We start from the raw sequence: 115,343 nt of genomic DNA on the forward strand, positions 1-115,343 counted from the left end.
TGGTAGCCTTGCCAACGGCAGCGAACGCGCCGACGGCGGCCACGGTGCCAGTGAGGGTATCTTTTTTGTAGACTTGAGTGCCGTTGTTGGACACCACCAGACCTGTGGAGCTTTGGTTCGCAGCAGCAGCGGCGTTAGCTACACGACCACCCGATACAGCAATTGCCAGGTTGTTTTTCTGTTGGTTGAAGTTGCCAGCACTGTTGTTCACACCAATGTTGCCGGAACCGCCGTTACCCACGTTGTTGAGGTTGGCGTTGTTGGTTGTCGAGTAGTTGGCAACCGCGTTGTTGTTGTTGACCTGGGTGGCGCTGGAAACGGCCACGGCAGTGCCGAAGATGAAACTTTCATCGGCAGTAGCCAGTGCAGCAGCGTTGTCTTGTTGGTTGCCATCGCCGGCGGTGTTGTTCATGCCGACGTTGCCGTTGGTGCCGTTTGCCGAGTCTCTGACGCTGGCATCATTTTTGGTGCCTTGGTTGCCGACCAGGTTGCCATCGCTGTTTTGGGTGTCGAGTACAGCAGCGCCGGCGCCAGCGCCGATTTGCAGCAGTTGTTCTAAAGTTGGCCCTTTCGGCCCGTGATTATTGCCGTGCCCATTACCATGATCGTCATCACGACCGCCTGCCTGTGCTGCGATTGCCATCACTGCTGCAAGTGCGAAAACCAGTGGTTTGAGAGCCATTGTAGGTTTCATGGTGTTTCTCCGTGCTTATTAGTTGGTTAAGTGTTGGTACTTTCTAATTGCACTGCTTTTTATTTGGGTCAGTCTGCGACCCGGATGCTCAGGGTGTTAGCCATTCGGTTCCCCACCCCGGCACTCTGGTTCACCTGGATTACCCCGCGGCTGCCGGTGAAGGCCTGATCACTTGTCGTGACCTGGCGACTGCCGGGTGAGGTACCAGTTGCTCCTGAGCTCGGTAACAACGCCACGTTCTGTTGCGAAAGGGCGCTATCGTCAACGCTCTGCGGGGCAGCACTGATGCTGACGCGCGTCACGTTGGCCATCTGGTTGTTGGCCCCGGCGCCCTGGTTCACGCCCAGGATCCCGTTGCCGTTGCTGAAAGAGTTGCCGCCAATGGTTGCGCTGGCATTGGTCGCCGCACTGGCGGGTGTATCGAGGTGCTGCCGGACGTTGGTCGTGGCGCTGGCCGAAGTGCCGATGGCAATGGCCTTGGTGTTGGCCTGTTGCATCTGGTCACCGGCGGCCTGGTTGACGTTGTAGTTGCCGCGGTACTGGATGCCGGTGTCCTGAATGTTCGCGTTGTTAACCGAGTTGGAGTCGGCCATCGCGTTGGCGCAGCCGAGAAGGGCGAGCAGCACAAGGGTGCGATTCATCTTATTGGCCTCCAGCCATGCGGGTCAGCGGAGCAAGGCCGGAGCTCATTGCGCGATTGACCGTGTTGGAGATTGAACTGCCAGCACCGCCGCCGTGACCGCCGTTCATGCCGGGCAGGCCATTGGGATTGGTCAGAGTGTTCATGCCGGGCATGTTCGCCGTCGGGGTGGTGATGTTGCCGCGAATCGAAGAGCCACTGGCAACACTGGCAAACTCACCGTCATTGAGTTCGGTACTGCCCATCGCCTGGTTAATGCGAGCGGAAGGGTTGGCATTGACTGTGGTCGGATAGGGGTCTTTGCCGCCGCTGCGACCGATAGGGATCGGCTGAACATCGCGATTGAGCACGATCACGCCATTGCCTTCGGCCTGAACGTTAGAAGTGATGAATGCGCTGGCTGCTGATCCAATCAGCAGTAGGCAGGTCAAACTTTTATTGAAGTTCCCCACGGCGGCAATTCCTTCTTCAGCGGGCTGCAACTTGTCAGCGTTGGAAAGGAGAGAGCGAAAGCCGTGCCGCTTTTGAGTTTTTCAGTTATTTCAATGGCTTGCCTGATCGAGACGGCAGACTGACCAACATGCTGTTTCAACCTTGAAACACACCGCGTTCCGGCGACGTGTCTATTGGCTGAGCAAAGCTCTGGAACAAGGGTTTGCGGGGATGTGTTTCATCAGCGTAACAAGGCGCATGACAAAGCCATGAAGGCCGCTGAAACGGCCACTTTGCACGCGCACGAGTGTTTCAGGAATGGACACTTTGCCCCCATTACAGGGGGAAATGGTGGGGCGGATGACCCAAAAAGCAGGGTCACTCGTGCAACAAGCGCTCGACCTCTGCAAAGGCTTGCGCCTGTCGCTCGGCCCAACTGCCCTGAATTATCCGGACGGGCTGGCGGTGTTGCGCCAACCAGGCGGCAGTGGCGTTAAAAAAGCTCAAACGCTCTTGCAGATCCGGTTGGCAGCGCTGGCCGTCATCGGTCCAGTCGATCTGCTCGGGGGAAAGTAAAAGGTGCAGGTCGTAATGCCGGGCCAGCAATTGCGGCTCCAGCCACGCCGGGCAATCGCCAAACAGGGCCTGGCTCCAGAGCATGTTGCTGAGCAAATGGGTGTCGAGAATCAGCAGGGGTGGCCGTTGCGCCCGCGCCTGATCCTCCCACTGCAATTGGCCGCGAGCGATCTCGGGAATGTCGGCCAGACAGGTATCGCGCGGATTCTGCTCGATAAAAAAGCGCACATATTCGTCCACCCGCAAGCCGCCGAACCGTTGCTGAAGGCCCGCCGCCAGCCAGCTCTTGCCGGTCGACTCCGGACCGGTCAGAACCACGACCTTCATGTGCGCAGCGCCGGGTCGGCGCGCCATTCGCGCCAGCCTTGAATGGCAATCAGGGTAAACAACGCGTACAGGGCTGCGGTGAGGTACAGGCCCTTGTAAAGGAACAGGCCGACGAAAATCACGTCGAGCACGAACCACAACGCCCAGCATTGCAGGCGCTTTTGCGCCATCCATAATTGCGCGACCAGGCTAAACCCGGTCAGCGCCGCATCCAGCCACGGTTGCGCGGCGTCAGTCCAATGCGCCATGGCTGCCCCCAGCAACAGGCTGCCGACGGCACCGCCAGCCAAACCGAGCCCTACCGATTGCCGATCAAGGCGGGTAACGGCGCGGCCGTCATGCATCGTCCCGGCACGGGTCCATTGCCACCAGCCGTAAACCTGCAGCGCGGCGTAGATCACTTGCAGCAACATGTCCGAGTACAGCTTCACTTCAAAGAAGATCCAGCTATAAAGCAGCACCATGACCAGCCCGATCGGCCAGCACCACGGATTCTGTTTGACCGTCAGCCAGACGGCGATCACGCCGAGGGCGGCGGCAAACAGTTCAAGCCCGGACATGGGGGTTCCTTGGGGGGAGTGAAAGAAGGGGGCGGATTGTACTGCATTGGCCAGAACACAGAAGAACCCTGTGGGAGCGAGCCTGCTCGCGAAGGCGCTGTGTCAGCAAAGGAAGCATTAACTGACATGACGCTTTCGCGAGCAGGCTCGCTCCCACAGTTTTTGGGTTAGACGCGGAACTGGCGCAGGAGGGCGTTGAGTTGTTCGCTCAGTTGGCCAAGTTTCAGGCTGGCCGCACTCGATTGCTCCGCCGCAATGGCCGTGCTGTGCGAGAGCCCGGCCGCTTGCGTGACGTTCTGGTTGATGTCCTCGACCACATGCGCCTGTTGCAGCGTGGCGCTGGCAATCGAGGCATTCAGACCATTGAGATTACGTAACGCCTGACCGATCGCATTCAGGCTGGCACCCGCGAGCCCGGCCTGTTCGATGGTCAGTTGTGAGGCTTTGCTGCTGTCGCCGATCACCTTGACCGCCGCTTCGGAGTGGTTTTGCAGGCGCTCGATCATCGTCTGGATCTCCGCGGTCGACTTTTGCGTACGCTGCGCGAGCAAACGCACCTCATCCGCGACCACGGCAAAGCCGCGACCCTGTTCGCCGGCCCGCGCCGCCTCAATGGCCGCGTTGAGCGCCAGCAGGTTGGTCTGCTCGGCAATCGAGCGGATCACTTCCAGCACGCTGCCGATCTGAGTGCTTTCGGCTGCCAGGGTGCGAATCACTTCCACCGCTTGATCAATGGTCCCGGACAACTTGTCGATCTGTTGCAGACTGCCGTCTATATTGATCTGGCCCTGTTGGGCCTGGGCTTCGGCGTCGCGCATTTCTGCCGCCGCATGCTCGGCGTTCTTCGCCACGTCCTGAACGCCGTAGGTCACCTCGTTGATCGCGGTGGCCACCAGTTCCATCTGCTGCGATTGTTGCTGGCTGCGTTGCTGGGCCTGCGAGGCATCGTTACCCAGTTCGCTGGACGACTGGCCAAGTGCGCTGGCCGACACCTGCAAGTCGCCGATCACCCGGCGCAACTTGGCGGTGAACGCGTTGAAGTGATGGGCAAGCTCAGTGACTTCATCTTTGCCGTGGGTATCGAGGCTGCGGGTCAGGTCGCTTTCGCCGCTGGCAATATTGGCCATGGCGTTCACGGTTTCCTGCAACGGGCGCACGATGCTGCGGGCGATCAGGATCACCAGCAACGCCATGATCACGGCAATCACCAAGCCTATGACCGTCGCCTTGATCACCTGACTCTTGAATTCGGCCTGCACATCATCGACGTACACCCCGGAGCCGAGCACCCAGCCCCACGGCTCGAACAGCTTGACGTAGGAGGTCTTGGCCACCGGCTCACTGGCACCCGGTTTTGGCCAGCGGTAATCGACCATGCCGGCGCCTTTGGACCTGGCAATGGCAACCATCTCGTTGAACACCGCAAAACCATCCGGGTCGCGGATCGCCGAGAGGTTCTGGCCTTCGAGTTTGGGATTGGTCGGGTGCATGACCATCACGGGCGTGAGGTCGTTGATCCAGAAATAGTCGCTCTGGTCATAGCGCAGGCCACGGATGGCGGTGAGCGCCTGTTTCTGCGCGGCTTCTTTAGTCAGAGCACCAGTGGCTTCCAGTTCGTGGTAATAGCTCAACAAACCGCTGGCGGTCTGCACCACATGCTGGGTTTTCTGGGCCTTGGCGTGATACAGTTCATCGTGAATCTGCTTGAGCATCAACACGCCCAAGGTCAGCAACATGACCACTGCCACAATCAAGATGAGCCACAAGCGTCGGCTGATCGACACACTGCGCAAGCTGTTCATAACGCTGTCACTCCGGATTTTTTTCTTGTAATAAATCAACGCCAGCATCCAATCACGTTTTCAGTGATCGGGCATACGCGACCCAAGTCGTATAACGCCGCAGCACTATTGAGACTTGTCTGTTAGGATTTCGGCCCCGCGCGTGAAAACCTGAATCCAAGTTGATATTTCACGCAATTTTGACTGTTTCGTGTGGATCCTGTGCGCGGAATCGGTACAGCAAAACCAGCTACGCTGATCGCAGTGAACGTAAAAAATACTATCGGAGCATGCCCGGGTGCATCGCTCTTTGGGGGATTGATGGATCTTTGGATGGCCTTGCAGGCACTGATACTAGGAGTTGTAGAGGGGCTGACGGAGTTTTTGCCTATTTCCAGTACCGGACACCAGATCATCGTTGCCGACTTGCTCGACTTCGGCGGCGAGAGGGCCATGGCGTTCAACATCATCATCCAGCTCGGCGCGATTCTCGCGGTGGTCTGGGAGTTTCGTCGCAAGATTCTCGATGTGGTGGTCGGCTTGCCGACTCAGCCGAGCGCGCGGCGCTTTACCGCTAACCTGTTGATCGCGTTTCTGCCCGCGGTGGTGCTGGGCGTGATCTTTGCCGATCTGATTCATGAGTATCTGTTCAACCCGATCACCGTGGCGGCGGCTTTGGTGGTGGGTGGGGTCATCATGTTGTGGGCTGAAAAGCGTCAGCATGAAGTGCATGCGCAAACGGTCGATGAGATCACCTGGAAAGATGCCTTGAAGGTGGGTTTTGCCCAGTGTCTGGCCATGATCCCCGGCACTTCGCGTTCCGGCTCGACGATCATTGGCGGCCTGCTGTTCGGTCTGTCGCGTAAAACCGCTACCGAGTTTTCGTTCTTCCTCGCGATGCCGACCATGGTTGGCGCTGCGGTTTACTCGGGCTACAAATACCGCGATCTGTTTGTGCCAGCAGACTTTCCGGTGTTCGCCATCGGTTTCGTCACCGCCTTCATCTTTGCGATGATCGCAGTGCGCGGCCTGCTCAAGTTCATCGCCAGCCATAGCTATGCGGCGTTTGCCTGGTACCGGATCGTCTTCGGTCTGGTGATTCTGGCCACCTGGCAATTTGGCTGGGTGGACTGGTCGGCGGCCAAGCCATGAATGACTCCCGCGCACGCCGCCCTGAAGGTCGTCCGTCCGGTGGCAGCATTCAGAACCTGAAACTTAAACTGGTGGTGCTGCTGATCGTCTGCGCGCTGCCATTGTTCGGTTCGCTGTCGATGTGGCTGCGCGGGATTTCGCTGGTGCCGTTGGCCGCGTATGGAATCGTCAGCGTGCTGGCGTTTTTCATGTATTGGGCCGACAAGCGCAAGGCGCGCACCGATGCTTGGCGCACGCCGGAGAACATCCTCCACGCAGTGGAACTGGCCGGCGGCTGGCCGGGCGCGCTGATCGCTCAGCAAGTGTTCCGGCACAAGACGCGCAAGGTGTCGTTCCAGGTGTTGTTCTGGGTGATTGTCGTGTTGCATCAGGTGTTCTGGATCGACCAGATATTCCTCGGCTCGAACCTGTTATCCCTGTTTTAAGCCTTGCACTGAACAATGTGGGAGCGGGCTTGCTCGCGAATGCGGTGTGTCATTGAGCTTCAATACGACTGATCCACCGCCTTCGCGAGCAAGCCCGCTCCCACACAGTCAAAAGCTACAACAGCAGGCCGATTTGGGTTTTCTTGGGCAGCTTGCTCACCACCAACTGATGCGAGCGCTGCAGCAACCCCTGCAATTCTTCGGCACCCAGCGGATAGGGCGGATGCATGATGATCCACTGCGCCCGCGCCAGGTACGGCGCCGGGTGAATGCCCGGGCGGTCGCAATGGCCGAGAAACAGATCCTTGTCGACCTTGAACGCCAGCGAATCTCCCCGCAGCCCCTGCAAAGCAAACATCTTGTTGCCGGCAATCGAAAACACGCGCACGCCACCCCGCTTGTAGTCTTCGCGCGCACCGGGCAACGCCAGGCAGAACGCCGCAACGTCCGCTTCGCTCATCTTTCCCTTCATAACAAACGCTCCCCACACGCATTGAACGATTCGACCAGGTGATCGATCCACGCACGCACCGCCGGCATCACCCCGCGCCGATGCGGGTACACCGCTTGCAACCAGCCACCGGGCAACGACCACTCCGGCAGCAGTTGCACCAGTGTGCCGTTTAGCAGTTCTTCCTCGCAGTACATCATCGGCAGCAAGGTGAAGCCTTGGCCCGCCAGCACACAGGTCTTGCGCACAATAAAGTCATCAATGCCCAGCCGTGCTTCCATGTTCAACTCAAAACTTTCACCGTGTTGATCGAACAGGCGCAGATGAACCATGCGATCAGCCTCCAGCGCACCCAGTACCGGCAGGTTCTTCAGGTCTTGCGGATGGTTGATGGCCTGAGCTTGTGCAAACGCCGGGCTGGCCACCACGACCACTTGTGCCTGGCGCAGACGCCGGGTCACCAGCAGCGGATCCTCATCTCCGAGTTCGCGCACGCGCAGGGCGACATCGAAGCCTTCAGCCACCAGATCCACGCGCCGATTGAGCAGGACGACTTCCAGTTGCACCTGAGGGAATTTGCCGAGGAATTCGCTGATCACCCATGGCAACATTTCCCGCGCCAGCCCCGTGGGGCAGGACACCCGCAAGCGTCCGCGCGGCTCGCTGGACATGCTGGCCACTGCCTCGTCAGCCATTTCCGCTTCCAGCAACATCGCCTGACAGTGGCGTAAATAGCGCTCACCGACAGCGGTGAGATTCAACTGCCGGGTGGTACGTTGCAGCAAACGCGCACCGAGACGTTCTTCCAGTTCGGCAATGCGCCGCGACAGCCGCGATTTGGGAATGCCCAGCAATCGCCCGGCCGCCGCAAAGCCGCCAGCCTCGACGACTTTGGCGAAATAGTAGAGATCGTTGAGATCTTGCATGGTTGATATCCGACTGTTCTATCAGTGGGACAAACTATCGCATTGTCGGCGACTAATCAGCTATTGGTTTGTTGCGTAGGATTGTCTCCATTCCGTCGCCACCGGCGATTCATTCCAGGGGATTCCACATGAAACTGCTGCATATCGATTCGAGCATTCTGGGCGACAACTCGGCCTCCCGTCAGTTGAGCAGCCAAGTCGTCAAAGCCTGGCAAGCCGCTGAGCCAAGCGCCGTGGTGACCTACCGTGACCTGGCCGCTGACGCCATCAGCCACTTTTCATCGACCACCCTGGTCGCCGCCGGCACCACCGCTGAACTGCGCGACGCCGCCCAGCAGCACGAAGCCGAACTGAGCGCTTCGACCCTGGCCGAGTTCAAAGCCGCCGACGCCATCGTGATCGCTGCACCGATGTACAACTTCACCGTGCCGACCCAACTCAAAGCGTGGATCGACCGCGTTGCCGTTGCCGGTCAAACCTTCCGCTACACCGAAGCCGGCCCTGAAGGCCTGTGCGGTGGCAAGAAAGTGGTGATCGTCTCCACCGCCGGCGGCATCCATGCCGGTCAGGCCAGCGGCATCGCCCACGAGGAATATCTGAAGCTGGTGTTGGGCTTCCTCGGCATCACCGATATCGAAATCGTCCGTGCCGAAGGCCTGGCGTATGGCGATGAAGTACGCAACAACGCCATGACCGCTGCCCAAGCGAAGATCAGCGAGCAATTGTTCGCTGCTGCGTAAGGCTTGCGTAAAGAACAGCGTGGGTTCAGGCAATCCCCAAAAAACTCTGTATTCTGGTTCCGCAAGAGCCAGATGCGGAGTTTTTTGTTTCTCGCTGTTACATAATCTGGCCCAGGTTATGCAGTCAAACGATTAGCGTCTGAGTGCAGTGTCGTATCGGAGCACCGAATCCCCGGCGTTTGAGGCCTTTACAAGGCAACGGATCATTCGATTGAGTAACAACAGGGGGGGGCAGCCCATGATGCGTCTTTGTGCAACGTTACTGATTTGCCTGCTCGGCAGCCTGAATTCAGTGCAAGCTGCGCCGGGGCGTCATCCTGTCTGGAGTGTCGGTTACCACGAGATGACCTTTCTCGATCCGCTCGATCTGCAACCGATGCGCGCCATTGCGTTTTATCCCTCCAGTGATCGCGAACACTTGAGCCTGCTCGAAGGTTATTCAGTGGAGGCCGGCGAAGACACCAAAGTCGCCATCGGCCGTTTCCCAATGTTGATGCTCTCCCATGGCAACACCGGCACGCCGCTGGCCTTGCACGATCTTGCCACGTCGTTGGCACGCAAGGGTTTCGTGGTGGTGGCGGTGATTCACCCCGGCGACAACTCCCAAGACCACAGCCGCCTCGGCACGCTGAGCAATCTCTATGGGCGGCCAATCCAGATTTCCGAAGCGATTACCGCGACCCTCGGCGATTCGATGCTGGCGCCGTTCGTCAACGCCGATCAAGTCGGGGTAATCGGTTATTCCGCCGGGGGCGAGACGGCGTTGATCCTGTCGGGCGCGCAACCGGATCTTGATCGCCTGCGCCGTTATTGCCAGGAGCGTCCGGACGATCGTGACGCCTGCAACACCCAAGGCGAACTCATCGTTGACCGTGATGACTTGCAACCGGTGGCTGACCCACGCGTGCATGCCCTGTTGCTGATGGCGCCACTGAGCCTGAAATTCGGTCGCCATACCCTCGCCGACGTGCATGTGCCTGTGCTGCTTTATAGCGGCGATGGCGACAAACTCGTCGCCTTCGATAAAAACGCTGCTGCCCTGGCGCGCAAACTGCCGACCGCACCGGACTTCAAGTTACTAGCCGGGGCAGGGCACTTCGTGTTCATGGCGCCGTGCAACGAAGAGCAGATTCGCGCCATGCCGGCGCTGTGTACGGATGCTGATGGGGTTGATCGCGAAGATATCCATCGCAATCTGATTTCCGAGGCCGGGCGGTTCTTTGCGCATACGTTGGGCAGGCCGACGCGGGCGGGGATGCAAACCGCCGATCAATAGTCAGGTGCAGAACCTTTGTGGGAGCGGGCTTGCTCGCGAATACGGAGTGTCAGTCGACATCTGTTTTGACTGACACTCCGTATTCGCGAGCAGGCTCGCTCCCACAGGGTTTGGTCCAAATTTTCAGGAAATCGCCCGGCGCTTGAGCAGCAGGGTCAACCCCAAACCCGTCACCGACAACAGCGCCGCACTGAAGAAAATCCACGAATACCCCAGATTCAACGCCACTGCACCCATCAACGGCCCGGCCACCGCCAGCGCCAGATCGAAGAACACCGCATAAGCACTCAACCCGGCACCGCGGCTGGAATTGGGCACCTGCTTGATGGCTTCGACGCCCAACGCCGGATACACCAGCGAAAGCCCGAATCCGGCCAGTCCCGCGCCGATCAACGCATAGGCCGTGGAGGGCGCCAGCCACAACATCACCAGGCCTACGGTTTCCACGCTCATGCAGATGATCGCCGAGGTAAAGCCGCCAAAACGCGCGATCGCAGAAATGAACATCAACCGCGAGACGATGAAACACACACCGAACACCGTCAGGCAATACGCCGCGCCGCTCCAGCCACGGTTGAGGTAATAGAGGGTGATGAACGTGGTCAGCGTGCCGTAGCCGATTGAAGCCAGGCTCAAACTGGCGCCATACGGTGCTATGCGGCCAAATACCGCCCAGAACGGCAGCCGTTCGCCACGCACCACCGGCACCGACGGTTTGTTGCGGATCAACAGCAGTGCCCCCGCCGCCAGTAGCGACAAGACAATGCCAAGGCTGGCAAAGCCGTATTCGGCCACCATCACCACGCCCAGCGGCGCGCCAATGGCAATCGCGCCATAAGACGCGATGCCGTTCCAGCCGATTGAGCGTGCCGTATGCTCTGCACCGACCTGGCCCATGCACCAACTGATCGTGCCGACACCGATCAACCCTTGTGCGATGCCCAGCAGCAAACGCCCCAGTATCAGAATCAACAGGCTCGGCAGCGGGAAGTCCTGCAGGAGTGTGGACGCCAGGGTCAATACGCCACTCAGCACGATCCCCAGCAAGCCGTACACGATCGCCCGTTTGGTGCCGACCGTGTCCGACATCCGCCCGGCCATTGGCCGCGAGAGCAGGGTGGCCAAGTACTGTGAGCCGATCACCAGTCCGGCAATGATCGCGCTGAAACCCAGCTGTTCATGCACGTAACCGGGCAACACCGCAATCGTCAGGCCGATGCACAGGAAGGCAACAAAGGTATAGAAAACGATGGAGACGACCTGCAGAGTGATCGCCATGGAGCTTTGCGGGGGCAGTTGCTGCGCAGACATGAGCACTCGTTCGCGGGCGGCGGTGGGAGAGTTCGCATCATGGCGTGGGCCTGAAATAAAAGAAAGCAGGCTAACTATTTTCCTGAGGATTGATGTTGTTGCTGACGGCCCCTTCGCGAGCAGGCTCGCTCCCACATTTGAAATGCATCCCCCTGTGGGAGCGAGCCTGCTCGCGAAGTATCCGCACCACCGCATCGCTCACGCCAGAATGCAAAAAGCCCCGTCACATGGACAGGGCTTTCAGTGAGCGCAAATTGAGTCCTAGAACACCACACCCTGACTGCGCAGGTAGTCATCATAGGTGCCGCTGAAGTCGGTCACGCCATCCGGGCTCAGCTCGATGATGCGCGTGGCCAGGGACGATACGAACTCACGGTCGTGGCTGACGAAGATCAGCGTGCCCGGGTAGTTTTCCAGCGCCAGGTTCAGCGCCTCGATCGATTCCATGTCCAGGTGGTTGGTCGGTTCGTCCATGATCAGCACGTTCGGCTTTTGCAGGATCAGCTTGCCGAACAGCATGCGACCTTGCTCACCACCGGAAATCACTTTGACCGACTTGAGGATCTCGTCGTTGGAGAACAGCATGCGGCCCAAAGTACCGCGAATCATCTGCTCGCCCTGGGTCCACTGACCCATCCAGTCGAACAGCGTGACGTCGTCTTCGAAGTCGTGCGCGTGGTCCTGAGCGTAGTAGCCCAGTTCCGCGGCGTCGGTCCACTTGACGCTACCGGCATCCGGGGTCAGTTCGTTGACCAGGGTGCGCAGCAGGGTGGTTTTACCGATACCGTTCGGGCCGATGATGGCTACGCGCTCGCCGGCTTCAACCTGGAAGCTGAAGTCCTTGAACAACGGCTTGCCGTCGAAGCCTTTGGCCATTTTTTCGACCATGACTGCCTGACGGTGCAGCTTTTTGTTCTGCTCGAAACGGATGAACGGACTCACGCGGCTCGACGGCTTGACCTCGGCCAGCTGGATCTTGTCGATCGCTTTGGCGCGGGAAGTGGCCTGCTTGGCTTTCGAGGCGTTGGCCGAAAAGCGGCTGACGAACGATTGCAGTTCGGAAATCTGCGCTTTCTTCTTGGCGTTGTCCGACAGCAGTTGCTCGCGGGACTGGGTCGCCACGGTCATGTACTCGTCGTAGTTGCCCGGGAACAGACGCAGCTCGCCGTAGTCCAGGTCAGCCATGTGGGTACACACGCTGTTCAGGAAGTGACGGTCGTGAGAGATGATGATCATCAGGCTGTTACGCTGGGTCAGAACGTTTTCCAGCCAGCGAATGGTGTTGATGTCCAGGTGGTTGGTCGGTTCGTCGAGCAACAGCACTTCCGGATCGGAGAACAGTGCCTGCGCCAGCAACACACGCAGCTTCCAGCCTGGCGACACTTCGCTCATCGGGCCGAAATGCTGCTCGATGCCGATACCCAGGCCCAGCAGCAGTTCACCGGCACGGGATTCGGCGGTGTAGCCGTCCATTTCGGCGAATTCGGTTTCCAGCTCGGCCACGGCCATGCCGTCTTCTTCGCTCATTTCTGGCAGCGAATAGATACGATCGCGCTCGGCCTTGACCTTCCACAGCTCTTCGTGACCCATGATCACGGTATCGATCACGGTGAATTCTTCGTAGGCGAACTGATCCTGACGCAATTTACCCAGGCGCACGTTCGGCTCGAGCATGACCTGACCACCGGACGGGTCGAGGTCGCCGCCGAGGATTTTCATGAAGGTCGACTTGCCGCAACCGTTGGCGCCGATCAGGCCATAACGGTTGCCCGCGCCAAATTTGACCGAAACGTTTTCGAACAGCGGCTTGGCGCCGAACTGCATCGTGATGTTAGCTGTGGAGATCAATTACCTTACCTATCAATGGGTTAGAGCTGGTGTTTTGTTTGCCTGATACCGCTTCGATACCAATCCGGAGCTTTGCCAGCTCCACCCAGTCTGAGCTTGAGTTAATTCAACGCGCATACGTCGCCAGCACCGTTGACCGCTGTGGCCACGCTGCTGAACGACGAATACGGGGTCTGTGTTTGGACATTGCGCGCATTGTCGCATAAGTACGGCGGCAGTTGTATGACGGGCGATAACGAACCTTGCGCTGATGAGGGTTAATGCTTTTGCCAGTCACTCTGACGTGAGCAGTCCAGGCTCCGGGCGCGAAGTGCTGCTTTCAGGCACGGCGCAAGGTAGTGGCGAAATGTCTGACAGAAACTTTCCTTCTGGCGGTGGTCTTTGTCTTCGATGCCGAATGACCTGCCGATGAGTGACGTGTGCTTGTAGAAAAAAACCGCAGTCCCTGTTTCCATGCGTCAGTGAAGGAAAAAGGAAAGCACATGCCATTCATTGCTCGCTGTCTGCTGTTGATTGGCCTCATGCTGATTCCGTCGTGGGCGAGTGCCAATGTCTTGCTGGAAAACGCGCTGTGGCGCGTTGAAATCGATCCGGCAACGCTGGCCATTCAAGTCACGCCGTCCCAGGCGAATACCGTACAGGCTTCGGTGGGCGTCGCCGCGCATGGGGTCAGTGGCCTGACCCAGACCGCCAACCGCATCGATTGGCGCTGGGATGATGGCGCCTGGCGCCTGAGTGCCAGTCTCGATCAGCGCGATCTGTCGCTGTCCATTACCGCCCGTGATTCCGGTGAACTGGGTTTTCTCCGACAACCTGGCCGCGCTATGGGCAACGGCTTGATCTGGCCGCTGGCCGAAGGGCATTACGTGCCGGCAGGCGATGCAGTGTGGCAAGGCTTTCTCCTCGAACAGGGCGAGCTCAATAGCACGCAGGACCTGAGCCTGCCCCTGTGGGGTGTCGACCACGGCAGCTTCACGCTCAATTGGCTGCTGACCAATCCTTATAACAATCGTCTGACTTTCAGTGCCGAGGGTAAAAACCTCGGCCTGGCCGTACGCCATGAATTCACCTCGCTTGAACCGGACAAACCGCTGACCTTCCTACTTTCGCTGGGCACCGCCGATCCGCTGGCACCGGCCAAACGCTATCGACGTTGGCTGATCGACAACGGCCAATACGAACCCTTGAGTGAAAAACTGCAAAAAACGCCACAAGCAAAAAAAATCCTCGGCGCCAGCCATATTTATTTGTGGGGCAATGACCTGCTCGGACCAAAGGACGTCCGCAGTTGGCCGGCACTGGTGAAACTGCTGCGCGGCAATGGCGCGCTGGCCAGCGAGTTGCGTAGCCGTTTTGATGCTGAAACCCGCGATATTCTGGCGAACGCGCAACCGCCGCTGAATCGCTATCAAATGGCGACATTGCTGCGCAGTCTCAATGGCGCCCTCAACACCCAGGCCAGAAAGTCCTGGCAGGCCGTCGTCGAACCGGACATGCAGCAACTCGCCGAGGGCTACGGCACGTTGCGCGCGGAGCTGGCCAGCACATTTTCCGAGGCGCTGACCGCGTCTGCGCAGGGTTGGGGCAGTAGCTTGTCATCGAGTACTTTTGCGCAGTTGAAGGCAGCCGGGTTGTCGCGCCTATGGATTGGACTGGGCGAAGGCTGGGAGGGCGGCCTCTGGCACCCCGAAGCGGTGCGCGAAGGCGTAGCGGCGGGGTATCTGCTGGCGCCTTATGACTCCTATGAAACAGCGCTCACGGCCACTGAGAATCCGGACTGGACCACGGCGCACCTGGGCTCGCGAGCCAACCGACAGTGCGCGATCGTGTTGAACAGTGGTCAATTCAAACGCGGATTTCAGCAGTCGGGCCATTACACCGATCCACGCTGCGTGCGCCCGTTACTGGAGGCTCGCATCAAGGCAGTACAGGCTGGCGCCGGCTTCAATAGCTGGTTTCTCGATGCTTATGCCACCGGGATGCTGTTCGACAGTTACCAGGCAGATAGCCCTCTGACGCAAGCGCAAAATGCCCAGGGCAATATCGAAGCTTCACGCTGGCTGAACGAAACCCTGCAGTTGCCGAGCGGCTCCGAGGACGGCAACGCCACCACAGCGCAAGGCGTGCTGTTTGCCCACGGCATGCAGACGCCGGTCATTGGCTGGGGCGACCCGGACATGAGCAAGAACCGCAAATCGCCGTATTACGTCGGACGTTGGTTCCCTGACGAACAGCCGCAAGTGTTTTTCAAAAGCGTTCCGCTCAAAGAGCCTTATCGCACAGTGCATTTTGCGCCCCAGACACGTTTGCCGTTGTATCAGGCGGTGTTCCACGGATCAGTCATCACCACGCATCACTGGCTGTTCGACAGCTTGAAGTTGAGCAATGTGCGCGCCGAGAATCAGTTGAGCCAGTTGCTCTACAACGTCCCGCCGCTGTATCACCTCAGCGCTGCGACATTAAAACAACGCTTGCCATTGATCGCGAAGCAGGACGCCTTCTTCCGGCCGCTCCACGAGCGTCTGGCGCTACAGCAAATGACTGACTTTCAGTGGGTGAGCGGGGACAGGCTGGTGCAACGGACCACCTTCGCCGATGGAACGCAGTTGCTGGCCAATTTTGACAAGCGTGAACGTGAAGTGGCGGGTCACAAGCTCGCAGGGCAGAGCATCAGTGTTTTTGAAAACAACCAAAGAGTAAATGTATTCCAGGTATCGCAGTGACACGCGTCATTGCGCCTCCGTTGCGTACCGGTATCAGGTGCAAGCCCCACGGTTTCGGGCCTTTGGACGATCGGGGGGCAGTGCCATCAGTGGCGCATTGCAGATTCGCGTGACAGATTTTCACAGATGAGGTTCACCATCGGTTACAAAGTGTGGCTAAAATGCCAGCGAATTACCCAAAAGCCGCTAACGGCATGGGCTCAAGGACGTGCCACCGGGACGATTTTCTGTATTTATGCCACTGCTGCAGACGCTGGCCCAAAGCCGGCAGACGCGCAGTTTGTTCACTTTTGACGTGTGACGATTTCCGTGAAACTCATCATTGCCGCTATTTATGTCATTTCCATTGCATACGTTCACTTGCGTGGACGGGTGCGCCACAAGTTGGGTCGGCAATTGAGCGACCACTCGACGTTCCTCGCGCCGATCAACTGCTTTTTGTACCTGTTCTCGAAAAAGCCGAACAAGCCGTTCCTCGATCCGGCTGAGTTTCCTGACCTGAGTCCGTTGCAGGCGCATTGGGAAGAGATCCGCGAAGAAGGGCAGAATCTGCTCCGCGCCGGTGAAATCAAGCGTTCGAACCAGTACGACGATGTCGGTTTCAACTCGTTCTTCAAAACCGGCTGGAAGCGTTTCTACCTCAAGTGGTACGGCGACAGCCATCCATCGGCGATGAAGCTGTGCCCGCGTACCACAGAACTGGTGCAGAGCATCGGTTCAATCAAGGCCGCCATGTTTGCCGAACTGCCGCCGGGCTCCAAGCTGGTCCGTCACCGCGACCCGTATGCCGGCTCCTACCGCTATCACCTGGGTCTGGAAACGCCGAACGATGCCGGCTGCTACATCAATGTCGACGGTGAAAACTATCACTGGCGCGACGGTGAAGCGGTGATGTTCGATGAGACCTTCATCCATTACGCGGAAAACACCACGGACAAAAACCGTATCATTCTGTTCTGCGACATTGAGCGACCGATGAAGTATCGCTGGGCCGCGGCGTTCAATGGTTGGTTCAGCCGCACCGTGATGTCTGCGGCGGGTGCGCCGAACGATGCCGGTGACCGCACCGGCGGCATCAACCGTTTCTTCACAAAAATCTACAAGATTCGCCTGCGCGGTAAAGAGCTGAAAAAACGTAATCGTGCGCGCTATTACCTGGAAAAATGGGCGATCTTTGGTGGTTTGCTGGCCGTTTTCATTCTGATCTGAATAGGTTGTGAATGAGCTGACGCCATCGCTGGCAAGACAGCTCCCACAGTGCTCGATGTGATACACAGACTTCATTCACGCGGCTAAACCCTGTGGGAGCTGGCTTGCCAGCGATGACTGTCGCAAAAGCAACCTGTCAGTTGCCTGACAATCCCTCAGTTGTCATTCCCCGGACGCTTTTCGGGTGCGTTTGGCCGGTGCTGCTTTGGTGGCTGTCCTGGCCTTCGGCTTGGCCGGTGCCTTGCCACCCAGGCTGCGTTTAAGCAGCTCGGTCAAGTCGATCACATCGGCCGTCTTGCGCGCTTGTTCGCCACCCACCGTCTCGACGTCCTCGATCTTGCCTTCATGGGCCTTCTTATCCACCAGCGCCATGATCTTGTCTTCGAACTCGTCTTTGTAATCTTCCGGCGTCCAGTCGCCGCTCATGTCCTGAACCAGCCGCTTGGCCATGTCCAATTCACCTTTGGCCAGCTGTGGCTTGGTGACTTCGCTGCCAAGTTCCAGTTGATCAAGGCCGCGCACCTCTTGCGGCCAGCGCAACTTGACCAGTACCAATGCTGACTCCAGCGGCATCAGCGCCGCCAGATACTGCCGCGTATGCAAAACCACGCGGGCGAGGGCGACTTTGTTGGTTTTGCTCAAGGTTTCACGCAGCAGCGCATAGACCTTGCCGCCGCGTTTATCCGGCGCCAGGTAATAGGGCGTGTCGATGTTCTGCAGCGGAATCTGCTCGGCGTCGACAAAGGAAAAAATGTCGATGGTCTGCGTCGAAACCGGATGCGCCGAGCGGATTTCTTCTTCGCTCAGCACTACGTAACGGCCCTTTTCGTAAGCCACGCCTTTGACGATGTTTTCCTTGGTGACCTCCTTGCCGGTGACCTTGTTGACCCGTTTGTAGCCCACTGGATCCATGCTGCGGCTGTCGAGCCAGTCGAAATCGACGCCCTGCGAGGACGTCGCCGACACCAGCGCGACAGGGATATGAACCAGTCCGAAACTGATCGCGCCTTTCCAGATTGCCCGAGCCATGGTGAGTTCTCCGAGTGATGTTCAGGTGACCTGTACGCGGGCGCGAAAGTTTCCAGTGTGTGCGGCGGTTTCCGATGACTTGGTCAAGCCGTGTTACATGTTGTTTAAGGGCGATGGGTTAACAAATCCGAACCCACGGCGTAGCGTGGACTCGAAGGCTCTGTTCCCTGCACGTCGAGAGGCCGCCCCATGAACCGGATTATGTTTGGCATCGCCGTCCTGGCACTCAGTGGCGGTCTGGTTCATGCCGACGTCGTGCTGGCTCAAAGCCCGACCGGCAACAGCAACAACCCCTACAACAGCCCGATCCGCCGGGCCAATCCCAACAGCCTGCAGGGCACCCAACCCAGCGCTCCGGCCATTCGCGGGCCGGGCACGGTGCCGACACCGCGTCAGCCCACCGTCGAGAACCGTGGCATTGGCAACGGCCAGCCGATCCGCTCGGTGCCGAGTACGCCACCGACCTTCATCCCCAATCCGCCTCCACGCGGTAGCGGTAGCAACCGTTGAACGGCAGGACTGACGTTCTGTCAGCCATTCAAATGAACAAAAGGAATCGTGCATGTTGCGTAAAACCCTTTTAGCCACGCTGTGCACCGGCGCGCTGGTCAGTGTTCCGGCATTCGCCGCAGCGCCCAAAGAGCTGCAAAGCGAGCAGGGCACCCTTGAAGTCACCACGATTAGTCAGGGCCTGGAGCATCCGTGGGCTTTGGCGTTTCTGCCGGATCGCCAGGGCATGCTGGTAACCGAACGGCCGGGCAATCTGCGGGTCGTCGGTGCCGATGGCAAGTTGTCGGCACCGATCAGCGGTGTACCGAAGGTCTGGGCCAAGGGGCAGGGCGGTTTGCTCGATGTGGTGCTGTCGCCGGACTTTAAACAGGATCGGCTGGTGTATCTGTCGTACGCCGAGGGCGGTGGTGCCGGCGACAAGGCCGGGACGGCCGTGGGACGCGGGCGCTTGTCTGACGATTTGCAGACGCTGAAAGACTTCAAGGTGATCTTCCGCCAGGAGCCGAAACTCTCGACCGGCAACCACTTCGGCTCACGCCTGGTGTTTGACCGCGACGGTTATCTGTTCATTACCCTCGGTGAGAACAACGACCGGCCGACCGCGCAGGATCTCGACAAGCTGCAAGGCAAGATCGTGCGGATCTACCCGGACGGCAAAGTACCGGACGACAACCCGTTCGTGGGGCAGTCCGGCGTGCGCCCCGAGATCTGGGCCTACGGCATCCGCAACCCGCAGGGTGCAGCGCTCAATCCGTGGAACGGCACAATCTGGGAGAACGAACACGGCCCGCGTGGCGGCGATGAAGTGAACATCATCGAGCGCGGTAAGAACTACGGCTGGCCGTTGGCGACCCATGGCATCAACTATTCGCTGCAGCCGATTCCGGAAGCCAAAGGCAAAAGCGTTGAAGGAGGCGTTGATCCACGCCACGTCTGGGAAAAATCACCGGGCGTCACGGGCATGGCGTTTTACGATGCCGATCGCTTCAAGCTGTGGCAGCAGAACCTGTTTATTGGCGCGCTAGTGAGTCAGGAGTTGATTCGCCTGCAGTTCGATGGCGACAAAGTTGTGCATGAAGAGCGCTTGCTCGGTGAGCTGCAGCAGCGTATTCGCGACGTGCGCCAGGGCCCGGATGGTTACTTGTATGTGCTGACGGATGAGGACAATGGCGCGCTCTACAAAATCGGCCTGAAACCCACACCTTGAAATACATTCCCTGTAGGCGCTGGCGCAGGCGGCGATCTTTTGATCTGATTTTTTTAGATCAAGATCAAAAGATCGCCGCCTTCGGTAGCTCCTGTAGCGCTAGGCTTACTCACTGCGGGAATACAAAACCACCGCCGCCCTTAGCTTCCCTCGTCCGAACCGGCTCATCTTCTCAAACTCCCCATGACTGACCGGCACATGCTGGCAGTCCATCGGTTGGCGATGCTGGCTGTGATCGACATCCGGGTCGTGCAGGTACACAAAGTCCTCATCACAGTCCGTCACCACCACCCAGTGCGGCGACTTGGAGCGGGTCAGGCGATAGCTGCTGATCAACACCAGCGGCTGGCTGCCGGCATCGAGCAGGCGCGGCAGGTCCAGCGCCGCACCGATCACCTGCTCGACATCGGTCTCTGCCAACTGTTCTGTGAACGCCTCGTGTACCAGGCGCATGACGCCTTTTTTATGGTTCTTCACGGATTACCGGGAAAGACGCTCTTGATTTTCATGAAAAAGAATTCGCTATCCCGGTAACCGTACGCCATCCGTTTGATAACCTTTATTCGATTGTTTATGCCTTCCAACTGCCCCGTGTGCATCGGCCAGCGAACCCGGCTGACGATTCCCCGCCAGTAACCCTTTAGCCGTTTGGCGAACAGGATCAGAGCCGGTATCGCGCTTTCATCAGCGTGGCGCAGCCATTGCTTCCAGGCTGATCTCCAGCCCCAGGCGGTACTTGGCGTCCAGAGCGTTTTGAGTTCAGCTTTCATCAAGTAGACCGTCATCAACGCTTGGTTGGCCGCCAGCAAATCCTCCAAGCGGACCTGTTGCTCCGGTGTTTTCAGGTTCTGCGGGTTGCGCAGGAGCAGCCAACGCGCTTGCTTGATGACCTTTCGGGCCGGCTTGTCGTGACGCAGTCGATTGGCTTCGTCGACGCGAACCCGATCAATCACCTCTCGGCCATATTTGGCCACCACATGGAAAAGATCGTAGACCACTCGCGCTTTTGGGCAGTGCTGACGAACCTCCAGATCAAAAGCGGTGTTCATGTCCATTGCCACCGCTTCGATTCGGGCGCACCCCTCTGGCCCCAGCTCTTCGAAAAATGGCCTGACCGCCGCCCGGCTGCGGCCTTCGCCGATCCACAGCACCCGTCGCGTATCCGCGTCCAGAACAACGCTGGCATAACGATGACCTTTGAATAATGCGAACTCGTCCATCACCAAGCGTCGCGGTTGCGCCTTTGGCAAAACGCTCAATGCTGCTTGCAAGGCTCGACGCTCCAGCACCCGAACGGTCTCCCAATGCAGCCCAAACATCTGCGCTACGTGCAACGTGGGAAGGCGTTCACAGGCTTGAATGACCGCCTCTGCCAGACGCCGTGTCATACGGGCATAGCGATCCAGCCAACTGACGGCCTCCATGCGTTTGCCACAGTCGCGGCAACCAACGCGTCGGAGCAAAACGCTCAGGCGTACTGCGCGACCGAGAATGGGTAAATCACGAATGACTCGCTGGCAATACTCATGCGTGGTTGAACAGGGTTTTTGGCACCCACCACAGGAAGGGAATCGGGTGGCGTGGGGTGTCAGATCGATCTGGAGGGCATCACCATCAGGCTTGATCGTGACGACAGAAAAGCCCTCCCAAAAAGGAAGGAAAGTATTAATATCGTGCATAAGAACGCCGGTTTGTTAGATGTGTTTGCTCGCACGAACATCATCAATCAAATCGGCGTTCTTGTTTCTGTGTTTCCCGGGATTCCGTGAAGAACCTTTTTTATGCTCATCGCGCACGCCATCGAGGAACAGTGGCCCGGCCATGCTCAGTTGCAGGCGCACGCGAAAACTCCGCCGCCATGCGGCCAGAGCCAGCCCCTGCGGACTGCAGCCGCCGTGTCCGGAGGTCATGAACACCGTTGTCGCCTCGCGCCAGATCTGCAACTCCTCGCGTCGCTCCAATAAACGCCCAGGCTGCAGCGCGCCCATGGCCATCAGCAGACACGCCGGGCCGCAGGTGAAATCGGTGGTCTGGCGATACCAGGGCACCTTGATGCTGCGCGAGTCGCGGTGCTGGAGAATGCGTTTCTCCAGGCGCAGCGCATCGGCGTGGTCTTCGTAATAGTCGTGAATCAAGGCGAAACGGCGGAAGCCGCTGCGTTCATACAGATGAATGGCGGCGGGGTTGTCAGTGCGCACCTCAAGGCGCAGATAGGCGCAGTCGTGGTCCAGCGCAATCGCTTCGATGTGTTGCAGCAACTGCTTGCCCAGCCCGGTACCGCGCGCCTCGGCGGCAATCGCGATGGAGTAGAGCCGCGCCAGCGACGTACCGCGATGGAACAGCACCAGTGCGTAACCGACCAATCGCCCCTCACGCTCGGCCACCAGCAACTGTGCGTGGGCACGGGTGATCATCCACTGAAAACTGCGGGGCGTCAGCCGGTCCGTGGTGAAACATTGCATTTCCAATGCCAGCAACGCCGGCAAGTCTTCAACTACCGCCAAACGAAAAACAGCACTCATATGACCACCGTAAAAGTTGCGTAACGAAACGGGACTTTCGAAAAACTTCGTGCTTAATAGAAATGGTCTTGTTCTCCAACGGATCAATCTCTATGTCAGCGGTACAGGGTCATTGGCGCGAAGTATCCGAGCAAAGTTTGCCGGCGGCAACTTATTTAAATCCAGTCGTTAGAGCCTCCAGTCAAGTGCTGATCATTGTCGAACGCAAGGAAGACTGGGCCTCGTATTTTCCCAGCGAAGACATCATCACGGCGCAGCAATACCTCGAGCAAACCCCGGAAAACGAGTCGGGCAAGCGCGTCCAGGTGATCAACTTGTGCCGCAGCTACAAGTATCTCGGCCACGGTTATTACTGCTCGCTGCTGGCCGAGGCGCGGGGGCACAAGGTGATTCCATCGGTGCGCACGATCAGCGAACTGACCAAAAAATCGCTCTATGGTCTGGCGCTGGATGATCTCGATAAAACCCTGGAAAAAGCTCTCAGTCATCACCTTTACAGCGATACCGAAGGCTTTACCCTGACACTTTATTTTGGCAAGACACACATCGAACCGTTGCAGGATCTGGCCCGTCAGTTATTTGAAGTGTTTCCCTGTCCGATTCTGTTAGTTGAGTTTCGCCGAACTAACGGTTGGCACATCGAAGGCATCAAGTCCGGTGCCTTGCACAAGTTGCGCGATGATCAGGAAGATCAGTTTGCCAATGCGCTGGACGGCTTCAGCCGTAAAGTCTGGCGGGTGCCGCGTTCGCCGCAAGTGGCGCGTTATGACCTGGCGATTCTGCACGATCCGCAAGAGGCGTTACCGCCATCAAACAGCAAGGCGCTGGAAAATTTCATCCGCGTCGGCAAGCGCATGGGCATCGATGTCGAGCTGATCGAACGCAAGGATTACGCGCGTCTGGCCGAGTACGACGGCCTGCTGATCCGCGAAACCACCAGCGTCGACAACCACACCTACCGCTTCGCCAAGAAAGCCGAAAGCGAAGGGCTGGTGGTGATGGATGACCCGGCGTCGATCCTGCGCTGCACCAACAAGGTCTATCTGACGGATCTGCTCAACAGCCATCAACTGGGCATGCCCGCCACGGAAATCCTCTACAAGGAGCGACCCGAAGACTTCGAACGGGTCGGCGAGCGCCTGGGGTTTCCGCTGGTCCTGAAGATCCCTGATGGCTGTTTCTCACGCGGGGTGATCAAGGTCGAAAGCCAGCAGGCGCTGCTGGAAGCCACCGCCGAACTGTTCGAGCATTCGGTGTTGTTGCTGGCGCAAGAGTTTTTCTACACCGAGTACGACTGGCGCATCGGCGTGCTCAATCGCAAACCGATCTTCGCCTGCCAGTACTTCATGTCCAAGGGCCACTGGCAGATCTACAACCACAAGGCCAAAGGTCAGGACGTCAACGGCGAGTGTCGCACCCTGGCCATTCACGAAGCGCCGCGCGCGGTGGTGGAGCTGGCCGTAAAAACCGCGAATCTGATTGGCGACGGCCTCTACGGTGTCGACCTGAAACAGGCCGGCGACAAAGTGGTGGTGATCGAGGTCAACGACAACCCGAACCTTGATGCCGGTATCGAAGACGCCTATTTGCAGGACGATCTGTATTCACTGGTGCTGGAAGAGTTCGTGCGACGGCTGGAACTCAAACGTCGCGGTCAGGCCTGGTGATGCGCCGATGATCAGCAGTTTTGCCTTGAGGCATGGCGCACTGCAGCGCGTTGAACGGCTGGACGCCGAGGTCATGCTATTCAGCAATCCCGATGCTGCCGAGCGTGATTTGCTGCACAGCCACTACAAGCTCGATGAACACGCACTGGCCTCGGCTTTGGACCCGGACGAAGTGTCGCGCATCGAATTCCACCCCGACCACCTGTTCCTGATCTGGAAGCGTCCAGAGAACTACTCGGGGGGCGGCAGCCTGGCGTTCGAAGTGTCGTCTTGCGGCTTGCTGTTTTCGCCGGGTCAGTTGCTGGTGATCGCCACCGACGACACGCCGCTGCACGGTATCGGCACGCGCCAGCCGCTGAATGCGCCACTGGATGTATTGCTCGACCTGCTGTTCAACAACATCCATCACTACCTGGGCCACTTGAAGGTGATCAAACTGGTCGCCCGCGAGTTGCAACAAAAATTCAACGCCTCGATGCAGAACCAGCATCTGGTGCAGATGTTCAACCTCAGTGAAAGCCTGATCTATTACATCAACGCCCTGCACAGCAACGGCGCGGTGCTGACGCGCCTGCGCAATCATGCCGAGAAACAGCATTTCAGCAGCGAAGCACTGGGCCTGATCGACGACCTGATCATCGAAAACAACCAGTGCTACAAACAGGCCGAGATCTACTCCACGGTGTTCTCCGGGCTGATCGACGCGCGTGGCAATCTGATGAACAACAGCATGAACAATCTGCTGCGCAAATTGACGCTGATCAACGTGGTGTTTTTGCCACTCAACCTGATTGCCAGCATCGGCGGCATGTCAGAGTTCAGCATGATGACGGCGGGGACGCCGTGGTGGGTGTCGTATCCGGTGTTTCTGGCGGTGATGCTGCTGGGGGCGGGGGGAATGTTGTTTGGCTTGCGGCGATTGGCCAAGTGACCTGTGTGGGTTGACCAGACGCCATCGCTGGCAAGCCAGCGATAGCTCTCTTGATAACAGCCAAAAAACCGGATCAGCTCGCTCGCACAGCTTCAACAGATGCCTTTCTGTCCCGAACCCCACGTACCACCAGATACAACAACGGCCCGATCGACACAAACACCGCCGTCAGCAACAGATACGGAACCACCGACCACACCGAGAGCCCACGCGAACGGGCATCCTTGACCATCCAGATGGCGGCCAGTGTCGCCAGCAAATACAGATCGATCACCACCTGCGCGGTATCCGGGCGCGACATCAGGCTGATCCCGAAATCGATCAACGACTGCTCGGCCTGGAGCATCACTGAAACGGTATAGCCGGTAAATGCGAGCAAAGCCGTGAGGGGCAGGGCGATAGCCATCATGCGTTCATTCCTTGAAGTGCTGAGCAGAATCGCCAGCCTACAACCGCGACGCACAATTGGCCATTGACTTGCCAGCAGCGCGCAGGCTAATTTCAGGCCCATGACTTCCACCGTATTGCGCTGCCAGCCAAGTATTATTACCGCCATTCCTCATTTGGCGGGCTAGCTCACGACTGCAGCACCCAACCCGCCCTAGAGGCGGGTTTTCATTTTCTGTCTCCTGGGTCTTAACCCAAAACGCCTACCCCTGCAGGAGCCTTCGGCAGCTCCTACAGGGGGGGAATCAGGAGACGTCGATGATGAACAATCAGCAAACCCTGCTTGAGCACTATGTAAAGAAGATCCTCGCCGCGCCGGTCTACGACATCGCGGTGCGTACGCCGTTGCAGGCCGCGCCGGCACTGTCCGAAGCGCTGGGCAACCGCATCCTGCTCAAGCGTGAAGACCTGCAACCGACGTTCTCCTTCAAGATCCGCGGCGCCTACAACAAACTGGTGCAGTTGAGCGACGAGCAGAAGGCGCGCGGGGTGATCACCGCGTCGGCGGGCAACCATGCCCAAGGCGTGGCGCTGGCGGCGCGCGAGCTCGGGATCGCGGCGACCATCGTCATGCCCTCCACAACGCCGGAACTGAAAGTCCTTGGCGTACGCAGTCGCGGTGCCGAAGCATTGCTGCATGGCGAGAGCTTTCCGTTTGCCTTGGCCCATGCGCTGCAACTGGCCGAGCAGACCGGCCGCACCTTCGTGTCACCCTTCGACGATCCGGACGTCATCGCCGGTCAAGGCACCGTGGCGATGGAAATCCTCCGTCAGCATCAAGGCGCGCTGGACGCGATCTTCATCCCGGTCGGCGGTGGTGGTTTGATCGCCGGCATCGCCGCCTACGTCAAATACCTGCGCCCGGAGGTACGCATCATCGGTGTTGAGTCAGAGCATTCCGCCTGCCTGAAGGCCGCACTGCAGGCGGATGAGCGCGTTGTACTGCCCAGCGTCGGCACCTTCGCCGACGGCGTGGCCGTGGCGCAGATTGGCGAGTACGGGTTTGAGGTGTGCCGTTTTTGCGTGGATGAGGTGCTTACCGTCAGCAACGACGACCTCTGCGCGGCGATCAAGAACATCTACGACGATACCCGCTCGATCACCGAACCTTCCGGTGCATTGGCCGTCGCCGGGATCAAACAGTACGTGGCGCGAAACGGTGTACGAGATCAGACCTTCGTGGCGATCGACTCCGGCGCCAACATCAACTTCGACAGCTTGCGGCATGTCGCCGAGCGCGCCGCTGCGTGCGGCGTCCCGGCGTAGGAGCACAGGTCATTCCTTAATGGCGGTGCCGACCTTGTCCGAAGCAGACCAGATGCGGTAACGCACTTCGACGTCCGATGGGGCATAAACCACCACCGGCAACTTGCTGTTGTAACGCAGCATGAAGCCGTCGCCGACCACGGGCACGAATGCGCGTTTCTTCTGCGAGCCGGGCGGGCAGGCCATCATCGTGCTCATCGGGCCGATGACTGTTTCCAGTCGGTAGAACGAGTAACCCCAGCCTTCGAGGTTCTTCTCATCCAGCATGCCGCCCAGACGTTGGCGATTGCAGTCAACTTCAAGGGTTTTGCCAGCGAGGATCTCGACCTGAAAGTTCTCTTCCTGATCCTGCTTGGGCAGATGAATGACCTGACGAGTGAAACCGGCTTCAGCCTTGGGATACGGCGCTACATCTTCCAGTTTGCCGGCGTGAGCAAACGTGGACAGGCTGGCGATGATCAGGCCGGTGGTCGCGCAGGCGCGGAAAGAACCCATGGAAGCCTCCTTGCGGGTGTAGTGTGATTGAGGGGCATTCTTACCCTCACGCGCGTCGAATGCAAACCGGCGCCGAGTTGCAATATGCAGGGCCTGGAAGGCCTGTTCTTGCATTTTGCAACTGGCTAAATGCTGGCCTTGTCGCCAAGTGCTTGATTTTTCTAGGGTCAAAACGATCCGATGGAAGGCACGCGTTATGCGTCTATAGGGTGCAGCGCACCGTGTTCGGGCGCCTACACTCCAAGAGGCATTTCGCCGTCTCACCGTTTGCCGCACCAAGGAAACAGCGGGGACACACCCGTACAGGAGCAGCACGAACGGTCAACGTGAAGAGTTGATTGGCAGTTTCATCAATAAGGAGAGGTTCACCATGTTTCTGTCTGCCTTGGAACTACGCAATATCATTGAAAGCAGTTTTCTGCCTAAACGCTGCCAATGCACGCTGTCGCCAGACCTGTCGATGACCGTCAAAGTCTTCGGTGACCACCAGACCGACCAGGTCGATCTATTGGTTAGCGGCATTGATGCCAGCCATTTGAACGGCTGTCGCGAAATCAACGAACTGATCGCCGGGCTACGCTCGGATCTGGCACGGCAAGCGACGCCACATCATTACAGTCCACGATCCCGAGCTCTTTAACGCACCGTTTCACCCAGTTCGACCGTCACGCGCCGGGCCTGCACAAAACCAAGGCCCAGCGCGAACTCGACCAGCACCGCGAGCAGAATCCCGGGGCCGGCGTGGCCGTTGAGCCATTCCGCAAAGCCCAGCACCGCCAAACCAAAACAACCGACGATAAAACCGTTGCTCAGGGCATTGCGCCCAAGCGATGGCGGCGCACTGCGCACCAGATAAAACATCAGCCCCAGCGCCGCAAACAGCACCGCACTGCGCCGCGCGACAAAACCGGCTGCGTCGGAATACGCGATGCTCCAGATCGCCAGCAACACGTCGGGGAAAAAGCCCCAGACCAACGCCAAGAGAAAACACAACGAAGAAGTTAGAGTCGACAACGTGCGAAACGACAACTGCATGGCGAATCCTTGCGGCAGTGAGGAAGGGCCCCGAGCATAACCTCGCGATACACTTCCCGCCTACCGCAAACCCGCAAATCAGAGCTTTCCGTCAGTTCTGATAACTGCACGCGTCAGACAACTTCCGATAACTGATTTCCGCAGGCTTGCCGTTGTTGTCGATGTACTTCATGTCGGCGGTGATCACCTTGCAATCCAAGGTGGGCGGCTCAGTCAACGAAACGACCTTCGCCACATGCAATGGCATGCCGTACTGATAAGGCACGGCGTTGGATGTGGCGCTGGTGTCGTTGGCTTGGGCCAAACCGACGAACGCGGTGCAGGCGAGGGCGGTGGTCAGCAGAAACGGACGAATGTTCATAAGGGAACTCCCGTGTGGCGGTTCTAGAGTTCGGCGAGATTCAGCCAAACCTGCCGCACTGGGCGTCAGCCAAAAGTGCTGAGGGCGTGCGGTTCAGTAGAGTTTTTGACCGCAGCGTTAAGCGATGGTTAACCGGGCTGAATGCCGGCTGTCAGGGAGCGGGGCGATTTCCTGCGCAGGCAGGCCGGATTCCTACAAGGACAGATGCCTTGTCTGCTTCCGGCGGCTGGAGTGGGGCGGGTATGGTTTGGTGTCGCTGCAAAATCAGCGATTCGGGTTTGGTCACCTGAGAATAATCGATTGCATATGTGCCATCATTTGCACTGCGGACATCTACGTCCGGTTAGTGCATTGCTGTGGCGGCTGTGTGCAGGGCGCCTTCGGGCGAGCTGAGTTTGATTGTTCTCGGTTGACCAAGCCTGTACACGGCCGCCTCCCACTGTTTGGTCACGGTGCTAGCGGTTACTTTCGAAACAATCGAGTAATCAATATGCCTATCATTAATCCGCTCCCCAATCGCTACATCCCCCTCAACAGCGGCGTCACCGAAAGCGCGCCTCTGGTCATCGACACCGAAGCCAACCCCAAAGACATCCTCGAAGCCGCCGTCCAGCGCGTCCGCGCCTCGGCCGATCTGCTCGAAACCCTGCATTGCCTCTGCTTCAAACACGCCGACGTGCAGGACATTCCGCACATCACCCATGCGCTGTACCTGCTGACACAGGACGGCAATGATTTGCTGCAGGTGGCGCAGCAGCAGATGTTGAATTGGAAGGCGCCGGTATAAAGGCTGGTTGCACGCTCTAGCATTCACGGGCGGAAGCGTTTTTCTGCCCGTGCTTACGTTGGTGTGGCTCGATGAGTTAAAGGGCAGGCTTTTCAGCAGGAAAAGGATCAAACGGGCTAATCAAGTCAGGGGCCCATTTCAGCTCGACAATATTTCCGGGCAGAAAACGAACGTGCAAATAAGAATCTCCGCGTTCTCGGCGAGGGAGCGGCAAGATGACCTCATGGTTTTCTTTCTGCACGCCTTGCCTGAACTGTTCGCCTGTCCGGCTGAGTATCCAAGAGACGCGAACCGTTTTCCCCTCGATACGTTGGCAGCACATAACCCCACCACCGCCCATTGCAAACAGATTGCCACCCCAGAAATCATTTACCCAGAAACTGAAAATTGGACGATTCGTGTAGTTTTCTGAAGTCAGCATGGCGCCGGGCGTACGGAGTAGGGCGAGGAGCTTGGGAGTGGCGGGCAAGTTCGGCTTTGGTCAGAAAGCAATGTTTTTTCTTGGTTCTGCATAAAAATCCTTATTCATTACAGCCAGGATACACGGTGCACTCACGTCCATCTTGTTTGAAAGTTCTAAATTGAGGCGGTGTTGTGCATAACTCTTCTCTTCCAGAGTTCCATCTCCCGGTACAAGGTTTCCAGCCGTTAGGAACTTTTACCCAGTAGCGTAAGTAGCTGGATGCTTCATCATTTGACAGCTTGAATGTCACATGGATCGTCTTATCAGTAATCGCTTTTTTTGAAAAGGATCCGCCTGGTTTGCGACGCTGTAAACGACTCTCTGGAATTTTCCATTCAGGATCTGCAGCAGAACACGATAATAACTTCTCAATCTGATCTTTCTTGGCTTTAGCGGTGCTTATCTGAAAACTCCAAGCACAGAGACCTCTTTGCTCGATTAGATCCGGGTAAGGTGTCGCGTTACTGTCTGTGCTTTCGGTCTTGATAGAAAGCCCACCCGCCATCTCCAAACCATGATCCCAAGCGTCCGCCCCATACGTGGCATTAACTTCGTAGCTCACCCTCGTTAGCTCCATGGAGCAATCCGCAATGTGAAACTCTAATGGAACGTCTGTAGACACCGTCTGTTCAATGTCTTTCGCGTCGATCGTATTTGATTTCTGTTGTTGACGGGTCACTGAACCACCCAAACCAGAGCTGTATACTTGACAGGTTTCACCCTGCTTAGGTGAATACTGAGCTTTTGAAGTAAAGCCAAATTTTGCAGGCACAGTGGCAATCAGCGTGAAATGCTCTCTGCTGTAGTAACTCGTCGCACCCTCAACAGAGTCCTTCGCTATCCGTCCAGCAAAACTGCATGCACCAATCAACGGTAATACTAGGAAAAATGCAGCTTGAGCGCTGTTAGAAAAGTATTTGCTACTCATTAATGGCTTCCTACTCAACACCTTTTTTGCGTCTTTCAGGTTCGTCATGCTGAATCAGCCCAAAGGCGTGCCCTTGGCATCAGAAAGACTGACTTCACGCAGCGGGAAGCCGGATTTTACCATGCGGTCGACTGGCTTTGGCTGAAACGCCTCTGCATCCCAAATCAAGTGACGTCCTATTTTCGAAGCCTTCACATTGTTCTGAGCAGTGATTACACTTTCGTAGAACCTCTCCTAAATAATACTGCGACTCCACGTTTCCGGATGTTGCTTCTTTTTCAAGTTTGGGAACGGCTGAGTCGAATTTAAGTTGGTTGTATAAAATCACTCCCTTGGTCAGTTCGTTGCTTTCTGGGGTCGCCGAACTGATTCCAGTGTAGCTCGAAAGTACCATTGCAAAAATCAAACTAGATACTCGCACTGCTTTTAATAGCCTAGCTTGTCAGGGAAAAATGAAAGAGGCGGGTGGTTGGCCTTCCATGTTTTGGCGAGTTCTTTTGCCATTGTCACCTGCTCTTTGGTCATTTTTTTTTCTATGTCGGGAAGAGTGTCGTTGACGTCACGAATTACATTGCCACCGCCATTAAGCTCCAACAGATTTGACAGTAGAGCATATGATTTTATCGGGTCAAATTCGAAACCGTATTTCGATTTTTCTTCGCCTATGTATGACGCATATCCAAAAACCCCTTCTACATAGCCTGTTTCAGCAGCTTTTTCGTTCCAGATTCTGAAAGAAGCTAAATCTTTATTTTTTATCATAAGTGCGGCTAAACCCATCATTGCGCGAGGGTAACCATTTTCAGCCGAAGCTTTCATCCATTTTTCGATTGCTTGCGAGCGCCTTGAAGGCAATAAGAAAGAGCCATTACCCTCCTGGTAATTCGTCGCTAGCCGAAACTGAGCAAAGGGAAAACCGTTTTCTGCTGATTTCACTAACCAGTCATCGTTCCCCGTCATGTCATATAACAGGTACATTGATTCGGCATCTCCTTGCGTTGCTCGCTGAACTGCTAATTCTTTCGCTCGAATTACCCAGTTGCTGGAAGTGTCTTTTCCTTGGGGACAGTTTTTCATAGCTACACACAAGTCTTCTTCGACTCTTCCTAGGCGAATCATAGAATATATATTCCCCTTTGTTGCCGAGTTCTCGTACGCTTTTTGCGCCGCCGGGGTCATATGCCTGCTATTTTTTCTTATTGCTTCGCCGAGATAATAAAGAGCTTCGTCATCTCCGCCTTCGGCTGCTACTTCCAGGAACTCAATTGCGGAAATAGCTTTGTATTGATTGTAAAGTTCGATTCCTTTCTGCTTTGCCTCCTGTTGTTGGGGCGTGAGTGCTGCGTGCGCAGTTGCACATACCAACAGAAGAATAGCGTGAATAAATTTTAGCGGTAAATTTGATTTTACTTTCAATTTGATGCGCTCGCTGGAGGCAAATATTTTACGGATGTCTTCGGAATATAACTGTTTTCACCCATTACGATTTTACAAGCGCCATCAATTCGCAGGCCTAAAAGTTCTGAGTTTTCCTTGTAGCGTGCTCTTGCTTTATTTCCCCTTGGATCGGTAAAGCTTAGTACAGGGTCACTCATGAATGCATCGAGAGAGTGACGGTTCTCGCAGTATTTCTGACCGATGTCAACGGGCTCGACTCCAAACTGATTCATGCAGGCACATGCTAGCTCAAATTGTTTTTGAGCTTCTTCCAGCGTGCCTTGTTCTTTCGCATTAACGACTATGTGGTCGATTATTATCCCAATTGCCCGTTGTTGAGCTAAATGTGCTTCTTCTCTTGGGTATGTTCGCTTGCTCAAACTAGAAGAGGAGTCGCTTTCTGGTGCGCGAGTGTCAATTGAGAATTTTTCAGGGTCCGCCATAAGGGTCATTAGAATGGGGCCAAGCGCAGATGGTGTTGCTTGAATTACCCAGCTTCTTAATTCATCTGGGTTTTGATATTCAACAATTGTGTGAGCGATTGGTCCACCTTTTCCTCCTCTGGTCATGGTCTCATATAAACTCATAACCAAATCCCAACCCATGAGATAGGCCGTTTCTACATTAAGCCCGGTAGCGCCTAATACGTTCAGAGCGGAGGCGAATTTTCCTGCTTCAGGATCCATCCACTCAACTGTTCGCCCTTTAGTCTTATGAAGTTCTTTGCGATACAAATTGATAAGGTCAACTACTGCCTCATATCCAACTTCAAATTTAAAGCTACCGTTAGCGCCAGGACCCAGCACGACCGCCGCTTTCAAGTTGAGAATAAATCGCCCTTTATCCAGAGAAATCTGCGCCGTTCCCTGAAAGCCTGCACCTAACGCAACACCTACAGAGCCACTCAGTTTTGCGAGGGTTAGCCATGGATTCGCGCTTTTCGCGTCTTTGGCGCTACCAATGCCCATTGTTGGAGCGGTGCGCAAGGCGACGAGGTCTTTTGGCGGTGCCCAGTTCAGTGCCCCGGTGAGTTCGATGGCGGCTTGCAAGCCTCCGAAAATATTGAAGTTGGCTTTTGCACCGTTTTCGACTTGCACTTTGGCGAAGCGGCCGCCTCGCAGTTGATCTGTGCTCTTGGAATCGGTGTAGGTGGCGGATTTCGACTTGTGCTCAAGATCGGGAGTAGGGCTGTCGTCACCGCTGTCCGCCTTGGCTTGTTTGGCGGCTGCGTGATCGGCGCGTTCTTCTTTTGCGGAAGCGTCTTCACGCTGTGCGCGTTTTACAGGGCTCAGCGACGCACCGTACTTGACGTTGCCAAAGATCGGGTTCAACTCGACGCTTCCGGCTAACAGCAACGACGCTCCAGCGTAGCCCCATGCTTTCACGCCAAAGTGGAAGGAGAAGCGGCCGAAATTCATTTTTTGCGGGCTGCCGTCCAGGAAGTAATCAAGCGTGATGTCTTGAGCACTGGCTTTTGCAGGCATGTCGACTTTCATCAACTGAACTTCGCCACGGGCCAGGTCCAGGCTCAAACCCATCTCGCCAGATATCTGGAAGCCCTCGGCGGCGGACATTTTCGGGCCTTCGAGCTTCACTTCACCGTGAATACTTGGCTGCGGAGGTGTCAGGCAGCGGACTAATTGAGCCTGAGGACTGTTATCAAACAGTCTTACTTTGCCGCGTACACTTTTCTGGAACACCAGTTGCTGAAGATGCTTGCCCCAGTTCGTCAGGGCTGCGTCGTCTTCAAGTTCAGTGACCTCATAGCCTTGTTTTTTCAAGTAAGCGTAAAAGTCTTTAGCTTGAAACCAGCCTTTTTTGTCGAAACAGTCGCCAACCTGATCACTGAACTTTATGGCGCCCTGATCTTGCAGCCATTGGCGGAACGAGCTGATTTCACTGTTTTTATCGGAGCCTTCAGTAGCATCAGCAGGCACGCTTTTACCGACTTTTTTTACCGCAGCGGCCGCATTTTTTGAATCTTCCTTCATGATCTTTTTTGCGTCTTTCAGGTTCGACATGCTGAACCAGCCTAAGGGCGTGCCCTTGGCATCCGAAAGACTGACTTCACGCAGAGGGAAGCCGGGTTTAACCATGCGATCGACTGGCTTTGGCTGGAACTCTTCCGGCTCCCAAATCAAGTGCAGCCCTCGCTCTGCGGCCTTCACATTGTTCTGAGCTGTGGTTTGCAGGTCGTCCTTGATTTTCTGTAAGCGGTCCCATTCGGCACGCTCTACATCAACCAAGCCCGCCGGCGCTTGGGCGTTTTGGCCTGTGGCTTCGATCCAGCGTTTGTATTTTTCCTGAAGCTGTGCGGTTACTTCCGATTGTTTTTTCTCGGTGTCCAGATACAGCTTGAATTGCTCAATGCCTGACGGAAGGCCATCGCTGATCAGAGCGAACTCCGGGAGCGCGATACCATATTCCGACGCTTTGATAATGGTCTCAGTGTAATCATGGTAATCAAGCGCATCGGCGTTTTTGTGTAGCGTGTAAACATACCCGACGAGATCGGCGGTGCAGTCATTCATACCGCTGCAGATGTTTTCGTAACTTTTTTTCTTTTCCGCCAAGGCTTTGGCAACGTCGTCCTGTGCAATCTGCTTGAAGTTTTTGTTGCTGAGGAGTTTCTTGCGAGCCTCCAGATAAGCTTGCACGCGTGCGCGCGCTTCAATCGCCTCTTTGGAGTACAGCGAGCCACTTTCGTAGGTGTAGCCTTCCAGCTTCGCAGCTGCTACCGCTTCTTTTTTCAGCGCATGCCACTCAGCCCTCTGCTTGTAAAAGTCGGCATAGGCTTTGTGGACTTCCTGGTCAGTAGCCAGGTCTGCCGTTAGACGGTCCAGGCGCGATTGCGGGGTGTCCTCTTGTGGAGACTGTGCAGGAGCCGCTGCTGGTTTGTTTCCGTTAGCTTCGTTTTGCCTCTTTTTGGCGGTGGCGGGATCGATTTCGATCTCATCACCCATCGCTTCAAATTCTTCCATACGGGTACGCTTCGCGCCCGTGAGGAAGTTGCTCAACTTGGGCTCAAGGAAGTATTCGAGCAAACCCGATTCCTGTAGCCCATTCAGGCGTGCATCACGTGGTTTGCTGGAGGCAATCAATTTATCCAGCGCGAACATCGATTCTTTGATGGCAGACTTTGCCCGCTCAGGGAGCAGCCAGAACTCTTGCTCCTCAGTTGCATAAATAGCGCTGGCAAACTTTTTAGAGCAAGGAGGTGCGTGAGGCTTGAAGGTTTTTGAGGCGCTATCTGGGGCGTCCTTCACGGGATCCAGTTCAACCAGATCTTCAGCAGAGCACTGAGTTGCGGGTTCTGAGGTTGCCTGTGCAGGGGCCTCAGGCGCAGCGGGCGATTGAGCGGCGGGCGTGGCGGCCGCTTGCGCGCTCTTCGGTACGCTCAAATTCCATCCGACTTTGACGTTGTCCGGATTGGTAATGAAGGGGTTGAGCTGGCGGAGTTGAGCCACGGTGCTGTTGTAGCGCGAAGCGATTTGGTCCAGGGTTTCGCCGGGCATGACGGCGTGATTCGTGATTTCCATGGTGATTCCGTTCTGATGTCGCGTCGCCTTAATGTTGGGCGACGGCGGCTGATTCCAGGAGCCGATCTACTTTGATAAACGACTCGTCCTTTGACTGCAGGATCGCCATGATCTCAGGCTGTGTTTCGAATAGCGGACCGTTCACGGCATGGCCAAGCTTGAGCAGGTGATCACCGTCATAAATATTGCTTTTGAGCAGCAGATCGAGGTTGTCGGCGATATCGTTCAAGGGTTCATCACTTGGCTTGTCGAATGCCGCGTATTCCTCATCCACCCAATAAACCCATCCCAGGCGCGCTTGAACTTGCGCGGCGGTCTGAGGAAGATTGAATGGCGCTCTATCATCGAGCCATGTTGATTTTTCTTTGGCAATCCATGAAAGCCAGGGTCCACGTTGTTGGCCGAAATGCATTGGCGCAGGGGAGTAGACGGCGCTCCAGCAACCCAATAATTGATCAAAGGTTTCATCGGCGGTGTAAGCCAACGCCCCCCACAAGCTCGGTTTATGGAAGCTCAACAAACTCTGGCCTCCGGAGCCGTCGTTGGCTCTGAGTAGCCAGCGCGCGTGAGCCAAGGCCTTTTCAGGATCAGGGGTTGAGATCGCAATTCCCGAAAAGCGTTCCTCACAAAGTTTGGCAGCTTCGACGGCCACTTTGCTGCCCTTGGGCGCTACCAGCCAAAAGGGGCCATCAGGCATCTCTGCGAAATCTGTTGAGAAAAACAACTCTTGGGAAACAACCGGTTCGCCTGTTCGGTAGAGGCGAACCAAGGCTTCTGGCTGAAGACCTCGGTCGATGATGAAACATAGCGACTCGCTGGCCGCCGGCAGGTCTGAAAAGTTGTAGCGAGGCTCTGCCAGCAGAACGCTCAGCGTTTTTACATGCATGTGCAATCCTTACGGCTGCAAGCGCCGTTACTCTGTTTGCCGCACAACGGGGTGATACCTGATTCATTCAGGCGGACGGGGAGTGGTGCTTTGCCAGCCTTATCCGCATCCGCCACTTTCATCGGCCCCGGCAGCAACGGCGCAGCAGGCGTACCAACCCCCGGCGCACCACCGGTATTCACCTTCACCTCAGCCCCGCTGATGGTCACACCACCGGCATCCACCTTCACAAAGCTCCCACCCGCCTTGGCGGTCAGCTCCATGCCGCCCTCAACCACAACCTTGTTGCCTGCGTAGTAATGAATCTCCGTCCCGGCCTCGACAAACTGCGCCGTACCGACCTTCACATGCTGCGTCACGCCCACCGTGAGGTGATCATCCGCGCGCATCTCACTGATACGATCCAGATGCGTAATCCGGTGTTCCTCAACCTTGAACTCACTCAGTGTATTGGCTTCAACGGTGTCATGCCGCTCATTGCCGACCCGAATCTTCTGGTCGTGCTCGATGTTTTCGTCCCAGTCGCGCTGGGCGTGGATGTAGATCTGTTCCACACCCTTTTTGTCTTCGATGCGAAATTCGTTGTAGCCCTTGCCACCCGGGGAGCTGAGGGTTTTGAAGGTGCTGCGGGTCTTGTTTGCCGGCAGGTCGTAGGGGACGACGTTTTCCTTGTGGTACAGGCAGCCGGTGACGAGTGGCTGGTCGGGGTCGCCTTTGAGGAAGGTGACGAGGACTTCCATGCCGATGCGCGGGATGGCGATGCCGCCGTAGGCGGCGCCGGCCCAGCCGCTGGCGACGCGCATCCAGCAGGTGGTTTTGTCGTCGCCCTGGCCGTCGCGGTCCCAGTGGAACTGGACCTTGATGCGGCCGTATTGGTCGCAGTGGATTTCTTCGCCTTTCGGGCCGGTGACGATGGCGGTCTGGCTGCCGAGGACTTTCGGTTTCGGGTGTTCGAGGGCAGGGCGGTAGTGCGCGTCCCACGGGGTGGCGAGGAAGCTGTTGCGGTAGCCCTGGTGGAAGTCGCTTTTGTTGTCGGTGACGTCGCTGGTGACGTTTTCGCCGAGCACTTGCGGCTGTTTGCCTTCGTGGAATACTTCCAGCAGCAGCCACATATCGTTCCACTCGGCGCGCGGGTGTTCGGCGAGGGTCAGGAAGTGGCCGCTGGTGAGGGTCGGCTCGTCACCTTTGCCTTCGGCGAGTTTGTAGTCGCTGCGATGGCGTTCAAGTGCGCGAGTCGAGAGGAACTTGCCGCGCTCGCGGGTGGTGAAGCGGCCGGGGTAGTCGTAATCCTCAAGATCCGGGGCGAACTCGGATTTGACCGCGCCTTCGGGCAGGATCTTCGGTTTTTCGAAGTCATAGTCGCGGCGGCTGACGCGGGTGGTGCGGGTTTCCAGGCGCAGGTTGAAACGCTTGATCACCGGTTTGTCGGCGCTCATGCCGGAGTCTTGCTGGTAGCTCACGGCCTTGAGTTTGCGGAACACGGTCTGGTCGTCGCCGAACACCAGTTTGTGGCCGCTGCTGCTGTGCTGGAAGTGGAAGTGAATGCCTTCCTCTTCGCACAAGCGCTGGATGAAATGCAGGTCGGATTCGTCGTACTGCACGCAGTAGTCGCGCTCCGGGTATTCGGCGCTGAGCTGGAAGCTGTAGGCGTCGGCAAGGATGCCGCGATCTTCCAGCACCCGGGCGATGATCTTCGGCACCGTGAGCTGCTGGAAGATCTGCTGGTCGTGGTTGTGCCGCAGGTACGCCAGTTGCGGCACCAGGCTGATGCTGTAGCGGGTCAGGGTCTTGCCGGAGTCACCTTGCTCGATGCGATAGACCAGGCCATGAATCTTGCCTTCGCCGGTAGCGCCGAAGGTCAGCACGCCGGGCTTGTGCAGCAGCTCTTCGAGTTTCAGGTCGGGACGGGCGCTGACCAGTTCGAGGTCAAAACGGAACGGTTCGTTGAGGGCTTCGCGACCGGTGAAGCTGAGGACTTGCAGGTCGGCGTTGGCACCTTCTAGCGTGAGGATGATGTGGGGTGCGTTGGCGTCCAGCATGCCTTGAATTCCGTCCGTTGAATAAGCAGGGGACGGATGATGGAGGATTAGACCGCCTCGTTCAAGGCGCAAATGGCCTATGCAGAGGGGCTGCGGTGCATAGGGGAATCCCTTAGGCGGGCCTTTGGGTCTAATGAAACCGGGCGTTTGCTGGGTTTGTACGAGAACAGTTTGTGCGCGATCAACTGGCCATGCGTTGAAGAATTGCCGGTCAGTTTCAGACTAAAGTCGCCTGTGGCACGTCAAAGCCATCTGCCATCATTGCAGCTCACCCCTGCGTGTCCACTTCCTCCCGGCTTATTTTGATCTGGGGCGGAAGCTATTTTTCTGGCTTGTTGCGCGCTTGCGTAAACGCTGCATTGTTGGAGTTTTCCATGCGTCCCCCATTTCCCCTCATCACCGCGCGCCAGTCGTTTGGCTTCGGAGCCTTTGTGCTGTGCGCCGGTTTTACCGCACAGGTTCAGGCCAGCGGATTCCTTGAAGACACCACGGCGAAAATCGAATCGCGCACGGTGTATTTCAACCGCGATTTCCGTGATGGGCACACGTCCAGTGATCAGGGCGGATCCAAGCGCGAAGAGTCGGCACAGGGCTTTATCCTCAATCTGCAATCGGGTTACACCGAGGGCACGGTGGGTTTCGGTATCGATGCGCTGGGCATGCTCGGCTTGCAACTCGATTCCAGCCCTGACCGCAGCAATAGCGGCTTGCTGCCATCGAGCGGCAACGACCCGCGCGGTTCGAAAGGCCAGTACGCCAAGATGGGCCTGACGGCGAAAGTGAAGGTCTCGGACACCGTGCTGAAGTACGGCGCGCTGCTGCCGGATCTGCCGCTGTTGAAATACAACGACGGCCGTTTGCTGCCGACGATGTTCAACGGCGCGATGCTCACTTCAAAGGAAGTGAAGGATCTGACCTTTATGGCGGCGCGTCTGGACAAGTACACCGCGCGTGATTCCACCGACTCGCAAGACATCCGCGTGCATTGCAAGAACAAGCGCTATGCGTGCAACACCACCGCCGACCATTTCGACATGTACGGCTTTGATTACAAGATCAATGATCGTCTGACGGCGCAGTATCACTACGCGGAACTTGAAGACATCTACCGTCAGCACTTCGTGGGGCTGCTGGGCAATCAGCCGCTGGGCAGCGGTGTGTTGAAGGCCGATCTGCGCTTGCTGAAAAGTGCCGACAGTGGGAATGCAAAAGCCGGTTCCATCGACAACCGTGCGTTGAGCGGCATGCTGTCTTACGCCATCAGCGGCCACACGTTCAGTGGCGGCTGGCAGCGCATGAACGGCGATAACTCGATGCCGTACCTCGATGGCAGCAACCCGTATCTGGTCAACTATGTGCAGGTCAACGACTTTGCCGCCGCGCAGGAACGTTCCTGGCAACTGCGTTACGACTATGACTTCAAGGCGATCGGCATCAACGGTCTGAGTTTCCTGACCCGTTACGTGAACGGTGATCACATCAAGGTGTTGGGCAGTGATCAGGAAGGTAAAGAGTGGGAGCGTGATAGCGAGTTGAAGTACGTGATTCAGACCGGCACGTTCAAGGATGTGAGTCTGCGTTTGCGTAATGCGACTTACCGGACGAACTATGAGAAGTTTGCCCGGGATGTGGATGAGACGCGGGTGATTGTGAGTTATAGCTTTTCGGTGTTGTAAGCCCTAGATGTGCTTCGCTTGATCCGGCGCTTTCGCGAGCAGGCTCGCTCCCACAGGGGATCTTCAATGAACACAGATTTTGTGTACACCTGGGAGACCTGTGGGAGCGAGCCTGCTCGCGAAGGCGTCCTTACAGCCAATGCCAGAAGCGGCTCCAGAAACCGCGATTCAAATCCTCTTTGCAGCCGGCATATTGCCGGGCATACGTATCGGAACGTGCCTGCACCTTGCGTGCCGTCGGCATCAGCCAGGCTTTGCTGGCGTAAGTCTTGTTGCGATAGCCGCCCCAGCCTTCGTGGTAGTTGAGGTACTGGCCGTAGGCGTCGTATTTGTAGACGCCGTTGATCGACGTGGTTTTGTCCATGTACCAGCCGACGAAGTCGATGGCGTCGTCGAAGTCTTCGCGGTCGGCCCAGTTTCGGCCAGTGCTTTTCTGGTAGTCGGACCAGACTTCATCCTTGGCCTGCGCATACCCGGAAGCGGTGGACACGCGACCCCACGGAATTACCCAGAGCAAGTATTTACGCGGGGTCTTGGCGTCGTAGCGGTAGCCGGATTCCTGATACATGATCGCGAAGGGCACCTGGATCGGTACGCCCCAGCGTTTTTGTGTGACTTGCGCGGCGTCGTACCAATCGCTTTTCTCCCGGAAGATCTCGCAAATGTCTTCAGGCGAGCGGGGCGGCGAGGTGCCGCAACCCGTCAACAGTCCCGCGAGTATCAGTAGTCCAACCGTCTGCCCTGAATTCAAAAGCCGTCATCCCGTCATGCGCAAAAAGGGCGACAGTCTACGCGCTCAGGTCAATTGCTGACGATAGGGCAAATCCGGACCGGTCTTGCTGCACGTCAGCGCTGCGGCTTGTACGGCGAATTTGAGCATGGCGTCGATCTGCTCGCGACCGAGTTGCTGCACGCCGTCGACCGAGTCCAGACCGTGTTCTGTCAGCCAGGTGATCAGCGCGGCCTGGAAGGTATCGCCGGCGCCAACGGTATCGGCGATCTTCACCGAACAGGCCGGCACCGACCATGAGCCATGGGCGCGACTGAACACGGTTGCGCCTTCGCCGCCACGGGTCAGGAACACAATCTGGCAGCGGTGTTCGAGCCAGCCGCCGATGACGCGCTGCGGATCCTGTTCTGGATACAACAGGCTCAAGTCTTCGTCGCTGACTTTGATCAGGTCGGCCAATTGCACCAGCGTGGCGATGCGCTCACGCCACAGGTCTATGTTCGGCTCGGGATTGAGGCGTACGTTGGGGTCGAGGCTGATCAGGCGTTTGCCGCTTTCACGCTGGACCAGGGCCAGCAGCGTGTCGGCAATCGGTTGCACCACCAGCGAAAACGAACCGATGTGCAAACCGCGCACTTCAGGGCCAAGTGTCGGCAGGTGGGCGACGCTCAATTGCCGATCCGCGCAACCTTCGCCGCGAAAGCTGTAATGCGGCGAGCCGTTGGCGCCAACTGCGACCATCGCCAGCGTGGTCGGCGCAGCGAAATCCACCAGATAGTCCGGCCGTACACCTTCCTCCTGCAGGACTTGCTGCAAGCGGCGGCCGAGGTAGTCGGTGGACAGCCCACCGAACAAAGCCGAGTCCACGCCCAGGCGGCGCAAACCCACCGCGACGTTGAACGGCGAGCCGCCGGCAATCGCCTTGAAATTCACTTTCGAAGCCAGGCCGCTGGCGTCGTCTTCGCTGAAGAAATCAAACAGGGCTTCGCCACACACCAAATACATAATTGTTTGCTCTTTATAGGGTTGCGACATGCTGTTGATAGCGTTCATAAGCCTGCTGAAACGCCGCGACGTTGGCGGCGATCGGCAGGGTTTCACTGCCCGAGTCGAAGGTCACGCAGCGCTGGCAGAGGTCGGCCAGTGTGTCTTCGTGGCCGTTTGACCAGGATTTGCACCACGCTGCCTGAATCGCCGCGCCCAGGGCAGCGGCTTCGCTGTGTTCGGTGCAGATCACCGGGGTGTCCATGGTGTCGGCGACGATCTGCCGCCACACCGCGCTTTTCGAACCGCCGCCGATCAGGCAAATGCTGCGGCTTTGTAAACCATTCTGGCGCAGTAAATCCAGTCCGTAGCGCAAGCCGAAGGTGGTGCCTTCGACGGCGGCGCGGCATAGATTGGCCTGGGTCAGGTTGTCCAGCGTCAAGCCGTGCAGGCTGCCGGTGGCATGGGGCAGGGCGGGGACGCGCTCGCCGTTGAGGAACGGCAGCATGCTCACGCCTTCGGCGCCGATGGGCGCTTGAGCGACAAGAGCGTTGAACTGGACGAGGTCGAGGTCGAACAGGTCGCGGATCGCGCCGGTGGCATTGGTCAGGTTCATCGTGCAGATCAGCGGCAGCCAGCCGACGCTGGAGGAGCAGAAGGTCGCGACCGAGGCGTCCGGGCTGACTTTCGGTGCGTCGGCGTAGGCGTACACGGTGCCGGAGGAGCCGAGGCTCATGGTGATCGCGCCGGGCTGAATATTGCCGGTGCCGATGGCGCCCATCATGTTGTCGCCACCGCCGCTTGCGACCAGCGCATTGCGGTTGATGCCGAGGTGCTCGGCGATGGTGGGCAGGATCGTGCCCACCGCCTGGTGTGCATCGATCAGCTCCGGCAGCGCCGCTTGCAGGCGTCCGCTGCTGTCGATGTCGCGCAACAGCTGCAAATCCCATTGGCGGGTGCGCACGTTGAAATAGCCGGTGCCGGAGGCGTCGCCGTATTCGCTGCACGCCCGGCCGGTGAGCCAGAAGTTCAGGAAGTCGTGAGGCAGCAGAACGCGGGCGATACGCGAGAACACATGCGGATGTTGCTCTTTGGTCCACAGCAGTTTGGAGACGGTGTAGCCGGGCGCGATGACCACGCCAAGGCGTTCCAGCGAGCCTTTTTCACCGCCCAGATGGCTGAGCAGTCGCTCGTTTTCGGCGGTGGTTTCGGTGTCGCACCAGAGCTTGGCCGGGCGCAATACCTGGCCTTGATCGTCGAGCAGCACCAGGCCGTGCTGCTGGCCGGAAACGCCGATACCGAGGATCGACTGGCCGTCGACCTGCGCCGCCAGCAGCGCCTGACGGGTGGCGAGGGCGAAGGCGTCCAGCCATTGATGCGTGTCTTGTTCGCGGCGGCCATTGGCACCACTGATCATCGTGTGCGCAGCGGCGCCCTGGCCGAGCACCTGACCGCTGGCGGCGTCGAGGATGATGGCTTTGCTGCCTTGGGTGCCGCAGTCGATGCCGAGGAAGAGTTGTCGGGTTGTCACAGTAAGATCCTCAGGGTGTCAGTTCCATCCGGGTGACGCCATTCGCGAGCAGGCTCGCTCCCACATTTTGAAATGCGTTCCCCTGTGGGAGCGAGCCTGCTCGCGAAGGCTTCAGTCGCATCACCGCTTCAATCAAGCCAACACCCGTTCCAGCGTCCGAGTCACACCCACTTCGCGCAAGCTGTTGCAGCACCACTCAAACGCCGCCACAAACGCTGCCGAACGCGGTATCGCCGTGCCGAAAATCTCCTCCACCGCTAGCAACCGATCAGTCATCAACGCATCGTCCGCCACCAACGCCTGACAAAACGTCGCCCGCGGATCCGGGATCGAGTACGTATCGCCATTCTCATCCACACCCTTCAAATACAGCGCCCAGGCTGCCACCACCAGTGCCGCACGTTTGGTCTCGCGCCCATCGGCAATCAACCGATTGATCGTCGGAATGGTGAACTTGGGAAACTTCGACGACCCATCCGAACACACCCGCTCCAGCTGATCGGCAATCGCCTGATTGGAGAAGCGCGCCACCAGCGTGTTTTTGTAATCGGTCAAATCGATGCCCGGCACCGGCGCCAGTTGCGGGGTGACATCCAGGTCCATGTAAGCGCGCATGTAGCGCACGAACAGCGGGTCATTCATGGTCTCGTGAACAAAACGATAGCCCTTCAAAAACCCCAGATAGGTCAGCGCCAGGTGGCTGCCGTTGAGCAGTTTGATCTTCATCTCTTCATAGGGCGAAACGTCGTCGGTAAACTGCACGCCGACCTTTTCCCAGGCCGGGCGGCCGTTGACGAACTTATCTTCCAGCACCCACTGCACAAACGGTTCGCAGACCACCGGCCAGGCATCGTCCACACCGTGCTTGTCCGCCAGTTGCAGGCGATGCGCGGTACTGGTCATGGGCGTGATGCGGTCGACCATGGCATTGGGGAAACTGACGTTCTGCTCAATCCAGTCGCGCAAGCCTTGGTTTCGCAGCGCAGCGAACGCGAGTAACGCTTTGCGGGTCACCGCGCCGTTGTGCGGCAGGTTATCGCAGGACATCAGCGTGAATGCCGGAGTGCCCGAGCCACGGCGCTTTTCCAGTGCCGCACAGAGGAAACCGAAAACGGTTGTCGGTGCCTCCGGATGCTCCAGATCGTGTTGGATCTGCGGCAGGTGCGCCATGAATTCGCCGGTACTGTCGTCAATGCAATAACCACCTTCCGTGATGGTCAGCGAAACAATACGAATCTGCGGATCGGCAAGCCTGGCGATCAGCGCCTGCGCACCGTCCTCGGCCAGCAGCATGTCGCGAATCGCGCCAATCACTCGCACTTCGGTATCGTCGCTGTCACCCAGTTCAAACAGGGTAAACAGGTAATCCTGTTCCTTGAGATCGTCGCGGGCGCGACGGTCTTCGGCGCGCAGGCCGACCCCGCAAATTGCCCAGTCGAGCGCTTCGCCGGTGTTCATCAGGGCGTCGGTGTAATACGCCTGATGCGCGCGATGGAAACCGCCGACGCCGATGTGTGCAATGCCTTGGCGCGTGTCGCGCAGGCTGTAGGCCGGCAGTTGCACTGGGGTGGCGAGGCGATGCAGATTTTGTTGGTTCAGTTTCATTGGGCAAGTCTCGAAATTCAGGCCGCCGCACGCAGCGGGCGGGTCAGCGCCACGCCGTCGGCGTCGAACAGATGGCAATGGGTTGCGTCCAGATGCAGGCTCAGCTGTTCGCCGTAACGGCTCGCCAGATCACCGCGCACGCGCATGGTCAGGGCTTCGCCGGCGCTGGTGGTGACGTGGCAGAAGGTGTCGCTGCCCAGTCGCTCGCTGACATCGGCGGTGACTTGCAGGGTGCAGTCGCCCGGTTGCGCCAGTTCCAGATGTTCCGGGCGAATGCCCAGTGTCACGGCGCTGCCGACGCTGAGGCTGGCCGCGTTCAACGGCAGGGAGATGCGGGTGCCGGCATCGAGCGAAACTTCGCAGCTATGGCTGTCGACCCGGGCAATCTTGCCCTTGAGGAAACCCATTTTCGGCGTGCCGAGAAATCCCGCGACGAACAGGTTGGCCGGCTGGTGATACAGGTCCAGCGGCGAGCCAACCTGTTCGATCTTGCCGCCATTGAGCACCACGACTTTGTCGGCCATGGTCATCGCTTCCACCTGATCGTGGGTTACGTAGATCATGGTCGCTTGCAGGTCTTTGTGCAGGCGCAGCAGTTCCAGGCGCATTTGCACCCGCAGCGCGGCGTCGAGGTTGGACAGCGGTTCGTCGAAGAGGAAGATTTTCGGGTTACGCACGATGGCGCGGCCGATGGCCACGCGTTGACGTTGACCACCGGAGAGCTGCTTCGGCTTTCGCTCCAGCATCGGCCCCAGTTCGAGAATACGCGCCGCCTCGCCGACCTTTTTCTCGACCTCGGCTTTCGGCACTCCCGCCAGATCGAGCGCAAACGACATGTTCTTTTTCACGGTCATGTGCGGGTACAGCGCGTAGGTCTGGAACACCATCGCCAGAACGCGCTTGGCCGGGCTGACTTCGGTGATGTCGCGGCCATCAAGTTCGATGCTGCCGCCGCTGACTTCTTCCAGGCCGGCGATCAGCCGCAGCAGGGTGGATTTGCCGCAGCCGGACGGGCCGACGAAGACCACGAATTCCTTGTCGTTCACTTCAAGGTCGATGCCCTTGATGATGGAAAAACCTTCGAAGCCTTTTTGCAGATTCTTGATTTTCAGGTTGGCCATGATGATGGGCCTCCGCAATTTATTATTGGGTTAAACCAGATCGGCTTTTCTGTGGGAGCGAGCCTGCTCGCGAAAGCGGTGGCTCAGGCACCTTTTGCACCGGATGTGCCGACGCCTTCGCGAGCAGGCTCGCTCCCACAAGGGAATGCGTTGAGTTAGAGATATTCATTTCACGGCGCCGAACGACAGGCCGCGCACCAGTTGTTTCTGGCTGATCCAGCCGAAGATCAGGATCGGCGCACAGGCCAGGGTCGAGACCGCCGACAACTTGGCCCAGAACAATCCTTCGGGGCTTGAGTAGGAGGCGATCAGCGCGGTCAGTGGCGCGGCTTTCGAGGAGGTCAGGTTCAGCGACCAGAAGGCCTCGTTCCAGCACAGGATCAGCGACAGCAGCACCGTTGAGGCGAGGCCGCCCTTGGCAATCGGCAGCAGCACGCGGACCATTTCCTGCCACAGTGTGGCGCCATCAAGACGTGCGGCCTCGAGAATGTCTTTGGGGATGTCCTTGAAGTAGGTGTAAATCATCCAGACCACGATCGGCAGGTTGATCAGCGTGTAGATCACGATCAATGAAATGCGCGTGTCGAGCAGGCCGAAACTCTTGGCCAGCAGGTAGATGGGCATCAGCACGCCGACCGGTGGCAGCATTTTGGTGGAGAGCATCCACAGCAACGTGCCTTTGGTGCGCTGGGTTTCGTAGAACGCCATCGAGTAGGCCGCCGGCACGGCGATCAACAGGCACAGCGCGGTGGCGCTGAAGGAAATCACCACCGAGTTCCAGGCGAAACTGAAGTAATCGCTGCGCTCATTGATGTGCAGGTAATTCGCAAGCGTCGGCGTGAAGATGAACTGCGGCGGTGTGGCGAAGGCGTCGATTTCGGTTTTGAAACTGGTCAGCACCATCCAGAAGATCGGGAAGAAAACCACGATCGCGATGGCCCAGGCCAGGGTGCCGAGCAGCAGGCTTTGCAGCCGGCGGGATTGTTGGAGAGTCATGGCAGGCCTCAGGCTTTGTCAGTCAGGTTTTTGCCGATCATCCGCACCAGAATGATCGCGGCGATGTTGGCGATGACCACGGCTATCAAGCCGCCCGCCGAGGCCATGCCGACGTCGAACTGCACCAGCGCCTGGTTGTAGATCAGGTAGGCGAGGTTGGTCGAGGCGTAGCCGGGGCCGCCGTTGGTGGTGGTGAAGATTTCGGCAAACACGGAGAGCAGGAAGATCGTCTCGATCATCACCACCACGGCAATCGGTCGGGCCAGATGCGGCAAGGTCAGGTGCCAGAAGATCGCGATCGGTCCGGCGCCATCGAGGCGTGCGGCTTCCTTCTGCTCCTGGTCGAGAGACTGCATGGCGGTCATCAGGATCAGGATCGCGAAGGGCAGCCATTGCCACGAAACAATGATGATGATCGACAGCAGCGGGTAGTGCGCCAGCCAGTCCACCGGTTGCGCGCCAAACAGTTTCCAGAGGTAGGCGAGAATCCCGGAGACCGGATGGAAAATCAGGTTTTTCCAGATCAGCGCGCCGACCGTGGGCATGATGAAGAACGGCGAAATCAGCAAGACCCGAACGATGCCCCGACCGAGAAACTCGCTGGCCTCCAGCAAGGCGCTGATCAACACGCCTAACACCACGCTGATCAGCAGCACACTGCCGACCAGCAACAGGGTGTTGGTGGCACCGGGCATGAAGCCCGAGTCGGTCAGGAAGTAAGTGAAGTTCTCAAGCCCGACGAACTCGTTCTCGCCGGGGTTGAGCAGGTTGTAGCGGATCATCGAAAAGTAAAGGGTCATGCCCAGCGGCACGATCATCCACAGCAGCAACAGGGCCACTGAGGGGCTGACCAGAAACCAGCCGGGATTGGCCACGCGACGTTTGCGCTGCGGCTTGGCGAGGTCGATGTGGGCTTTGGCAGTTGAAGTATTCATGGTGATCACAACCGAGTCATACAGACCTATGGAGATCCCATGTGGGAGCGAGCCTGCTCGCGAAAGCGGTGGATCAGTGCCATGTGTATTGGCTGGTACGACGCCTTCGCGAGCAGGCTCGCTCCCACAGGAGGCAGGAGCGAGCTTTACGGGTTACTTGGGATAACCCGCGCGCTTCATCTCGCGTTCGGTGGTTTGCTGCGCGGCGCCGAGCGCCTGGTCGACCGTGGTCTGGCCGATCAGCGCTGCCGAGAACGACTTGCCGACCTGGGTGCCAATGCCCTGGAATTCAGGAATGGTCACCAATTGAATGCCGATGTAAGGCACCGGTTTCAATGTCGGTTTGCTCGGATCGGCCGCTTTGAGCGACTCCAGCGTCGCCTTGGCGAACGGCGCGGCGCTCATGTACGCGTCGCTGTAGGTCGAGGCCCGGGTGCCTGGCGGCACGTTGGCGATGCCGTCGGTTTTCGCCACCAGCTCACCGTATTCCTTGGAAGTCGCCCAAGCGCTGAAGGTTTTGGCTGCGTCCTTGGCCTTGGAGCTGGTCGGAATCGCCAGTGCCCACGAATACAGCCAGGCCGAACCTTTATCGGTGACCTGATGCGGTGCAAAGGTGAAGCCGACGTGATCGGCGACTTTGCTCTGGGTCTTGTCGGTGACGAACGAACCGGCGACGGACGCATCGACCCAGATCGCGCACTTGCCGCTGTTGAACAGGGCGAGGTTCTCGTTGAAACCATTGCTGGACGCGCCCGGCGGGCCGGATTTCTTCATGGTGTCGACATAGAAGTTCAGCGCGTTTTTCCACTCGGGGCCGTTGAATTCAGGCTGCCATTTTTCATCGAACCAGCGGGCGCCGTAAGCGTTGGCGACGGTGGTAATCAGCGCCATGTTCTCGCCCCAACCGGCCTTGCCGCGCAAGCAGATGCCGTACTGCTCCTTGTCTTTGTTAGTGAGCTTTTCGGCAAAACCGGCGATCTGCTCCCAGGTTGGGCGCTCAGGCATGGTCAGCCCGGCATCCTTGAACAGGTCGGTGCGGTAATAGGTGATCGAGCTTTCGGCGTAGAACGGCAGCGCGTACAGCGAGCCCTTGACCGACAGGCCTTCGCGCACCGACGGGAACACGTCATCAAGGGCATAACTGGCCGGCAGATCTTTCATCGGTTCCAGCCAACCCTTGCCCCCCCACAGTGCGGCTTCGTACATGCCGATGGTCAACACATCAAACTGGCCGCCCTGAGTGGCGATGTCAGTGGTCAGACGCTGACGCAGGACGTTCTCTTCCAGCACCACCCAATTGAGCTTGATGTCCGGATGCTCGGTCTCGAAGGTTTTCGAGAGCTTTTGCATGCGGATCATGTCGCTGTTATTGACGGTGGCGATGGTCAGGGTCTGGGCGCCAAGGCTGACGCTGCTCAGGGTCATGCAGGTGAGGGCAAGCAGAGCTTTTGCAGTGGGTTGCATCGTGCACTCCTTTTCTGAACCCAGAGGGGGCAGAAGGACAGTTATTGTTTTTGTGTCTTCCTGTGCAGGAAGAATGTGCAGTGATTACAGCCTTCAATCGCAGGGCTGACAAATCATCCCTAGCACTTTGATCGATACTTTTTTGCACTGGGCTTTGCGCGGAGAAACGCAGGGAAGGGGTTTTCAGAGCAGAGGCGAGATCGGTTACGTACAGGTTTGCGATGCAGACAGGCCAAAACTGTGGGAGCTGGCTTGCCAGCGATGGCGGTGGGTCAGTCGATGGAGATGCCGGTCATGCCGGCCTCATCGCTGGCAAGCCAGCTCCCACAGTGGGTCGTAGTTTTAGTTATGGTTCTGCTCAGTGAGGCGCTGCACCGCGAGGCGCCGATAATGCGAAGGCGTCATGCCCTTGAGCTGCTGGAAGCGTCGATTGAAGTTGGAAATATTGTTGAATCCTGACTCAAAGCACACGTCGGTCACTGGCTTGTCGCCGTCGGCCAGCAGCTCGCAGGATTTGCTGATGCGCAGGCGATTGACGAATTCGATGAAGTTACGTCCGGTCGCCTGTTTGAACACGCGGCTGAAGTAAGTCGGCGTCATGCCCAGATGCTCGGCGACTTCCTCCAGGGAAATGTCTCGGGCGTAGTGGCTGAAGATGTAATCCACCGCGCGGTTGGTACGGTCGATATTGTGTTCGTCGGCCAGTTGGGGGGTGGTCGCGCCGGACAGTAACTGGAAATCATCACTGGCCGCGAGCAACTCCATCAGGATGAAAAAGTGCCCCAGACGAGTGATGCCCTTGCTGTCAGCGATCCGCTGCATCAGTGTCATGGCCTGGCGAATCGTGTGTTTGCAGCGGAATTCGATCCCGTACTGCGCGCGCTCCAGCAGCGGGGCGAGGGTCTTGAGCTCGGCGAACACCTGATGGCCGCTCTCGAACAATTCGTCGGTGAAGTTGACCAGCATGTCGCGCTTTTCCACCACTTCGTCTTCAGCGACCTGGCTGATCCAGTTGTGCGGCAGATTGGGGCCGGTGAGGAACAGCGTTTGCGGGTAGAAGTTACCGATGTAATCACCGATGAATACTTTGCCTGAACTGGCGACAATCAGATGCAGCTCGTATTCCTTGTGGAAATGCCAACGCACCAACGGGCAAGGGAAACCGTGCTGACGGTAGATGATGGACAACCCGTTATGGTCGTCCATCAGTTCATAAGAAGGGTCGGTGACGCGGGCCGATCGGGTCATGACGAAGTTCTTTTGTTGTTATCGCCGGCCAATCATGCCTCTTTCCGCCTGCCCTTCACCAGCGTGCGATGATTGATGCTCAAACGTTTTCGGTTGCTCTTTCCCCGTAAACCGCCTTTTCACTGCAGGCAATCCAGCAATAGCGGGCGAGATCCGAGTCGTTGAAGTAGTCGATATTGATGATGCTGCAGCGGTTGATCAGGCCACGAGAAGAATGAAACCAGTCATTGATATGCTCGCTCAGGCGCGTTGCCCCGCCCAGCAACGTGTAGCCGGTCGCCGACAATGACCAGAGAAACCGGTAGGGCGCCTCGGCAAGCTGGTTGGTGATGTGCGTACGCAGTTCCTCGGGGCCGGTGAACGTTGATCCAGTCCATCTGTGGATGATTCTCGGCCAGTAAACATCGTCATCCAGTTCACGTCTTGGCGGTACCGCCATGACGATTCGGCGCCGCGGGCTCGCTCGCTTGAGCTGTTCAATCGTCAGCGAGGCATTTTCTGAGGGAACCAGTCGCGGGCCAAGTTCGCGTATCAACACCTCATTGAACAGCGGGTAATTGAACGAATTGTCACCGTCGCTCAGCTCATGAAAGTCGAGGACGATGAACTCGCCGGGGTGTTTATCGAGAAACCTTGTCACGGCGTTGATGAGATCATCGAGCGTGCGCCCGGACTTGAAGCCGTTGTGATGAAAGTAGAACGCCGAGGCCGTGGAGCCCGAGCTGTAACCGAGCCGGATGTCGAGCGCACGGGCACCATGGGTCAATTGTGCAGTGAACGAGTCGTCCTGGCACGCCGTCCAGTTACCCAGGATCAACGTATGGCCAGGGGCCTTTTGGTCCATCCCGCAATTGTGTGCGCCGGGCCAGACGATGTCGGTCAGTTTCAATCGACCGACATCCAGCACCTGATCCATCCAGTTTTCTTTATCGAACGTGTTTTGCGGCATGACAAACTCCTTGTCGCTGGAATTCGCCCCGTCCATGGGGCGAAGCATTGATCTTGCAGAGCCTCCCAAGCGGGGGGCCTTGAAGTTCCAGCGTAGAGGGCAGCGACGGCGTTGCCAAGCCTTGGAAACATTCGCACAAGGATAGCTATTTAATGGCGAGCTGATGTTGCCCTAGCGTTGCACTTTGGCCAGATTGGCTGTGCGGCAATAATCCACGATTTTTGATTCTTCCATAAAATCGACGTTGATAATGTTGCATTGGGCAGCCCAGTTGTTTTTGGTTGGATCGAACCAGATATCAAGCTCGTCGTGAATGTCGACAGGCCCGCCCAATTTGAAATAGGCGGCTGCAGATAACGACCAGGGCGACCATTTGCCGGGTGGGTCATTTATCACTTCCCCAATATAGTCTTTTAGCGTCGCGTGGCTTTTTGCGGCGGTACCATTCCATTGATGGTGGACTTGCCTGGTAAACAGTTCATAGTCGAGGTCCGGGTGCGTAGGTGCAGCCAGCAGAATACGCCGCAAGGCACTGGCCTGCTTTAACTTTGCGAGACTCTGATGTGCGTCGCCTTTTCGAATAACCAGCGGGCCAATGTAATCCTTTATGGTGTCACTGAACATTTTCGCATCAAAGTCGCCTTCGCTTTCCGACAGCTCATGGCAATCCAGGATAATGAACTCATCCGGGTTGGCACTGAGGAATTTGCGCACATCCGTTAACAGATCCTCCAGTGTCCGCGAGGACAGGAAGCCTCCATGGTGCAGGCGGAATTTCTTGATACCCTGAGTCTTTGGCATGCACACAAACCGCAGGTCGAGCGCGCGGGAACCGTGATTCAGTTGTGCGTAGAAAGAATCATGCTGGCACGCCACGAAATGGCGCGGTGTCAGTAACCCGTAAGAGGCTTTCCAGTCACTACCGGCATTATGAGTGCCCGGCAGGCTCAGTTCGCTGAGAGACAGCGTGTCAATGGCAGGGGTAGAGGCCATCCAGTTGTGGTTGGAATAGTGATTGCTCATATAACATCCTTAGGTAAATGGCGCGCCGCTTAGTTAGATGTAGGCGGCGCGAACAGGATGTTTATATCGAATGCTTGTTATTTTTCCAATATGACAATTGATACTGAATATAGGGTGCTACTGTAATTGTTTGTTCTTTGCTTCAATCCACTGCGACATGTATTGAGTACTTTTGTGCGAATGATGACGCAACATGCTTCCAGTGAAATTGTTCTTTCTAAGTTGTTGCAAGTCATGCTGGAAATGTCGTAGTTTTTCGATCAGTGCCGGGCCATGTTCCAGCTTTGAATAACGCTCACTCAATAGTGACTGACCAGCGGATTGAGCCGCGACCCAGCAAGTTTCGTCTTGATAGAGTCGAACCGCCTCTTCGGCCAACGCCGCTGCGCTGGTTGCCACGGCTCCCGGCCAAGGATGTTGGCCTTGCATGGCTTCGGCGCCAATCGGCGTCGTCACGCTGGGCGTGCCACACAGCATCGCATCAATCAGTTTGCCTTTGATACCGGCACCAAAACGCAAGGGCGCCAGGCATATCCGCGCTGCCGACATGACCTCTAGGGCATCCTCCGCCCAGTTCATGATGTAAAAACCCTGGGCCGGGTTGTGCAGGGCGCTGGCCTTGGGGGGCGTATAAGCGCCGTAGATATGCAGTTGCGCACCGGGGAGTTGCGCACGGATCAATGGCCACAGCGTGTTCTTCATCCACAGCACTGCATCCCAATTGGGCGCATGGCGAAAGTTGCCGATACTGAGGAAGTGCGCCCGCTCTTCAAAAGAACGCGGCGCAGTCATTGGCGGCTCGATCATCAGCGGGCACCAGTGCAGGATCTGCCGCGGCAATCCGAATTGCTCGACCAGCAACTCGATTTCGACTTCGGAGATCATCAGGTTCAAGTCGCATCGATACAGCGCAGCCATTTCACGCTTGGCCAGATCGGTATCGGCCATCAGTTCGAACTCCTGCGTCAATGCGGGGGCGAATAGCGAGGAGAAGTCGTTGGCGTCATCGCTGTGTTTCAGACGATCTTTGAGTCGTTGATGGCGGGCATGGCGCAGACTCTGCAGGTCGGAGGTTTCCAGCACGCGTAACGCGTTCGGGCAGTGTTTTTCGACGCGCCAGCCGAACTGTTCTTCCATCATGAACTGATCGAACAAGACGATATCCGGGGCCAGTTCACTGACGAAGGTGTCGAAACTGCTGTTGTTCAGTTCGATCGCTACTTTGCCAATGCCCAGTTGCGCAAGGTCCGCCATGTGCTCGCCGGGGCCGGCAGGGCTGCTGAACGTGACATCCCAGCCTTGCTGCACAAAGGTCTCGAGGATTTGCATCACATGCCCACTGGCCGCCGATGACGCGGGTTCCGGCCACACGTAACCGATGACCAGGACTTTAGTGGCGGCGGGCTGAATCATGAGCGGTAATCCTGAGCAAACAACGGTTGGGGAACGAAAAAAGCCGGCAATTAAACCACAGCATTTGACACCTTGGGCTCCTGCGTAGGGTTGCACCCGGCGGGTGCAGGACGTTGAGCGATAATCGGCGCGTTGGTGTGCTCTATGCCAGGCAGATTTTTCGCGTTGGCTTATGTTTTTTGGTGATTGGCACAAGTGCCAGGCAATCTAAAAACTGGTAATTCTTACAGGTTTCAAACGAGGGGTGGTGCGCCAGGATGGTGTTTCTATCGATGCATAAGGAGTGATGGTCATGGCCCTTAAAAACACGGATGACAAAACAAATGCGCAGGCTAAAAGCTACGAGGCTCCAGTGACACAGAGGCAGGGTAAAGTCCCTATTCAGGAGGCGCTGGAAAATTTACGCGAAGAGGCGGGTGACCAAAGCAATGCCAGTTCACCGCAGTCCAGAGCGTTTCTTGATCTGTTGCCAAACAAGCGAGTTTCGGGCAGATAAACACCAGCGCCGATACCCGGCGAAGCCGGCACAAAAAAGAACCCCAGTGATCGCCAGACCGCTGGGGTTTTTCTTTGCGTGTTGATACGCAGTCTTGTCAGCTTTCCGTTGGCTGAGTAGCGAGGTGGTCAACGCGAAGGAGTCTGCAAGTTCCGGCCACACGTAACCGATGACCAGGACTTTAGTGGCGGCGGGCTGAATCATGAGCGGTAATCCTGAGCAAACAACGGGTGGGGAACGACAAAAGCCGGCAATTAAACCACAGCATTTGACACCTTGGGCTACTGCGTCGGGTTTCCCCCGGCGTGTGCAGGACACTGAGCGACAGTCGGCGCGTTGGTGTGCTCTATGCCAGGCAGGTTTTTCGCATTGGCTTATGTTTTTTGCTGATTGGCACAAGTGCCAGGCAGTCTAAAAACTGGTAGTTCTTACAGGTTTCAAACGAGGGGTGGTGCGCCAGGATGGTGTTTCTGTCGAGTCATTTGGAGAAAAATCATGAGTGTTAAAAAAGATCATGTTTTAAGCCAGCCTACACTACGAACGACGACGCGTGCCGGCGAGCAGAATAAAGTAAAACCAGAGGATATCCCGCCAGCACAAGAGGATAGCCGCGTTGAGGAAAGTGACAATAAAGATGGCCTGAAACCGCAGTCCAAAGCGCGTCCTCAACCAGGCAGGCATCTAGGTTAGGGCTAACCAACATTTGCGCCGATACCCGGCAAAGCCGGCACAAAAAAGAACCCCAGTGATCGCCAGACCGCTGGGGTTTTTTTTGCGTGTCGAATGCTCGAGGTCGCTGTGATCTAACCTGCGCCCTGATTTGCCCAAGGCGCGTTCAACAGCCAAGAGCGCACAAGACCATCAGAGGATGTTGAGCTTTATCAATGCCCGATCATGGATGAACCCGTACCGAGCCCGCTCCAGAGCTTCTCTCATGACTTTTACATTCTGCTGATACGCAGGTTTGTTGGTTTTCAACTGGCTTAACAACGATGTGGCCAACGAAAACGAATCCGCATTTTTCAACGCCGTTCCACGGTTGTAATTGACGTCCGGGAAGCTGGGTAAATTCATCGACACCATGCCGTTGGCAAGATTCAGCAATGGCGCAGAGTCAAGTTGCTGATAGCCCTTTTGGTAAACACCAGTGTCCAGCGCATAGGCGAAATCCTTGGTTCTTGGCGTTCCATGGAAAATTTCATGGACAAAAATATCTGCCGCCGCGGCAGGGTTGAAATGGTCGTTGCGATACGCATCATTAAAGTTACGGGTGTAAACGTGAATGAACGGGTTCTCTGCATTTTTAACCCTGTCTCCATTCTTCCAGTCATTGTATTTTCCCCATTCCAGCGCGGCATAGGCATCACTGTTTTTGGTGCTGTCGAGTTGAATGTTTTTGGGTTCCACCAGTGAAAGGTCTGTCTTGACGTCGGTCAGATACTGCCGATACACGCGTCGCGCATCGACGGAGTTGTCTCCCAGGAGCAGCTCAAGCACGATGCCGGACTCGCTGATCAGGTTTGGATCGTCCAGGACCTTGATGGCGTCGTCCACTTTCTGGCTGGCAACGGGCAGGCTCTTTTTGATGATCGCGCGGGCATAGGTGTTGGGAAGGATCTTGTTCCAGTGCGGGCGCGGGAGCGTGATGTTCAAATCGAAATTCCTCAACTTCTCCCCCCATGGCTGACGAAAACGATTCAAGGCGTACCAGTCATCGTTGTAGCGCGTAGCCAGAATCGTCAGCGGTTCGGATGCTGCGCCACTCGGTCGCCAGATGCCGTGGGCGATGTCTGTGCGCTCTGCGGCCTTGATCAGATCGTAGGATTGCGCGTGCCCGGTCAGCCTGCGTATCTGAAAAGTGGCGATTTCCAGCGATTGCTGGCCTGCGCGGCCGAATCGGGAAACCCCTTTGCCAAGCATTTTCTGGCCTGCTTGCGCCAACTCAACCCAACCATCCAACGGGTTGAACACAGCATTGATAAAGCCGATGGACGCCTTGGCCAACTGGAAGCTTTTAGAGGCGAGTGAGGCCGTCCGGGCACCGATGGTGACGATTTTTCCGACCACGGCGACCACCAGCAACAGCGTCATCGCGGCTTCAAGGATGCAGGACTTCGCCCCGGACAGCTGACGGTCGGTGTCGCCTGAGGCGATGTCTTCAATACAGGATTTGAACGGCACAATGATGTTGAGCAGGGTGTCCAGATCGGCTTCACGCTTGGCGCGCAGCTTTTCCAGTCTGGTGTGTCCCCAGCATTCCTTGACCAATTCATCGTAGGTCGCAATCGGCCGATGTTTGAGTACGAAGTTGGCGAGCCGATCAAAATCGCCGTCGAAAAAGCTTTGGTAGTAGCCCTTGGGTTGAATATCAAGATTGTTTAGCGCGGGCAAAACGGCCAGTTTCTCGATGATGCCTTGACTGGCAGCGACGAAACCGGGCGGTACACCGTGCGTATAGCATTCAACGTTGGTGGGAATGTTTATAAGGGCGGCGGGTGCGCCGTATTGCGTGAGATTGCCGGTAAAGTCTTCTCGGGCAGGGGTTTTTAGCAAGCCAGCATCATTGATCAGTTTGCCCAGCGCGGGGTTGGCGAGACATTTACCCTGCAAAGTGAAGAGTTCATAACAATAGACTTGCCCCTCCACAGACGCGCAGATCACCACGCCATAACGTCCGGTGGCGGCGTCTTTGCCTTGCTGATTTTCCACCAGTCGCAAGTTGTGCACCGCGTCTATGACGTTGCCGATGAGATCGAACGGCGTTAACGCAATGTCCATGGAGGGCGTGGGGACTATTGCCGCAGAAGACCTCACGGTGAAGAGCGTGATCCGCCCTTGCAGCAATCGCTCACGATCAACCTTGGGTATTGAGGAGAACGCAAGTTTCAGGTGCGTGGCCATCGCCTCTGTATGTGGCACATAGTCGCGATGGAACTGACGATGAAACAGACTTTGCGCAGAGACCAGTTCGCGAAGCAGACCTGGATACGCCGTGTAAAGACTTGTGCCTTGTTTGACATCCCAATCACCTGGCGCAAGATCGTTGGACATGTGCAGGTCCACCAGGGACATCGCCAATGGCTCGGACAAGCTGTCCTGATATTGTCTATTGCGAACCTGATAAACCACTTCATCCTCAAGATAACTGCAGCCAGGCGCGACGTGTTTGAGGATATCCAGCGCTATCGCTCGACGGGTCGGCAGTGGCCGAGACAGCGTGTTCGCCGTGTCGGTGTAACTCTGTGCATAGCGCTCATACGCTGACAGTGCCTTTTCCAGCGCGCGTGGCAGTGAGGTTTTGGTTTCATCCAGGCTGATGATGCTGTTGAGCAGGGCCCAGTCAACCACAGGGTCCACTGACGCCAGCGCATTGAGCGCTTGTTGAGATTCGCTGATCGACGCGAAGCTCAACACGTCGAGTACTTGTTGGTAATTCATCAGCCTGGACGCACCGGGGGCGCCGATCTCGACGGTCGCCACTGCCCGACAATAATCGACCCATTGCGGCGTACCGAGAAAAAGCGTCGGCGGTAAATCCTTGACGAGGAACTCCGGCGCTTTACTGGCTAACAGCAAATGGCTCGCCAGTGCGAGTTCCATCTCACCGATTGCACAATGCTCAAGCAAATGTTCTTCGAGCTTTGTGTGCACGTCGGCAAAAGTCATTTCCATATGTTCGGCCGCGTAGAGATTGAAGCCGGCGACATGATTACGGGGTTCGTCTTCTGCGCACGCTGGATAGAGATCCAGCACGATGGCGGTCAACAGCAACTGCTGTAAGTGTTCCTGTGCAACACGCTGATCATCGCGCGCGCCGAACCAGTCCAGATCCCTGAGGTAAGTTTCTGCGTAGCGACGTGCAATAGGGCTGGCAGCGAGAGCCGACACGACCGATTGTGCCTCGGACCGCTTGAACGGGGTGGCGCGCCCACCGTGAATGATGTCTGCCAGATGGCTCAGCAATGGCTGTCCGCCGGTGTATTGCCGGGTTAAGGCGCGGATCTGGTTACGTTGCTCTGGCAGTAGGGCTTTTGCGTTGACGTCGTTGCCATTGAGCATTTCCCAATAGTTGCCCAAGGGCGGGCTGGCGGGATATTCGTATTGCAAGAAAGCCAGCAACCGCTGCGCGTCCATAGCGGTTTGCGGAACATTGAATTGGTGAAACTTAAGCCATTGGACGATATCAACGTGGTCGTCGAGAGTAATACTGCCACCGGCCAGTTCCGCCAGTTCATACAATAGCTGAAGGTCTTCCTGCAGTGTCGGCGCAAGTTTTTCTGCATGACTGAATATTCGTGCCTGACCGTCGAAGCGGGCATCTATCTGGCCACTGGCGGTAACACTCAATACGGCATGAGAAGGAATCTGAAGTTTGCCCAGCAGTAGCTGCAATTCAACCTTCGCGGTCATTTCCTGCAAGATGGCGATGCCGGGTTTGAGGGCATTGTGCAGCGCTGACTCAGGCGCCAGAAAGATCTGGGCGTCCCAGTGAACGATGCTCTCAGCGTGTGCGTACCTGCGCACAACGGTGGTCAGTTTATCGATAACTTGCAGGCGTTCGCGTCTGTCAGTCATTAGTGAATCATAATGGGCGACTTTTGTCGGTGCGCCACGAGATAGTTTGTACGCCGAGGCGCTGATATTAATATTGATCATGAAGAACCCTGGGTGAACTGTATTTGCAGTTCGGGAACTTTCTTTTATGGATTGATCGCAGGCAAGCGCTGTGGCGTAAGTTTCTATTGCGAGAACTTTATATGAGATAAATAAAAACGACCGTCACAACTTGTTGTTGTGACGGCCATTGGCTTTGCGTGGGTAAAATGTGTCGGGTGCCGTTGACAAGAGGCCCGGTTATTACTGTCAGGTTATGTTTCTGGCCTCGAAGTTTTCATTGGGAAATTTACGTTAGCCGATTATTTCACTGACCTTGTCACGCAATTGATCAATTGAGAACGGTTTGCCAATGATGTGCATGCCCGCAGGCACATCGATGCTCTCGGCATAACCGCTGGCAAACAGGATCGGCAACTCAAAGCGCAGAGCCCGCGCTTCGGTGGCGAGTTCGCGGCCATCCATGCCCGGCAGGCCGACATCGGTCATCATCAGATCGATGGGCTGATTTTCATTCTTGAGGAATTCCAGCGCCTGCTCACTGCCGTCCGCTTCCAGCACTTTGAAGTCCAGTTCCTCCAGCACATCGACGATCAGCATGCGCACGATGGCGTCGTCTTCTACTACAAGGATGGTGGCGGCGGTGGCGGACATGATAAGGGTCTCGAAAAAGTGGATTCAGTGTCGTCCGGTCGATCAAATATGCCGGGCTCGTGCATCAGTAAGTGGCGCAGTGCCACAAGTTCCCCGCATGAACGCAAAAAAGCATAGCGGCTGAACGTTCGGGAAGGATAACTGCTGCGCGAGGCCCCGGTGTGGGCAATTACGCCGATTTACAGCTAAAGCTGCAGGAAAAATGGATCCATACCGCTGTTTTGGGGCAAACTCTCTGGTTTTCAACAGTTCGACAAGGCTGCCCCATGTCCTCTCCGTCTTCGGTAGATGAGCAACGGTTTCGCAAACTCCTGAGTCGCAACATCAGCCTGCCGCTGGGTGTTGGCGTGCTCAGTGCAGTGTTCTTCGTGTCGCTGATCACGTATCTGCTGTCGGTTATTCAGTGGGTCGAACACACAGACCGGGTGATCAATAACGCCAACGAAGCGGTGAAACTTACCGTGGATCTGGAAACCGGCATGCGCGGCTTTCTGCTCAGCGGCGACGAGCATTTCCTCGATCCGTACGAAACGGCCAAGCCGCGAATCGCCGTTGCGCTCAATACCTTGCTCGAACTGACCGCCGACAATCCAGTGCAGACCGATCGCTTGCGCCGTCTCCAGGCCTTGCAGATTGAATGGGCAACCTACGCGCAATCGATGATCGATCTGCAGCGCAGCAGCGGGGATTACCGAGGCGCCGTCAAGGCCGGACGCGGTAAGCGCCTGACCGACGAGATTCGCAAGCAGTTTGAAGACGTGATCGACATGGAGCAGCAGTTGCGCACCACACGCAACGAAGAAGTGCGCCGCACCACGATCTGGAGCATCACCCTGTACCTGATTTTTGTGGCGGGCATCAGTGCGTTGCTGGCGTACATCGGGCGTCGTGACCTGGTCAACCTGTCCGAAAGCTACGGCGCCACATTGGCGTCGCAGAACGCCAGTGCCGAGCGCCTGGAGCAGCAAGCATGGCTGCGTAACGGGCAGACCGAGTTGGCCGAGCAGGTGCTGGGACAACTGACGCTCAACCTGCTGGGCCGCAACATTTTGCAGTTCTGCGCGCAATATCTCGGCACCGCCGTGGCGGCGCTTTACGTACGCGAAGAGCACGGTGGCCTCAAGCGAGTGGCGACTTATGGCTTCTCTCGCGAGCAGGAAGAGCAGGACCAGTCGATCTACAGCGGCGAAGGCATTGTCGGCCAGGTCGCGCAGCAGGCGCGGCTTATTCGTCTCGATTCAGTACCGTCGGATTACTTCAAAGTCAGCTCCGGTCTGGGGCAAGGCCTGCCGCACAGCGTGCTGGTGGTGCCGACCAGCGATGACGAACGGGTCAACGGCGTGATCGAACTGGGTTTCCTGCGTCCGCTCAACGACCGCGATATCGAATTGCTGGAATTGATTGCCGGCAACATCGGCACCTCGATCGAGGCCGCTCGCTACCGTCAGCGCTTGCAGGAAGTGCTGGCCGAAACCCAGCAACTCAACGAAGAGTTGCAGGTCCAGCAGGAAGAGCTGAAGACCGCCAACGAAGAGCTGGAAGAGCAATCGCGGATCCTCAAGGAATCCCAGGCGCATCTGGAAACCCAGCAAATCGAGCTGGAGCAGACCAACGAACAGCTCGCCGAACAGGCGCAGACCCTGGCCGAGCAACGCGACGCCATGGACCTGAAAAACACCGAACTGAATCAGGCGCAAGTGCAACTTGAAGAGCGCGCCGAAGAACTGCAGCGTTCGAGCAAGTACAAGTCCGAATTCCTCGCCAACATGTCCCATGAACTGCGCACGCCGCTGAACAGCTCGCTGATTCTGGCCAAGTTGCTGGCGGAGAACCCGCAGGACAATCTCAGCGCCGAACAGGTCAAGTTTGCCGAGTCGATCTACTCTGCCGGCAACGATCTGCTCAACCTGATCAACGACATTCTTGATATTTCCAAGGTCGAGGCCGGCAAGCTGGAAGTGATCCCGGAAAATACCAGCGTCGCGCGCTTGGCTGATGGTCTGCGCAGCGTGTTTGAACCGCTGGCCGCCGACAAGCGCCTGACCTTTAGCGTTGATCTGCTTCCGGACGCACCGGTGACACTGTTTACCGACCGCCAGCGCCTGGAGCAGGTGATCAAAAACCTGCTGTCCAACGCCGTGAAATTCACCGAACAGGGCACTGTCAGCCTGACCATCAGCGGTCAGCCGAATGAGCGCATTGCGTTCATCGTGCGCGATTCGGGCATCGGCATTGCCGCCGATCAGCAGGAAAGCATCTTCGAGGCGTTCCGTCAGGCCGATGGCACCACCAATCGCAAATACGGCGGCACCGGGCTGGGCCTGTCGATTTCGCGCGATCTGGCCACGTTGCTCGGCGGCTCGATCAGCGTCAGCAGCGCGCCGGGGCAGGGCAGTGTGTTCACGCTGGTATTGCCGCAGCAGTACAACGAGTCCACCGACGTATCGCATGCGCCATTGACCTTCACCCCGCCTGCACACACCGTGACAGCGGCCGTTGCCCCGGCGATTGTGGTTTCACCGCTGGCGCCGGTGAACATCCCGCGCTTTGCCGATGACCGCGACAAGGCACCGTTCGCCACCCGCTGCATTCTGGTGGTGGAAGATGAGCCGAACTTTGCACACATTCTCTACGATCTGGCCCACGAACTCGGCTATCAGTGCCTGGTCGCCCACGGCGCCGATGAAGGGTATGACCTGGCGCGCGAGTTCGTCCCGGATGCGATCCTGCTCGACATGCGCCTGCCGGACCATTCCGGTCTGACTGTATTGCAGCGCCTGAAAGAACACGCCGAAACCCGGCACATCCCGGTGCATGTGATCTCGGTCGAGGATCGGGTCGAAGCGGCAATGCACATGGGCGCGATCGGTTACGCGGTCAAACCGACCACACGCGAAGAGCTCAAGGACGTTTTCGCCCGCCTCGAAGCCAAGCTGACCCAGAAGGTCAAGCGCGTGCTGTTGGTCGAAGACGACGATTTGCAGCGCGAGAGCATCGCGCGGCTGATTGGCGACGACGACATTGAAATCACCGCCGTGGGCCTGGCCCAGGACGCGTTGGAGCTGCTGCGCACGACGATTTTCGATTGCATGGTCATCGACTTGAAGCTGCCGGACATGCTCGGCAACGAACTGCTCAAGCGCATGTCCACCGAGGACATCTGCTCGTTCCCGCCGGTCATTGTCTACACCGGGCGCAACCTGACCCGTGACGAAGAGGCCGACCTGCGCAAGTATTCGCGCTCGATCATCATCAAGGGTGCGCGTTCGCCGGAACGCCTGCTCGATGAGGTCACACTCTTTTTGCACAAAGTCGAATCGCAGTTGTCCCATGAACGGCAGAAGATGCTCAAGACCGCGCGCAGTCGCGACAAGGTCTTTGAGGGTCGCAAAGTGTTGCTGGTGGACGACGATGTGCGCAACATCTTCGCCCTGACCAGTGCGTTGGAGACCAAAGGCGCAGTCGTGGTGATCGGTCGTAATGGCCGTGAAGCGATTGAGAAACTCAATGAAGTCGAGGACATCGACCTGGTGCTGATGGACGTGATGATGCCGGAAATGGATGGCTTCGAAGCCACCATTGAAATCCGCAAGGATCCGCGCTGGCGCAAACTGCCCATTATTGCGGTGACGGCCAAGGCCATGAAGGACGATCAGGAGCGCTGCCTGCAGGCGGGCGCCAACGATTATCTGGCCAAGCCCATCGACCTGGATCGCTTGTTCTCGTTGATTCGCGTGTGGTTACCGAAGATGGAACGCATTTAGTGGAACGCAGTCATCCTCAGGAACGAAATACCGAAATCGAATTGCGGCTGTTGATTGAGGCGATCTACCTCAAGTACAGCTACGATTTTCGCGATTACTCCGGCGCTTCGATCAAGCGCCGGGTACAACACGCATTGGGCCAGTTCGAGTGCGTGACGATTTCGGCGTTGCAGGAAAAAGTCCTGCACGACCCGACCGCGTTCATGCAGTTGCTGCAATTGCTGACGATTCCGGTCAGCGAGATGTTTCGTGATCCGTCGCACTTTCTGGCGATTCGCCAGGAAGTGGTGCCGCTGCTCAGAACCTATCCGTCGATCAAGATCTGGATCGCCGGGTGCAGCACGGGGGAGGAGGTCTATTCGATGGCGATTCTGCTGCGCGAAGAAGGCCTGCTCGATCGGACGATCATTTACGCCACCGACATTAACCCGCGCTCGCTGGACAAGGCCAAGCAGGGGATCTTTTCAATGGAAAACGTCCGCGCCTATACCGCCAACTACCAGCAGGCCGGTGGTCAGTGTTCATTTGCCGATTACTACACGGCGGCCTACGGCTACGCGATTTTCGACAAGAGCCTGTGCGAAAACGTGACGTTCGCCGACCACAGTCTGGCGACCGACAGCGTGTTCTCCGAAACCCAATTGATTTCCTGCCGTAACGTTCTGATCTACTTCAACAAGAAGCTTCAGGATCGGGCGTTCGGGTTGTTCCATGAGTCACTGTGCCATCGCGGTTTTCTGGTGCTGGGCAGCAAAGAAACGCTGGATTTTTCCAGCTACGCCAACCAGTTCGAACCACTGGTGAAACAAGAACGGATCTACCGCAAATCATGAACGACACTGCGGATCTGCCTCGAATCGAGGCTATTGTGGTCGGTGCTTCTGCCGGTGGCGTTGAGGCCTTGCTGAACCTGCTCGCGCCACTGCGCCAAGGGTTTTTATTGCCGATCATTATCGTGCTGCACCTGCCGGAAGAGCGCCGTAGCCAACTGGCCGAAGTGTTTGCCCGACGTCTGTCGTTGCCGGTGGCAGAGGCGACGGACAAGCAGGATATCGAGGCGGGCACGGTGTATTTCGCCACGCCCGGATATCACCTGTCGGTGGAACAGGATCGCAGCCTGTCCTTGAGCCAAGAGGATCGCAATCATCATTCCCGGCCCTCGATTGATTACTTGTTCGAGTCCGCCGCCGACGTCTATGGCCCGAAGTTGGCCGCTGTGCTGCTGACCGGCGCCAACCATGATGGCGCGCGTGGACTGGCACAGGTCAAACGCCGTGGCGGGCTGACCGTCGTCCAGGACCCCGCCGACGCCCAAGTCGCGACCATGCCTCTGGCTGCCCTGAAAACCCAGCAGCCGGATCATGTTTTACCCATCCACGGCATCGGCCGTCTGCTTGTCGAGCTGGAACGAATCGCATGCTGAGTAATATCCAGGCAAAACTGCTGATCGTCGACGATCTGCCCGAGAACCTGCTGGCGCTTGAAGCGCTGATCAAACGTGAAGATCGCACTGTCTACAAGGCGCTGTCGGCGGACGAAGCACTGTCGCTGCTGCTGCAACACGAATTCGCCATGGCCATCCTTGACGTGCAGATGCCCGGCATGAACGGCTTCGAACTGGCCGAGTTGATGCGCGGCACCGAGAAAACCAAGAACATCCCGATCATTTTCGTCAGCGCTGCCGGCCGTGAACTGAACTACGCGTTCAAAGGCTACGAAAGCGGGGCCGTCGACTTCCTGCACAAGCCGCTGGATATCCATGCGGTGAAGAGCAAGGTCAACGTCTTTGTTGATCTGTACCGCCAGAGCAAGGCCATGAAGCAACAGGTCGAAGCGCTGGAGCAGGCCCGACGCGAGCAGGAAGCGCTGCTGCAACAGTTGCAGAGCACCCAGCTGGAGCTTGAGCAAGCGGTGCGCATGCGTGATGACTTCATGTCGATCGTCGCCCACGAAGTGCGCACGCCGCTTAATGGCCTGATCCTCGAAACCCAGTTACGCAAGATGCACCTGGCGCGGGACAACGCCGCGGCGTTCACCCTCGACAAAATGCACGCCATGGTCGATCGCGACGAGCGCCAGATCAAAAGCCTGATTCGTCTGATCGAGGACATGCTCGACGTGTCACGGATTCGTACCGGCAAGTTATCGATCCGGCCAAACCGTTTCGATCTGGTGCAACTGGTCGCCAATCTGCTGCAAAACTTCGCACAGCAGATGGAGGCGGCGGAAACGGCAGTGACCTTTGAGGCAGAGTTGCCGGTGGAGGGTTATTGGGACGAATTCCGCATCGAGCAGGTGATTTCCAATCTGTTGACCAACGCCTTGCGTTACGGCGGCAGAAGTCCGGTTCAGGTGCGCGTTTACCGTCAAGGCAACGAAGCGCGGGTCGAGGTGCAGGACCACGGGATCGGCATCAGTGCCGAGAACCAGAAACGCATTTTTCAACAGTTCGAACGGGTTTCCGCCAAGACGGTAGTGGCCGGGCTCGGACTGGGTCTGTTCATTTCCGAGCAGATCGTCGCCGCCCATGGCGGTTCTATCGTCGTCGAGAGTGAAATCAACGAAGGCGCCCTGTTTCGCGTTTGTCTGCCGATTCAGGAAAACGGCAAATCCGACGCAACCTCTGAGTGACCGCACGGTCGTATCAGCAGCTATTGACCGAACAAAGGCTTCCCATGAGCGTAGATGCGCAAGATGTAGTACTCGTCGTCGAGGACGAACCGGTTATCTTGATGGTGCTGACAGATTATCTGTCGGGGCAGGGCTACCGCGTGTTGCAGGCAGAAAGTGGCGAACAGGCGTTCGAGATTCTGGCGAGCAAGCCGCATCTGGATGTATTGATTACCGACTTTCGTTTGCCCGGTGGTATCTCCGGCGTGCAGATTGCCGAGCCCGCCGTAAAGCTGCGGCCTGATCTGAAGGTGATTTTCATCAGCGGTTATCCGCAGGAAATTCGCGAGACCGGCAGCCCGATCACGCTCAAGGCGCCGATTCTGGAAAAACCGTTCGACCTGGACGTGCTGCAGGAAAAGATTCAAGAACTGTTGGCCTGATCCACAGCGCCTGACCTGAGTATCTCCCTGTAGGAGCTGCCGCAGGCTCGGGCCGCTCCTACAGTTGTATATCGGCTCAGCTTTTGATCATTTCCCGGACCTTGGCGGTCAGCAGATCGAAGGTGAACGGCTTGGTGATCATCTGCATCCCCGAGTCGAGGAACCCGCCGCGCACCGCCGCATGCTCGGCGTATCCGGTGATGAACAGCACTTTCAACCCTGGGCGGTATTGCCGGCCGATTTCCGCCAGTTGCCGACCGTTCATGCCTGGCAAACCAACGTCGCTGATCAGCAGATCAATGCGCTGCGCCGAGTTGAGAATCGGCACGGCACCGTCGGCATCTCCAGCCTCGACAAACGCATAACCCAGTTCACTCAGTACCGCGCTGACCAGCAGGCGTACGGCCGGGTCATCCTCAACGATCAGTACGGTTTCGCCATCCATGGCATGCGGGGTTTGCTGGATATCGGTGGCGGGGTGTTCAAGTTCTTCACCACAAAAACGCGGCAGGTAGAGCCTGACCGTGGTGCCCTGATCAATCTCGCTGTCGATCGAGACGTGGCCGCGCGACTGTTTGCTGAAGCCATAAATCATCGACAGGCCGAGCCCGGTGCCCTGGCCGATCGGTTTGGTGGTGAAGAACGGGTCGAAAGCACGGCTGATCACGCTTTGCGGCATGCCACTGCCGTTATCGGTGACACTGAGCATGATGTAGTCACCGGGTTCCAGATTGGGGTAGGCCTCGGTGAATTCGCGTGAGAGCACCTGGTTGCTGGTCTCGACCACCAGTTTGCCGCCCTCGGGCATGGCGTCGCGGGCGTTGATCACCAGGTTGAGCAGGGCGCTTTCCAGTTGATTGGGGTCAGCCTCGGCGATCCACAGGTTGTCGTTCAGGCGCATTTCCAGCTGAATGCTTTCGTTGAGGCTGCGCTGCAACAGCTCGCCCATCGACAGCACCAGCGTGTTCATCTGCACGGCTTTGGAGTCGAGCGACTGACGCCGGGAAAACGCCAATAGCCGATGGGTCAGGCCAGCGGCACGGTTGGCCGAGGTCACGCCCAGATCGATCAGACTGTCGAGATCGTCCGTGCGCCCGCGCGCCAGACGCCTGCGCAGCAGTTCGAGACTGCCGATGATCCCGGTCAGCATGTTGTTGAAGTCGTGGGCGATACCACCGGTGAGCTGACCGACCGCTTCCATTTTCTGTGACTGACGCAACGCTTCTTCGTTATGCCGCAGTTGCGCGGTGCGTTCCTCGACCTGTTGCTCAAGGGTTTCCAGGGTCGATTGCAGGCGCCGTTCACTTTCACTCAGGTCGATCAGACGGTCGCGGGCATCGTATTGGCGTCGTCGCCCGCGCAGGGCGGTGGAGACCAGACTGACCAGGGTCGCCGGATGGAATGGACGCTCAAGGAACGTCACGTTGCCCAGCAAAGCGCTGAGCCGTGAGGAGGGGCCTTGTTCCTGGCCGCCGTGATGGGTCAACAGGACGATTGGCAGGTCCGACCAGGCCGGTTGTTGCTCCAGATAAAGGAACAGCGCTTCCAGCTCCGGGCCGCGCAAGGCTTCTGCAGAAATCAGCAAGAGCCCGGCGCCGGGCTCCAGTTCTGCACACAGCGTAGCAAGGTCGGGGGTAATCAGACCGCCATAACCGGCCTCTTTGAGAATCGTCAGCGCAATTTGGCTATCGCGACCCAGAGGCGCCAGTATCAACGCGCGCTCGGCAATCGGTACCGAGGCTGTCACAAGCTCTCTTCCTGCAGCAGCGGCTTGCTCGCGCCGAGGTAGGTCGGTACACCGCGCAACACGCCCTGAAAGGCTTCCAGCGGCTCGCCGATGGTCATGCCTTGGGTAGAAATGCGGTATTCGCGAATGGTCGATTCATGGCTGCCCGTGCGTTTTTTGATGATGGAGATGGCGCGGCGGACTTTGCCCAGCGCTTCGAAGTAACGCAACAGAATCACCGTATCGGCCAGATAGGTGATATCCACCGGCGCTTGCATGTCGCCGACCAGACCATGCTGGGCGACGGTCATGAAGGTCGCCGCACCTCTACGGTTGAGGTACAGCAACAGTTCGTGCATGTGCAGCACCAGGGCATTTTCTTCTGGCATAGAGGCCTGATAGCCGTTGATGCTGTCGATGACCACGGTTTTGATCTTGCCTTCGTCGACACAGCGCCGCACTCGGTGAGAAAACTCGCCCGGGGACAATTCGGCGGCGTCCACTTGTTCGATCAGCAAGTTGCCGGTGGCACGCAGGGCCTTGAGATCAATGCCGATGTTTCTCATCCGTTCGAAGAGCAGTTCCAGTTCTTCGTCGAAGATAAACAGCGCAGCCTTTTCCCCGCGTGCCACGGCGGCGGCGGCGAAAACCATCGAGATCAACGATTTACCGGTACCCGCCGGGCCAAGGATCAATGTGCTGGAGCCGGTTTCGATGCCACCGCCCAGCAATGCGTCCAGCTCCTTGATGTTGCTGGTCAATTGCAGACGCGGGTAGTCGCCGCGATGCTCGGCGGCCACCAGGCGCGGAAAGACATGCACGCCATCGCCCATGATGGTGAAGTCGTGATAACCGCCGCGGTACTTTTGCCCGCGATACTTGACCACTCGCACACGTCGGCGCTCGGCACCGTAATTGGGCGTGAGCTCTTCCAGACGGACCACCCCGTGGGCAACACTGTGTACGGTTTTGTCGAGGGATTCGGTGGTGAGGTCGTCGAGCAGCAGAACTGTCGCGTTGTAACGCACGAAGTAATGCTTGATCGCCAGAATCTGCCGACGATAGCGCAGGGAGCTTTGCGCCAGCAGGCGAATTTCCGACAGGCTGTCGAGCACTACACGGGTTGGTTTGAAGCGTTCAACGGCTTCGAAAATCTGCTTGGTGGCTTCCCCAAGCTCCAGATCGGAGGAGTACAGCAGGCTCTGCTGATGTTCGGCATTGAGCAGGCTTTCCGGCGGCGTCAGCTCGAAGATCTTGATGTGGTCGTTGAGTTCCCAACCATGGGATAGCGCACCCTGGCGCAGCTCACGCTCGGTTTCCGAGAGCGTGATGTACAACGAGCGTTCGCCAGCTTTCGCGCCGGCCATTAGAAAATGCAAGGCGACTGTCGTTTTACCGGTGCCTGGCTCGCCCTCCAGCAAGAAAACATGACCGCGAGACAGGCCACCGGCCAGGATGTCATCCAGGCCCACGATGCCAGTGGCGGCTTTCGCATTGATCAACTCGTTAGATGTAGACAAAAAATGCCCTCTCATGACTAGGGGAAGCGAGGCAGCCGGCTTAAGTAAGCTGCCTGATTACTTGACCCTTGGCCGTGATGGCAGTTCCGCTATTTCTCTCATCATGTGGCAACGGCGCTTGCCGAAAGTCGTTGGCTGAACAAGCGCGCTCCCTCTGCAGGCGCTGATGGAAGCGCGACTGCGCAAGAACGCGGTGGCTCAAGTATTGAAGCGGTGAATGGGCTGACGCCAGCGCCGGCAGGCCCGCTCCCACAGGGATTTAAGGTGTGCGAGACGCAAAAAAACGGTGGGAGCAGCCGCCCTGTCAGCCGTTCACAGAACACCGTACTCCCGAGCCGTGCGATCCACCGCAATCCGCGTCTTGTCGACTAATTCGTCCAGCTCCGCACGGGTGGCGACCAACGCAGGCGCCATGATCATCCGCCCCAACGTTGAACGAATAATCAAACCCTCCTCAAAGCCGATCGTGCGGCAACGCCAGGCGATGTCGTGCTCGTTGGCAAAGCGCTTGCGAGTCGGCTTGTCTTGCGCGAACTGCAACGCCGCCACCAAACCAACGCCCTGAATCTCACCCACCAGCGGATGATTGCCAAACACCTCCCGCAAGCAGTTCTGCAGATAAGGCCCGGTGTCAGTTTTCACCTGATTCACCACGCCCTCATCGCGCAAGGCTTTCAGGTTGGCAATCGCCACCGCGGCGGCCACCGGGTGCCCGGAATAGGTCAAGCCGTGAGCGAACACACCGCCTTTTTCCACCAGTGCCTCGGCCATGCGCCGCGACAGGATCAAGCCGCCCATGGGGATGTAGCCGGAGGTCAGGCCCTTGGCGATCGACAAGGTGTCGGGCTCGAAACCGAAAGTCTGATGAGCGAATCACTCACCTGTGCGGCCGAACCCACCGATCACTTCATCGGCACACAGCAGCACGTCATATTGGCGGCAGATGCGCTGGATCTCGGGCCAGTAAGTGGCCGGCGGGATGATCATGCCACCCGCGCCCTGAAACGGTTCGGCGACGAAGGCCGCTACCTTGTCGGCGCCCAGTTCAAGAATCTTCTCCTCCAGTTGCCGCGCCGCGCGCAGGCCAAACTCTTGCGGACTCAGGTCGCCTTCGTGGGCGAACCAGTAGGGCTCGTCGATGTGCGCGACGTCGGGGATGGTGCCGCCCATTTCGTGCATGAACTTCATCCCGCCCAGCGCCGTCGCCGCCAGGGTCGAGCCGTGGTAGCCGTTCCAGCGGCCGATCATGATTTTCTTCTCGGGTTTGCCCATCACCTGCCAGAATTTGCGCACGGTGCGGATCAGCACTTCATTGGCTTCTGAGCCGGAGTTGGTGTAGATCGCGTGGCTGTAGTGCTTGGGCAACAGGCTGAACAGCAGCTCGGACAGTTCGATTACCGCCGGGTGAGTGGTGTGGAAGAACATGTTGTAGTAGGGCAGTTGCTCAAGCTGCGCGGTCGCGGCGGCCGCCAGATCCTTGCGCCCGTAACCGAGGTTGGTGCACCACAGCCCCGACATACCGTCCAGATAACGCTTGCCGTCGTTGTCCCACAGCGCCAGGCGATCACCGCTGACCATCACTCGCGGGCCTTCCTCGTTGAGCGCCTTCTGATCGACGAACGCGTGGATGTGGTGCGCGGCGTCGGCGGCTTGAAAATCACGGGTGCTGCGAGTCGGATCGAATTCGGCGGACATGGCTCATCTCCAGAGTGGGGTAGGTTCATTCCAGCGTTGCACGATTAATATTTGTCATCTAAAAATATTTATGTAAAGAAAAGATTTGTCGATGAAAAAAGATATCCGTAGGCTGAGCAGCATCGGCAAAGGATCATCAGAGGCAACATGAGCGGACTTCGAGAACGGCAAAAGGAACAGCGCCGGCAGGTGATTGCCGAGGCCGCGCTGGCGTTGTTCAAAACCCAAGGCTTCGGCGCTACCACGCTGGAGCAGATTGCCAACGAGGCGGGGGTTTCAGCGCCAACGGTGACGAACTACTTCGGCGGCAAGCAGGAGATCTTGTTGGCGTTGCTCAAACAGCCAGACGAGCAAGCCATGCGTGAGGCGCGGGCGAATCTGGATGACGAGAGCAATCCGCTGCAAGCATTGTGCGAATTCGAAGGCTTGATGACTGACTACCAGCTGCAAGCCATGCCGGCCTCGCTGTGGCGTGAGTTGGCGCCGTTTCTGTTCACCGGGGAATTGGCGCAGGCATTGACGCCGTGGAATGCGGCGGTAATCGAAGAGACCAAGGCGCTACTGGGGCATTTTCAGGCCGTGGGCAAGGTACGCGAGTCAGTCGATATCGACTTGGCGGCGACGTTGTTCAACCAATACGCAAACATCGCGTTTATTCGCCTGGCGACCGAGGCGACGCCGGATCGGGAGGCGCATGCCTTGCACATGCGCGGCGTTTTGAGCTTGATCTGCCACGGCCTTCTGACAAGCGCCGAGGTACCCGAAGACCAGTGAATCTGTGGCGAGAGAGCACGCTCCGTCGCCACACTGTTGTGCAGGGTGTTACTCGTTAATCCGCGGATGCTGCTGCACCAGATTCTTGCGTTTGGCTTCCAGTTCGGCAATTTCGGCGTCGATGTCTTCGATCTTCTGCTCGATATTGTCGTGGTGCTCCTGCAACAACTCCTTCGCTTCCTCAAGGTCGGAAGCCGCCGGTGCAGCACCTCGTAGAGGTTTGTTCGCGGTTTCTTTCATGGTCACGCCAGTGACCAGGCCGACCACGGCAATCACCATCAAATAGTACGCCGGCATGTACAGGTCATTGGTGCTTTCCACCAGCCAGGCGACGACGGTCGGGGTCAGGCCCGCAATCAGTACCGAAACGTTGAAAGCTGCGGCCAAAGCGCTGTAGCGAATGTGCGTGGGGAACATCGCCGGCAGGGTCGAGGCCATCACGCCGATGAAGAAGTTCAGCAGCACCGCCAGCATCAGCAGCCCTGCGAAGATCAGGCCGATCTTGCCGCTGTTGATCAGCATGAACGCCGGAATGGCGAGGATGAACAGGCCGATACTGCCGACAACGATGAAAGGCTTGCGGCCGATTTTGTCACTGACAAAACCAATCAACGGCTGCACGAACAACATGCCGACCATGATCGCGATAATGATCAGCACGCCACGGTTTTCGCTGTAGTGCAGGTTGTGCGACAGGTAGCTCGGCATGTAGGTGAGCAGCATGTAGTAAGTGACGTTGGTCACCGCCACCACGCCAATGCAGGTCATCAGGCTGCGCCAGTGTTTGGTCGCGACTTCCTTGAACGACACTTTCGGGCCGCCGGCCAGACCTTCGCGGTCGCCTTCTTCAAGTTTTTCAACGTGCTGCTGGAACGCCGGGGTTTCTTCCAGCGCGTGACGCAGATACAGGCCAATCATGCCCAGCGGCAACGCGAGGAAGAACGGCAGACGCCAGCCCCATTCCTCGAATTTGGCTTCGCCCAGCGTGGTGGAGATCAACACCACCACACCCGCACCCAGGACGAAACCGGCAATCGAGCCGAAATCCAGCCAGCTGCCGAGGAATCCACGTTTGCGGTCGGGCGCATATTCAGCAACGAAGATTGAGGCGCCGGTGTACTCGCCGCCGACCGAGAAGCCTTGGGCCATTTTCGCTAGCAACAGCAAGATGGGCGCCCAGATGCCAATCGAGGCATAGGAGGGAATCAGGCCGATGGCGAAAGTGCTGAGCGACATGATGACAATGGTCGCGGCAAGGACTTTCTGCCGCCCGTATTTGTCGCCCAGTGCGCCGAAGAACAGACCACCCAACGGCCGAATCAGGAAGGGCACCGAGAACGTGGCCAGTGCGGCGATCATTTGCGTGCCCGGATCAGCGCCGGGGAAGAACACTTTGCCGAGCACATAGGCCACAAAGCCGTACACACCAAAATCGAACCATTCCATGGCATTGCCAAGCGCAGCCGCGGTGATGGCTTTGCGCATCTTGGCGTCGTCGACGATGGTGATGTCTTTCAGGCCGATCGGTTTGACGCTGTTTTTACGTGATTTCATCCGGGTTTTCTCTTTACTGATCCATCTTGCAGCGTAGTTGCCATCTTTTTGATGGCGCGTGCTATTTGGGTCAGATACATGCGGACACGAAATAATTCACTGCTCGCTGCTTTTTTTCCCTTGCCGGAGCTGTCGACGGGCTTGATCTGCTGATCTTGCCTTGCGAAAACGACAAAACCCGCCGTCCCGATTGAACGGGGCGGCGGGTCTTGTCCGAGAACAAATGTATTGCCTGTGAGTCAGCCTTCGCGAGCAAGCCCGCTCCCACAGGTTTGGCGGTGTGGCAGGGATCTGTGTCGACCACAGATCCCTGTGGGAGGGGGCTTGCTCCCGAAAGCGTCAGCAACCACAACACATCATTCGAGCCTTGTCAGAGCGGCCTGCTACTGCGGCACCTGCAGATTATCCAGCACCCGATTCACCGCCAGCTCCCCGAGCATGATCAGTTGCGCGATGCCAGCAGTACCGGGCTATGTAGGAGCTGCCGAAGGCTGCGATCTTTTGATCTGCCTTCTAAAAAACGCCTGATTCGTCAGATGATCTACCGCCGAATCACCGCATACGATTGACCCAGATCACTGGCCCAACCCTTCCTGACCCGACGGCGACGTGTGCGCTTGCAAAACGCTGTAATCATGCACAAACCCCGTGTGTTCGACTTTTTGGCTGCCGCATGCCGACAGGCTCAGGGACGCCGTTCATAACACCGACATCAGGCAATGGCTTCTCATCGAGGGGCTTCCTTGAGCTTTAAAAGGGCGTTTTCCGAGCTCTCGATCTGCAACTGGCCGTGGCTCATGATCCAGTGGATAAGGTCGGCCGTCGGGATCGAATGGGCGTACTCCACCCATTGCGCATTGGCTGGGCTGTATTGCTCGAAATAGCGACGCAGGACAATCCGGCTCTGGTCGCCGGCCAGCCCCAGACAGAACTCCTGGAACAGGATTGGCGTATCGTCTGCCGGCGCACTGGTGCGTTGGCTGAGGATCAACGGATAGTTGGCGCCAGGCCCCTCGGCGGTATACCTGCTGTGCAAAGCCTTCATGAAAAGCCCCCGGAAATTGGAAGGCGTGCAGGGTGCCAGAGGGGTTTTGCCGGAAAATGTCTGCTTGATGTCGGTGGCGAAGGAATGTTGCTCGATTGAAATAAATGACCCGAGCGCCAGAATGGTTTTAGATGCGCTCTTTTCTGGCCGGAGCCTGTGACTGTGACTGTGAGCAGACTGCTGTTTGTCGACGACGACGTGGAAATTCTCTCCCTGCTGAAGAAGTTCTTCGTCCAGCACGGCTATGAAGTCGACGTGGCGGCGGATGGCGAGGCGATGTGGGCGGCCATCGCGCAGCAGCGCCCGGACACGATCATTCTCGACGTGATGATGCCCGGTGAAGGCGGGCTGAGTTTGTGCCAGAAAGTGCGGGCGCAGATGGGCATTCCGATCATTATGCTGACGGCGATGGCCGAGCTCAGTGATCGTATCGTCGGTCTGGAACTCGGCGCGGACGACTACCTGACCAAACCTTTCGCCCCACAGGAATTACTGGCCCGTGTGCGTGCGCTGCAACGGCGGGCTGGTGAACAGCAGCGTTCAGTTGAACCGTCGCGGCCGGTGATCGCTTTTGCCGGCTGGCATCTGGATGTCACCTGCCGCGAGCTGCGCTCCCCGGAAAACGTGATGATTCCGCTGTCCGGTGGCGAGTTCGATCTGCTGGTGGTGTTTCTTGAACATCCGCAGCGCATCCTCACCCGTGAGCAACTGATTGATCTCACACATGGGCGGGGCCACGACGCTTTCGACCGTAGCATTGACGTGCAGGTCAGCCGCCTGCGACGCAAGATCGAACCGGACTGCAAACGTCCCGATCTGATCCGCACGGTACGCAACGGCGGCTATATGTTCAGCGCCAAGGTCACGGGTTGATGATCCGTCGATTCCTGCGGCGCGACCCGCTGAGTCGGCGTATCGCGCTGACCATTGTCGCGGCCATGCTGGCGTCGCTGGCGCTCAATTTCCTGTTCGTGGAGGTCGCGGGAACCTGGGCGCGACCGCCGATTGAACGCACCGGGCTGCTGGAGCAGATTGCCGCTACCGTCAAGGTCATCGAGGCCGCACCGGCACCTTTGCGCACGCAACTGGCGCAAGCGGCAAACGGCCTGACACAGGAGGTGATGTGGAGTGCGCAACGCGACGAACTCGGCTTGCCCCCGGGTGGTACGCCGCTCACGGCAGACAAGACATCGGTGTTGCATCAGTTGTTGGGCGATGACCGACAGATTCGGGTGTTCAACCCTGCCGACTGGCCGAGCGGCAGTCAGCAGGGCCGGTATGCGGCGCTGATTCAACTGCCGGATGGCAGCTGGTTGTTGTTTTCTTCGCGAGAGCGCTCCTGGGGGCTGGACATCGGCACACGCATCGCGATCATCATCGCCCTGGGCCTGATCGCCACGGTGCTGGTGGCCTGGCTTGCCACACGCCAACTGGCCAAACCTCTGCAGCGTTTCGCCAGCGCCGCGCGTCGTTTTGGCGGCGACCTGCGCGCACCGCCGATCAAGATTGAAGGCCCGGACGAGATTCGTCAGGCGATCATCGCCTTCAACACCATGCAGGCACAGATTCAGCACTTCATCGGCGAGCGCACGCACATGCTCGCGTCCATCTCCCACGACTTGCGCGCGCCGCTGACACGCATGCGTTTGCGCAGTGAGTTCATGGAGGATCTTGATCATCAAGGCAAGCTGATTCGCGACATCGAAGAGATGCAGTCGATGATCAACGCGGCGCTGGCGTTCTTTCGCGAAGACACCCAGCCGGAGCAAAGTACGGCGTTCGACTTGTCGGAGCTGTTGCACACCATCGTTGATGACTATCGTGATCAGAATATTGCCGTCGATTACAACGGCCCGGCCCATCTGGTCTATGAAGGGCGGCCGCTTGGGATCAAGCGAGTGATCGTCAATCTGCTGGATAACGCCGCGAAGTACGCACGGCACCCGCGCATCGAGCTCACCACTAATGAGCGCGTGATCAGCATCGACGTCAGCGACGAGGGGCCGGGCATTCCCGAGGAGTCGCTGCAACGGGTATTCGATCCGTTCTTTCGCCTCGAGGCCTCACGCAACCGTCACACCGGCGGCGTCGGCCTCGGGCTCTCGGCGGCGCGGGCCATCGTGCGCGAGCAGGGCGGGGAGCTGACGCTGAGCAATCGGCGCGGTGGTGGTTTGGTCGCGCGGGTCGAATTGCCGATTCAATGAACGCGCCTTGAGCCACTCTCAAGGCGCACACGTCAGATACACACGCTCACTGGCCTGGCCATCCTCTGCATCAAAGGGTTTTCATGTACTCGATCAACGCATAGCGATCATCATTATCGAGTGAAAACGCGCCGTAGTCATGGCCTGCATTGGAGTTGCCCGGTAGCGACGTGTCGAAGGTGAACGGACTGCCGGGACCGTCGGCATCAACAAAACCGACATTCTTCGGATCAAAGATAATCGAGCCGGCCTTGAAGCTGGAAGGACGCTCACTGGGCGGACGAAGCAGGTCGAACAATGTTCGTACCGAGCCGTTGTGCAAGTATGGCGCCGTTGCCCAGATGCCGGTCAGAGGCCGCGCCTTGTAGGCCAGAGTCGGATACTTTTTGGTATCCGCAGCAAGCTTATAGCAGTCGCTGAGCCGGCGGCTCCTCTCTGACTGGAAGGATCGCAGGAAGGCGAAAGTGCCTGTGCGTGAAGGCCTTTGGGGCACAGGTTCGACATTAAGGAAATCCGCCAACGCCAATCCTAGAATGGCTGGGGTCTGATTCAATAAAACCTCTCGCGCCGTCACACCCAACTGAGTCACCAATGGCGACCCATCGGTGATTCTCCCCGTAAAGTCGTTGAGGGGCGCGCCCTTGAGTTTGCCGGGGTCGCTGATGAACTGAACGGCGTTGCACGCCATCCAGGGGTCGGTGGCGATTGATTTCAAGGTTTCGTTGTCTGCGGTGATCGTTGCCATTTGCGCGACGACTTTGGTTTTCAGATCATCGCGTGCCAGCGGCAAGTGACAGCTTGAGCAATGGCGGGCGAACAAGTCGGCGCCGTGTGATGTTTTGCTCGTGTCGATCGCACCGAGCTTTTCTGGCCATTTCGGGGGTTTCAGACGTTCCAGCGTGCGTTCAAGTCGATCCAGGTTGCTGACTCGTACGCTGGAGTCGAATCCTTTGAGGAAAGTATCCGTACGAAACGCCACATCCCCGAACACGCCCACCACTTCAGAGGCGTTGCGCGCGAGGGCGCCTATGTCCAAGCCGTGTTTGCCCAATCGCACGTTAGGCGCAACCCCGTTCCACTGCACTTTGTTGTGCTGGGGAGTGTTCCAGAGAAACGGATAGCTAACCGGCGCATCAGAGGGATTGGGTGTCGGCTCAGGGGCGCCATTCAATTGGGCGACCCGGTTGAGAATGTGCCCGACAGCGTCGACACGGCCTGGCCCATATTCAAGATCCGTGTGATTGAGCACGGCACTTTTTGCAAGGAACTGGCCGAGCGTATTCAACGCATTGGCTAACAGTTGACGATTTTGTTCGGTGTCCGCGTCAGCCAGTACTTTGCCTGCAAAACGATCGAATTTCTGGCTATCGCTGTGGGTCTCGGCCAGCGCCCCGCGAAAGGCCTCGAAGAACTTCTGGTAATCGGCATTGGTGGGGCCGCCCTGTATCTCCCAGGTATGGCCACCGAAGGAAAGATTCGCCGTATGGCAGGCCGCACAGTTCATTCCCACCCAGGGCTCTTGATCGGATTGGCCGCTTTTCCAGCGCAGTCGAGAAAACGTCAGCGCCTTGTCGCTACCTTGGTCGACCACAAAGCCACGGGGCAACCGATAGCTGCGGTAGTCGAACTCCAGCGTTCGCGGCGTATAGCCATAAGTCTGGACGTTAGCATCAGAGACAAAGGGTACTTTCGAGCCTTGTATTTCTAACGCCATCATCCAGCTGAGGGGGATCAAGCGCGAACCTTGAGAGGTGTCCCGCCAGAGTGCGAGGTCCTTTGCGCTCCAGTTCTGATCCAGGGTGTAGTCGTCTGCCCGCGCCACTGTCGAGTTCAGGGAAACGATTACCATGCTTGCCGCTATCAAGGCTGACTTCACTGTCATTTGCTCGTTCCTTCATGGTGTTGCGCGGGGTGTTTTGGTGGGCCTGAAGCCATATCCCTTACAGCCGCCTTCAGGCCTTCCTCTGTGACATGAATTAGGCTTAGCCGCTACTTTGGATACTGTCAAAGTGATAGCGATTACATGATGGGAGTAATGAATGAACAGGTGATTGGCGATTCCGCCCACTAAGAATTTCAGGTTGCTTGCGTGAAATATTAGGTATAAGTTTTCATGAAATTATAGAAAGATAATTTCATTAGGCCGTAGATGTTTCAGCAGTTCCTGCGCCATGTCGACAGTTACTACGCCCACAGTTGCGCCGAAATCCTCTGCGATCGACCCGCTTTGGCAGGTGACCAAGACACCGACGTGGTGATCATTGGCGCCGGTTTCAGTGGTCTGCACACCGCCTTGCGCTTGGCGTTGGCCGGTAAACGCGTGATGTTGCTGGAAGCCAGTCGAGTGGCGTGGGCAGCCTCGGGGCGTAATGGCGGGCAGGCGATTCTGGGCTGGTCATGCGATATGCCGCCGCTGGAAGCCGCGCTGGGCTATGAGCGGGCGAGGCGCTTGTGGGACGGCATGCGTTGGGCGGCCCGGGAGTTGCGTGAATTACCCGCACGTCATGGCTTCGACTGCGACTATCGCCGCGGACATCTGTGGACGTCGGTCATGCCGCGCCGAGTCAGTCTGCTGACCGAATGGCAACACGAGGCCAGCCACAAATGGGGCAACGATGCATTGCAATTCATCCCACGCGAAGCGCTGCCGCAATGGCTGGCCAGCGAGCGTTATCAGGCGGGTCTCTACGACCCCGAAGGCGCGCACCTCAATCCGCTGAAACTCGCACTGGGTCTGGCGGCTGCCATCGAGCGCGCCGGCGGGCGCATCTTTGAGCAAAGCAAAGCGCTGAGTTATCAGGAGGAGGGCGCAGGTTTTCGGGTCAACACCGCGCATGGCTCGATAAAAGCCGATGTGCTGGTGCTGGCTTGCAATGCCTATCTCGATGAACTCGACCCGAAACTCTCCAGCTGCATCTTGCCGGTGGGCACCTATCAAGTCGCAACCGCGCCGCTCACGCCGGAGCAAGCCACCGCACTGTTGCCGAGCAATGTTTGCGTGACCGACAACCAGTTCGTCCTCGATTACTTCCGCCGTACGCCAGACAACCGTTTGCTGTTCGGCGGTGGCTGTACCTATCTGGGCGGCATGCCCAAGGACATCGCGGCGGCGACCCGGCCGTATCTCGAACGTGTGTTCCCGCAGCTCAAAGGTGTCGCGGTGGAATTTGCCTGGGGCGGGCACATCGATCTGACCCTGAACCGCACGCCGGATGTTGGCGGCGAGGATAATCGTTATTGGCTGCAGGGTTACTCGGGACATGGCGTGCTGCCGACACTGGCAGCGGCTCGCGCGGTGTCTGACGCCATTCTCGGCGATGCGGATGAATTGGCGTTGTACCAAGGCTTGAGCAATGGCCGTTTCCCCGGCGGCAAACACTTTGCCGCGCCGCTGGAAGCCATCGGCAAGGCCTGGTATCGACTGCGCGACAGCATCTGATGATCCATTTTGCGGAATCCCGGCCATGAACAAGCAAGAAGAAATCGCCGCGCTGGCGATCCTGATCCACGACCTGCGCAAGCACAAGAAATGCACCCTGAAGGAATTGGCCGACAAGATCGGCCGTTCGGTGGGATTTTTGTCGCAGGTCGAACGCGGTTTGTCCCGGCCCACGGTGGCGGACCTGACGGCGATCAGCGAAACCTTCGGCGTACCGACCACCTATTTCTACAGTTTGCCCAAGGCCAAGGAATTGCCGTGGGTGACCCGCCCGGACGAGCGCCGCACGCTGTATTACGCCAATGGCATCACCGACATTCTGGTGTCGCCGCAGATGCGCGCCTCGTTTTCCATGCTCGAAAGTCACCTTGAACCCGGCGCCAGCAGCGGCGACCGGCACTTGAGCGACAGCTCGGAGCAGGGCGGTTACGTGCTCGAAGGCGAACTGACGTTATGGCTCGGCGATAACGAAGAGCCCGCCACTTTAAAGACCGGCGATAGCTTCCAGTTCGACAGCCACACCCGTTGCCGCTACGGCAATCTCACCGACCAGCTCACCCGCGTGCTGTGGGTCTACACCTGATAACAACAAAGGATGAACACGATGGACGCTGTCTGCGCTGACCTGCTCGCCGAAGTACGGGCGTTTCGCCAACGCTACCCCGAGGTGCGTTATGTCGACCTGATTTCCCTGGACATTCCGGGGCATTTTTACGGCAAGCGCTATCCCGTGGACATGCTCGAAAAAGTCGCCGCCGGCAGCACCCTCAAACTGCCGCAAAACTGCGTGTTGCTGGGCGTGCAGGGCGGTTTGTTCAAGATTGGCGACTACTGCTTCAACGACGGCGACCCCGATGCCGTGCGCCGCTTGGTGCCGGGCACACTCAAACCGGTGACCTGGGAAGCGCAGCCACTGGGCCAGATGCTGATCACCTCTGACGGCACGGAAAAACCGATCGAATTCGAACCCCGCGAGGTGCTGGCGCAGGTGCTGAACCGACTGGCGCGCAAAGGCATTCACCCGGTCGTAGCGTTTGAACTGGAGTTCTACCTGTTCGACAAACAACTGCGCAACGGCCTGCCGCAATTTCCCCGCGACGACCTGACCGACGACGCCGATGACCAGCCGAACATGCACATCGAGCGCTTGTCACGCTTCGCGCCAGTGCTGGATGAAATGGTCGAAGCCACTCGCGCTCAAGGCATCGACGCTACCGTGATCACCGCTGAACTGGGCCCCGGCCAGTTCGAAATCAACTTCGGCCACCTCGACGACGGTTTGCGTGCAGCTGACTGGGCTGCTTTGTTTTGCCGCAGCACCCGTGGCGTAGCGCTCAAACACGGCTATCGCGCCAGTTTCATGGCTAAACCGTACCTGCAGCATCCGGGCAGCGGCATGCATGTGCATGTCAGCCTCTATGATGCGGCCGGCAATAATCTGCTCGCGGCGAATCAACAGCAGCCTTTGCGCCACGCCGTCGCCGGGTGTCTGCAGCTGTTGCCCCACAGCATGCCGATCTTCGCCCCGAACCAGAACGCCATGCGCCGATTGAGTGGCACGGTGAACACCGCCACCAAAGCAAGCTGGGGCTTTGAAGATCGTGATGCGTGTTTGCGCATACCCGAGTCGGATGAGAAGAACCTGCGCATTGAATATCGACTGGCCGGCGCAGATGCCAATCCGTATCTGGTGTTGGCGGCGATTCTGGTGGGCTTGGAGCATGGATTGGCGGCAGGTAAAGAACCGATCGCAGCGCTCAATGAAGACCGCAATAGCGGGATCGCTTTCCCGACAGAGATGTTTGAAGCGGTGAGGGCGATGCAGCATCAGCCGCAACTACGTGAAGGCCTGGGCGCCGAGTTCGTGGACGTGTACTGCGAGAACAAACGCCAGGATCATCTGGCATTCATGCAGGAGATCAGTGCGCGGGAGTATCGCTGGTATTTGTGATGGCTGAGCCCGGCCAATGCTCCTTTCGTCGCTTGCGCTGAACACCGGACGCCCGCGTTCTCTCTATCGGATATTCCGGCACGAGACAAACCTATGTTCGATCAGCGAAAGAGAGATGCACTGGCCGCATGGCGCAAACTGGCGACGCAAGCGCAGCTGAGGATGGACCCGGAGCAGCAGTACGACGAGTTGCTTAAAGCCGCCGATGACATGGAAGAACAGGGACTGATCAACAGTGCCGAGTGGCGCCAACTGGTGCGCGATGCCGGCAGTGTGTTCACCGGCGTACCCCTTGCTCGTACCCCGCAATGAAAAAACCGCACAGCAAACAAAGGTCGCTCATACCACACGACCTTTCTTGGGTGGCGAAGGATCGGGCAGGCGTTTTCTGGACTCGGTCAGAAGTTGCGCGAAGGCCGCCTTGTCGACGGGCCGGCTCATGAAATAACCCTGAACTTCGTTGCACTGATCCTTGCCGAGAATGTTCAGTTGCTCCTCGGTCTCGACACCTTCGGCAGTGACGGTCAGGCCCATGGCTTTGCCCAGACCGATGATTGCCTGCACCACTGCGCGATCATTGGCGCCGCTGCTGATGGAGGCGATGAAACGCTTGTCGATCTTGATCCCGTCAAACGGATAGGCGCGCAGGTAGCCGAGCGATGAGTAACCGGTGCCAAAGTCATCCATGTTCAAGCGCACACCCAGCTCCTTGAGGGCATTCATGGTGCCCAGCGCACCGTCGGTGTCGACCAGCATGACGTTTTCGGTGATCTCCAGTTCCAGTCGGCTGGCCGGCAAGCGCGTCTGGATCAGCACTTCGCGCACGTCTGCAACGACATCACTGGCAGAAAACTGGGCCGGGGAAAGATTGACCGACAGCACAATGTCCTCAGGCCAGGTCAGTGCGGTTTCGCAGGCTTCGCGCAATACCCAGCGGCCCAGCGGGACGATCAGATCCGTCTGTTCGGCCAGGGCGATAAACAGGTCCGGTCCGAGCAAGCCCTTGGTCGGGTGCTGCCAGCGCACCAGCGCTTCGACCGAAACGATGTGCTTGCCGTCAACCTTGTAGCGCGGTTGATAGTGCAGGACGAACTCGTCGTTTTTCAGCGCGCAGCGCAGATCGCTTTCCATCTGCCGACGAGTCTGGATCTGGTCGCCCATGTGCGCCTCGAAATAACACCAGGTGTTTTTGCCCTCGGACTTGGCCTGATACAGCGCAATGTCGGCACAGCGGATCAACTCGCCGGGCACATAACCCAGGCGGCGGCTCAGAGCGATGCCGATGCTCGCGCCCACGTGCAGCGGGTGATCTTCGAAAACCACCGGTTGGTGCAGGCTGGCGACCAGACGCGTGCAGAACTTGTCGACTTCATTGCGGCTGTCCATGCCGTTGAGCACCACGACGAATTCGTCACCGCCCAGCCGCGCGACGATATCGAGCTCGCGGGTACAGTCGCGCAAGCGGTTGGCGACTTCCTGCAGGACCGCATCACCGGCCGGATGACCCAGGGAATCGTTGATCGGTTTGAAGTTATCCAGATCGATCACCAGCAGGGACAGCGGCGGTGCATGTTCCTTTAACAGCAGTGCATCATCCAGATAGCGTGCCAACTGGTTGCGGTTGGGCAGACCGGTCAACGCATCGTGCATGGACAGGTGTTGAATCTGTGCATGGGCGGCGACTTCGTCGGTGATATCACTGGCGGTGCCGCGATAGCCGAGCACGGTGTGCCGCTCGAGAATTGGCCGTGCCGAGAGCCGGCAGTGGCGTTGCTGACCGGCGTGATCACGGTACGTACAGCGCAGGTCGCTGGCATTTGTTTCGCCAGTGAGTTTTTTCAACCAAAGCTCCAGCGGCGTGGTATCGCACGACACCAGTTGCCCGATGCCTTGCCCGAGCCACTGGGTGTGCGAGTAACCGGTGACTTCGCTGAAGCGTGCCGAGAGGTAGGTCAGTTGCAAGTCTCGATCAATTTCCCAGATCCAGTCCGAAGCCGCTTCGGCCACCGCACGAAAACGTTCTTCACTGGCTTCCAGTGCCTGGTTGGCTGTTTCCAGCGCCTGATTCGACGCCTGCATCGCGCTGAAGCTGTTGTCGACGTAGGTCGAAGAACGCAAGGCGTGGCGAAAGAAATAAGCGGTCAACAACATCAGCACCAGCAGTGTGGCGCAGAGCGGCGGTAACAATGACCAGAGCAATTGCTGGCCGGGCTTGTGCAGGTCGGCGGTGAGGCTGTAGCCGGTGCTGTCCAGCGGTACGCGTGGCTGCTCCTCGTCGAGCATGTCGTCCGCGGTCAGGGTCAAATTCCGCAAGCCATAAGCGCTGCCGATCGTGCGCAGCTTGGCCGGCGTCAGCGTGTCGACAAACACCAGCACCGAGGTCTGTTGCGGATCTTCCCGTGGGCGCTCATCGTTGGGCAGGATCGCTGCGGCCGTCACCAGCGCCGGCCAGCCTTCGAACAACGAGTAAGTGCTCACGGGAACCGTCAGATCGGGCTGGCGCTGCACCTGTTCGACCAGCAACGCAGCAGACATCTTGAGCAAACCGGACAGCTCGGCATCGACCATTTGTCCTTGCACCACGGCGTACTTGGTCCGCTGCCGATCCAGCACAAACACGCCTTCATAACCGTCACTGGTAAACAGGGTTTTGCCGAGATTCTGTTCGCTGTAAGCCCAATCCGTGTCGATCCGGTCGTGCAGATGCTCATAGGCCGTGGTCCAGTTGGCGTAGCTGGTGATGTAACTCTTTGACGCGGTGATGCGGTTCTCCAGTGCCCGCGCCGAGTAAAACCGGACGTCCCTGGCCTCTTGCTGATCAAGGCGGGCGGCGATACTGAACAGGGCCCACGTCGCGGCAAGCACGCCGACAACGAACAGCGCACCGATGGCGAGGGCCAGGCGGCGAGTGACGGCACTCTGCAAAGGAGGAACGGGCACAGCGTGTGTGGACATATCCATTTGCTCAACCTGATCCCGTGTCTATTTCAATCTAGAGCAACGGCCTTGGCGCGATGTTCCGCTGGTTCGTCATGATTGCGCGGCGGCGGCTTTCACAAGCGTAGTGAAGGTACGGTGGTTTTGCCTTGGCGCAGCGCAATCCCGTGACCGTCCGTCCGGCCCCGGCACACCGTGTCTTCGCGGCATTCGGCGATATGCTTCAACGTTACAAACCCCCAAGTCAGTCATTCGATGGCAAACTTCCCACTAATGGATTGTTTTGAAGACCACCATGCTGGGTGCGTTTGAACGAAGACTTGACCCTTTTCCGCCTGACGAGGTACCGCCGCCGCCCAATGGTCTGGCGCGTTTTTTGTGGGCCTGTACGCGGGGTGCCCGCGGTTACATCCTGGTGCTGGCATTGCTCAGTGCCGCTGTGTCGATTTACGAAGCGTGGCTGTTTTCCTTTCTGGGGCAAGTGGTGGATCTGCTCTCGACCTGGCAGGCCGGTGGTGAAGCCGCTGCGCAGGAGAGTCGCGTGTTGTGGGGCATGGGCATCGTCATGGTGACCAGTGTCGCTCTGGTGGCGTTGCGTACGATGGTGCAGCACCAGATCCTGGCGATTAACCTGCCGTTGCGCCTGCGCTGGGACTTCCATCGGCTGATGTTGCGGCAAAGCCTTTCGTTTTTCTCCGATGAGTTTTCCGGACGGGTCACGACCAAAGTGATGCAGACGGCGCTGGCAGTGCGCGACGTGCTGTTCACCATGATCGAGATCATCCCGGGGATCGGCGTGTATTTCATCGCGATCATCGCGCTGGCTGGCGGCTTCGCGCTGAAGCTGATGCTGCCGTTCATTGGCTGGGCCGTGCTGTTCGCGCTGGCCATGTGGTACTTCGTGCCGCGCCTGGGCAAAGTCGGGCAGGAGCAGGCGAACGCGCGCTCGATGATGACCGGGCGTATTTCGGATGCCTACACCAACATCACCACGGTGAAGCTGTTCTCCCACTCCAATCGTGAAGCGCACTTCGCCCGTGCGGCGATGGAGGATTTCAAACTGACCGGTTTTCGCCAGATGCGCTTGGTCAGTCTGTTCGAGATCGTCAACCAGGCACTGGTGGTGGGGCTGATCATGTCAGCCGGCGGTTACGCCCTGTGGCTGTGGCACCAGGGCGACGTCGGCGCCGGTGCTGTGGCGGCCATCACCGCCATGGCGCTGCGAATCAATGGCATGTCGAACTGGATCATGTGGCAAATGACCTCGCTGTTCGAAAGCATCGGCACCGTTCAGGATGGCATGGCGACGCTGACCCAGGGCGCCAAGGTGCAGGACGCCCCGGATGCTGGCGTGTTGGTGACTTCCGGCGGCGCCGTGACCTTCGATAAGGTGAGCTTCAACTACAACGGCGAACGTCAGGTGCTCGACGGCTTGAATCTGAGCATTCGCCCAGGCGAAAAAATTGGCCTGGTCGGGCGCTCTGGTGCCGGTAAATCCACGCTGATCAACTTGCTGCTGCGCTTCTACGATGTCGACAGCGGCGAGATTCGCATCGATGGCCAAAACATCGCGAAAGTAACGCAGGACAGTCTGCGCAGTGCCATCGGCATGGTCACGCAGGACACCTCGCTGCTGCACCGCTCCATTCGCGACAACATTGCCTACGGCCGTCCCGATGCCACCGACGCGCAAATCCGCAGTGCCGCCGCGAGCGCCCAGGCCGATGAGTTCATCAGCCAACTCAGCGACCGCCAAGGCCATAGCGGTTACGACACACTGGTGGGCGAGCGCGGCATCAAACTGTCGGGCGGCCAACGCCAGCGCGTCGCGATTGCCCGGGTGATGCTCAAGAACGCGCCGATCCTGCTACTTGACGAAGCCACCAGCGCGCTGGATTCGGAAGTCGAAGTGGCGATTCAGGAAAGCCTCGATGAAATGATGCAGGGCAAGACCGTGATTGCGATCGCCCATCGGCTATCGACCATTGCGGCCATGGACCGGCTCATTGTCATGGACGAAGGACGCATCATCGAACAGGGCACGCACGCCCAGTTGCTGGAGAAAAACGGCGTCTATGCGCGGCTTTGGCAGCATCAGAGCGGTGGTTTTTTGGGTGAGGACAACGGCGTGGTGGAGTCTGCCTGCACGCAATGAGCAGGGAACACATGATTTGGCAGCAACGATGCGGTCTCATTTGAGACCGCATCTGGCAATTCAACGCTGAGCCATCAGCACGGCTCAGCGTTCGCCAGTGTAAAGGTTTGAAGGGATGTTTAATGACGAGGGATGATTCAGTGGCGAACACCGCAATTAGCATTAGTCAGCTGCAAATCGATATTCAAGAACACTTTCAAAAGTTCGAACGTGCGCCTATCAAAGCTGCATGGCGCAGGCGCGATGCGCGCAGCTGTCTGATCTGGATTGCTGCATGTCTCCCTGGAATCTTATGGGTGGTTTTAGAATTGCCCAGTGTCTCGCTTTATCAATACATTCCGGTGCTGTTTGCCATTTTGATTATCACCATGATCTGCGCAGCAAAGATCACCGATGTGTACGCGCGGATTCGCGCAGAAAGCCTTGGTGCGGACGTGAATGCTTCTCGCACTGATCGTTTGAAGCTGAGGCAGGATTGGTTGTGCATGCGTTATGAATGTCGCCCCGGTGAGCTTGTAATTAAGGCGAGAGCCCTCAGACAGCTTTGGGAAGAACGGCAGGAAATTCGGCGTTTGGCCAGTAACGATACGATGGGGCCGCGCTTCGCTGCGTTCTTTCGGTTGCCCGACTCTGCGCGATTTATAGGATTACTGATTGCGATCACGGCAATTATCGCCACGCTGGTGACGTTGGGAAGTAGCATCGACTCAATCTTCGAGGCCCTGCAAAACTGGCGGAGGCTAATCGCAAATGTGCTTATTGCCACCTTGTTGTGCGCAGAGGTCGTACTGTTCTGGATATTGCTCACGGGCATGATTCGAGAGATTGGCCCTTCGATACTTGAGGAAATCGGAGTGCTGCCACTTTCCAGTCGGCAGGTTTATCGCTACCTGTTGGCCATGCACACTGCTAGCGAGCCGAATGATCTGCAGGGGAAGTGGATTGATCGTTTATTAAGTTTTGCTGCGCTGTTTTTCATACCCATCCCGCAATTGTGGGAGCGAATAACGGCCTCGGTCTCTTCGCGACTGTCCAGGCTAAGCGCCTGACTGGAAACGTCCGCTTGGCATGCGATGAGCCAAGAGGGAATTGATCAGATCGTCTGGTCGGTGGACTGCCGTCAGATATTTTTATGGATAGGGAGCGTTTCCATGCCCCAACCGAAATTGCACCTGATGTGCGGCAAGATTGCCTCCGGCAAATCAACACTCGCGAAGTCACTGGCAAGCGAGCACCGCGCGATTCTTTTGAGTGAGGATCGCTGGATTTCCAGGCTCTATCCCGCCGAAGTACAGACAGTGACGGATTACGTGCGCTGCGCAAAACGCATTCGCGATGTGCTCGGGCCTCTGGTTATTGATCTGCTCGGGGTGGGGCTTGATGTGGTTCTGGACTTCCCGGCGAACACGGTTGCAGATCGTGAATGGCTGCGAGGTTTGGCCGACGCTGCTGGATCGGCGCATTGCCTGCATTATCTGGATGTCGATGACGACACTTGCCGAGCCAGACTACATGCTCGCAATGAGCGGGGCGAGCATGACTTTGCGGCGACTGATGCTGAGTTTGATTTGATCACTGGCTACTTTCGGGTTCCGGAAGAGGTCGAGGGGCTGGTGATCGTTCGGCATTGTTCGTGAATTTCAGGGGGGCTGCTGTCGGCCAGAAGCGGTCCTTTGAAAGCGTATACGGAAGAAGGACCGATTCAGTACTGTGAAAGAACGACGGGCATTCCTTCAGAGTGGTTGCCACTAATGCCAACAAGCTGCTCCACTCGACGGGCATGATTGAGCCTCTAAGATGGGCTAGAGTGCCCCCTTTAACCAAACAGTAGAGCCACATCACATGCATTTCGTCCGTCTCGGAGAGTACCTTGCCGCTTCACGTATTACCGGGCCTCGGCATAATCTCCTGCAACTGCGCCTAGGAGTGGGGGAGCAGCATGAGCCGATCTGTGAGTGTCTACCGCCGCAGGGATCATGTAACCACGAACCATTAGTTGAGGCTGATATCGTTGCAAGCGTACTAGAAGGAACAGCGGAGGCGAATCGACGCTTTGGCACCTCACATGTCGTAACCCACATCCGGTACGTCCGAAATGACACCAGGCCTGAAGTAGTCTATAGCCTCTTGGCGCTCAAAATCCTTGAGCAGTTGCATGTCGGCGGCACATTCGTGGAGGGCAGCAATACGATTTAGTCCTTGCTTCAAGCAGACTTCTGGGCAGGTAGGCAAGAGGACGAGTACAGCGTAGCCCTTGGGGTGGTGTCGCAGTGAGTCGGCCCCAGTTTCAGAGGGCCTCTCAGGCCTCAAGGATGTCTATCAAGAAACTGTGAGAACGCCCGCTTGTGGCCGATTTTGCCTCTCCCCATCCTCAGCCTTGGTGACCAGACAAGCTGAGCGCTTATTTAGCCATCACCTCGTCCAGCGCCTGCTCAAGCGTACTCACCGTGCGCTCGATGTTGTGCAGCTTTTCCAGTCCGAACAGACCGATGCGGAACGTCTGGAAGTCGGCTGGCTCGTCGCATTGCAACGGTACTCCGGCGGCGATCTGCAGGCCGTGGCTGGCAAATTTCTTGCCGTTTTTGATGTCGGCGTCATCGGTGTAGCTCACCACGACGCCAGGGGCCTGAAAGCCGTTAGCCGCTACGCTTTTGATGCCTTTGCCGGTCAACATGGCGCGCACCCGATCGCCCAGAACCTGTTGTTCTTCGCGAACCTTGTCGAACCCGTAGGCTTGGGTCTCTTTCATTACTTCGTTGAATCGTGCGAGGGCATCGCTGGGCATGGTCGCGTGGTAGGCATGGCCGCCCTGTTCGTAGGCCTGCATGATTTGCAGCCATTTTTTCAGGTCGCAGGCGAAACTGCTGCTTTGCGTTTGTTCGATGCGCTTGAGTGCCAATGCACTGAACATCACCAAGGCACAGCAAGGGGAAGCGCTCCAGCCTTTCTGCGGTGCGCTGATCAGCAGATCGACGGCGCACTTGTGCATGTCCACCCAAAGCGTGCCTGAGGCGATGCAGTCCAGCACGAACAGTCCGCCCACCGCATGCACGGCATCACCGACGGCCCGCAGGTACTCGTCAGGCAGGATAATCCCTGATGAGGTTTCAACATGGGGGGCGAAGACCATCTTAGGCTTTTGCGCCGCAATGGCTGCCAGCACTTCGTCCAGCGGGGGCGGGACGTAGGCAGCCTGGCGAGCGCTGTCGACCGGCCGGGCTTTCAGCACCGTGGTGGCCGCTGGGATGTTGCCCATTTCAAGGATCTGGCTCCAGCGATAACTGAACCAGCCGTTGCGTATCACCAGGCATTGCTGGTCGGTCGCAAACTGTCGCGCCACCGCCTCCATGCCGAATGTACCGCTGCCCGGTACCACCGCCACTGCCTGCGCGTTGTAGACCTGTTTCAGGGTCGTGGAGATGTTCTTCATCACGCCTTGAAATGACTGCGACATGTGGTTGAGCGAGCGGTCGGTGTAGACCACTGAATACTCGATCAGCCCCTCGGGATCGATACTGGGATATAGCGTTGACATGGGTTGACTCCTTTGGCAGAGATCTCGGTGGTATCGACCGCGCCCTGAGTTCAAGAAGGGCGGCAACCGATCCAATATAGCTGACCCTCTACCTGACGAAGCCACCAGCGCACTTGATTCGCACCTCGAAGCAGGATGTAAGGTGAGAATTGATTTCTCAACAAAATGTACTCTCTAGTTACTGCAACGGTTCAGCGCTGCTTGTATCCTAGCTGCACGAAGAGGATGAATGGCGCCCGCTATTGCCTTGACCCAATGTTGCGGGAACGGAAAACCGGACTTTCCAAAAGGTAGTAACGTGAAGCGTGATTCCCATCTGGTTGTGCTGTTGCTGCTGGTCATCGGTTGTTCCCTGGCGTCATTGACGGTCTGGAAGGTATTGGCCTCTCGAGAGCGAGCACTCGAGGAGGTGGATGTCCATGGCTTGAACCTTGCCCAGGCGCTGGCGACTTACTCCGAAGGCATTGTCCGTCAGAGCTCGCTGCTTTTGCTTGGGCTGGTCGAGCGTCTGGAAACAGAAGGGAGCGGCCCTGAACAGATTCAGCGACTGAGTGCTTTGGTCAACCGCCAGGAGCCGCTGATGCCACAGCTCAGTGGTATCACGATCTACGACAAACAGGGTCATTGGTTGATGTCTTCCAACCGGCCTATTCCATCGGGTGCGAACAGCACTGATCGAGCCTATTTCATTCATCACCGCGACGATCCGTCGCGCGAGACCTTTATCGGTCCGCCGATCCAGAGCCGTTCCAATCAGGAATGGGTGATCACCGTCAGCCGGCGTTTCAATGGTCCTGACGGCGAGTTCGCCGGCGTGGTGGCGGTCACCCTGGGGGTCGAAAACTTCCTGCGATTGTTTGGAAAGATCGACGTGGGGCAGGAGGGTGCAATCGGTTTGTCCTATACCGACGGCACGTTGCTGGTTCGCTATCCATTCCGTGAGCAGGACATGGGGCGCAACTTTTCCAAGTCGCCCATCTACGCCAAGTATCTCGTCGACCAATCTGTCGGCACCGCATCGTTTACTTCCAGCCTGGACGGCGTGGAGCGGCTCTATGCCTTCCGCAAGAGTGACCGGCTGCCGTTGATCACGACTGTGGCACTGGGCAAGCGCGAAGCCCTCACTGCGTGGCGAACGGAGGCGGTGCTGTCGGCGGTGGTGGTGACGGGGTTGCTGGGGCTGACCGGGCTCATCGGTTGGTTTCTGATTCTGGATATCCGTCGGCGCACCGAGGCAGAAGATCAACTGCGCGCGGCTCAGCAGCAGTTGCTCTCGTCGAACCGGCAACTTGAATTGTTGGCGATGCGGGATGCCCTGACCGGTCTGGCCAATCGCCGCTGCTTTGATGAGAGCCTTGCCATGGAGGCGCGGCGAGCGCAGCGTGATGGCACCACCCTGGCTTTGCTGATGATCGATATCGACTTCTTCAAGCGCTTCAACGATTCGCTCGGGCATGTGGCAGGAGACGCCTGCCTGCAGACGGTGGGCAGAATCTTCGAGGGCTGCGTCAGGCGACCGTCAGATCTGGTGGCACGTTATGGCGGAGAGGAGATGGCTATCATCATGCCTGACACCGACGGTGACGGTGCCGCGGTGGTGGCGCAACTCATCCTCGACCGTTTGCAGCAAGCGAACATTGTGCACGACACCAGCCCGTTCGGTCGGTTGACTGTGAGCATCGGGATTGCCACCGCGATCGGTGCCCGGCTGGACAATTTGCAGGGGTTGATCGAGGTGGCAGATCAGGCGCTGTACAACGCCAAGGCGTTTGGACGTAATCAGTTTGTGAGGGGCGGGTTGTGACAGGGCGCGTTGGCTAATCAGGCTGCCACCCAGACGGCAATAAAAAACCGGCATTCACGCCTAATGCCGATCAGTTAAGCCCTTTTGCTTGACCTTTGGCCGCAAGAAATCAAAATCCGATGCCTGAATAGGCATCGGATTTTTTTATGCGTCTGGCTCGGGCACTGGAACTCACCCACAACTTCGTCTCGACTCCCAACTCCCTCGAAGGGTTGGACTCGTTGCTTGATCCATCTCTGGTCGAACAGGCATTGGAGCAGGCCGGTGTAGCCACTTTGCGCAGGCGACGCTTACCTTTGGAAATGATGCTTTGGTGCGTCATCTCCATGGCGTTTTTTCGACGCATGTCGGCGTGGGATGTGGTCAGTCGCATGAACATCATGCTGCCTGGGCAACGTCCGCTGGTCGCGCCCAGCGCCGTAGTCCAAGCCCGTCAGCGGCTGGGCAGCGAGGCCGTACGACAAGTCTTCGATCTGACTCAGAAAAGCTGGCATGAAGCGGCCAGTCATCCGACCTGGGCCGGGTTGCGCTTGCTGGGTGTCGACGGCGTCGTCTGGCGTACGCCCGATACACCGGAAAACCGTGCGCGTTACGACTCCGCCAGCAACCAGCATGGCGATACTGGTTTTCCTCAGGTGCGCATGGTTTGCCAAATGGAATTGACCAGTCACTTACTGATTGGCAGCGCGTTTGACGGCTATCGCAGCAACGAGATGAAACTGGCGGAGCAACTGATCGAAACCACCCCCGATCACTCGCTGACGCTGTTCGATCGCGGCTTTTATTCCTTGGGGTTGCTGCATCAATGGCAGCAAGCAGGCATCGAGCGACATTGGTTGATGCCGCTGAAAAAAGGCTCGCAGTACGAAGTGCTTCAGCGTTTGGGGCGCCACGATGCTGTGGTCTCGTTGAGTACTTCGCCGCAGGCCCGCAAGCAATGGCCTGGATTGCCGGAGCGCCTGACTGCGCGGCTTCTGAGCAAAACCGTCAAGGGCAAGGTTTGTCAGATACTGACGTCGATGGCCGACTCATTACGCTTCCCGTCCGACGAAATCGTCGATCTCTACAGCCAGCGATGGGAGATCGAGTTAGGGTTTAGAGAAATGAAGCAGACCCTGCTGAACAGCAGCTATACGCTGCGCAGCAAGACGCCCGAAATGATTGAGCAGGAACTGTGGGGCGTGTTGTTGGGCTACAACCTGTTGCGTTATCAGATGGTGGAGATGAGCCGCCATTGTCCAGGCATCCATCCATGCGAACTGAGCTTCACCGCGTGCACTTGGGCGATCTTGGGGTTTATCAACGGCGTTTCTGCGGATCGTTCGGGGAACATCCCCAAATATCTCGCAGAGTTGCATGCCTCAGCCCCGCATTATGTCCTGCCACATCGACGCGAGGAGCGCATTTATCCTCGGGCAATCAGGCTCAAATCGCCGAAGTATCCGATCAAAAACAAAAATGCCAGTCAGCTTAACTGACTGGCATTAACCCTGACGGTTGCCCTTTTTTATGCCTGCAATTGAGCCCATCAGGCCAGATCCACCAACACAATCTCGCTGTCTTCAATCGCCGTCACCGTCAGCACCTGCTCATTTGCAACCGCCACGCCGTCCCGAGCCTGTGCTCGCAAGCCATTGACTTCAATCAAGCCAGTGGCCGGCACCAGATAAGCACGACGGCCCTCATCCAGGCGATATTCGGCGGTTTCCCCAGCCTTGATGTTGGCCGCAACCAACCGTGCATCGGCGCGAATCCGCAGGCTTTGATCATCGCCATCCTTGCCGCTGGCCAGGGTCACGAAGCCTTCGCGCTGACCTTTAGGGAACGGTTTCGCACCCCAGGACGGCGGTGCGCCGGTCTCGGTTGGCAGTATCCAGATCTGGAAGATCTTGGTGTCTTTCGCTTCCAGATTGTATTCGCTGTGCGCAATACCGGTGCCAGCGCTCATGACTTGCACGTCACCTGCCTCGGTACGGCCCTTGTTGCCAAGATTGTCCTGGTGGGTGATTGCGCCTTCACGGACATAGGTGATGATTTCCATGTCGCGGTGCGGGTGTTGCGGGAATCCGGTGCCCGCAGCGATTACGTCATCGTTCCACACCCGCAGGTTGCCCCAGCTCATGCGTTGCGGATCGTAGTACTCGGCGAACGAAAAATGGTGATGGGCATCCAGCCAGCCATGATGGGCGCCGCCCAGCGAGCTGAAAGGTCTGAGTTCAAGCATGATCATCTCCTCAAAGGGTTCGTCACGGGGCGCGCTGATTGCGCCCGGCGCCAGACCGGTGGTTTATGACGGTGATCATCTATCAGGCAATCATCGATAAAAAGCGTAAAAAGTGCGGTATCAGTATCGAATAAGTTGATTGAAGTGAGCCTTTAAAGCGTCCGACCCGACTTTCAATTCATCGTCTAAACCAATGACCTGTAAGCATTTCGCTAGAACTCGACGGCAAATACAGACACCATAGCCCTCACTAGCCTCAGACACTGGAGCCCGTCAGCGTGGCGCAACACACCCCCGATCTGCCTCCCGAACTTCGTCCACTGGCCGAGATGCCATTGTTCAAGCGCCTGGCCGCGCGCTTCTTTGGCCATGGTTTGACCCGCTTGCGTGCTCAGCACCGCGCGTCATGGCTGCACGGACAAGCCGACGGCTTTCGCAGCGGGCACACTGCTGGCGTCGAGTACGGTTATAAAGAAGGCAAACTCGAAGGGCTGGAAGAAGGTCGGCAGGTATTGCTGATCCGCGACAGCCGCAGCACCGAACACCGCCCGCCGAGCGTCGATAATTACCTGTTCGACGACTGGCGTCTGCCGCTCACGGCAGAGCTGAAAAAGCGCATCAAGGCCGATGTCGCCCGGTTACTGCCCGAACAGGCTCAGCCGAGCGCCGCGCAATGGAAGATGATTTTCAGCGATACACCTTCGACCTCTGTGGTTGCCGGTGCTGGCGCGGGCAAGTCGACCACGCTGGTGCTGCGTATTCTGTTGCTGACCCACTACCTGGGCTTTGAACTCGATTCGATGACCGTGGTGACGTTCACCCGCGAATCGCGCAAGGACTTCATCAACAAACTGATCGAGCTGTTTACGCTTTGGGGGCACGCACTCAGCCCGAAACAGGCGCGCGAACTGGTGCGCACCTTTCACTCGCGGATCCTGCCGATGGTTCGCAGCCTTGCAGGCTTCGAGCGTCTGCGAGCGTTCGAGAATCTCAGCGATCGCCCGCAGGGCAGCGACGAAGACGTCGACAGCAATGCCTTCGACCTGCGGATCAACGATGCCCAGCGTCAGCAGCTCAATGCTTGTTATCACCGCTTGTTCAATGACGATGAGCGTTTCCGTCAGTTGATCCAGCCGCTGTCCCTGGTCGGGTTGCAGCTCAAGGCGTTGGAGCGCGATCACCCCGATGTGCAAAAACGCGTGGCAGTGACTCGCTTGGCCGCCGAGCGTGATGAGGAGCTGTGCGATGCCATCGAGGACTTGTGGTTCCGCGCCGGGGCGTGGCCGATCAAAGGCATAGAGCCCAAGCGCCAAACGGTCGAGATTAATGGTGCGACATTCCATTGTCACGGCTACATTCCCAGCCTCGACGCTTGGGTGGTGCTCGGTTTTGACCCGCGTGAAGACGCACAGATCAGTCGACCCGGGGCCAGGCTTTCGTTGCGTGCAGAGTGGGCAGTCAAGCGCACCCTGTTTCAAGCGTTCTGCCGTAAGCCATTGATTTGGCTGGATGGTTACGAATCATCGAAACGTGTTCTGGCGACGCTGGCGGGCGATGCCAGCGCCGGTCCTGGCTTCGATTACAAGGTCAAAGGTGAGCTGGCTTCGGCGCCGTTGCTCGACTGTTTCGTGGCTGCCGCCGGTTTTATCGAGAACCTGGGGCTGGATGTGCCGGATGCGGTCGGCCGCATGAGTTTCCCCAAAGACGACCCCGATCGGTTTTTCTTCGAGGCGTTGAGCCTGTTCTGGCGTGCTTTCGAGGATCATCTGCTCGATCAGAAGCCGCCAATCATGACTTACAACCGCATGTTTGCCTTGTTCAGCGAGCATTCACCGGAAAACCTCAAATTGCTCGGCGATGAACTGTTGCGCCCGATGTCGCACCTGATGATCGACGAGTTTCAGGACGTTTCGCCGCAGATCGTCTCGTGGATCCGCGCCAGCCTTGCGGAAATTCGCAGCCGTGGCCCGGCCATGCATGTCGGACGCGGCGCGCAACGTTCGTCACTGCTCTGCGTGGGCGATGACTGGCAGTCGATCTATGGCTGGCGTGGCAGTTCGCCGAGTTATTTCATGGCGTTCAACAAGGAGTTTGTGTCACCGAGCACAACGCGGGTCATGCTCAGTGACAACTATCGCAGTCATCAACACATCATCGACGCGGCGGAGCACATTGTCCGGGCAGCGCCGGCGATCCCCGGCAAGAAGGCCAAAGCCAGCGGCGCGCCCAAGCCGTTGCAGCCAGTTAACGTGCTGGAACGTGACGATCAGGCATTGGCGCAGCGCCTGGCCGAACATTACCGGCAGGGCCATTCAATCTTGATGCTCTATCGAAAAAGCAGCGATAAGCTATTGATAGAACAGCATATTCAGTCGATAGTTAATGTGGATTCGAGCTTGCCGCGCGAGGCTCGCAGGCTTAAGCAATTGACCTATCACAGTGCCAAGGGCCTGCAGGCTGATGCGGTGTTTTTGCTGGGTGACTGTCAGCATCTGACCAGTTCTGCGTACAAGAATCAGGTCTATCGTATGGCTGGGTTGGGTAAAAGCGGCGACAGCGAGCCGTATGACAGCGCACAGAAGGACGAAATCCTGCGCCTGGCGTATGTCGGTATCACTCGGGCCATCAGCCATTGTTACTGGTATGTCGAGCCGCAAGACACGCAAGCGGTAAACATGCCGCGGGCATCTGAGCGGGTGGCCAAAGGTAAGCCATTCTTCGCTGATCACCGGCCAGAAAAGCAATCCGCCTGATTCAGCGTGCATGAAAAAGCCCGAAAATATTCGGGCTTTTTTGTTTTAAATCATAATGTTACCCGTAACTCTTGAATGATTCCGGAGGAATGAAGGCTTCAAGCTCATCCTCTACTGCTTCAATAATCCGTTCGACATCTGCCGCATTCATGACCGTGGCACATGGGATGCCGGCAATGGCGATCACGGTTTCACCGCTGGCACGATCGAACAGACGGGCGATCATGCTGCCCGGTGCATCCATCGTGGCCTCGAAACCCATCGGATGAAAATGCCAGCGCATCAGTTGGCACGCATTGGGAAAGGTGACTTTGCTTGAGCCTTTATTCATGTATTGCCCGCCTTCTTCATCGAGCGCTTCCTTTTGCTCATGGTAGGTGGGAAGAGCCTTCATTGGCTCAACCGGTGACTGACGTTAAAAATAGCATCCAGATGTGAATTTTCTGTGAGATTTTTCAGTTCATTTGGCGATTGCTACGGATTTTTTGATGTATGTCACGCGCCACACAATCATCGTCAAAAGGCCACTATCGATTAGCCATTGCTGCCGGCGGCGAACTTGGGCAAGCTCGGTTCTTTTTCGCCGAGCCCTATATGCACGCCGACGACGACGACGGCCCAGAACAGACCCCGGCCACGGCTGCCACGGTCATGCGCTATCACCTGAGCTGGAAACACCGTGATCTGGACAGCGTCATGGCGCTGTATCACCCCGATATCCAGTACCACGACTTTTTCCAGAATCGCGTGCTCGGCCTCGATGAATTACGCGAGTACGTGCGTGTGAGCATGCCGCGTGAATCCGACGAGGCACTGGAGCATAACGATCGGATTCGCGTGGATGGCAACACCGCGTTCATTCAATATGAGGTGACGCTGCGTGGCGGCGAGGGTCTGGTGTCGTTTCGCTCCAGTGAGGCGATCACGGTCAAGGACGGGCTGATCTGGCGTGTCAACGAGTACGCCTCGCTGGTTCGCGCACAAAACGCCAGCAACCAAACCCCGAGTCAACGCCCCGCGGTCAGTCGCCTGGGCCTGTCACCGCGGCAATTGAGCTTCATGGCAGAAGACCTGCAGCAGTATTTCGAAAAGCAGCAGCCTTACCTCGATCCTCAACTCGACCTGCAGCGGGTGGCGAAGGAGTGCGGATACAGTCGCAATCAGATTTCCTACCTGCTGAACCAGGTGCTTGGGCAAAGTTTCTACCGCTACGTCAACCAGGCGCGCCTGCAACATCTGCTCAAGTCGCTGGACAATGCCACGCAACCGCTGCGCATTGATGACCTGGCCTTTGCCGCCGGATTCAATTCGCTGTCGGCCTTCTATAGCTGCTTTCGTCAGCACACCGGCCAGTCGCCCAAGGCCTATGCCAAACAAATTTCTTTGCGGACACGCGCGCAAGACATTCCCTGAACGCACGCACTAGGATCGACGCCATCGAAGGTTTTCAGTGGCGGAGTCTTGCATGCCAGCGTGGCGCACTATCAGTTTGTGGATGGACCAGCTCGATGAGCCGCTGACCGCGCGGCCGCAGCTTGAGCGGGATCTGGACGTCGACGTGGCGATCATCGGCGCCGGTTACACCGGGCTGTGGACGGCGTACTACCTGAAGAAGCTCGCGCCGGGGCTCGACATCGCCATTGTCGAGGCGCAAACCGCCGGGTTCGGCGCATCGGGTCGCAACGGTGGCTGGCTGATGGGCAACCTGCTCGGTGAGGACCGCTTGCTCGCCGGTCTCTCGCCACAGCAACGCCGCGCCTCGTTTGACTTGCTGCACAGTATTCCCGATGAAGTGGAAGTCGTCCTTGAACGCGAAGGTATCGACTGTGATTACCGCAAGGGCGGGGTGCTGTATTGCGCCGCGCGTTATCCGGAACAGGAGGCCAGCCTGCGTGATTATCTGGCCAAGCTGCACGCCCAAGGCCTGACCGACGACGATTATCGCTGGCTCAGCCGCGAACAACTTGCTCAGCAGATCCGCATCGCCAAACCTTACGGCGGCATTTACGCGCCACACGTGGCGACCATCCACCCGGCCAAACTGGTAAGAGGCCTGGCGCGCACCGTGGAGAACATGGGCGTGAAGATCTACGAAAACAGCCCGGCCACGCACTGGCAGTCGGGCAGCTTGCGCACGGCCAAAGCCACCGTGCGCAGTCGCTGGATCGTTCCGGCGGTGGAAGGTTATTCGGTGACATTACCGCCACTGGGCCGCTATCAACTGCCGGTGCAAAGCCTGATCGTCGCCACCGAACCGCTGTCCGCCGCGACATGGGAGGAAATCGGCCTCAGTCGTGGTCAGGCCTTCAGCGAATTCAGCCGTCAGGTCACGTACGGCCAGCGCAGCGCTGATAACCGTCTGATTTTCGGCGCCCGCGGCGGCTATCAGTTCGCCGGCAAACTGCGCCACAACTTCGACCTGACCCGCGACGAGGTCGAGTTGCGGCGCTATCTTTTCGGCGAACTGTTCCCGCAACTGAAAAATGTCCAGATCACCCACGCATGGGGCGGCAACCTTGGCATGTCGCGGCATTTCAAACCGCACATGCTCTGCGATCGCGCCAACGGCATTGCGCTGTCCGGTGGTTACGGCGGGGAGGGCGTCGGTGCCAGCAACCTCGGCGGACGTACCCTGGCGGATCTGATTCTTGAGCGCGACAGCGAGCTGGTTGAACAGCCATGGGTGCTCGCGGACGGAGGAATTCACGCACTGCGTACCTGGGAGCCGGAACCCTGCCGCTGGCTCGGTTACAACGCGATCATCAAAAGCTTCGTTCACGAAGACCAGACGCTGGCCAACCCGGCCACCGCACCGTGGCGGCGCAAACTTGCCAGCCAGGTGGCCGGGTTCATGGAAGGTTTCATGCACTGAAAGTCGCTTTACTTTAAGACAGCCCCAAGACAGGTAACGCCATGAGCATCACCCAGTTCAAAAATACCGCCACGCTCCCCCTGGATGAATCCAGCCCGGTCGCCGTTCCCCTTGGCGAGCCGATTGCCATTGCTTCGACCACCAGCGTTGAGCGCGACGACGGTGTCGAAACCGGCGTCTGGGAGTGCACCCCCGGCCGCTGGCGCCGGCAGATCACTGCGCAGGAGTTCTGCCATTTCATCTCCGGGCGCTGCACGTTCACCCCGGACGACGGCGGCGAAACCCTGCACATACAAGGTGGCGACGCACTGATGTTGCCGGCCAACACCCTCGGTATCTGGGATATCCACGAGACCGTGCGCAAGACCTACGTGCTGATTTTCTGATTGCTTGATCCCTTTGATTGCCTGCCAACAACAATAGCCTCTACAGGAATCGACCCATGATCCAGAAAACCCTCGCCTTGGCGCCGCTGCTGCTGGCCGCCTCCATCAGTCACGCCGCCGACACGGTCAAGGTCTACAACTGGTCCAGTTACATCGCGCCGGACACCACCAAGAACTTCCAGAAAGAAACCGGCATCGGCGTCACCTATGACGTCTATGACAGCAACGAAACCCTGGATGGCAAGTTGATGACCGGCAACTCCGGTTACGACGTGGTGTTCCCGTCCAACCACTTCATGGCGCGGCAGATTCAGGGCGGGGCTTTAAAGAAGCTCGACAAGAGCCAGTTACCTAACTGGAAGAACCTCAATCCGGTGCTGCTCAAGGCCTTACAGACCAATGATCCGGGCAACGAGCACGGCTTCCCCTACCTTTGGGGCAGCACCGGCATCGGTTACAACGTCGCCAAAATCAAGGCAGTGTTGGGCGATGACGCGCCGGTGGATTCCTGGGACCTGATCTTCAAGCCTCAATACATGGAAAAGTTGCAGAAGTGCGGCGTGGCGATTCTCGACAACGGCCCGGAATTGCTCCCGGCGGCGCTCAACTACCTGGGCTTGCCGCACCACAGCAAGAATCCCGAGGACTACAAGAAAGCCGAAGCGCTGCTGATGAAGGTGCGGCCGTACGTCAGCTACTTCCATTCCTCGAAATACACCAGCGACCTGGCCAATGGCGACATTTGTGTGGCGGTAGGTTTTTCCGGCGACATCCTGCAAGCCGAGAGCCGCGCCAAAGAGGCGAAAAACGGCATCGAAATCGGCTATGCGATTCCCAAGGAAGGCTCGGCAATCTGGTTCGACATGGTCGCCATGCCCAACGATGCGCCGGACGAGAAGGCCAGTTACGCGTTCATGAACTACCTGCTGCGCCCGGACGTGATGGCTGACATCAGCAACTCCGTGCACTACGCCAACGGCAACGAACAAGCCGACAGCCTGATCGACCCGGCGATCAAGAACGACACCAAGGTCTACCCGAGTCCGGAGATGATGGGCAAGTTGTTTGCGCTGGAAGCGATGCCGTTGAACATTGACCGGATTCGTACGCGGGTCTGGAACAAGATTCGTACCGGGAGTTGATCAGTGGGGCCGGGCTCGATGCCCGGCCAGCCTGCTTTTGAAGATATTGGAATAACGTATTCTGTTTTTATACCTGTCATATTTGACAGGTGTCGGCTGAATCATTTTCCTTAATAATGAAAAAACGAAGATCGCACCGGTCTTCGAAAAAAGGAAAAAGGAAAAAGGAAAATGTCTAAGCCCGAAATTTTTTCTGAAAAACCTGTTAGCCATGAAGGCCAAAAAGGAGTGGTCTCAGGCACGATCAAGGGGCAGGTGAAGAACTTGACGACGGAACAGGTTCATGACTTCGATAAGCCTTGGATCTGGCGTGATACACAGCAGGGTACATTGCGCTTTCATGGCGTCGTGAACGATCCGGAAGCGCCGGGGAAAGAGGTCGCGATCGGGTTACAGCTTTCGAGCGCTTCGCAACCGAGTGGTGAGTTCAAGGTGGGCGATCCGAAAATTCTCCATCTCAGCTACATGAAATATGGTGAGCCGGAGCCGGACGTTTATTTTAGAGCTGAGTCAGGCTTGGTGACGCTTCAGAGACAAGCAAATGATCATATCAATGGCTCTCTCAAGTTCGAAACGATCACCATTGATGGCAACCAATACGCTGTTGATGTGATCTACGACATCGGAGCACCTTGATCGATTGGACCGAAAAAAGCGTGGGAGCGAGCTTGCTCGCGAAGGCGTCCGTTCAGCCGACAGCCATGTTGGATGACACACCGCTTTCGCGATCAGGCTCGCTCCCACACTGGTTTCCAGCGTCTGTAATTGATTGATATCAATGCACTGGCACTTGCACTAATAAGTGGCAAAAAGTGAGACGCTTTCGACAAAAACAAACTTAGCTTTATTTAATAATTAAATAGAAAATCGTCAGACAATTAGGCTAAAAGCCGCCCGCAAAAACATTCTTTCGACCGCGCAGGCTTTGTTTGCGGCAGTTTTACGAAACAGCCCGATTTGATCTCAAAAAAATGCTTTACGGCAGATTTCAAATTGTGTCAGGTTTCTGATGCCTTCATTGGGCGAGTGATAGGACGATCTCGCCAGAGATTGTCGCTATCTGACAAAAACTGTTCCATTGCTAAACAAGGTAGTGTGTTTATGTCGAAAGTTAAAACGAATGCTATTGATACCGCCGAACAGGCTTTCCAGCTGTCGGCAGCGCCTCAACCACTGGCCGCAGCCAGCTCGGCGTATAACCAGATCAATAGCTTCAGCCATCAATACGATCGTGGCGGCAACCTCACGGTCAATGGCAAACCCTCCTACTCCGTCGACCAGGCTGCAACCCAGTTGCTGCGCGACGGTGCTGCCTACCAGGACAAGGATGGCAGCGGCAAGATCGAACTCACCTACACGTTCCTGACTTCGGCATCGTCCAGCACGATGAACAAGCACGAGATCACCGGGTTCAGTCAGTTCAGCGCTCAACAACAGGCTCAGGCCAAGCTCGCCATGCAGTCCTGGGCCGATGTGGCCAACGTGACCTTCACCGAGAAAGCCTCGGGCGGTGACGGCCACATGACCTTCGGTAACTACAGCGGTGGCCAGGATGGTGCTGCAGCGTTCGCCTATCTGCCAGGTACCGGCGCCGGCTATGATGGCACTTCGTGGTATCTGATTAACAGTGGCTACACGCAAAACAAGAATCCGGATCTGAACAACTACGGTCGTCAGACCCTGACTCACGAAATTGGCCACTCCCTGGGCCTTGCTCACCCTGGCGACTACAACGCCGGTAATGGCAACCCGACCTACAAAGACGCGACCTACGGGCAAGACACCCGCGGCTACAGCGTCATGAGTTACTGGGGCGAGAGCAACACCAATCAGAACTTCAGCAAGGGCGGCGTGGAAGCCTATTCCTCGGGCCCGCTGATGGACGATATCGCTGCCATCCAGAAACTTTACGGTGCCAACACCACCACGCGCACCGGTGACACCACCTACGGCTTTAACTCCAACACCGGGCGTGATTTCCTCAGCGCTTCGTCGTCGAGTGACAAGGTTGTGTTCTCGGTCTGGGACGCAGGCGGCAAGGATACTCTGGACTTCTCGGGTTTCACCCAGAACCAGAAGATCAACCTCAATGACGCCTCGTTCTCCGACGTTGGCGGCATGGTTGGCAACGTGTCCATCGCCAAGGGCGCCATCATCGAGAACGCCATCGGCGGTTCGGGCAACGACCTGTTGATTGGTAACAGCGTGGCCAACGAACTGAAGGGTGGTGCCGGTAACGACATCCTCTACGGGGCTGGCGGTGCCGACAAGCTGTGGGGCGGTGCCGGTTCGGACACCTTTGTGTTCGCAGCCAGTTCCGATTCCAAGCCGGGTGCGATCGATCAGATCCTCGATTTCGTCAGTGGTCTGGACAAAATCGACCTGACCGGTATCACCAAAGGCGCCGGCCTGCACTTTGTCAGCAGCTTCACCGGTGCAGCCGGCGACGCGATTCTGACTTCGTCGGGCGGCAACAGCCTGTTGTCGGTGGACTTCTCCGGGCACGGCAGCGCCGACTTCCAGGTCAGCACCGTTGGCCAGGCAGCAACCAGCGACATCGTGGCTTGATGTGAAACAGGAAAGCGGCGCGTGATGCGCCGCTTTCTTCGCTTGCATCGTCCTGCCCGGTAGGCAAGGCTACATGCTGGAGTGAAATTTCCTATGAGTCGAAACGTTTTTACCTACATGACGCAGGCGTGGCTAATGGCGGCGCTAATGATGATTTTCGGAGAAGCAACCATGGCAAGCAGCCTCAGACTCGAAGAACCCTCGGTATTCGCCGGGCACTGGCAGGCGACGCTGAGCGCCGGCACTGACGCCGCCGAAGCGCAAAAACAACAGGACAAGCCATCGAACACCTGCGATGTCGAGTTGCAACTCAACCAGACGGTTGGCAAAGGCGCAGATTGTTTGAGCGCATGGTTCGAAAACGCGGTCATCGGCTGGTTTCCCGATCCGGACGGTCTTTCCATTACCGGCAAAGAAGGGTCAAGAATAGTGTTCTTCAGCCGACAACATGACGGGCTTTATAAGACCACTTTGAAATCGGGCCTCATCGTTACATTCGAACGTGCAGCGAAGTAAATACGCAGGTTGCCAAGTTGAATATAAGGCAAGGCTTGAACGTTATAAGTGATGCCGACGTTCGAGCTGAAGTTGTTATTGAATTGTAAGCGGGTACTTGCAAATCATCTTTCGCAGGTAAGCGGAACATTAATTGAGTGCTCGCCTGATTTGGCGGGACCCATCATTTCAGGAATAATCAATGAAGATGGCGAATGCCCCAGCCACCGCGCCCTTATTCAAGGCATTGGGTGACTATAAAAGCATTCTGATCAGCGTCGGATGCTTTACTGCGCTGATTAACGTGCTGATGCTGGTGCCCTCCATTTATATGCTGCAGGTGTATGACCGGGTGCTGTCGTCGCAGAACGAAACCACCCTGGCGATGCTGTCGCTGATGGTCGTCGGTTTCTTTGCCTTTATCGGCCTGCTGGAAGTGGTGCGCAGCTTCATCGTGATCCGCATTGGCAGTCAGTTGGAGCGCCGCTTCAATCTGCGCGTCTACCAGGCAGCGTTCGAGCGCAACCTGTTCAAGGGCGAGGGCAACGCCGGGCAATCGCTGGGCGACCTGACGCACATTCGGCAATTCGTCACCGGGCCTGCGCTGTTCGCGTTTTTCGATGCGCCGTGGTTTCCGGTGTACCTGTTCGTGATCTACCTGTTCAACGTCTGGCTCGGTGTGCTCGCCACCGCTGGCGCGCTGTTGCTGATCGCGTTGGCCTGCCTCAATGAATACATGACCAAAAAGCCGCTGGGCGAAGCCGCCGGTTTTTCACAGAAATCCAGCCAGTTGGCCACCAGTCACTTGCACAACGCCGAAACCATTCAGGCGATGGGCATGCTCGGTTCGTTGCGCAAGCGCTGGTTCCAGGTGCATTCGCGTTTTCTTGGCTTGCAGAATCAGGCCAGCGACACCGGCGCGGTCATCAGTTCGCTGAGTAAAACCCTGCGCCTGTGCCTGCAATCGTTGGTGCTGGGCCTCGGTGCATTGCTGGTGATCAAGGGCGACATGACCGCCGGCATGATGATCGCAGGCTCCATCCTCATGGGACGCGTGCTGAGCCCCATCGACCAGTTGATTGCCGTATGGAAGCAGTGGAGCGGGGCGAAGCTGGCTTACCGGCGTCTCGACGCGTTGCTGCAAGCCTTCCCGCCCAGCGATGACGCCATGGCGTTGCCGGCACCGAAAGGCCAGATCACTTTCGAGCAGGTCAGCGCCGGCCCGCCGGGGCAACGCGCGGCGACCCTGCACATGGTCAATTTCAATCTCGGTGCCGGCGAAGTGCTCGGCGTGCTGGGCGCATCCGGTTCGGGCAAGTCGACCCTGGCCCGTGTGCTGGTCGGTGTATGGCCGACGCTCGGTGGCACGGTGCGGCTGGACGGCGCAGACATTCATCGCTGGAACCGCGACCAACTCGGCCCGTACATCGGCTACCTGCCACAGGACATCGAACTGTTCAGCGGCAGCGTCGCCGAGAACATCGCGCGTTTCAGCGAGGCTGACCCGCAAAAAGTCGTGGCCGCCGCACAACAGGCGGGCGTCCACGAAATGATCCTGCGCCTGCCGCAAGGTTATGACACCCAACTGGGCGAGGACGGCAGCGGCTTGTCCGGTGGCCAGAAGCAGCGAGTGGCACTGGCCCGCGCCATGTATGGCACGCCAAGCCTGGTGGTACTCGATGAACCCAACTCCAACCTCGACACCGTCGGCGAAGCGGCATTGGCCAGCGCCATTGCGCAGCTCAAGGCCCAGGGCACCACGGTGGTACTGGTGACGCATCGCTCTTCGGTACTGGCCCAGGCGGACAAATTGCTGGTGCTCAACGACGGTCGCTTGCAAGCCTTCGGCGCCAGTCAGGAAGTGCTCAAAGCGCTGTCCGGCGCCGCCAATGAACAACAACGCGAGAAACCTGCGCAAGCACCGGGCGGGCTTAGCATGAGTCGGCAGTATCAGCCCTCGACAAGGAATTCGGGTGTATGAGCAGCGCAAGCATGAACACTGAAAACGAAGCGAGCATGGAACACGCCTACGTCACCGAACGCCCGGAGCGCGATGCGAAATTCTTCGCGCGCATGGGCTGGATTCTGGCCATTGTCGGCGCCGGCAGCTTCTTTACCTGGGCGGCTTTGGCGCCACTGGATCAAGGCATTCCGGTGCAGGGCACGGTGGTTGTGTCCGGCAAACGCAAAGCCGTGCAGTCGATGAGTGCCGGGGTGGTCAGCCGGATCCTGGTGCGTGAAGGCGAGATCGTGAAGCAGGGGCAACCGCTGTTCCGTCTCGACCAGACGCAAGTCGCCGCCGACGTGCAATCGCTGCAAGCGCAATACCGCATGGCTTGGGCCAGCCTGGCGCGTTGGCAGGCCGAGCGTGACAATCTCAAGCAAGTGACCTTTCCGGCAGAACTGAGCAACGATCCGGACCCGCGTCTGGCACTGGTGCTGGAAGGTCAACGCCAACTGTTCAGCAGCCGCCGCGAAGCCTTTTATCGCGAACAGGCCGGGCTGCGCGCCAGCATCGAAGGTGCCACTGCGCAACTGGCCGGCATGCGCCGCGCGCGCACCGACCTCAACGCTCAGGCCGACTCGCTGCAACAGCAACTGAGCAACCTGCAACCGTTGGCCGACAACGGCTACATCCCGCGCAATCGCCTGATGGAATATCAGCGCCAACTGTCGCAAGTGCAGCAGCAACTGGCAGAAAACACCGGTGAAAGCGGTCGCGTGGAGCAGGGCATCCTCGAATCGCGCCTGAAGCTGCAACAGCACAGCGAGGAATATCAGAAGGAAGTCCGCACGCAACTGGCCGACGCCCAGCTCAAAAGCGTGACCTTGTCGGAACAGCTGACCTCGGCCGGTTTCGACCTGCAACACAGCGAGATTCTGGCCACTGCCGAAGGTGTGGCGGTCAACCTTGGCGTACACACCGAAGGCGCCGTGGTGCGTCAGGGCGAAACCTTGCTGGAGATCGTTCCGCAAGGCACCACGCTGGAAGTGGAAGGGCATTTGCCAATCCACCTGATCGACAAGGTTGGCTCACATTTGCCGGTGGATATCCTGTTTACCGCGTTCAACCAGAGCAAAACCCCGCGTGTGCCGGGCGAGGTCAGCCTGATTTCCGCCGACCAGATGGTCGATGAGAAAACCGGCGTGCCGTATTACGTGCTGCGCAGCAGCGTCAGCGACCAGGCCATGGAAAAACTCAACGGGCTGGTGATCAAACCCGGCATGCCGGCAGAAATGTTCGTGCGTACCGGCGAGCGTTCGCTGCTCAACTATCTGTTCAAACCGCTGCTCGACCGGGCCGGTTCTGCGTTGACCGAAGAATAAGGATGTTCGGCTGTATGAATAAGCTTTCCATGCTCGCAGCAGCATTGATGCTGCTCGCGAGCCACTCGGCGGTAGCGGCCATGGGGCCGTTCGAGATTTACGAACAGGCGTTGCGCAATGACCCGGTGTTCCTCGGGGCGATGAAGGAACGCGACGCGGGCCTTGAGAACCGCGCCATTGGCCGCGCCGGGTTGCTGCCGCGAATCGGCTACACCTACAACAAGGGCCGCAACTCGTCCAAAGCCACGTCCCTTGATGAGCGTGCGCGCAATCGCACCGACGATCGCAATTACAGCAGTTACGGTTCGGCCCTGACATTGCAACAGCCGTTGCTCGATTACGAAGCTTATGCGGCGTATCGCAAGGGTGTGGCGCAGTCGTTGTTCGCCGACGAGAACTTTCGCGGCAAGAGCCAGGAATTGCTGGTGCGGGTTCTGGATAACTACACCAAGGCCTTGTTTGCCCAGGACCAGATCGACATCGCTCAGGCGAAGAAGAAGGCCTACGAACAGCAGTTCCAGCAAAACGAGCACATGTTCAAGCAGGGCGAAGGTACGCGCACCGATATTCTTGAAGCCGAGTCACGCTATGAGCTGGCGACGGCCGAGGAGATCGAAGCGCGCAACGAACAGGATGCCGCACTGCGTGAACTGGGTGCGCTTGTCGGTGCACCTGCGGTGGATATCGGTGATTTGGCGCCGCTGGATCAGAACTTCCAGACCTTCGCGCTGATGCCGGCCAACTACGACACCTGGCACGAAATGGCGATCAGCAATAACCCGAACCTGGCTTCGCAACGTCAGGCCGTGGAAGTGGCGCGTTACGAGGTTGAGCGCAACCGTGCCGGGCACCTGCCGAAAATCAACGCCTATGCCTCAATGCGCCAGAACGAATCGGAAAGCGGCAACACCTACAACCAGCGCTACGAGACCAACACCATCGGCCTGGAAGTGAGCGTGCCACTGTATGCCGGTGGCGGTGTGTCGGCGTCCACCCGGCAGGCCAGCCGCACCATGGAACAGGCCGAGTATGAGCTCGATGGCAAGACCCGCGAGACGCTGATCGAACTGCGTCGCCAGTTCAGCGCTTGCCTGTCCGGGGTGAGTAAATTGCGCGCTTACCAGAAAGCCCTGAGCTCGGCCGAATCACTGGTGGTGTCGACCAAGCAAAGCATCCTCGGCGGTGAACGGACCAATCTCGACGCGTTGAACGCCGAGCAACAGCTGTTCACCACCCGCCGCGATCTGGCGCAGGCGCGCTACGACTATTTGATGGCCTGGACCAAATTGCATTACTACGCCGGGACCTTGAACGAGCAGGATCTGGCGCGGGTGGATGAGGCTTTTGTGGTCGCTCACCAGCCCTCACCCTAACCCTCTCCCAGAGGGAGAGGGGACCGATCCGGGGATATTGCAGAAGTACACCGACTTGAACGAGCGCTAGCGAATCCAACATTTCAGGTCGATGCATGACGCAAGACACCTCGGTCAGCTCCCTCTCCCGGGGGAGAGGGCTGGGGTGAGGGGAACAGGCAACACCGCAGAAGACCCTGCATAAAACAATAAAAGTGAGTGGTGAACATGGAAGTACGCATCAAGCCGATTTCGGTCGGCACCCTGTTGCTCGCAGTCTCCGTAACCCAGGCGCATGCTCAATACCTGGAGGCCGGTCAGCCCGGCGATCCCGCCAGTTGGCGCAGCGCTGAATTCCAGCGCGACTGGGGCCTCGCACGCATGCAGGCTGATCAAGCCTACGCGGCGGGCATCACCGGCAAAGGCGTGAAAATCGGCGCCCTCGACTCCGGCTTCGATGCCGCCCATCCAGAGTTCGCCACCGAGCGCTATCACCCGGTACTCGCCAACGGCAGTTACGTTGACGGCTCGCCGTTCAACGTCGACGGCACCCTCAACCCCAACAACGATTCACACGGCACGCACGTGGTCGGCACCATGGGCGCCTCGCGCGACGGCGCCGGCATGCACGGCGTGGCCTACAACGCGCAGATCTACGTGGGCAACACCAACAAGAACGACAGCTTCCTGTTCGGCCCCAATCCCGATCCGCGTTACTTCAAAGCGGTGTACGACGCCTTGGCCGACGCCGGCGTGCGCGCAATCAATAACAGTTGGGGCAGTCAGCCGCCGGATGTCAGCTACCGCACACTGGCCGATCTGCATGCGGCGTACGCCCAGCACTTCAACAAAGGCACCTGGCTTGACGCGGCGGCCGACGTCTCCCGTCGCGGCGTGATCAACGTATTCAGTGCCGGCAACAGCGGTTACCCGAACGCCAGCGTGCGCTCGGCATTACCGTACTTTCAGCCAGATCTGGAAGGCCACTGGCTGGCCGTGTCCGGGCTCGATCAAAGCAATCAGCAGAAGTACAACCAGTGCGGTCTCGCCAAGTACTGGTGCATCACCACGCCTGGGGCGAAAATCGACAGCACCATCCCCGGCGGCGGTTATGCGATCAAGTCCGGCACCTCGATGTCGGCGCCGCACGCCACTGGCGCACTGGCGCTGGTGATGGAACGTTACCCGTACATGAGCAATCAGCAGGCGCTGGAAGTGCTGCTGACCACCGCCACGCAACTCGATGGCTCAGTGACCGATGCACCCACCGAACGGCTTGGCTGGGGCGTGGCCAACCTGAACCGGGCAATGCGCGGGCCGGGGCAGTTGCTCGGGGCGTTTGATGCCAATCTGGCGGCCGGGCAGAGCGATGTCTGGAGCAATGACATCTCCGACAAGGCGCTGATCCAGCGTCAGAGCGAAGACCTCGCCGAGCACACGGCCTGGCAACAAACCCTGCAAGACAAGGGCTGGCAGAACGGCGTTGCAGCCGGCGCCAGTCAGCAGGATCAGACGGATTACGCCATTGGCACGGCGCGCGATGCCGCAGCGGCCAACCGGGTGTATCAGGGCAGCCTGATCAAGTCCGGAGCAGGGCGCCTGTTTCTCACCGGGGACAACACTTATCGCGGGCCGACGACGGTCAACGGCGGTCTGCTGAGCGTCAATGGCTCGCTGGTTTCGGCCGTTACCGTGAACGACGGCGGCACCCTTGGCGGCTCCGGGCGGATCGGTTCGCTGACCGCCAACAGCGGCGGCCTTGTGGCCCCGGGCAACTCCATCGGCACCTTGAACGTGGCCGGTGACGTGACCTTCGCCCCAGGTTCGACCTACGCGGTGGAACTGTCACCGACCAGCAGCGACCGCATCGTCGCCGGTGGCGCAGCGAACATCAGCGGCGCCACGGTCAGCCTGTCGCTGGAAAACAGCCCGACGCTGCTCAGCGCAGCCGAAACGCAAAGCCTGCTGGGTCGTCAGTACAACATCCTGCAAGCGGCCGGTGGCATTCAGGGCCAGTTCGGGGTGGTGCTGCCGGATTACCTGTTCATTGGCGGCAGCCTCGATTACGCCGCCAACGGCATTCAACTCGATATCGAACGCAACGCGACCCCATTCGCCAGCGTTGGCCAAACGCCGAATCAACGTTCGGTAGCCGCTGCCGCCGAAAGCCTGGGCGCCGGCAATGCGGTGTACGAAAGCCTGCTGTTGTCGGCCGATGCGGCTTCCGCGCAGCAAGCCTTCCAGCAACTGAGCGGAGAAATCTTCCCCGCACTCGGTTCGATGCTGATCAACGACAGCCGCCAGTTGCGCGATGCCGTGGGCGAACGCCTGCACGATGCTTCGACAACGCAAAACAACGGCTGGATCAAGGCTCTGGGCGCTTGGGGCACCACGGATTCCGGTCACGACACGGCGGGTTACAGCACATCGATCGGCGGCCTGCTCGCCGGTGTTGATGGTGCGCTCGACGAGCAGATCCGTATCGGACTGGTCACCGGTTACAGCGACAGCTCGCTGAGCATGGGCTCGGGCACGCACTCATCGGCCAAGGTCGACAGCTACCACCTCGGCGCCTACGCCGGGCATGAAATCGGCGCCTGGCGCCTGAGCACTGGCGCGGCCTATAGCTGGCATCGCGCCGATGTGAAACGCGATCTGCAATACGGCAACGTCAGCGCCAAACAGAAAACCAAGGTTGATGCTGCCACCACTCAAGTGTTCGGTGAAGCGGCCTATCGACTGCACCTGCAACCGTTGGCGCTGGAGCCGTTCGCCAACCTCGCTTATGTGCATCTGGACAGCGAAGGCTTCACCGAGAAGGGCGACGCAGCCGCGCTGAAAAGCTCCGGCGATCAGCGTGATGCAGTGCTGAGCACCCTCGGTGTGCGGGCGATCAAGACCTTCAACCTGGCGAATCAGCAGTCACTGGATGTCAGCGGCCACCTCGGCTGGCAGCACAGCCTGAGCGACATCGAATCTGAACAGCATCTGCGCTTTGCCAGCGGTGGCACGCCGTACTCGGTGGAGAGTTCAGCACTGGTACGCGATGCCGCGCTGGTCGGCGTGCAGGCCAGTCTGGCCTTGAGCAAGGACGTGCGGGTCAACCTTGATTACAACGGACAACTGGCCAGTCGCGAGAAGAGCCACGGCGTTGGCTTGAGCCTCAACTGGCAGTTCTGATTGAACGTCCCACTGTAGGAGCTGCCGCAGGCTGCGATCTTTTGACTTTGATTTTTAAAGGCAAGATCAAAAGATCGCAGCCTGCGGCAGCTCCTACAGGGGGAGATGTTCGCTAGCTGAACACAGACGGATTTTTCGCAACATCATTAAGGAAGGTCGCTGGATGAATAAGAATAAAACCCCCGCGCAAACGGGTGGCCGCTTTGCCCTGAAAACGCTGACGTGCGCCGTGTTGTGTGCACTCGGTACCGCACACGCGGCGTCTTACGTGGAAAACGGTCGCACAGGCGATCCGTCAAGTTGGCGCAGTGCCGAGTTTCAGGCCGACTGGGGGCTGAGGGCCATCGGTGCCGATCACGCTTACGCCGCGGGCTACACCGGCAAAGGCGTCAAGCTGGGGATCTTCGATCAGCCGGTCTACGCCGCGCACCCGGAGTTTTCCGGCAGCAATAAAGTCATCACCCTGGTCACCAGCGGCATTCGCGAATACACCGACCCCTACATCCCGGTCAAAGCCGGGGATGCGTTCCGTTATGACGGTTCGCCCTCGGTCGGCTTCGACGGCAAACTCGGCGCCCACGGCACCCACGTCGGCGGCATTGCCGCAGGCAGTCGAGATGGCGGGCCGATGCACGGCGTAGCCTTCGGCGCGCAAATCATCAGCGCCGACAACGGCGACCCGGGCCCGGAAGACGGCATCGTTCGCGGCAACGACGGTGCGGTGTACAAGGCCGGTTGGGACGCGCTGATCGCCAGTGGCGCGCGGATCATCAACAACAGTTGGGGCATCGGCATCACCGACCGTTTCGACCTCGGTGGCCGCGACCCGGCGTATCCACACTTCACCGTCAACGACGCGCAAGTGCAGTTCAACGAGATCCGCACGCTGCTCGGCACCAAACCCGGCGGCGCCTACGACGGTGCGATCGCCGCAGCGCGCAGCGGTATCGTGACGATCTTCGCCGCCGGCAACGACTACAACCTGAACAACCCGGACGCCATCGCCGGCCTCGGCTATTTCGTCCCGGAGATCGCGCCGAACTGGATCACCGTCGCCGCGTTACAGCAGAACCCGGATCTGGCCAGCGCCAATCCGTACATCATGAGTACGTTCTCCTCGCGTTGCGGCTACACCGCGAGCTTCTGCGTTTCGGCGCCGGGCACGAAAATCTACAGCGCGATCATCGAAGGCACTAACGCCGACAACCTCACCACCGGCTACAAAAATTACAACGGCACCTCGATGGCCGCACCACACGTGGCCGGTTCCATGGCGGTGCTGATGGAGCGCTTCCCGTACATGACCGGCGATCAGGTCGCCACAGTCTTGCGCACTACCGCCACCGACCTCGGCGCACCGGGCATCGACGCCTTGTACGGCTGGGGCATGATCAACCTGCGCAAAGGCATTGATGGCCCGGCGATGTTCGTCACCGAGCAGGATATTCCTGAAGAGTTCCGCATTCAGGGGGCCTACGGTTCCGGCCAGTTCGTTGCGGATCTGCCAGGCATCGGCGCGATCATTGATCAAGGCAAACCCACCGAACGCGTGTGCAACGACATCACTTGTGGCCTCGATACCTGGCGCAACGACATTTCCGGTCACGGCGGTTTGACCAAGCAAGGCATTGGTACGCTGGTGATGACCGGTAACAACAGCTACAGCGGCCCGACCCTGGTCAATCAGGGCCGTCTGGCCATCAACGGTTCGCTCGCTTCGGCAGTGACGGTCAATGACAGCGGGATTCTCGGCGGTAATGGTCGCATCGGCGCGCTGGCGGTGAAAAGCGGCGGCACCGTGGCACCGGGCAATTCCATTGGCACCCTGA

At 58.0% G+C, this 115,343-nt stretch carries 90 protein-coding genes and 5 pseudogenes (2 of these 95 running past the window's edge); 46 read left to right on the top strand and 49 right to left on the bottom strand.

Annotated elements, in window-relative coordinates; genetic code table 11:
* The 6 genes from ATI02_RS08420 to ATI02_RS08445 all read right to left on the bottom strand — a co-directional run.
* On the bottom strand, nucleotides 1–694 hold the 5' portion of the coding sequence (locus tag ATI02_RS08420; protein ID WP_100846013.1) for an amyloid-like fimbrin subunit FapC. The gene continues 302 nt to the left of window position 1, outside the view; 694 of the gene's 996 nt are visible here — the first part of the coding sequence; it begins with the start codon at nucleotides 692–694; its stop codon lies beyond the left edge, outside the window.
* A gap of 68 nt (nucleotides 695–762) precedes the next feature.
* A complete protein-coding gene (locus ATI02_RS08425) occupies nucleotides 763–1,335 on the bottom strand; it encodes a fibril amyloid subunit FapB (protein WP_100846014.1) in 573 nt (190 codons plus the stop codon).
* Nucleotide 1,336: 1 nt separating this feature from the next.
* Nucleotides 1,337–1,786 (bottom strand): functional amyloid chaperone FapA, encoded by a 450-nt coding sequence (locus tag ATI02_RS08430; RefSeq protein WP_095188984.1) that lies wholly within the window; start codon nucleotides 1,784–1,786, stop codon nucleotides 1,337–1,339.
* 358 nt (nucleotides 1,787–2,144) lie between these two features.
* Complete coding sequence (locus ATI02_RS08435; protein ID WP_100848438.1) at nucleotides 2,145–2,669, bottom strand: ATP/GTP-binding protein; 525 nt, start codon at nucleotides 2,667–2,669, stop codon at nucleotides 2,145–2,147.
* Complete coding sequence (gene pnuC, locus ATI02_RS08440; RefSeq protein WP_095188983.1) at nucleotides 2,666–3,229, bottom strand: nicotinamide riboside transporter PnuC; 564 nt, start codon at nucleotides 3,227–3,229, stop codon at nucleotides 2,666–2,668. The genes ATI02_RS08435 and pnuC overlap by 4 nt, the downstream gene beginning before the upstream one ends.
* 167 nt (nucleotides 3,230–3,396) lie before the next feature.
* Nucleotides 3,397–5,031 (bottom strand): methyl-accepting chemotaxis protein, encoded by a 1,635-nt coding sequence (locus ATI02_RS08445; RefSeq protein WP_100848439.1) that lies wholly within the window; start codon nucleotides 5,029–5,031, stop codon nucleotides 3,397–3,399.
* A 300-nt stretch (nucleotides 5,032–5,331) separates the two neighbouring features.
* Between ATI02_RS08445 and ATI02_RS08450 the strand changes: the two genes are divergently transcribed.
* Together ATI02_RS08450 and ATI02_RS08455 are read left to right on the top strand one after the other, a co-directional pair.
* On the top strand, nucleotides 5,332–6,162 hold the full coding sequence (locus ATI02_RS08450) for an undecaprenyl-diphosphate phosphatase (protein WP_100846015.1): 831 nt from the start codon (nucleotides 5,332–5,334) through the stop codon (nucleotides 6,160–6,162).
* Nucleotides 6,159–6,587 carry a DUF1294 domain-containing protein gene (locus ATI02_RS08455; protein WP_095188981.1) on the top strand — a complete coding sequence of 143 codons (429 nt, stop codon included), beginning with the start codon at nucleotides 6,159–6,161 and terminating at the stop codon, nucleotides 6,585–6,587. Before ATI02_RS08450 ends, ATI02_RS08455 begins: the two co-directional genes overlap by 4 nt.
* A 115-nt stretch (nucleotides 6,588–6,702) precedes the next feature.
* Here ATI02_RS08455 and ATI02_RS08460 read toward each other — a convergent pair whose 3' ends face one another.
* Nucleotides 6,703–7,059, bottom strand: a complete 357-nt coding sequence (locus ATI02_RS08460; RefSeq protein WP_100846016.1) for an MmcQ/YjbR family DNA-binding protein — start codon at nucleotides 7,057–7,059, stop codon at nucleotides 6,703–6,705.
* The gene (locus ATI02_RS08465; protein ID WP_095188979.1) at nucleotides 7,056–7,964 is read right to left on the bottom strand and encodes a LysR substrate-binding domain-containing protein; all 909 of its coding nucleotides are present in this window, start codon (nucleotides 7,962–7,964) and stop codon (nucleotides 7,056–7,058) included. Before ATI02_RS08465 ends, ATI02_RS08460 begins: the two co-directional genes overlap by 4 nt.
* Before the next feature lie 128 nt (nucleotides 7,965–8,092).
* Here ATI02_RS08465 and ATI02_RS08470 point away from each other — a divergent pair, with 128 nt between their 5' ends.
* Complete coding sequence (locus ATI02_RS08470) at nucleotides 8,093–8,704, top strand: FMN-dependent NADH-azoreductase (protein WP_095188978.1); 612 nt, start codon at nucleotides 8,093–8,095, stop codon at nucleotides 8,702–8,704.
* 238 nt (nucleotides 8,705–8,942) lie between these two features.
* Entirely contained in the window at nucleotides 8,943–9,980 is a 1,038-nt protein-coding gene (locus tag ATI02_RS08475; protein ID WP_100846017.1) for an alpha/beta hydrolase family protein, read from the top strand.
* 123 nt (nucleotides 9,981–10,103) lie between these two features.
* Here ATI02_RS08475 and ATI02_RS08480 read toward each other — a convergent pair whose 3' ends face one another.
* The gene (locus ATI02_RS08480) at nucleotides 10,104–11,291 is read right to left on the bottom strand and encodes an MFS transporter (RefSeq protein ID WP_100846018.1); all 1,188 of its coding nucleotides are present in this window, start codon (nucleotides 11,289–11,291) and stop codon (nucleotides 10,104–10,106) included.
* Between the two features lie 261 nt (nucleotides 11,292–11,552).
* A complete protein-coding gene (locus ATI02_RS08490) occupies nucleotides 11,553–13,139 on the bottom strand; it encodes an ABC-F family ATPase (RefSeq protein WP_095189865.1) in 1,587 nt (528 codons plus the stop codon).
* 482 nt (nucleotides 13,140–13,621) lie between these two features.
* Between ATI02_RS08490 and ATI02_RS08505 the strand changes: the two genes are divergently transcribed.
* Nucleotides 13,622–15,862: a glycoside hydrolase gene (locus tag ATI02_RS08505; protein ID WP_100846021.1), complete on the top strand. Its 2,241-nt coding sequence runs from the start codon at nucleotides 13,622–13,624 to the stop codon at nucleotides 15,860–15,862.
* A 309-nt stretch (nucleotides 15,863–16,171) separates the two neighbouring features.
* On the top strand, nucleotides 16,172–17,071 hold the full coding sequence (lpxO, locus tag ATI02_RS08510; protein ID WP_095189873.1) for a lipid A hydroxylase LpxO: 900 nt from the start codon (nucleotides 16,172–16,174) through the stop codon (nucleotides 17,069–17,071).
* Between the two features lie 162 nt (nucleotides 17,072–17,233).
* Here the strand turns inward: lpxO and ku are convergent, their stop codons facing one another.
* Complete coding sequence (gene ku, locus ATI02_RS08515) at nucleotides 17,234–18,100, bottom strand: non-homologous end joining protein Ku (RefSeq protein ID WP_095189863.1); 867 nt, start codon at nucleotides 18,098–18,100, stop codon at nucleotides 17,234–17,236.
* A 189-nt stretch (nucleotides 18,101–18,289) separates the two neighbouring features.
* Here ku and ATI02_RS08520 point away from each other — a divergent pair, with 189 nt between their 5' ends.
* Together ATI02_RS08520 and ATI02_RS08525 are read left to right on the top strand one after the other, a co-directional pair.
* A complete protein-coding gene (locus ATI02_RS08520; protein ID WP_100846022.1) occupies nucleotides 18,290–18,610 on the top strand; it encodes a hypothetical protein in 321 nt (106 codons plus the stop codon).
* A gap of 52 nt (nucleotides 18,611–18,662) precedes the next feature.
* The gene (locus ATI02_RS08525; protein WP_100846023.1) at nucleotides 18,663–19,817 is read left to right on the top strand and encodes a PQQ-dependent sugar dehydrogenase; all 1,155 of its coding nucleotides are present in this window, start codon (nucleotides 18,663–18,665) and stop codon (nucleotides 19,815–19,817) included.
* A 105-nt stretch (nucleotides 19,818–19,922) separates the two neighbouring features.
* On the opposite strand, the pseudogene ATI02_RS08530 reads toward ATI02_RS08525, so the two are convergent.
* From ATI02_RS08530 to rimI, 3 genes and pseudogenes are all read right to left on the bottom strand, one after another.
* Nucleotides 19,923–20,282: pseudogene (locus ATI02_RS08530) on the bottom strand (peptidase C39 family protein); the annotation flags it as partial.
* A gap of 8 nt (nucleotides 20,283–20,290) precedes the next feature.
* Entirely contained in the window at nucleotides 20,291–21,496 is a 1,206-nt protein-coding gene (locus tag ATI02_RS08535; RefSeq protein ID WP_100845162.1) for an ISL3 family transposase, read from the bottom strand.
* A gap of 84 nt (nucleotides 21,497–21,580) precedes the next feature.
* Nucleotides 21,581–22,339 (bottom strand): annotated as a pseudogene (gene rimI, locus ATI02_RS08540) (ribosomal protein S18-alanine N-acetyltransferase); the annotation flags it as partial.
* 92 nt (nucleotides 22,340–22,431) lie between these two features.
* Here rimI and ATI02_RS08545 point away from each other — a divergent pair.
* Together ATI02_RS08545 and ATI02_RS08550 are read left to right on the top strand one after the other, a co-directional pair.
* Nucleotides 22,432–24,006, top strand: coding sequence for a RimK family ATP-grasp domain-containing protein (locus tag ATI02_RS08545; RefSeq protein ID WP_095189859.1), 1,575 nt, complete (start codon nucleotides 22,432–22,434; stop codon nucleotides 24,004–24,006).
* Between the two features lie 7 nt (nucleotides 24,007–24,013).
* A complete protein-coding gene (locus ATI02_RS08550) occupies nucleotides 24,014–24,937 on the top strand; it encodes a magnesium transporter CorA family protein (protein WP_100846024.1) in 924 nt (307 codons plus the stop codon).
* A 73-nt stretch (nucleotides 24,938–25,010) separates the two neighbouring features.
* Here the strand turns inward: ATI02_RS08550 and ATI02_RS08555 are convergent, their stop codons facing one another.
* A complete protein-coding gene (locus ATI02_RS08555; RefSeq protein WP_100846025.1) occupies nucleotides 25,011–25,346 on the bottom strand; it encodes a DUF2834 domain-containing protein in 336 nt (111 codons plus the stop codon).
* A gap of 296 nt (nucleotides 25,347–25,642) precedes the next feature.
* Here ATI02_RS08555 and ilvA point away from each other — a divergent pair.
* A pseudogene (ilvA, locus tag ATI02_RS08560) lies at nucleotides 25,643–26,626 on the top strand (threonine ammonia-lyase, biosynthetic); the annotation flags it as partial.
* 33 nt (nucleotides 26,627–26,659) lie between these two features.
* On the opposite strand, the gene eco reads toward ilvA, so the two are convergent.
* Nucleotides 26,660–27,145: a serine protease inhibitor ecotin gene (gene eco / locus ATI02_RS08565; RefSeq protein WP_095189856.1), complete on the bottom strand. Its 486-nt coding sequence runs from the start codon at nucleotides 27,143–27,145 to the stop codon at nucleotides 26,660–26,662.
* A gap of 370 nt (nucleotides 27,146–27,515) precedes the next feature.
* On the opposite strand from eco, the gene ATI02_RS08570 reads away from it, so the two are divergent.
* Complete coding sequence (locus tag ATI02_RS08570; protein WP_095189855.1) at nucleotides 27,516–27,785, top strand: DUF1652 domain-containing protein; 270 nt, start codon at nucleotides 27,516–27,518, stop codon at nucleotides 27,783–27,785.
* Here ATI02_RS08570 and ATI02_RS08575 read toward each other — a convergent pair.
* Both ATI02_RS08575 and ATI02_RS08580 read right to left on the bottom strand, forming a co-directional pair.
* Nucleotides 27,782–28,180: a hypothetical protein gene (locus tag ATI02_RS08575; protein ID WP_100846026.1), complete on the bottom strand. Its 399-nt coding sequence runs from the start codon at nucleotides 28,178–28,180 to the stop codon at nucleotides 27,782–27,784. The genes ATI02_RS08570 and ATI02_RS08575 overlap by 4 nt on opposite strands.
* A gap of 91 nt (nucleotides 28,181–28,271) precedes the next feature.
* Nucleotides 28,272–28,541 (bottom strand): DUF2790 domain-containing protein, encoded by a 270-nt coding sequence (locus ATI02_RS08580; protein ID WP_100846027.1) that lies wholly within the window; start codon nucleotides 28,539–28,541, stop codon nucleotides 28,272–28,274.
* A 490-nt stretch (nucleotides 28,542–29,031) separates the two neighbouring features.
* Here ATI02_RS08580 and ATI02_RS08590 point away from each other — a divergent pair, with 490 nt between their 5' ends.
* Complete coding sequence (locus ATI02_RS08590) at nucleotides 29,032–29,328, top strand: hypothetical protein (RefSeq protein WP_100848441.1); 297 nt, start codon at nucleotides 29,032–29,034, stop codon at nucleotides 29,326–29,328.
* Between the two features lie 76 nt (nucleotides 29,329–29,404).
* On the opposite strand, the gene ATI02_RS08595 is transcribed toward ATI02_RS08590, so the two are convergent.
* From ATI02_RS08595 to ATI02_RS08620, 6 genes are all read right to left on the bottom strand, one after another.
* Nucleotides 29,405–29,749, bottom strand: a complete 345-nt coding sequence (locus ATI02_RS08595; protein ID WP_100848442.1) for a DUF3304 domain-containing protein — start codon at nucleotides 29,747–29,749, stop codon at nucleotides 29,405–29,407.
* Between the two features lie 100 nt (nucleotides 29,750–29,849).
* A complete protein-coding gene (locus ATI02_RS08600; protein WP_100846028.1) occupies nucleotides 29,850–30,719 on the bottom strand; it encodes a hypothetical protein in 870 nt (289 codons plus the stop codon).
* Nucleotides 30,720–31,145: 426 nt separating this feature from the next.
* Nucleotides 31,146–32,135: a tetratricopeptide repeat protein gene (locus ATI02_RS08605; protein ID WP_238156228.1), complete on the bottom strand. Its 990-nt coding sequence runs from the start codon at nucleotides 32,133–32,135 to the stop codon at nucleotides 31,146–31,148.
* A complete protein-coding gene (locus ATI02_RS08610) occupies nucleotides 32,132–35,695 on the bottom strand; it encodes a LysM peptidoglycan-binding domain-containing protein (RefSeq protein WP_100846029.1) in 3,564 nt (1,187 codons plus the stop codon). The genes ATI02_RS08605 and ATI02_RS08610 overlap by 4 nt, the downstream gene beginning before the upstream one ends.
* Before the next feature lie 28 nt (nucleotides 35,696–35,723).
* Entirely contained in the window at nucleotides 35,724–36,581 is an 858-nt protein-coding gene (locus ATI02_RS08615; protein WP_100846030.1) for a DUF4123 domain-containing protein, read from the bottom strand.
* The gene (locus ATI02_RS08620) at nucleotides 36,572–38,620 is read right to left on the bottom strand and encodes a type VI secretion system Vgr family protein (protein ID WP_100846031.1); all 2,049 of its coding nucleotides are present in this window, start codon (nucleotides 38,618–38,620) and stop codon (nucleotides 36,572–36,574) included. Before ATI02_RS08620 ends, ATI02_RS08615 begins: the two co-directional genes overlap by 10 nt.
* A gap of 374 nt (nucleotides 38,621–38,994) precedes the next feature.
* Between ATI02_RS08620 and ATI02_RS08625 the strand changes: the two genes are divergently transcribed.
* Complete coding sequence (locus ATI02_RS08625) at nucleotides 38,995–40,296, top strand: OprD family porin (protein ID WP_100846032.1); 1,302 nt, start codon at nucleotides 38,995–38,997, stop codon at nucleotides 40,294–40,296.
* Nucleotides 40,297–40,426: 130 nt separating this feature from the next.
* On the opposite strand, the gene ATI02_RS08630 is transcribed toward ATI02_RS08625, so the two are convergent.
* From ATI02_RS08630 to ATI02_RS08685, 12 genes are all read right to left on the bottom strand, one after another.
* The gene (locus ATI02_RS08630) at nucleotides 40,427–41,047 is read right to left on the bottom strand and encodes a transglycosylase SLT domain-containing protein (RefSeq protein WP_095189847.1); all 621 of its coding nucleotides are present in this window, start codon (nucleotides 41,045–41,047) and stop codon (nucleotides 40,427–40,429) included.
* A 45-nt stretch (nucleotides 41,048–41,092) separates the two neighbouring features.
* A complete protein-coding gene (locus ATI02_RS08635; RefSeq protein WP_100846033.1) occupies nucleotides 41,093–42,031 on the bottom strand; it encodes a carbohydrate kinase family protein in 939 nt (312 codons plus the stop codon).
* 13 nt (nucleotides 42,032–42,044) lie between these two features.
* Nucleotides 42,045–43,541, bottom strand: coding sequence for a xylulokinase (gene xylB / locus ATI02_RS08640; protein ID WP_100846034.1), 1,497 nt, complete (start codon nucleotides 43,539–43,541; stop codon nucleotides 42,045–42,047).
* 132 nt (nucleotides 43,542–43,673) lie between these two features.
* A complete protein-coding gene (locus ATI02_RS08645) occupies nucleotides 43,674–45,146 on the bottom strand; it encodes a mannitol dehydrogenase family protein (protein ID WP_100846035.1) in 1,473 nt (490 codons plus the stop codon).
* Between the two features lie 17 nt (nucleotides 45,147–45,163).
* Nucleotides 45,164–46,267, bottom strand: a complete 1,104-nt coding sequence (locus ATI02_RS08650) for an ABC transporter ATP-binding protein (RefSeq protein ID WP_100846036.1) — start codon at nucleotides 46,265–46,267, stop codon at nucleotides 45,164–45,166.
* Between the two features lie 165 nt (nucleotides 46,268–46,432).
* Entirely contained in the window at nucleotides 46,433–47,263 is an 831-nt protein-coding gene (locus ATI02_RS08655) for a carbohydrate ABC transporter permease (RefSeq protein WP_100846037.1), read from the bottom strand.
* Nucleotides 47,264–47,271: 8 nt separating this feature from the next.
* Entirely contained in the window at nucleotides 47,272–48,198 is a 927-nt protein-coding gene (locus ATI02_RS08660) for a carbohydrate ABC transporter permease (RefSeq protein ID WP_095189868.1), read from the bottom strand.
* A gap of 153 nt (nucleotides 48,199–48,351) precedes the next feature.
* Nucleotides 48,352–49,662, bottom strand: coding sequence for an ABC transporter substrate-binding protein (locus ATI02_RS08665; RefSeq protein ID WP_100846038.1), 1,311 nt, complete (start codon nucleotides 49,660–49,662; stop codon nucleotides 48,352–48,354).
* A gap of 342 nt (nucleotides 49,663–50,004) precedes the next feature.
* Nucleotides 50,005–50,910 carry an AraC family transcriptional regulator gene (locus ATI02_RS08670; protein ID WP_095189840.1) on the bottom strand — a complete coding sequence of 302 codons (906 nt, stop codon included), beginning with the start codon at nucleotides 50,908–50,910 and terminating at the stop codon, nucleotides 50,005–50,007.
* 79 nt (nucleotides 50,911–50,989) lie between these two features.
* A complete protein-coding gene (locus ATI02_RS08675) occupies nucleotides 50,990–51,859 on the bottom strand; it encodes a PI-PLC domain-containing protein (RefSeq protein ID WP_100846039.1) in 870 nt (289 codons plus the stop codon).
* Nucleotides 51,860–52,030: 171 nt separating this feature from the next.
* Nucleotides 52,031–52,882 carry a phosphatidylinositol-specific phospholipase C domain-containing protein gene (locus ATI02_RS08680; RefSeq protein WP_095189838.1) on the bottom strand — a complete coding sequence of 284 codons (852 nt, stop codon included), beginning with the start codon at nucleotides 52,880–52,882 and terminating at the stop codon, nucleotides 52,031–52,033.
* A 117-nt stretch (nucleotides 52,883–52,999) separates the two neighbouring features.
* The gene (locus ATI02_RS08685) at nucleotides 53,000–54,295 is read right to left on the bottom strand and encodes a glycosyltransferase (RefSeq protein ID WP_100846040.1); all 1,296 of its coding nucleotides are present in this window, start codon (nucleotides 54,293–54,295) and stop codon (nucleotides 53,000–53,002) included.
* A gap of 292 nt (nucleotides 54,296–54,587) precedes the next feature.
* On the opposite strand from ATI02_RS08685, the gene ATI02_RS08690 reads away from it, so the two are divergent.
* Together ATI02_RS08690 and ATI02_RS31960 are read left to right on the top strand one after the other, a co-directional pair.
* Complete coding sequence (locus tag ATI02_RS08690) at nucleotides 54,588–54,791, top strand: hypothetical protein (RefSeq protein ID WP_100846041.1); 204 nt, start codon at nucleotides 54,588–54,590, stop codon at nucleotides 54,789–54,791.
* A 495-nt stretch (nucleotides 54,792–55,286) separates the two neighbouring features.
* Nucleotides 55,287–55,481 carry a hypothetical protein gene (locus ATI02_RS31960; RefSeq protein WP_146166103.1) on the top strand — a complete coding sequence of 65 codons (195 nt, stop codon included), beginning with the start codon at nucleotides 55,287–55,289 and terminating at the stop codon, nucleotides 55,479–55,481.
* Nucleotides 55,482–55,652: 171 nt separating this feature from the next.
* On the opposite strand, the gene ATI02_RS08695 is transcribed toward ATI02_RS31960, so the two are convergent.
* Nucleotides 55,653–59,447 carry a hypothetical protein gene (locus tag ATI02_RS08695; RefSeq protein ID WP_146166104.1) on the bottom strand — a complete coding sequence of 1,265 codons (3,795 nt, stop codon included), beginning with the start codon at nucleotides 59,445–59,447 and terminating at the stop codon, nucleotides 55,653–55,655.
* Nucleotides 59,448–59,699: 252 nt separating this feature from the next.
* On the bottom strand, nucleotides 59,700–60,059 hold the full coding sequence (locus ATI02_RS08700; protein ID WP_095189834.1) for a response regulator: 360 nt from the start codon (nucleotides 60,057–60,059) through the stop codon (nucleotides 59,700–59,702).
* Between the two features lie 266 nt (nucleotides 60,060–60,325).
* Here ATI02_RS08700 and ATI02_RS08705 point away from each other — a divergent pair, with 266 nt between their 5' ends.
* The 5 genes from ATI02_RS08705 to ATI02_RS08725 are packed head-to-tail and all read left to right on the top strand — an operon-like array spanning nucleotide 60,326 to nucleotide 66,876.
* Complete coding sequence (locus ATI02_RS08705) at nucleotides 60,326–63,823, top strand: response regulator (protein WP_100846043.1); 3,498 nt, start codon at nucleotides 60,326–60,328, stop codon at nucleotides 63,821–63,823.
* Nucleotides 63,823–64,656 carry a CheR family methyltransferase gene (locus ATI02_RS08710; protein WP_100846044.1) on the top strand — a complete coding sequence of 278 codons (834 nt, stop codon included), beginning with the start codon at nucleotides 63,823–63,825 and terminating at the stop codon, nucleotides 64,654–64,656. The genes ATI02_RS08705 and ATI02_RS08710 overlap by 1 nt, the downstream gene beginning before the upstream one ends.
* Nucleotides 64,653–65,246, top strand: a complete 594-nt coding sequence (locus ATI02_RS08715; RefSeq protein WP_095189831.1) for a chemotaxis protein CheB — start codon at nucleotides 64,653–64,655, stop codon at nucleotides 65,244–65,246. The genes ATI02_RS08710 and ATI02_RS08715 overlap by 4 nt, the downstream gene beginning before the upstream one ends.
* Nucleotides 65,240–66,454 carry a hybrid sensor histidine kinase/response regulator gene (locus ATI02_RS08720; protein ID WP_095189830.1) on the top strand — a complete coding sequence of 405 codons (1,215 nt, stop codon included), beginning with the start codon at nucleotides 65,240–65,242 and terminating at the stop codon, nucleotides 66,452–66,454. Before ATI02_RS08715 ends, ATI02_RS08720 begins: the two co-directional genes overlap by 7 nt.
* Nucleotides 66,455–66,498: 44 nt before the next feature.
* On the top strand, nucleotides 66,499–66,876 hold the full coding sequence (locus ATI02_RS08725; RefSeq protein WP_100846045.1) for a response regulator: 378 nt from the start codon (nucleotides 66,499–66,501) through the stop codon (nucleotides 66,874–66,876).
* A gap of 76 nt (nucleotides 66,877–66,952) precedes the next feature.
* Here the strand turns inward: ATI02_RS08725 and ATI02_RS08730 are convergent, their stop codons facing one another.
* The 3 genes and pseudogenes from ATI02_RS08730 to ATI02_RS08740 all read right to left on the bottom strand — a co-directional run bounded on the left by ATI02_RS08730 (nucleotide 66,953) and on the right by ATI02_RS08740 (nucleotide 71,817).
* Entirely contained in the window at nucleotides 66,953–68,623 is a 1,671-nt protein-coding gene (locus ATI02_RS08730) for an ATP-binding protein (RefSeq protein ID WP_100846046.1), read from the bottom strand.
* A complete protein-coding gene (locus tag ATI02_RS08735) occupies nucleotides 68,620–70,122 on the bottom strand; it encodes an ATPase domain-containing protein (protein WP_100846047.1) in 1,503 nt (500 codons plus the stop codon). The genes ATI02_RS08730 and ATI02_RS08735 overlap by 4 nt, the downstream gene beginning before the upstream one ends.
* 312 nt (nucleotides 70,123–70,434) lie before the next feature.
* A pseudogene (locus ATI02_RS08740) lies at nucleotides 70,435–71,817 on the bottom strand (aspartate aminotransferase family protein).
* Nucleotides 71,818–71,964: 147 nt separating this feature from the next.
* On the opposite strand from ATI02_RS08740, the gene ATI02_RS08745 reads away from it, so the two are divergent.
* Nucleotides 71,965–72,591 carry a TetR/AcrR family transcriptional regulator gene (locus ATI02_RS08745; protein WP_100846048.1) on the top strand — a complete coding sequence of 209 codons (627 nt, stop codon included), beginning with the start codon at nucleotides 71,965–71,967 and terminating at the stop codon, nucleotides 72,589–72,591.
* A gap of 48 nt (nucleotides 72,592–72,639) precedes the next feature.
* On the opposite strand, the gene proP is transcribed toward ATI02_RS08745, so the two are convergent.
* From proP to ATI02_RS08760, 3 genes and pseudogenes are all read right to left on the bottom strand, one after another.
* Nucleotides 72,640–74,145: a glycine betaine/L-proline transporter ProP gene (gene proP / locus ATI02_RS08750; protein WP_095189824.1), complete on the bottom strand. Its 1,506-nt coding sequence runs from the start codon at nucleotides 74,143–74,145 to the stop codon at nucleotides 72,640–72,642.
* A 383-nt stretch (nucleotides 74,146–74,528) separates the two neighbouring features.
* Nucleotides 74,529–74,603 (bottom strand): annotated as a pseudogene (locus ATI02_RS33240) (DUF6124 family protein); the annotation flags it as partial.
* A gap of 269 nt (nucleotides 74,604–74,872) precedes the next feature.
* The gene (locus tag ATI02_RS08760; protein ID WP_100846049.1) at nucleotides 74,873–75,190 is read right to left on the bottom strand and encodes a hypothetical protein; all 318 of its coding nucleotides are present in this window, start codon (nucleotides 75,188–75,190) and stop codon (nucleotides 74,873–74,875) included.
* A gap of 168 nt (nucleotides 75,191–75,358) precedes the next feature.
* Here ATI02_RS08760 and ATI02_RS08765 point away from each other — a divergent pair, with 168 nt between their 5' ends.
* Both ATI02_RS08765 and ATI02_RS08770 read left to right on the top strand, forming a co-directional pair.
* Complete coding sequence (locus ATI02_RS08765) at nucleotides 75,359–76,063, top strand: response regulator (RefSeq protein ID WP_100848444.1); 705 nt, start codon at nucleotides 75,359–75,361, stop codon at nucleotides 76,061–76,063.
* Nucleotides 76,063–77,394 carry an ATP-binding protein gene (locus ATI02_RS08770; protein ID WP_100846050.1) on the top strand — a complete coding sequence of 444 codons (1,332 nt, stop codon included), beginning with the start codon at nucleotides 76,063–76,065 and terminating at the stop codon, nucleotides 77,392–77,394. The genes ATI02_RS08765 and ATI02_RS08770 overlap by 1 nt, the downstream gene beginning before the upstream one ends.
* Before the next feature lie 70 nt (nucleotides 77,395–77,464).
* Here the strand turns inward: ATI02_RS08770 and ATI02_RS08775 are convergent, their stop codons facing one another.
* Nucleotides 77,465–79,276: a di-heme-cytochrome C peroxidase gene (locus tag ATI02_RS08775; protein ID WP_100846051.1), complete on the bottom strand. Its 1,812-nt coding sequence runs from the start codon at nucleotides 79,274–79,276 to the stop codon at nucleotides 77,465–77,467.
* A gap of 267 nt (nucleotides 79,277–79,543) precedes the next feature.
* Here ATI02_RS08775 and ATI02_RS08780 point away from each other — a divergent pair, with 267 nt between their 5' ends.
* The 4 genes from ATI02_RS08780 to ATI02_RS08795 all read left to right on the top strand — a co-directional run bounded on the left by ATI02_RS08780 (nucleotide 79,544) and on the right by ATI02_RS08795 (nucleotide 83,096).
* A complete protein-coding gene (locus ATI02_RS08780) occupies nucleotides 79,544–80,833 on the top strand; it encodes an NAD(P)/FAD-dependent oxidoreductase (protein WP_100846052.1) in 1,290 nt (429 codons plus the stop codon).
* 25 nt (nucleotides 80,834–80,858) lie between these two features.
* Nucleotides 80,859–81,416 (top strand): helix-turn-helix domain-containing protein, encoded by a 558-nt coding sequence (locus ATI02_RS08785; protein ID WP_100846053.1) that lies wholly within the window; start codon nucleotides 80,859–80,861, stop codon nucleotides 81,414–81,416.
* Between the two features lie 21 nt (nucleotides 81,417–81,437).
* Nucleotides 81,438–82,784: a glutamine synthetase family protein gene (locus ATI02_RS08790; protein ID WP_100846054.1), complete on the top strand. Its 1,347-nt coding sequence runs from the start codon at nucleotides 81,438–81,440 to the stop codon at nucleotides 82,782–82,784.
* Nucleotides 82,785–82,877: 93 nt separating this feature from the next.
* A complete protein-coding gene (locus ATI02_RS08795) occupies nucleotides 82,878–83,096 on the top strand; it encodes a hypothetical protein (RefSeq protein WP_100846055.1) in 219 nt (72 codons plus the stop codon).
* Between the two features lie 27 nt (nucleotides 83,097–83,123).
* Here ATI02_RS08795 and ATI02_RS08800 read toward each other — a convergent pair whose 3' ends face one another.
* Nucleotides 83,124–85,745 carry a bifunctional diguanylate cyclase/phosphodiesterase gene (locus ATI02_RS08800; RefSeq protein WP_100846056.1) on the bottom strand — a complete coding sequence of 874 codons (2,622 nt, stop codon included), beginning with the start codon at nucleotides 85,743–85,745 and terminating at the stop codon, nucleotides 83,124–83,126.
* Between the two features lie 271 nt (nucleotides 85,746–86,016).
* On the opposite strand from ATI02_RS08800, the gene ATI02_RS08805 reads away from it, so the two are divergent.
* The 3 genes from ATI02_RS08805 (at nucleotide 86,017) to ATI02_RS08815 (ending at nucleotide 89,513) form a co-directional block, all read left to right on the top strand.
* On the top strand, nucleotides 86,017–87,876 hold the full coding sequence (locus ATI02_RS08805) for an ABC transporter ATP-binding protein (protein ID WP_095189810.1): 1,860 nt from the start codon (nucleotides 86,017–86,019) through the stop codon (nucleotides 87,874–87,876).
* Between the two features lie 155 nt (nucleotides 87,877–88,031).
* A complete protein-coding gene (locus ATI02_RS08810; RefSeq protein ID WP_100848445.1) occupies nucleotides 88,032–88,925 on the top strand; it encodes a hypothetical protein in 894 nt (297 codons plus the stop codon).
* 102 nt (nucleotides 88,926–89,027) lie between these two features.
* The gene (locus ATI02_RS08815; RefSeq protein ID WP_100848446.1) at nucleotides 89,028–89,513 is read left to right on the top strand and encodes a P-loop nucleotide/nucleoside kinase family protein; all 486 of its coding nucleotides are present in this window, start codon (nucleotides 89,028–89,030) and stop codon (nucleotides 89,511–89,513) included.
* Nucleotides 89,514–90,277: 764 nt separating this feature from the next.
* On the opposite strand, the gene ATI02_RS08820 is transcribed toward ATI02_RS08815, so the two are convergent.
* Complete coding sequence (locus ATI02_RS08820) at nucleotides 90,278–91,411, bottom strand: pyridoxal-phosphate-dependent aminotransferase family protein (RefSeq protein WP_100846057.1); 1,134 nt, start codon at nucleotides 91,409–91,411, stop codon at nucleotides 90,278–90,280.
* A gap of 298 nt (nucleotides 91,412–91,709) precedes the next feature.
* Here ATI02_RS08820 and ATI02_RS08825 point away from each other — a divergent pair, with 298 nt between their 5' ends.
* Together ATI02_RS08825 and ATI02_RS08830 are read left to right on the top strand one after the other, a co-directional pair.
* The gene (locus ATI02_RS08825; protein ID WP_100846058.1) at nucleotides 91,710–93,215 is read left to right on the top strand and encodes a sensor domain-containing diguanylate cyclase; all 1,506 of its coding nucleotides are present in this window, start codon (nucleotides 91,710–91,712) and stop codon (nucleotides 93,213–93,215) included.
* 146 nt (nucleotides 93,216–93,361) lie between these two features.
* Nucleotides 93,362–94,693 carry an IS4 family transposase gene (locus ATI02_RS08830; protein ID WP_100845361.1) on the top strand — a complete coding sequence of 444 codons (1,332 nt, stop codon included), beginning with the start codon at nucleotides 93,362–93,364 and terminating at the stop codon, nucleotides 94,691–94,693.
* Between the two features lie 50 nt (nucleotides 94,694–94,743).
* Here the strand turns inward: ATI02_RS08830 and ATI02_RS08835 are convergent, their stop codons facing one another.
* Entirely contained in the window at nucleotides 94,744–95,439 is a 696-nt protein-coding gene (locus ATI02_RS08835; protein ID WP_095187173.1) for a pirin family protein, read from the bottom strand.
* A gap of 278 nt (nucleotides 95,440–95,717) precedes the next feature.
* Between ATI02_RS08835 and ATI02_RS08840 the strand changes: the two genes are divergently transcribed.
* Entirely contained in the window at nucleotides 95,718–98,192 is a 2,475-nt protein-coding gene (locus ATI02_RS08840; protein ID WP_100846059.1) for a UvrD-helicase domain-containing protein, read from the top strand.
* A gap of 58 nt (nucleotides 98,193–98,250) precedes the next feature.
* On the opposite strand, the gene ATI02_RS08845 is transcribed toward ATI02_RS08840, so the two are convergent.
* Nucleotides 98,251–98,523, bottom strand: a complete 273-nt coding sequence (locus tag ATI02_RS08845) for a DUF1652 domain-containing protein (RefSeq protein ID WP_095187308.1) — start codon at nucleotides 98,521–98,523, stop codon at nucleotides 98,251–98,253.
* A gap of 263 nt (nucleotides 98,524–98,786) precedes the next feature.
* On the opposite strand from ATI02_RS08845, the gene ATI02_RS08850 reads away from it, so the two are divergent.
* The 12 genes from ATI02_RS08850 to ATI02_RS08910 all read left to right on the top strand — a co-directional run.
* Entirely contained in the window at nucleotides 98,787–99,605 is an 819-nt protein-coding gene (locus ATI02_RS08850) for a helix-turn-helix domain-containing protein (protein ID WP_100846060.1), read from the top strand.
* 52 nt (nucleotides 99,606–99,657) lie between these two features.
* Nucleotides 99,658–101,064, top strand: coding sequence for an NAD(P)/FAD-dependent oxidoreductase (locus tag ATI02_RS08855; RefSeq protein ID WP_100846061.1), 1,407 nt, complete (start codon nucleotides 99,658–99,660; stop codon nucleotides 101,062–101,064).
* Between the two features lie 41 nt (nucleotides 101,065–101,105).
* The gene (locus ATI02_RS08860; protein WP_095187169.1) at nucleotides 101,106–101,450 is read left to right on the top strand and encodes a cupin domain-containing protein; all 345 of its coding nucleotides are present in this window, start codon (nucleotides 101,106–101,108) and stop codon (nucleotides 101,448–101,450) included.
* Nucleotides 101,451–101,506: 56 nt separating this feature from the next.
* Complete coding sequence (locus ATI02_RS08865) at nucleotides 101,507–102,592, top strand: polyamine ABC transporter substrate-binding protein (protein WP_100846062.1); 1,086 nt, start codon at nucleotides 101,507–101,509, stop codon at nucleotides 102,590–102,592.
* A 171-nt stretch (nucleotides 102,593–102,763) separates the two neighbouring features.
* Nucleotides 102,764–103,228, top strand: coding sequence for a hypothetical protein (locus ATI02_RS08870; protein ID WP_100846063.1), 465 nt, complete (start codon nucleotides 102,764–102,766; stop codon nucleotides 103,226–103,228).
* 465 nt (nucleotides 103,229–103,693) lie between these two features.
* On the top strand, nucleotides 103,694–105,160 hold the full coding sequence (locus tag ATI02_RS08875) for a serralysin family metalloprotease (RefSeq protein ID WP_095187167.1): 1,467 nt from the start codon (nucleotides 103,694–103,696) through the stop codon (nucleotides 105,158–105,160).
* A gap of 93 nt (nucleotides 105,161–105,253) precedes the next feature.
* Nucleotides 105,254–105,676 carry an AprI/Inh family metalloprotease inhibitor gene (locus ATI02_RS08880; protein ID WP_157815134.1) on the top strand — a complete coding sequence of 141 codons (423 nt, stop codon included), beginning with the start codon at nucleotides 105,254–105,256 and terminating at the stop codon, nucleotides 105,674–105,676.
* A gap of 181 nt (nucleotides 105,677–105,857) precedes the next feature.
* Nucleotides 105,858–107,636: a type I secretion system permease/ATPase gene (locus ATI02_RS08885; RefSeq protein ID WP_100846064.1), complete on the top strand. Its 1,779-nt coding sequence runs from the start codon at nucleotides 105,858–105,860 to the stop codon at nucleotides 107,634–107,636.
* Nucleotides 107,633–108,982, top strand: coding sequence for an HlyD family type I secretion periplasmic adaptor subunit (locus tag ATI02_RS08890; RefSeq protein WP_095187165.1), 1,350 nt, complete (start codon nucleotides 107,633–107,635; stop codon nucleotides 108,980–108,982). Before ATI02_RS08885 ends, ATI02_RS08890 begins: the two co-directional genes overlap by 4 nt.
* 2 nt (nucleotides 108,983–108,984) lie before the next feature.
* Complete coding sequence (locus ATI02_RS08895; RefSeq protein WP_100846065.1) at nucleotides 108,985–110,355, top strand: TolC family outer membrane protein; 1,371 nt, start codon at nucleotides 108,985–108,987, stop codon at nucleotides 110,353–110,355.
* Between the two features lie 207 nt (nucleotides 110,356–110,562).
* Nucleotides 110,563–113,514 (top strand): autotransporter serine peptidase EprS, encoded by a 2,952-nt coding sequence (gene eprS / locus ATI02_RS08900; protein ID WP_100846066.1) that lies wholly within the window; start codon nucleotides 110,563–110,565, stop codon nucleotides 113,512–113,514.
* A gap of 163 nt (nucleotides 113,515–113,677) precedes the next feature.
* Nucleotides 113,678–115,343, top strand: the 5' portion of a protein-coding gene (locus ATI02_RS08910) for an autotransporter serine protease (RefSeq protein ID WP_100846067.1). Its footprint extends 1,412 nt past the window's final position; 1,666 of the gene's 3,078 nt are visible here — the first part of the coding sequence; its start codon is at nucleotides 113,678–113,680; the stop codon falls past the right edge of the window.

It is taken from the genome of Pseudomonas baetica (assembly GCF_002813455.1).
Taxonomy (GTDB): Bacteria; Pseudomonadota; Gammaproteobacteria; order Pseudomonadales; family Pseudomonadaceae; genus Aquipseudomonas; species Aquipseudomonas baetica.

What these genes read in the sequence shown, in the direction of transcription:
- ATI02_RS08575 (WP_100846026.1), bottom strand. Translation starts at nt 28,180, where the DNA reads ATGCAGTTGTCGTTTCGCACGTTGTCGACTCTAACTTCTTCGTTGTGT.
- ATI02_RS08760 (WP_100846049.1), bottom strand. Translation starts at nt 75,190, where the DNA reads ATGAAGGCTTTGCACAGCAGGTATACCGCCGAGGGGCCTGGCGCCAAC.
- ATI02_RS08505 (WP_100846021.1), top strand. Translation starts at nt 13,622, where the DNA reads ATGCCATTCATTGCTCGCTGTCTGCTGTTGATTGGCCTCATGCTGATT.
- ATI02_RS08860 (WP_095187169.1), top strand. Translation starts at nt 101,106, where the DNA reads ATGAGCATCACCCAGTTCAAAAATACCGCCACGCTCCCCCTGGATGAA.
- ATI02_RS08745 (WP_100846048.1), top strand. Translation starts at nt 71,965, where the DNA reads ATGAGCGGACTTCGAGAACGGCAAAAGGAACAGCGCCGGCAGGTGATT.
- ATI02_RS08520 (WP_100846022.1), top strand. Translation starts at nt 18,290, where the DNA reads ATGAACCGGATTATGTTTGGCATCGCCGTCCTGGCACTCAGTGGCGGT.
- ATI02_RS08550 (WP_100846024.1), top strand. Translation starts at nt 24,014, where the DNA reads ATGATCAGCAGTTTTGCCTTGAGGCATGGCGCACTGCAGCGCGTTGAA.
- ATI02_RS08705 (WP_100846043.1), top strand. Translation starts at nt 60,326, where the DNA reads ATGTCCTCTCCGTCTTCGGTAGATGAGCAACGGTTTCGCAAACTCCTG.
- ATI02_RS08700 (WP_095189834.1), bottom strand. Translation starts at nt 60,059, where the DNA reads ATGTCCGCCACCGCCGCCACCATCCTTGTAGTAGAAGACGACGCCATC.
- ATI02_RS08870 (WP_100846063.1), top strand. Translation starts at nt 102,764, where the DNA reads ATGTCTAAGCCCGAAATTTTTTCTGAAAAACCTGTTAGCCATGAAGGC.
- ATI02_RS08465 (WP_095188979.1), bottom strand. Translation starts at nt 7,964, where the DNA reads ATGCAAGATCTCAACGATCTCTACTATTTCGCCAAAGTCGTCGAGGCT.
- ATI02_RS08625 (WP_100846032.1), top strand. Translation starts at nt 38,995, where the DNA reads ATGCGTCCCCCATTTCCCCTCATCACCGCGCGCCAGTCGTTTGGCTTC.
- ATI02_RS08830 (WP_100845361.1), top strand. Translation starts at nt 93,362, where the DNA reads ATGCGTCTGGCTCGGGCACTGGAACTCACCCACAACTTCGTCTCGACT.
- ATI02_RS08590 (WP_100848441.1), top strand. Translation starts at nt 29,032, where the DNA reads ATGCCTATCATTAATCCGCTCCCCAATCGCTACATCCCCCTCAACAGC.
- ATI02_RS08865 (WP_100846062.1), top strand. Translation starts at nt 101,507, where the DNA reads ATGATCCAGAAAACCCTCGCCTTGGCGCCGCTGCTGCTGGCCGCCTCC.
- ATI02_RS08855 (WP_100846061.1), top strand. Translation starts at nt 99,658, where the DNA reads ATGCCAGCGTGGCGCACTATCAGTTTGTGGATGGACCAGCTCGATGAG.
- ATI02_RS08655 (WP_100846037.1), bottom strand. Translation starts at nt 47,263, where the DNA reads ATGACTCTCCAACAATCCCGCCGGCTGCAAAGCCTGCTGCTCGGCACC.
- ATI02_RS08770 (WP_100846050.1), top strand. Translation starts at nt 76,063, where the DNA reads ATGATCCGTCGATTCCTGCGGCGCGACCCGCTGAGTCGGCGTATCGCG.
- ATI02_RS08785 (WP_100846053.1), top strand. Translation starts at nt 80,859, where the DNA reads ATGAACAAGCAAGAAGAAATCGCCGCGCTGGCGATCCTGATCCACGAC.
- ATI02_RS08535 (WP_100845162.1), bottom strand. Translation starts at nt 21,496, where the DNA reads ATGCACGATATTAATACTTTCCTTCCTTTTTGGGAGGGCTTTTCTGTC.
- eprS (WP_100846066.1), top strand. Translation starts at nt 110,563, where the DNA reads ATGGAAGTACGCATCAAGCCGATTTCGGTCGGCACCCTGTTGCTCGCA.
- ATI02_RS08580 (WP_100846027.1), bottom strand. Translation starts at nt 28,541, where the DNA reads ATGAACATTCGTCCGTTTCTGCTGACCACCGCCCTCGCCTGCACCGCG.
- ATI02_RS08775 (WP_100846051.1), bottom strand. Translation starts at nt 79,276, where the DNA reads ATGACAGTGAAGTCAGCCTTGATAGCGGCAAGCATGGTAATCGTTTCC.
- ku (WP_095189863.1), bottom strand. Translation starts at nt 18,100, where the DNA reads ATGGCTCGGGCAATCTGGAAAGGCGCGATCAGTTTCGGACTGGTTCAT.
- ATI02_RS08780 (WP_100846052.1), top strand. Translation starts at nt 79,544, where the DNA reads ATGTTTCAGCAGTTCCTGCGCCATGTCGACAGTTACTACGCCCACAGT.
- ATI02_RS08690 (WP_100846041.1), top strand. Translation starts at nt 54,588, where the DNA reads ATGGCCCTTAAAAACACGGATGACAAAACAAATGCGCAGGCTAAAAGC.
- ATI02_RS08525 (WP_100846023.1), top strand. Translation starts at nt 18,663, where the DNA reads ATGTTGCGTAAAACCCTTTTAGCCACGCTGTGCACCGGCGCGCTGGTC.
- ATI02_RS08545 (WP_095189859.1), top strand. Translation starts at nt 22,432, where the DNA reads ATGTCAGCGGTACAGGGTCATTGGCGCGAAGTATCCGAGCAAAGTTTG.
- ATI02_RS08435 (WP_100848438.1), bottom strand. Translation starts at nt 2,669, where the DNA reads ATGAAGGTCGTGGTTCTGACCGGTCCGGAGTCGACCGGCAAGAGCTGG.
- ATI02_RS08880 (WP_157815134.1), top strand. Translation starts at nt 105,254, where the DNA reads ATGAGTCGAAACGTTTTTACCTACATGACGCAGGCGTGGCTAATGGCG.
- ATI02_RS08675 (WP_100846039.1), bottom strand. Translation starts at nt 51,859, where the DNA reads ATGCCGCAAAACACGTTCGATAAAGAAAACTGGATGGATCAGGTGCTG.
- ATI02_RS08480 (WP_100846018.1), bottom strand. Translation starts at nt 11,291, where the DNA reads ATGTCTGCGCAGCAACTGCCCCCGCAAAGCTCCATGGCGATCACTCTG.
- ATI02_RS08445 (WP_100848439.1), bottom strand. Translation starts at nt 5,031, where the DNA reads ATGAACAGCTTGCGCAGTGTGTCGATCAGCCGACGCTTGTGGCTCATC.
- ATI02_RS08470 (WP_095188978.1), top strand. Translation starts at nt 8,093, where the DNA reads ATGAAACTGCTGCATATCGATTCGAGCATTCTGGGCGACAACTCGGCC.
- pnuC (WP_095188983.1), bottom strand. Translation starts at nt 3,229, where the DNA reads ATGTCCGGGCTTGAACTGTTTGCCGCCGCCCTCGGCGTGATCGCCGTC.
- ATI02_RS08660 (WP_095189868.1), bottom strand. Translation starts at nt 48,198, where the DNA reads ATGAATACTTCAACTGCCAAAGCCCACATCGACCTCGCCAAGCCGCAG.
- ATI02_RS08425 (WP_100846014.1), bottom strand. Translation starts at nt 1,335, where the DNA reads ATGAATCGCACCCTTGTGCTGCTCGCCCTTCTCGGCTGCGCCAACGCG.
- ATI02_RS08600 (WP_100846028.1), bottom strand. Translation starts at nt 30,719, where the DNA reads ATGAGTAGCAAATACTTTTCTAACAGCGCTCAAGCTGCATTTTTCCTA.
- ATI02_RS08850 (WP_100846060.1), top strand. Translation starts at nt 98,787, where the DNA reads ATGCACGCCGACGACGACGACGGCCCAGAACAGACCCCGGCCACGGCT.
- ATI02_RS08635 (WP_100846033.1), bottom strand. Translation starts at nt 42,031, where the DNA reads ATGTATTTGGTGTGTGGCGAAGCCCTGTTTGATTTCTTCAGCGAAGAC.
- ATI02_RS08670 (WP_095189840.1), bottom strand. Translation starts at nt 50,910, where the DNA reads ATGACCCGATCGGCCCGCGTCACCGACCCTTCTTATGAACTGATGGAC.
- ATI02_RS08680 (WP_095189838.1), bottom strand. Translation starts at nt 52,882, where the DNA reads ATGAGCAATCACTATTCCAACCACAACTGGATGGCCTCTACCCCTGCC.
- ATI02_RS08725 (WP_100846045.1), top strand. Translation starts at nt 66,499, where the DNA reads ATGAGCGTAGATGCGCAAGATGTAGTACTCGTCGTCGAGGACGAACCG.
- ATI02_RS08795 (WP_100846055.1), top strand. Translation starts at nt 82,878, where the DNA reads ATGTTCGATCAGCGAAAGAGAGATGCACTGGCCGCATGGCGCAAACTG.
- ATI02_RS08885 (WP_100846064.1), top strand. Translation starts at nt 105,858, where the DNA reads ATGAAGATGGCGAATGCCCCAGCCACCGCGCCCTTATTCAAGGCATTG.
- ATI02_RS08805 (WP_095189810.1), top strand. Translation starts at nt 86,017, where the DNA reads ATGCTGGGTGCGTTTGAACGAAGACTTGACCCTTTTCCGCCTGACGAG.
- ATI02_RS08720 (WP_095189830.1), top strand. Translation starts at nt 65,240, where the DNA reads ATGCTGAGTAATATCCAGGCAAAACTGCTGATCGTCGACGATCTGCCC.
- ATI02_RS08665 (WP_100846038.1), bottom strand. Translation starts at nt 49,662, where the DNA reads ATGCAACCCACTGCAAAAGCTCTGCTTGCCCTCACCTGCATGACCCTG.
- ATI02_RS08610 (WP_100846029.1), bottom strand. Translation starts at nt 35,695, where the DNA reads ATGGAAATCACGAATCACGCCGTCATGCCCGGCGAAACCCTGGACCAA.
- ATI02_RS08475 (WP_100846017.1), top strand. Translation starts at nt 8,943, where the DNA reads ATGATGCGTCTTTGTGCAACGTTACTGATTTGCCTGCTCGGCAGCCTG.
- ATI02_RS31960 (WP_146166103.1), top strand. Translation starts at nt 55,287, where the DNA reads ATGAGTGTTAAAAAAGATCATGTTTTAAGCCAGCCTACACTACGAACG.
- ATI02_RS08715 (WP_095189831.1), top strand. Translation starts at nt 64,653, where the DNA reads ATGAACGACACTGCGGATCTGCCTCGAATCGAGGCTATTGTGGTCGGT.
- ATI02_RS08555 (WP_100846025.1), bottom strand. Translation starts at nt 25,346, where the DNA reads ATGATGGCTATCGCCCTGCCCCTCACGGCTTTGCTCGCATTTACCGGC.
- ATI02_RS08815 (WP_100848446.1), top strand. Translation starts at nt 89,028, where the DNA reads ATGCCCCAACCGAAATTGCACCTGATGTGCGGCAAGATTGCCTCCGGC.
- ATI02_RS08895 (WP_100846065.1), top strand. Translation starts at nt 108,985, where the DNA reads ATGTTCGGCTGTATGAATAAGCTTTCCATGCTCGCAGCAGCATTGATG.
- ATI02_RS08835 (WP_095187173.1), bottom strand. Translation starts at nt 95,439, where the DNA reads ATGCTTGAACTCAGACCTTTCAGCTCGCTGGGCGGCGCCCATCATGGC.
- ATI02_RS08695 (WP_146166104.1), bottom strand. Translation starts at nt 59,447, where the DNA reads ATGATCAATATTAATATCAGCGCCTCGGCGTACAAACTATCTCGTGGC.
- ATI02_RS08460 (WP_100846016.1), bottom strand. Translation starts at nt 7,059, where the DNA reads ATGAAGGGAAAGATGAGCGAAGCGGACGTTGCGGCGTTCTGCCTGGCG.
- ATI02_RS08820 (WP_100846057.1), bottom strand. Translation starts at nt 91,411, where the DNA reads ATGTCAACGCTATATCCCAGTATCGATCCCGAGGGGCTGATCGAGTAT.
- ATI02_RS08890 (WP_095187165.1), top strand. Translation starts at nt 107,633, where the DNA reads ATGAGCAGCGCAAGCATGAACACTGAAAACGAAGCGAGCATGGAACAC.
- ATI02_RS08455 (WP_095188981.1), top strand. Translation starts at nt 6,159, where the DNA reads ATGAATGACTCCCGCGCACGCCGCCCTGAAGGTCGTCCGTCCGGTGGC.
- proP (WP_095189824.1), bottom strand. Translation starts at nt 74,145, where the DNA reads ATGAAATCACGTAAAAACAGCGTCAAACCGATCGGCCTGAAAGACATC.
- ATI02_RS08645 (WP_100846035.1), bottom strand. Translation starts at nt 45,146, where the DNA reads ATGAAACTGAACCAACAAAATCTGCATCGCCTCGCCACCCCAGTGCAA.
- ATI02_RS08570 (WP_095189855.1), top strand. Translation starts at nt 27,516, where the DNA reads ATGTTTCTGTCTGCCTTGGAACTACGCAATATCATTGAAAGCAGTTTT.
- ATI02_RS08650 (WP_100846036.1), bottom strand. Translation starts at nt 46,267, where the DNA reads ATGGCCAACCTGAAAATCAAGAATCTGCAAAAAGGCTTCGAAGGTTTT.
- ATI02_RS08790 (WP_100846054.1), top strand. Translation starts at nt 81,438, where the DNA reads ATGGACGCTGTCTGCGCTGACCTGCTCGCCGAAGTACGGGCGTTTCGC.
- ATI02_RS08685 (WP_100846040.1), bottom strand. Translation starts at nt 54,295, where the DNA reads ATGATTCAGCCCGCCGCCACTAAAGTCCTGGTCATCGGTTACGTGTGG.
- ATI02_RS08450 (WP_100846015.1), top strand. Translation starts at nt 5,332, where the DNA reads ATGGATCTTTGGATGGCCTTGCAGGCACTGATACTAGGAGTTGTAGAG.
- ATI02_RS08620 (WP_100846031.1), bottom strand. Translation starts at nt 38,620, where the DNA reads ATGCTGGACGCCAACGCACCCCACATCATCCTCACGCTAGAAGGTGCC.
- ATI02_RS08595 (WP_100848442.1), bottom strand. Translation starts at nt 29,749, where the DNA reads ATGCTGACTTCAGAAAACTACACGAATCGTCCAATTTTCAGTTTCTGG.
- ATI02_RS08845 (WP_095187308.1), bottom strand. Translation starts at nt 98,523, where the DNA reads ATGAATAAAGGCTCAAGCAAAGTCACCTTTCCCAATGCGTGCCAACTG.
- eco (WP_095189856.1), bottom strand. Translation starts at nt 27,145, where the DNA reads ATGGGTTCTTTCCGCGCCTGCGCGACCACCGGCCTGATCATCGCCAGC.
- ATI02_RS08875 (WP_095187167.1), top strand. Translation starts at nt 103,694, where the DNA reads ATGTCGAAAGTTAAAACGAATGCTATTGATACCGCCGAACAGGCTTTC.
- ATI02_RS08615 (WP_100846030.1), bottom strand. Translation starts at nt 36,581, where the DNA reads ATGCATGTAAAAACGCTGAGCGTTCTGCTGGCAGAGCCTCGCTACAAC.
- ATI02_RS08800 (WP_100846056.1), bottom strand. Translation starts at nt 85,745, where the DNA reads ATGGATATGTCCACACACGCTGTGCCCGTTCCTCCTTTGCAGAGTGCC.